This is a genomic window from Streptomyces sp. PA03-5A (assembly GCF_033792725.1).
GTDB lineage: Bacteria > Actinomycetota > Actinomycetes > Streptomycetales > Streptomycetaceae > Actinacidiphila.
Genome location: NZ_JARAVL010000006.1, coordinates 228,662 through 310,281 on the forward strand (window position 1 = coordinate 228,662; position 81,620 = coordinate 310,281).

At 72.6% G+C, this 81,620-nt stretch carries 68 protein-coding genes and 3 pseudogenes (1 of these 71 cut by a window edge); 48 read left to right on the plus strand and 23 right to left on the minus strand.

Features of this window, described 5'->3' with window-relative positions:
• The 11 genes from PV410_RS09645 to PV410_RS09695 form a co-directional block, all read left to right on the plus strand.
• Nucleotides 1-175, plus strand: partial view of a sigma factor-like helix-turn-helix DNA-binding protein gene (locus tag PV410_RS09645; protein WP_500323635.1) — the end only. The gene continues 605 nt to the left of window position 1, outside the view; only the last 175 of its 780 coding nucleotides appear in the window; the start codon falls outside the window, past its left edge; it ends in the stop codon at nucleotides 173-175.
• Nucleotides 176-382: 207 nt separating this feature from the next.
• Complete coding sequence (gene tal / locus PV410_RS09650) at nucleotides 383-1,531, plus strand: transaldolase (RefSeq protein WP_500323636.1); 1,149 nt, start codon at nucleotides 383-385, stop codon at nucleotides 1,529-1,531.
• Nucleotides 1,528-3,081 (plus strand): glucose-6-phosphate dehydrogenase, encoded by a 1,554-nt coding sequence (gene zwf / locus PV410_RS09655; protein WP_500323637.1) that lies wholly within the window; start codon nucleotides 1,528-1,530, stop codon nucleotides 3,079-3,081. The genes tal and zwf overlap by 4 nt, the downstream gene beginning before the upstream one ends.
• Nucleotides 3,078-4,136: a glucose-6-phosphate dehydrogenase assembly protein OpcA gene (gene opcA, locus PV410_RS09660; RefSeq protein ID WP_500323638.1), complete on the plus strand. Its 1,059-nt coding sequence runs from the start codon at nucleotides 3,078-3,080 to the stop codon at nucleotides 4,134-4,136. The genes zwf and opcA overlap by 4 nt, the downstream gene beginning before the upstream one ends.
• Nucleotides 4,129-5,778: a glucose-6-phosphate isomerase gene (pgi, locus tag PV410_RS09665; protein ID WP_500323639.1), complete on the plus strand. Its 1,650-nt coding sequence runs from the start codon at nucleotides 4,129-4,131 to the stop codon at nucleotides 5,776-5,778. Before opcA ends, pgi begins: the two co-directional genes overlap by 8 nt.
• An 89-nt stretch (nucleotides 5,779-5,867) precedes the next feature.
• The gene (gene gnd, locus PV410_RS09670) at nucleotides 5,868-6,755 is read left to right on the plus strand and encodes a phosphogluconate dehydrogenase (NAD(+)-dependent, decarboxylating) (protein ID WP_500323640.1); all 888 of its coding nucleotides are present in this window, start codon (nucleotides 5,868-5,870) and stop codon (nucleotides 6,753-6,755) included.
• Nucleotides 6,756-6,846: 91 nt separating this feature from the next.
• Nucleotides 6,847-7,524 carry a histidine phosphatase family protein gene (locus PV410_RS09675; protein ID WP_500323641.1) on the plus strand — a complete coding sequence of 226 codons (678 nt, stop codon included), beginning with the start codon at nucleotides 6,847-6,849 and terminating at the stop codon, nucleotides 7,522-7,524.
• Between the two features lie 106 nt (nucleotides 7,525-7,630).
• A complete protein-coding gene (locus PV410_RS09680; RefSeq protein ID WP_500323714.1) occupies nucleotides 7,631-8,458 on the plus strand; it encodes an SDR family oxidoreductase in 828 nt (275 codons plus the stop codon).
• Nucleotides 8,459-8,580: 122 nt separating this feature from the next.
• Nucleotides 8,581-9,243, plus strand: a complete 663-nt coding sequence (gene nthB / locus PV410_RS09685; protein ID WP_500323643.1) for a nitrile hydratase subunit beta — start codon at nucleotides 8,581-8,583, stop codon at nucleotides 9,241-9,243.
• On the plus strand, nucleotides 9,243-9,842 hold the full coding sequence (gene nthA, locus PV410_RS09690; RefSeq protein ID WP_500323645.1) for a nitrile hydratase subunit alpha: 600 nt from the start codon (nucleotides 9,243-9,245) through the stop codon (nucleotides 9,840-9,842). The genes nthB and nthA overlap by 1 nt, the downstream gene beginning before the upstream one ends.
• The gene (locus PV410_RS09695; RefSeq protein ID WP_500323646.1) at nucleotides 9,839-10,207 is read left to right on the plus strand and encodes a nitrile hydratase accessory protein; all 369 of its coding nucleotides are present in this window, start codon (nucleotides 9,839-9,841) and stop codon (nucleotides 10,205-10,207) included. Before nthA ends, PV410_RS09695 begins: the two co-directional genes overlap by 4 nt.
• A gap of 29 nt (nucleotides 10,208-10,236) precedes the next feature.
• Here the strand turns inward: PV410_RS09695 and PV410_RS09700 are convergent, their stop codons facing one another.
• Nucleotides 10,237-12,480, minus strand: a complete 2,244-nt coding sequence (locus PV410_RS09700; RefSeq protein WP_500323648.1) for a SpoIIE family protein phosphatase — start codon at nucleotides 12,478-12,480, stop codon at nucleotides 10,237-10,239.
• Nucleotides 12,481-12,682: 202 nt separating this feature from the next.
• Between PV410_RS09700 and PV410_RS09705 the strand changes: the two genes are divergently transcribed.
• Nucleotides 12,683-13,588, plus strand: coding sequence for an NmrA family NAD(P)-binding protein (locus tag PV410_RS09705; protein WP_500323650.1), 906 nt, complete (start codon nucleotides 12,683-12,685; stop codon nucleotides 13,586-13,588).
• 501 nt (nucleotides 13,589-14,089) lie between these two features.
• Nucleotides 14,090-16,048, plus strand: coding sequence for a multicopper oxidase family protein (locus PV410_RS09710; RefSeq protein ID WP_500323652.1), 1,959 nt, complete (start codon nucleotides 14,090-14,092; stop codon nucleotides 16,046-16,048).
• Between the two features lie 78 nt (nucleotides 16,049-16,126).
• On the opposite strand, the gene PV410_RS09715 is transcribed toward PV410_RS09710, so the two are convergent.
• A complete protein-coding gene (locus PV410_RS09715; protein ID WP_500323653.1) occupies nucleotides 16,127-17,482 on the minus strand; it encodes a mycothione reductase in 1,356 nt (451 codons plus the stop codon).
• A 166-nt stretch (nucleotides 17,483-17,648) separates the two neighbouring features.
• The gene (locus tag PV410_RS09720; protein WP_500323654.1) at nucleotides 17,649-18,251 is read right to left on the minus strand and encodes a CGNR zinc finger domain-containing protein; all 603 of its coding nucleotides are present in this window, start codon (nucleotides 18,249-18,251) and stop codon (nucleotides 17,649-17,651) included.
• A 353-nt stretch (nucleotides 18,252-18,604) separates the two neighbouring features.
• On the opposite strand from PV410_RS09720, the gene PV410_RS09725 reads away from it, so the two are divergent.
• The 5 genes from PV410_RS09725 to tatC all read left to right on the plus strand — a co-directional run bounded on the left by PV410_RS09725 (nucleotide 18,605) and on the right by tatC (nucleotide 21,820).
• Nucleotides 18,605-19,078, plus strand: a complete 474-nt coding sequence (locus tag PV410_RS09725; protein ID WP_500323656.1) for a VOC family protein — start codon at nucleotides 18,605-18,607, stop codon at nucleotides 19,076-19,078.
• A gap of 103 nt (nucleotides 19,079-19,181) precedes the next feature.
• Nucleotides 19,182-20,294, plus strand: a complete 1,113-nt coding sequence (locus tag PV410_RS09730) for an alpha/beta fold hydrolase (protein ID WP_500323715.1) — start codon at nucleotides 19,182-19,184, stop codon at nucleotides 20,292-20,294.
• A gap of 50 nt (nucleotides 20,295-20,344) precedes the next feature.
• The gene (locus PV410_RS09735) at nucleotides 20,345-20,584 is read left to right on the plus strand and encodes a twin-arginine translocase TatA/TatE family subunit (RefSeq protein WP_499516191.1); all 240 of its coding nucleotides are present in this window, start codon (nucleotides 20,345-20,347) and stop codon (nucleotides 20,582-20,584) included.
• A gap of 72 nt (nucleotides 20,585-20,656) precedes the next feature.
• Complete coding sequence (gene tatA, locus PV410_RS09740; protein WP_500323657.1) at nucleotides 20,657-20,938, plus strand: Sec-independent protein translocase subunit TatA; 282 nt, start codon at nucleotides 20,657-20,659, stop codon at nucleotides 20,936-20,938.
• Nucleotides 20,939-20,959: 21 nt separating this feature from the next.
• Nucleotides 20,960-21,820 carry a twin-arginine translocase subunit TatC gene (tatC, locus tag PV410_RS09745; RefSeq protein ID WP_500323658.1) on the plus strand — a complete coding sequence of 287 codons (861 nt, stop codon included), beginning with the start codon at nucleotides 20,960-20,962 and terminating at the stop codon, nucleotides 21,818-21,820.
• 20 nt (nucleotides 21,821-21,840) lie between these two features.
• Here the strand turns inward: tatC and PV410_RS09750 are convergent, their stop codons facing one another.
• Nucleotides 21,841-22,290 carry a MarR family winged helix-turn-helix transcriptional regulator gene (locus PV410_RS09750; RefSeq protein ID WP_500323659.1) on the minus strand — a complete coding sequence of 150 codons (450 nt, stop codon included), beginning with the start codon at nucleotides 22,288-22,290 and terminating at the stop codon, nucleotides 21,841-21,843.
• A gap of 198 nt (nucleotides 22,291-22,488) precedes the next feature.
• On the opposite strand from PV410_RS09750, the gene PV410_RS09755 reads away from it, so the two are divergent.
• Nucleotides 22,489-22,965, plus strand: a complete 477-nt coding sequence (locus PV410_RS09755; RefSeq protein ID WP_500323660.1) for a MarR family winged helix-turn-helix transcriptional regulator — start codon at nucleotides 22,489-22,491, stop codon at nucleotides 22,963-22,965.
• Nucleotides 22,966-23,047: 82 nt separating this feature from the next.
• Here the strand turns inward: PV410_RS09755 and PV410_RS09760 are convergent, their stop codons facing one another.
• The 3 genes from PV410_RS09760 to PV410_RS09770 all read right to left on the minus strand — a co-directional run bounded on the left by PV410_RS09760 (nucleotide 23,048) and on the right by PV410_RS09770 (nucleotide 25,295).
• Nucleotides 23,048-23,740 carry a hypothetical protein gene (locus PV410_RS09760; protein ID WP_500323662.1) on the minus strand — a complete coding sequence of 231 codons (693 nt, stop codon included), beginning with the start codon at nucleotides 23,738-23,740 and terminating at the stop codon, nucleotides 23,048-23,050.
• Nucleotides 23,741-24,116: 376 nt separating this feature from the next.
• Nucleotides 24,117-24,722, minus strand: a complete 606-nt coding sequence (locus PV410_RS09765) for a GOLPH3/VPS74 family protein (RefSeq protein WP_500323663.1) — start codon at nucleotides 24,720-24,722, stop codon at nucleotides 24,117-24,119.
• Between the two features lie 114 nt (nucleotides 24,723-24,836).
• A complete protein-coding gene (locus tag PV410_RS09770) occupies nucleotides 24,837-25,295 on the minus strand; it encodes an RrF2 family transcriptional regulator (protein WP_500323664.1) in 459 nt (152 codons plus the stop codon).
• A gap of 319 nt (nucleotides 25,296-25,614) precedes the next feature.
• Between PV410_RS09770 and PV410_RS09775 the strand changes: the two are divergent.
• Nucleotides 25,615-26,632: pseudogene (locus tag PV410_RS09775) on the plus strand (RNA-guided endonuclease InsQ/TnpB family protein).
• 13 nt (nucleotides 26,633-26,645) lie between these two features.
• On the opposite strand, the gene PV410_RS09780 reads toward PV410_RS09775, so the two are convergent.
• From PV410_RS09780 to PV410_RS09795, 4 genes and pseudogenes are all read right to left on the minus strand, one after another.
• Nucleotides 26,646-27,887, minus strand: a complete 1,242-nt coding sequence (locus PV410_RS09780; protein WP_500323716.1) for an acyl-CoA dehydrogenase family protein — start codon at nucleotides 27,885-27,887, stop codon at nucleotides 26,646-26,648.
• A gap of 96 nt (nucleotides 27,888-27,983) precedes the next feature.
• Nucleotides 27,984-29,060: a PP2C family protein-serine/threonine phosphatase gene (locus PV410_RS09785; protein WP_500323717.1), complete on the minus strand. Its 1,077-nt coding sequence runs from the start codon at nucleotides 29,058-29,060 to the stop codon at nucleotides 27,984-27,986.
• Nucleotides 29,061-29,247: 187 nt separating this feature from the next.
• Nucleotides 29,248-29,994, minus strand: a complete 747-nt coding sequence (locus tag PV410_RS09790; protein ID WP_500323666.1) for a hypothetical protein — start codon at nucleotides 29,992-29,994, stop codon at nucleotides 29,248-29,250.
• Nucleotides 29,995-30,114: 120 nt separating this feature from the next.
• Nucleotides 30,115-30,347 (minus strand): annotated as a pseudogene (locus PV410_RS09795) (IS5/IS1182 family transposase); the annotation flags it as partial.
• A 63-nt stretch (nucleotides 30,348-30,410) separates the two neighbouring features.
• Between PV410_RS09795 and PV410_RS09800 the strand changes: the two are divergent.
• On the plus strand, nucleotides 30,411-31,442 hold the full coding sequence (locus PV410_RS09800) for an esterase-like activity of phytase family protein (protein ID WP_500323667.1): 1,032 nt from the start codon (nucleotides 30,411-30,413) through the stop codon (nucleotides 31,440-31,442).
• Between the two features lie 218 nt (nucleotides 31,443-31,660).
• Here the strand turns inward: PV410_RS09800 and PV410_RS09805 are convergent, their stop codons facing one another.
• On the minus strand, nucleotides 31,661-32,554 hold the full coding sequence (locus PV410_RS09805) for a hypothetical protein (RefSeq protein WP_500323669.1): 894 nt from the start codon (nucleotides 32,552-32,554) through the stop codon (nucleotides 31,661-31,663).
• A 251-nt stretch (nucleotides 32,555-32,805) separates the two neighbouring features.
• On the opposite strand from PV410_RS09805, the gene PV410_RS09810 reads away from it, so the two are divergent.
• The 3 genes from PV410_RS09810 to PV410_RS09820 all read left to right on the plus strand — a co-directional run bounded on the left by PV410_RS09810 (nucleotide 32,806) and on the right by PV410_RS09820 (nucleotide 35,647).
• Complete coding sequence (locus PV410_RS09810) at nucleotides 32,806-33,399, plus strand: DinB family protein (protein WP_500323671.1); 594 nt, start codon at nucleotides 32,806-32,808, stop codon at nucleotides 33,397-33,399.
• A gap of 39 nt (nucleotides 33,400-33,438) precedes the next feature.
• Nucleotides 33,439-34,539, plus strand: coding sequence for a M20 family metallopeptidase (locus PV410_RS09815; protein WP_500323672.1), 1,101 nt, complete (start codon nucleotides 33,439-33,441; stop codon nucleotides 34,537-34,539).
• 124 nt (nucleotides 34,540-34,663) lie between these two features.
• The gene (locus tag PV410_RS09820; protein ID WP_500323674.1) at nucleotides 34,664-35,647 is read left to right on the plus strand and encodes an aldo/keto reductase; all 984 of its coding nucleotides are present in this window, start codon (nucleotides 34,664-34,666) and stop codon (nucleotides 35,645-35,647) included.
• Between the two features lie 71 nt (nucleotides 35,648-35,718).
• On the opposite strand, the gene PV410_RS09825 is transcribed toward PV410_RS09820, so the two are convergent.
• Nucleotides 35,719-38,253 carry an alkaline phosphatase D family protein gene (locus PV410_RS09825; protein WP_500323675.1) on the minus strand — a complete coding sequence of 845 codons (2,535 nt, stop codon included), beginning with the start codon at nucleotides 38,251-38,253 and terminating at the stop codon, nucleotides 35,719-35,721.
• A 163-nt stretch (nucleotides 38,254-38,416) separates the two neighbouring features.
• Between PV410_RS09825 and PV410_RS09830 the strand changes: the two genes are divergently transcribed.
• Nucleotides 38,417-38,995 carry a P-loop NTPase family protein gene (locus PV410_RS09830; RefSeq protein WP_500323676.1) on the plus strand — a complete coding sequence of 193 codons (579 nt, stop codon included), beginning with the start codon at nucleotides 38,417-38,419 and terminating at the stop codon, nucleotides 38,993-38,995.
• Nucleotides 38,996-39,114: 119 nt separating this feature from the next.
• On the opposite strand, the gene PV410_RS09835 is transcribed toward PV410_RS09830, so the two are convergent.
• The 4 genes from PV410_RS09835 to PV410_RS09850 form a co-directional block, all read right to left on the minus strand.
• Entirely contained in the window at nucleotides 39,115-39,501 is a 387-nt protein-coding gene (locus tag PV410_RS09835) for a hypothetical protein (protein WP_500323677.1), read from the minus strand.
• Nucleotides 39,502-39,588: 87 nt separating this feature from the next.
• Complete coding sequence (locus tag PV410_RS09840; RefSeq protein ID WP_500323678.1) at nucleotides 39,589-40,275, minus strand: NADPH-dependent F420 reductase; 687 nt, start codon at nucleotides 40,273-40,275, stop codon at nucleotides 39,589-39,591.
• A gap of 71 nt (nucleotides 40,276-40,346) precedes the next feature.
• Entirely contained in the window at nucleotides 40,347-41,378 is a 1,032-nt protein-coding gene (locus tag PV410_RS09845; protein ID WP_500323679.1) for an LLM class flavin-dependent oxidoreductase, read from the minus strand.
• Nucleotides 41,371-42,420 carry an LLM class flavin-dependent oxidoreductase gene (locus PV410_RS09850; protein WP_500323680.1) on the minus strand — a complete coding sequence of 350 codons (1,050 nt, stop codon included), beginning with the start codon at nucleotides 42,418-42,420 and terminating at the stop codon, nucleotides 41,371-41,373. The genes PV410_RS09845 and PV410_RS09850 overlap by 8 nt, the downstream gene beginning before the upstream one ends.
• Nucleotides 42,421-42,524: 104 nt before the next feature.
• Between PV410_RS09850 and PV410_RS09855 the strand changes: the two genes are divergently transcribed.
• The gene (locus PV410_RS09855) at nucleotides 42,525-43,001 is read left to right on the plus strand and encodes a MarR family winged helix-turn-helix transcriptional regulator (protein WP_500323681.1); all 477 of its coding nucleotides are present in this window, start codon (nucleotides 42,525-42,527) and stop codon (nucleotides 42,999-43,001) included.
• Nucleotides 43,002-43,028: 27 nt separating this feature from the next.
• Here PV410_RS09855 and PV410_RS09860 read toward each other — a convergent pair whose 3' ends face one another.
• The 3 genes from PV410_RS09860 to PV410_RS09870 form a co-directional block, all read right to left on the minus strand.
• On the minus strand, nucleotides 43,029-43,838 hold the full coding sequence (locus tag PV410_RS09860) for an SDR family NAD(P)-dependent oxidoreductase (protein WP_500323682.1): 810 nt from the start codon (nucleotides 43,836-43,838) through the stop codon (nucleotides 43,029-43,031).
• A gap of 121 nt (nucleotides 43,839-43,959) precedes the next feature.
• Entirely contained in the window at nucleotides 43,960-44,802 is an 843-nt protein-coding gene (locus tag PV410_RS09865) for a GNAT family N-acetyltransferase (RefSeq protein ID WP_500323683.1), read from the minus strand.
• Nucleotides 44,803-45,237: 435 nt separating this feature from the next.
• Complete coding sequence (locus PV410_RS09870) at nucleotides 45,238-46,278, minus strand: multicopper oxidase domain-containing protein (protein ID WP_500323718.1); 1,041 nt, start codon at nucleotides 46,276-46,278, stop codon at nucleotides 45,238-45,240.
• A 201-nt stretch (nucleotides 46,279-46,479) separates the two neighbouring features.
• Here PV410_RS09870 and PV410_RS09875 point away from each other — a divergent pair, with 201 nt between their 5' ends.
• The 3 genes from PV410_RS09875 to PV410_RS09885 all read left to right on the plus strand — a co-directional run bounded on the left by PV410_RS09875 (nucleotide 46,480) and on the right by PV410_RS09885 (nucleotide 51,772).
• The gene (locus tag PV410_RS09875; RefSeq protein WP_500323684.1) at nucleotides 46,480-48,960 is read left to right on the plus strand and encodes a ThuA domain-containing protein; all 2,481 of its coding nucleotides are present in this window, start codon (nucleotides 46,480-46,482) and stop codon (nucleotides 48,958-48,960) included.
• A 47-nt stretch (nucleotides 48,961-49,007) separates the two neighbouring features.
• Nucleotides 49,008-51,173: an OmpL47-type beta-barrel domain-containing protein gene (locus PV410_RS09880; protein ID WP_500323719.1), complete on the plus strand. Its 2,166-nt coding sequence runs from the start codon at nucleotides 49,008-49,010 to the stop codon at nucleotides 51,171-51,173.
• 131 nt (nucleotides 51,174-51,304) lie between these two features.
• On the plus strand, nucleotides 51,305-51,772 hold the full coding sequence (locus PV410_RS09885; RefSeq protein ID WP_500323685.1) for an SAM-dependent methyltransferase: 468 nt from the start codon (nucleotides 51,305-51,307) through the stop codon (nucleotides 51,770-51,772).
• Here the strand turns inward: PV410_RS09885 and PV410_RS09890 are convergent.
• The gene (locus PV410_RS09890) at nucleotides 51,738-54,284 is read right to left on the minus strand and encodes an ADP-ribosylglycohydrolase family protein (RefSeq protein WP_500323686.1); all 2,547 of its coding nucleotides are present in this window, start codon (nucleotides 54,282-54,284) and stop codon (nucleotides 51,738-51,740) included. The two genes, PV410_RS09885 and PV410_RS09890, sit on opposite strands and share 35 nt — an antisense overlap.
• A 174-nt stretch (nucleotides 54,285-54,458) precedes the next feature.
• On the opposite strand from PV410_RS09890, the gene PV410_RS09895 reads away from it, so the two are divergent.
• The 12 genes from PV410_RS09895 to PV410_RS09950 all read left to right on the plus strand — a co-directional run bounded on the left by PV410_RS09895 (nucleotide 54,459) and on the right by PV410_RS09950 (nucleotide 71,278).
• Nucleotides 54,459-55,583 (plus strand): MFS transporter, encoded by a 1,125-nt coding sequence (locus tag PV410_RS09895; protein ID WP_500323720.1) that lies wholly within the window; start codon nucleotides 54,459-54,461, stop codon nucleotides 55,581-55,583.
• 357 nt (nucleotides 55,584-55,940) lie between these two features.
• Nucleotides 55,941-59,567: a S8 family serine peptidase gene (locus PV410_RS09900; protein ID WP_500323687.1), complete on the plus strand. Its 3,627-nt coding sequence runs from the start codon at nucleotides 55,941-55,943 to the stop codon at nucleotides 59,565-59,567.
• Between the two features lie 101 nt (nucleotides 59,568-59,668).
• Nucleotides 59,669-60,178, plus strand: a complete 510-nt coding sequence (locus PV410_RS09905; RefSeq protein WP_500323688.1) for a hypothetical protein — start codon at nucleotides 59,669-59,671, stop codon at nucleotides 60,176-60,178.
• Nucleotides 60,175-60,546 carry a hypothetical protein gene (locus PV410_RS09910; protein WP_500323689.1) on the plus strand — a complete coding sequence of 124 codons (372 nt, stop codon included), beginning with the start codon at nucleotides 60,175-60,177 and terminating at the stop codon, nucleotides 60,544-60,546. Before PV410_RS09905 ends, PV410_RS09910 begins: the two co-directional genes overlap by 4 nt.
• 149 nt (nucleotides 60,547-60,695) lie before the next feature.
• The gene (locus PV410_RS09915; RefSeq protein ID WP_500323690.1) at nucleotides 60,696-61,181 is read left to right on the plus strand and encodes an RrF2 family transcriptional regulator; all 486 of its coding nucleotides are present in this window, start codon (nucleotides 60,696-60,698) and stop codon (nucleotides 61,179-61,181) included.
• Between the two features lie 102 nt (nucleotides 61,182-61,283).
• Nucleotides 61,284-62,165 carry an RNA polymerase sigma factor SigJ gene (sigJ, locus tag PV410_RS09920; RefSeq protein ID WP_500323691.1) on the plus strand — a complete coding sequence of 294 codons (882 nt, stop codon included), beginning with the start codon at nucleotides 61,284-61,286 and terminating at the stop codon, nucleotides 62,163-62,165.
• Between the two features lie 100 nt (nucleotides 62,166-62,265).
• Nucleotides 62,266-62,724 (plus strand): carboxymuconolactone decarboxylase family protein, encoded by a 459-nt coding sequence (locus PV410_RS09925; RefSeq protein WP_500323692.1) that lies wholly within the window; start codon nucleotides 62,266-62,268, stop codon nucleotides 62,722-62,724.
• Between the two features lie 54 nt (nucleotides 62,725-62,778).
• Nucleotides 62,779-64,953, plus strand: coding sequence for a SpoIIE family protein phosphatase (locus tag PV410_RS09930; protein ID WP_500323693.1), 2,175 nt, complete (start codon nucleotides 62,779-62,781; stop codon nucleotides 64,951-64,953).
• A gap of 586 nt (nucleotides 64,954-65,539) precedes the next feature.
• Nucleotides 65,540-66,268 carry a sigma-70 family RNA polymerase sigma factor family protein gene (locus PV410_RS09935; protein WP_500323694.1) on the plus strand — a complete coding sequence of 243 codons (729 nt, stop codon included), beginning with the start codon at nucleotides 65,540-65,542 and terminating at the stop codon, nucleotides 66,266-66,268.
• A gap of 129 nt (nucleotides 66,269-66,397) precedes the next feature.
• On the plus strand, nucleotides 66,398-67,123 hold the full coding sequence (locus PV410_RS09940) for a hypothetical protein (RefSeq protein WP_500323695.1): 726 nt from the start codon (nucleotides 66,398-66,400) through the stop codon (nucleotides 67,121-67,123).
• A 332-nt stretch (nucleotides 67,124-67,455) separates the two neighbouring features.
• A complete protein-coding gene (locus tag PV410_RS09945) occupies nucleotides 67,456-69,588 on the plus strand; it encodes a SpoIIE family protein phosphatase (protein ID WP_500323696.1) in 2,133 nt (710 codons plus the stop codon).
• A 4-nt stretch (nucleotides 69,589-69,592) separates the two neighbouring features.
• Nucleotides 69,593-71,278, plus strand: a complete 1,686-nt coding sequence (locus PV410_RS09950; protein WP_500323697.1) for a phytoene desaturase family protein — start codon at nucleotides 69,593-69,595, stop codon at nucleotides 71,276-71,278.
• On the opposite strand, the gene PV410_RS09955 is transcribed toward PV410_RS09950, so the two are convergent.
• Both PV410_RS09955 and PV410_RS09960 read right to left on the minus strand, forming a co-directional pair.
• Nucleotides 71,258-73,225 (minus strand): FUSC family protein, encoded by a 1,968-nt coding sequence (locus PV410_RS09955; RefSeq protein WP_500323698.1) that lies wholly within the window; start codon nucleotides 73,223-73,225, stop codon nucleotides 71,258-71,260. The two genes, PV410_RS09950 and PV410_RS09955, sit on opposite strands and share 21 nt — an antisense overlap.
• A gap of 300 nt (nucleotides 73,226-73,525) precedes the next feature.
• The gene (locus tag PV410_RS09960; RefSeq protein ID WP_500323699.1) at nucleotides 73,526-74,032 is read right to left on the minus strand and encodes a signal peptidase II; all 507 of its coding nucleotides are present in this window, start codon (nucleotides 74,030-74,032) and stop codon (nucleotides 73,526-73,528) included.
• A gap of 132 nt (nucleotides 74,033-74,164) precedes the next feature.
• Here PV410_RS09960 and PV410_RS09965 point away from each other — a divergent pair, with 132 nt between their 5' ends.
• From PV410_RS09965 to PV410_RS09995, 7 genes and pseudogenes are all read left to right on the plus strand, one after another.
• Nucleotides 74,165-74,650, plus strand: coding sequence for a MarR family winged helix-turn-helix transcriptional regulator (locus tag PV410_RS09965; protein WP_500323700.1), 486 nt, complete (start codon nucleotides 74,165-74,167; stop codon nucleotides 74,648-74,650).
• Nucleotides 74,651-74,838: 188 nt separating this feature from the next.
• On the plus strand, nucleotides 74,839-75,936 hold the full coding sequence (locus tag PV410_RS09970) for a macrolide family glycosyltransferase (protein WP_500323701.1): 1,098 nt from the start codon (nucleotides 74,839-74,841) through the stop codon (nucleotides 75,934-75,936).
• Nucleotides 75,918-76,406: a hypothetical protein gene (locus PV410_RS09975; protein WP_500323702.1), complete on the plus strand. Its 489-nt coding sequence runs from the start codon at nucleotides 75,918-75,920 to the stop codon at nucleotides 76,404-76,406. Before PV410_RS09970 ends, PV410_RS09975 begins: the two co-directional genes overlap by 19 nt.
• 459 nt (nucleotides 76,407-76,865) lie before the next feature.
• Nucleotides 76,866-77,195 (plus strand): hypothetical protein, encoded by a 330-nt coding sequence (locus tag PV410_RS09980; RefSeq protein WP_500323703.1) that lies wholly within the window; start codon nucleotides 76,866-76,868, stop codon nucleotides 77,193-77,195.
• A 333-nt stretch (nucleotides 77,196-77,528) separates the two neighbouring features.
• Nucleotides 77,529-77,846: a TetR/AcrR family transcriptional regulator gene (locus PV410_RS09985; RefSeq protein ID WP_500323704.1), complete on the plus strand. Its 318-nt coding sequence runs from the start codon at nucleotides 77,529-77,531 to the stop codon at nucleotides 77,844-77,846.
• 240 nt (nucleotides 77,847-78,086) lie between these two features.
• Nucleotides 78,087-81,035, plus strand: a complete 2,949-nt coding sequence (locus tag PV410_RS09990; RefSeq protein WP_500323705.1) for a M14 family metallopeptidase — start codon at nucleotides 78,087-78,089, stop codon at nucleotides 81,033-81,035.
• A 377-nt stretch (nucleotides 81,036-81,412) separates the two neighbouring features.
• Nucleotides 81,413-81,620, plus strand: a pseudogene (locus PV410_RS09995) (ABC transporter substrate-binding protein); the annotation flags it as partial.

Consider the following 81,620-nt stretch of genomic DNA (forward strand, 5'->3'; position numbering starts at 1 on the left):
CTTCGCCTATCAGGAGATAGCAGACATCATGGATGTTTCTGCGGCAATTGCGGCGTACTGGCTGCACGACGCCCGGCTGCGGCTGTGGGCGGCCGAAGGCCCGCGCGTGGCGGCGTCCGAGCAGGAGTACGCCAGCGGCGACCTCGTCGGTGCCGGGCGGAGCGGATCCGCATGACACGCCGTCGCGTGGGGAGGCCGCGGGCAAGGGCCGGCGGGCCCGCGCGGCACCCATGCGCGGCGTGATCTTCGTCGCTCGTCACATTCCCGGGGCCCGCGCTGTCATGCCCGCGGGGAGGGAAACCTCCGTCACCTGCGGAAACACGTCCCCAGCAGCCGGGAATCCTTTGGGGCCCGCCGCGGTTGACGCGAGCGCAGAAAGAAGATGATCACAGTGAACCAAGAAGCAACCGCAACCGCGGAACCGTTGCAGCGACTGGCCGCCGAGGGAGTCTCGGTCTGGCTGGACGACCTGTCGCGCAGACGCATCGTCTCCGGCGACCTCGCCCGACTCGTCGCATCGGGACGTGTGGTGGGCGTCACCACGAATCCGTCCATCTTCCGGGCCGCCATCGGCTCGGGGGAGGACTACCGGGAAGAGCTCGCCGACCTGGCCGCGCGCGGCGTCACCCCGGACGAAGCCGTCCGCATGATGACCGCCGCCGACGTGCGTGCCGCGGCCGACCTCCTGCGACCCGTGTACGAGGCGACCGGCGGCCGGGACGGCCGGGTGTCGATCGAGGTCGACCCGCGCCTGGCCCACCGCACGCGGGCGACCGTCGCCGAGGCCCGGCAGCTCGCCTGGCTGGTCGACCGCCCCAACGTGATGGTCAAGATCCCGGCGACCGCGGCGGGCCTGCCCGCCATCACGGAGGTCACCGCCCTCGGCATCAGCGTGAACGTCACGCTGATCTTCTCGCCGGAGCGCCACCGCGAGGTCATGGAGGCCTACCTGGCCGGTCTGGAGAGGGCGCGTGCGGCCGGGATCGACCTGTCCACCGTCCACTCCGTCGCCTCCTTCTTCGTCTCCCGCGTCGACACGGAGGTCGACCGGCGGCTGACGGAGCTCGGCACGGACGAGGCGTCGGCCCTGAAGGGCAGGGCGGCGCTCGCCAACGCCCGGCTGGCGTACCGGGCGCAGCGGGAGTTCTTCGCCGGCGACCGCTGGGCCGCGCTCGCCGCGGCAGGTGCCCACGAGCAGCGGCCCCTGTGGGCCTCCACGGGTGTGAAGGACCCGGCGTACCGGGACACCCGCTACGTCGAGGAACTCGTCGCGCCCGGCACGGTCACCACCGTGCCGGAGGCGACGCTCGACGCCGTCGCCGACCACGGCCGCGTCGAGGGTGACACCGTCACCGGCCGCCACGACCGGGCCCGCGCCGACCTGACGGCCCTGGAACGACTGGGGATCCCCCTCGACGAGGTCGTCCGGCGGCTGGAGGACGAGGGCGTGGCGAAGTTCGAGGCGGCCTGGGCCGAACTGCTGCAGGCCATCGGAACAGCACTGAACGGCAAGGGAGCCGACGCGCGATGAGCAAGGACCCGACCGCACCCGCCACCACCCCGTGGCCCAACCCCCTGCGTGATCCGTCCGACCGGCGGCTGCCGCGCATCGCCGGCCCGTCCGGGCTGGTGATCTTCGGCGTGACGGGTGACCTGTCCCGCAAGAAGCTGATGCCGGCGGTGTACGACCTGGCCAACCGCGGGCTGCTGCCGCCGGGCTTCTCGCTCGTCGGCTTCGCCCGCCGCGACTGGGCGGACCAGGACTTCGCCCAGGTCGTGCACGACTCGGTGCGCGAGCACGCCCGGACGCCGTTCCGGGAGGAGGTCTGGCAGCAGCTCGCCGAGGGCATGCGCTTCATCCCCGGCGACTTCGACGACGACGTCGCGTTCAAGCAGCTCGCCGTCACCGTGGACGAGCTGGACGCCACCCGGGGGACCAGCGGCAACTACGCGTTCTACCTGTCCGTACCGCCGAAGTTCTTCCCCAAGGTCGTGCGGCAGCTGAAGAAGCACGGACTCACCGACGCCCCCGAGGGCTCCTGGCGACGCGCGGTCATCGAGAAGCCCTTCGGCCACGACCTGGCCAGCGCGCGGGAACTCAACGCGCTCGTCCACGAGGTGTTCGCCCCGGAGCAGGTCTTCCGGATCGACCACTACCTGGGCAAGGAGACGGTCCAGAACATCCTGGCGCTGCGGTTCGCCAACACGATGTTCGAGCCGCTGTGGAACCGTTCCTACGTCGACCACGTGCAGATCACGATGGCCGAGGACATCGGCATCGGCGGCCGCGCGGGCTACTACGACGGGATCGGCGCCGCGCGCGACGTCATCCAGAACCACCTGCTCCAACTCCTCGCGCTGACCGCCATGGAGGAGCCCGCCTCCTTCGACGCCGAGTCGCTCCTGTCCGAGAAGCTGAACGTGCTGCGCGCGGTACGGCTCCCCGGCGACCTGGGCGCGCACACGGTGCGCGGGCAGTACGCGCACGGCTGGCAGGGCGGGGAGGAGGTGGACGGTTACCTGGAGGAGGACGGCATCGACGCCGAGTCCAGGACCGACACCTACGCCGCGATCAAGCTGGAGATCGACAACCGTCGCTGGGCGGGCGTCCCCTTCTACCTCCGGGCCGGCAAGCGCCTGGGCCGCCGCGTCACCGAGATCGCGGTCGTCTTCCAGCGCGCCCCGCACTCCCCCTTCGGCCCGGAGGCGACGCAGGAACTCGGGCAGAACGCGATCGTCATCCGCGTCCAGCCCGACGAGGGCATCACCGTGCGCTTCGGCTCGAAGGTGCCCGGGACGTCGATGGAGATACGCGACGTGACGATGGACTTCGCCTACGGCGAGTCCTTCACCGAGTCCAGCCCCGAGGCGTACGAGCGGCTCATCCTCGACGTGCTGCTCGGTGACGCCAACCTCTTCCCCCGCCACCTGGAGGTCGAGGAGTCCTGGAAGATCCTCGACCCGGTCGAGCGGTACTGGGACACGCACGGACGGCCCGCGCAGTACACCGCGGGCAGTTGGGGCCCCGCGGAGGCCGACGAGATGCTCGCACGAGACGGACGGAGCTGGCGCAGGCCATGAGGATCGACCTGACCGACACCACGGCAAGCCACATCAACAAGGCCCTGGTGCAGGGCCGCCGCGCCATCGGCACCCCCGCCGTCGGCATGGTCCTGACCATGGTCATCGTGACCGACGAGGAGAACGCCCACGACGCCTTGAAGGCGGCGGAGCAGGCGGCGCAGGAGCACCCCTCGCGCACGCTCGTCGTCATCAAGCGGCCGTCGCGCACCAGCGGCCGGCGCACCCCCTCCCGCGTCGACGCCGAGGTCCGCGTCGGCTCCGACGCCGGATCCGGCGAGGCGGTGCTGCTGAGGCTGTTCGGTGAAGTGGCCGGGCACGCCGACTCCGTGGTCCTGCCGCTGCTGCTGCCCGACGCCCCCGTCGTCATCTGGTGGCCCGCGGACGCACCCGACGTACCGGCCAAGGACCCGCTCGGCGCCCTCGCCCAGCGCCGCATCACCGACGCCTACGCGGTCGACCGGCCGCTGGAGGCACTGGCGGCCCGGGCCGGTGCGTACGCGCCCGGCGACACCGACCTCGCGTGGACCCGGACGACGCCGTGGCGCTCCATGCTCGCCGCCGCGCTGGACCAGGCCCAGGCCCGGGTCACGTCCGCGGTCGTGGAGAGCGAGGCCGACAACCCCAGCGCCGAACTGCTGGCCCGCTGGTTCGCCGACCGGCTGCGCGTGCCCGTCGAACGGGTCGTCACCGACGGGCCCGTGGTGACCGCGGTCCGGCTGCGCACCCCGGACGGCGACGTCACCATCGACCGCCCCGAGGGCGCCGTGGCCCGGCTGTCCATCCCCGGACAGCCCACCCGCGCCCTGGCGCTGAAGGTGCGCACCACCGCCGAGCTCATCGCGGAGGAGCTCCGCCGTCTCGACCCGGACGAGGCCTACGCCGCCGCGCTGCGGGCCCAGGTCAAGGCGCCCCGCACGAAGGCCCTCCCGGCGAAGGCCGCCCCGGCCCGGGCGGCGAAGGCCGCCTCCACCAGGGCCCGTTCCGCGAAGGCCGCCCCGGTGCCGCCGCAGCGCGCGCACCAGCACGAGAACCAGGAGAAGGACGATGCCTGACACACCCGAGCCGAGCCACCGCCCGCAGTGGGCCGCACTGGCGGAGCACCGCGCCGCCACGCGGCCGGGACCGCACCTGCGCGAGCTGTTCGCGGCGGACCCCGCACGCGCGCGGCGCTACACGGTGGAGGTCGGCGACCTGCGCATCGACTACTCCAAGAACCTGGTCACGGACGAGACCCTCGCCCTGCTCCGCGACCTGGCCGCCGCCACCGGCGTGTTCGAGCTGCGCGACGCGATGTTCCGCGGCGAGAAGATCAACGTCACCGAGGGCAGGGCCGTCCTCCACACCGCCCTGCGCGCGCCGCGGGACGCCGTCGTCGAGGTGGACGGCGAGAACGTCGTGCCGCGGGTCCACGCGGTGCTCGACAAGATGTCCGCCTTCGCCGACCGGGTGCGCTCCGGTGGGTGGACCGGCCACACCGGCAAGCGGATCAGGAACGTCGTCAACATCGGCATCGGCGGCTCCGACCTCGGCCCCGCCATGGCGTACGAGGCGCTGCGGCCGTTCACCGACCGCTCGCTGACGTTCCGTTTCGTCTCCAACGTCGACGGCGCGGACCTCCACGAGGCCCTGCAGGGACTCGACCCGGCCGAGACCCTGTTCGTCGTCGCGTCCAAGACCTTCACCACCATCGAGACGATCACCAACGCCACCTCCGCGCGCAGCTGGCTGCTGGCCGGGCTCGACGGGGAGGAGAAGGCCGTCGCCCGGCACTTCGTCGCCCTGTCGACCAACACCGGCAAGGTCGCGGAGTTCGGCATCGACCCGGAGAACATGTTCGAGTTCTGGGACTGGGTGGGCGGCCGCTACTCCTTCGACTCGGCGATCGGCCTCTCCCTGATGATCGCCATCGGCCCGGGACGGTTCCGTGAGATGCTCGACGGCTTCCACACCGTCGACGAGCACTTCCGCACCGCACCCGCGGAGGCCAACGCGCCGCTGATCCTCGGACTGCTCGGCGTCTGGTACGGCAACTTCTTCGACGCCCAGTCGCACGCCGTCCTGCCGTACTCCCACTACCTCTCCAAGTTCACCGCCTACCTGCAGCAACTGGACATGGAGTCCAACGGCAAGTCCGTCGACCGCGACGGGCACCCCGTGGCATGGCAGACCGGCCCCGTCGTGTGGGGCACGCCCGGCACCAACGGCCAGCACGCGTACTACCAGCTCATCCACCAGGGCACGAAGCTGATACCGGCGGACCTCATCGGCTTCGCCCGCCCGGCCGGCGAGCTGTCCGCGGAACTCACCGCCCAGCACGACCTGTTGATGGCCAACCTGTTCGCGCAGGGTCAGGCGCTCGCCTTCGGCAAGACCGCCGACGAGGTCCGCGCCGAGGGCGTGCCAGAGGAGCAGGTCCCGCACCGGACCTTCCGCGGCGACCACCCGACCACCACCGTCCTGGCGACCGAACTGACCCCCGCGGTCCTGGGCCAGCTCATCGCGCTCTACGAGCACAAGGTCTTCGTCCAGGGCGCCCTGTGGAACATCGACTCCTTCGACCAGTGGGGCGTCGAGCTCGGCAAGGTCCTCGCCAAGCGCGTCGAACCCGCCCTGACCGGCGAAGCCGACGTGCCCGGACTCGACCCCTCCACCGCGGCCCTGGTGGCCGCGTACCGCTCCCTGCGGGGCAACTGACCCGGGGGAACTCCCACGGCGGCGCCGCCCGGCCACGGGTGCGCGCCGCCCGCCGACCACACCTGCGACACACAGAAGGAGCACCTGACATGCAACTCGGACTCGTCGGCCTCGGCAAGATGGGCGGCAACATGCGCGAGCGGATCCGCCGCGCCGGCCACGCCGTCGTCGGCTACGACCGGGACCCCGACCTGGCCGACGTCGGCAGCCTCACCGAACTGGTCGACAAGCTCGACGCACCCCGCGTGGTGTGGGTGATGGTGCCGGCCGGCGCCCCGACCCAGTCCGTGGTCGACGAGCTCGGCGGCCTCCTGGAGCCGGGCGACATCGTCGTCGACGGCGGCAACTCCCGCTGGACGGACGACGAGAAGCACGCCGAGGAGCTGGCCGCCAAGGGCATCGGCTTCGTGGACGCCGGTGTCTCCGGAGGCGTCTGGGGCCTGAAGAACGGCTACGCCCTCATGGTCGGCGGCCAGGCGGAGCACGTGGAGAAGGTGCAGCCGGTCTTCGACGCCCTCAAGCCCGCGGGCGACTTCGGCTTCGTCCACGCGGGCGCGGTCGGCGCCGGCCACTTCGCGAAGATGGTCCACAACGGCATCGAGTACGCCATGATGCAGGCCTACGCCGAGGGCTGGGAGCTGCTGGAGAAGGTCGACTCGGTCACCGACGTGCGCGAGGTGTTCCGCTCCTGGCAGGAGGGCACCGTCATCCGTTCCTGGCTGCTGGACCTGGCCGTGGGCGCCCTCGACGAGGACGAGCACCTCGGCGGACTCAGGGGGTACGCGGAGGACTCCGGCGAGGGCCGCTGGACCGTCGAGGCGGCCATCGACAACGCCGTGCCGCTGCCCGCGATCACCGCGTCGCTCTTCGCGCGCTTCGCGTCCCGCCAGGACGACTCCCCGCAGATGAAGATGATCGCCGCGCTCCGCAACCAGTTCGGCGGCCACGCCGTCACCACCGCGGACGACAAGGCCTAGCCACCGCCGGAGCCCGCGCCCGCCGGCGCGGGCTCCGTACCGCCTCACCCGCACCACCCTCCTCCTCCGTGCCGAAAGTGGATGAACGACCATGGGCGACCTGCTCCTGCTCCGCCACGGCGAAACCGCGTGGACCCTGTCCCGACAGCACACCAGCCACACCGACCTGCCCCTGACACCGCACGGCGAGGGGGAGGCGGCCCGCGTCGCCCACCTGCTCCGCGGGCACGACATCGCCCTCGCCCTGAGCAGCCCCCTGCGCCGCGCCGTACGCACCGCCGAACTGGCCGGGGTGCCCGGTGCCGAGATCGACCCGGACCTGAGCGAATGGGACTACGGGGGCTACGAGGGCGTCACCACCGCCGAGATCCACCGCACCCGTCCGACCTGGAACCTGTGGGCCGACGGCGTGGCCCCCGGCCCCGCGGACCATCCGGGGGAGGGCCCCGAGGACGTCGGCCGCCGCGCCGACCGCGTGCTCGCGCGCGTCGAGCCGCTGCTGCGCGACCCCGCCGCGGGCGACGTGCTGCTCGTCGCGCACGGCCACATCCTGCGCGTCCTCACCGCCCGTCGCCTCGGCCTGCCGCCGTCGGCCGGATCGCTGTTCGCCCTGGACACCGGCACCGTCAGCCGGCTCGGCACCGAGCACGACCGCCCCGTCATCAAGGCCTGGAACACCACGGGCGCCCCGGCGACCGGCGCGCACTCCCCGTCCGGCGTGATCCCCCCGCAGCGGCGCCCCGAGCACGACTCGTCCCCGGGCCGGTGAGGGGGCGTCGCCCCGTCGGGAACTTCCTCCCCCGCCTTCGCCGTCTTCCGGGGCGGAGGAGCCCCGCCGGTCCTGCGTCTGCCCTACCGTGAAGCCCGTGAAGCCCGTGAAGGTCCTCATCGTCGGCGGCAGCGGGTTCCTTGGCAGGGAACTCGTACGACAGGCCGCGGCCGCGGGTCTCGAGACGGCCGCGACGTACCGCTCCCGGCACCCCGGCGGGGTCCCCGGTGTCCCGTGGCACCACCTCGACCTCCGTGCCCCGGGGCACCTCGGCGAGGTACTGGCCGAGGTCGCCCCCGACACCGTCGTCAACGCCAGCAGCGGGTACAGCGACTGGGAGGTCACCGCCGACGGTTCGGTCCGCGTGGCCCTGGCCGCCGCGGAACACGGCTGCCGCCTGGTCCACGTCTCCAGTGACGCCGTCTTCTCCGGGGGCCGGGTCCACTACGACGAGACCTGCCTGCCCGATCCCATCAGCCCGTACGGCGCGGCGAAGGCCGCCGCCGAGACCGCGGTGCGGCTCCTGGCGCCGGCCGCCGTGGTCGCGCGTACCTCGTTGATCATCGGCGACGGCGGATCCGCGCACGAGCGCCTGGTCCACGACCTGGCCGCAGGCGTACGCGACGGCGTCCTGTTCACCGACGACGTCCGCTGCCCGGTGCACGTCGAGGACCTCGCCTCCGCTCTGTGGGAACTCGCGGTGTCCGACGCCTCGGGCGTGTTCCACCTCGCCGGGACGGACGCCCTCAACCGCTACGAACTGGGCGGGCTCATCGCCCGCCGCGACGGACTCGACGCCACCGCGCTGCGCGCCGGACGCCGCATCGACGGCCCCGTGCCCGGCCCCCTCGACGTCCGCCTCGACAGCAGCGCCACCCAGCGGCGCATACGGACCCGTCTGCGCGGAGCCCGGGAGTTCCTCCACCCCCGGTAGGACGCGGGCCCGACTGCCCATCGGATGGAACCGGGAGGCGCGCGGGCCGTGTCGCCGGGGACACCGGCCGCCCAGGGGTCAAGCTGATGTGCCAGTGATCCCGGCACACGAAAGGGCGCGCCATGGAGGGCATCGCGGACATGGGGGGCACGCGGGGATGGGGGCCCGTCCGGCCGCCGAGACCCGGCGAACCGGTCTTCGCCGAGCCCTGGCAGGGCCGGGCGTTCGCGCTGGCGATCCTCTCCACCCAGGTGTCCGGGTACAACGTGGACGCCTTCCGGCACGCCACGGAACGTCTGGACCGGGCCGCCTACCTGGACGACGGCTACTTCGGCCGGTGGCTGAACGCCGCGGAACTGATGCTCACCGAGAGCGCCGTCCTGGCGCCCACCGCGGTCGAGGCCCGCGCCCGCAACCTGCGCGGCGCCGGCGTCGAGGAGCCACCGGTCCCCGAACCGGCCCGCCCCGACTACGCTCCCACCGCCCCGGGCTCGCTCCGTACCGTGGACACCCCGCCGGCCTTCGCCGTCGGCGAGCGGGTCCGCGCGAAGGACATGTCCCCGCCCGGGCACACGCGGCTGCCGGGCTACCTGCGCGGACACCCCGGCGTCGTCGACCTCGTGCAGCCCGCCGCGCTGCTGCCGGACACCCATGCGCACTTCCTGGGCGAGAACCCGCAGCACGTCTACTCGGTCCGGTTCGACTCCCGCGAGCTGTGGGGTGCCGGCGCCGAGCCCTTCTCCGTCACCGCCGAGCTGTACGAGAGCTACCTGGAGACCCCCTGATGACCTCCACCAGCGGACCGGGCGACCACCTCCCCCCGGCCCTGCGGACCGAGGCGCTCGAGCAACTGCTCACCGAGCGCGGCCTGATCGACCCGGCGGCGATGGACACGATCATCGCCACCTACGAGACCCAGGTGGGCCCGCTCAACGGCGCCAAGGTCGTCGCCAAGGCGTGGACCGACCCGCAGTACAAGCGCCGGCTGCTCCAGGACGGCACCGCGGCCATCGCGGAACTGGGCTTCGCCGGGCGGCAGGGTGAGCACATCGTCGTCGTGGAGAACACCCCCACGACCCACAACGTGGTGGTCTGCACGCTGTGCTCGTGCTACCCGTGGCCGGTTCTCGGCCTGCCGCCGAGCTGGTACAAGGATCCTGCCTACCGTGCGCGCGTGGTGAGGGAACCGCGCACGGTGCTCTCCGAGATGGGACTCGACCTCGCCGACGACGTGCGGATCACCGTCCGGGACTCCACCAGCGAGGTGCGCTGGCTGGTGCTGCCCGAACGCCCCGCCGGCACCGAGCACCTGACGGAGGAGGAACTCGTGCCGCTGGTGACCCGGGACGCCATGGTCGGCGTGGCGAAGGTGACGGCGCCGTGACCGTGCCCCTGGACGTCGACGGTCCGGCCGCGCCGCCCCGTTCCAACGGCGAGCTGGTCTTCACCGAGCCGTGGGAGAGCCGCGCCTTCGGCATGGCCGTCGGCCTCCACGAAGCGGGTGCCTTCGCCTGGCCCCGGTTCCAGGCCGCGCTGATCGCGCGCATCCGGGCCTGGGAGAGCGCGCCGCACGCGGACGGTGCCTGGAACTACTACCGGCTCTGGCTGGCCGCGCTGGAGGACGTGCTCACCGAACAGGACGTGGTCCGTGCGGGCGAGGTCACCGCGCGCGCCCGGACCCTGGCCGGCCGGCCCGCGGGCCACGACCACGGCGACCACCACCACGATCACCACGCACATCGGCACTGACCGCGAGACACCGCTCCCGGCCCGGTCCGTCAGCCGTGCGGGATGGGCAGGTCCAGGGAGACGGTCTTGCCGCGGCCGTTGGGCGAGGCGTTCCACTGCCCGGCCAGGGCCTCGACGATGAGCAGACCCCTGCCGTGCTCGGCCTCGGCGTTCTCCTCCTCGTCCAGGGCCAGCGGCGAGGGGACGGGCGGGTTGCTGTCGGAGTCCCGCACCTCCAGCCGGACGTGGTCGCCGAAGGCCCGCAGCCGGACGTCGACGTCGCTGCCCGCGTGGATGAGGGCGTTGGTCACGATCTCCGAGGTGATCAGCTGGAGGGTGTCCGACACGACCGGCAGCGACCACGCGTGCAGTTGCTCGTCGACGAACTCCCGGGCCGCCTTGACCCCGTGCAGATCGCGCCGCTGCACGTGCAGGCTCGCGGTCAGTGGCGCCCCCTTGCCCGCGGCGCCTTCGTACCGGGCCAGGAGCAGCACCGCGTCGTCCCGGCGCCACCGGGGGCCGGAGACCTCGGCGACCATGCGGTCGGCGACCTGTTCCAGGTCGGCCCCGGACTCCCGGACCCCCGCACGGAGCAGGGTCCGCGCGCACGCGCCGTGGTCCCCGGTGAGGGAGTCGGTCAGGCCGTTGGAGTAGAGCATCAGCACGGACCCTGGGGACAGCGTGTGCTCACAACCGCGGTAAGGGTGCTGCGTGGTGACGCCCAGGGGGAGGTTCGCGGGCGCGTCGAGGACGTCCACGCTTCCGTCGGGCCGCCGTACGACCGGCGCCGGATGCCCGGCGAGAGCCACTTCTGCCATACCGTCAGCGGTGTCCAGGGCGACCACGCAACAGGTCACGAGCTGCTCCGTGCCGAGTTCGGCGAGCAGCCGGCCCGTCCGGTCGATCACCGCGGCGGGGCAGTGGCCTTCGGTCGCGTACGAGGTCAGCGCGGTGCGCACCTGGCCCATGACGGCGGCGCTGTCCAGGTCGTGGCCTTCCACGTCACCGACGGCGAGCACCATCCGGTCGTCCGACACCTTGATCACGTCGTACCAGTCGCCGCCCGCCTGGCAGGTGGTCGTGGCGGGCCGGTAGCGCGCGGTGGTGGCCAGCCCCGGCAGCTCGGACAGGACGGGCGGCAGGAGCCTGCGCTGCAGGTGTTCCGCGATCTCGCGCTGCCGGGTGCCCAGTTCGACGCGTTCCACCGTCGCCCCCAGCATGCCGGCCATCATGCCGAGCACCGTCCGTTCCTCGGGCGGGAACGCGCGGGCCCCCTCGAACTCCAGGCAGCACACCCCGACGATGCGCGGGTTCATCAGGGACACCTCGGCGACGCTCCTGCTCCCGACGACGAGCGGCAGGTAGGCCTCGGCCCGCGGCCCGGCGTCGTGCCGGTCCGGGTCCGTGTCCGGTGGTGCGCCCTCGGACAGGAACAGTGCGTGCCCGCGTACCGCCTCCACCGCGGGAGAGCTCGCGCCGAGTCTGGCGCCGTGGACGGTGCGGACCAGCGCGGAGGACGGTCCGCTGTGTCCCAGGACCCACAGCCGGCCCGCACTCACCGAGGCCAGCACCACGGCTCCGGCGCCGAAGGGGGACATGATGCAGTCCCGGGCCGCCGCGACGACGTGGTCCACCGTCGTGGCCTGGTTGAGGCGCTCGGCGAAATGACGCAGGGGGTACATCAGGCTGGCTCCGGACGAGCCGGGGACGCCGCGCACCCCCCAGCCCGGGGTGTGGATGCTCGCGTGGAACACCGGTACGAGGGCGGGTGCGGGGCCGCTCACGACGGCAACGCCGTGACGCACGAGTTCGGCGAGGGCGGTGGCCAGCGCGTCCGCGATCTCCTGCAGCACCGTGTGGTCGGCGGGGCCGTAGTCGCCGTGGCTCTCGAGGCGCAGCACGGTGAGCGCGCCGAAGCGGTGCCCGCCGGCGGTGGCCGGGGACGCCAGGGCCGCGTAAGGATAGGGCAGTGCGAAGCGCTGGTCCGGGTCGGCCGGGTCGGGATCGGGCAGCACCGCCGTCGCGCCCGTGGTGACGGCGCGGGTCGAAGCGCGGGGCATGTCCATGGGCATCCGGCAGGGGATCGTGAACATGGAGGGCGGGCTGCCGGCGATCATCGCCGCTCGCAGTTCGGCGCCGCTCCCGTCCAGCAGATAGACCGCCGCGGCGACGGCGTCCATCCGGAACAGGGCCTCACGGAGGGTGCCGTGCAGGACCTCCTCGAGACCCGTGCCCTCGATCCGTGCGGGCCCGCCTTCGCGGCGGTGTTCTCCGACTGCGCTGTTGCTGGTCATCGAACGGCTCCTCCTCGCGAGTATAGGTGCGCGGGTGGCCGGTCGCTCAGGGGCGAAGACCTCGCTTGCCGCTCGGCAGATAGGAGCATATGCTCGTAATAGTGCGGGTGGGGGTGCGCGCCCTGCGGCACCTCGGACGCCACGGGAGTCCGTGGCCACACCCGTCACCCGGAACTCAGCCAACCCAGAAGGAGACCGACCGATGGCTGCCGGCAATCTTGTCCTCGTCACCGGGGTCGGCGGCGTGGGCCGTGCCGTCCTCGAACTCCTGCGTGAGCAGGACGTACCGGTGCGCGCGATGGTCCGCCACGACGACGAGCGGGCGGACGCGCTGCGCGCGCTCGGCGCGGAGGTCGTCACCGGCGATCTGACCCGGCCCGAGACCGTGGCGGCGGCACTGGAGGGTGCGCGGCGGATGTACTTCGCGATGCCCGTCTCGACCGATCACCTGCTCGCGGCGACCGTGGTGGCGAGCGTCGCCCGCGCGTACGGGCGGCTGGACGCGCTGGTGGGCATGTCGCAGATGACGGTGTCGCAGATGACCGCGACCAGCACGGGGGAGTCCCACCAACAGCGGCTGCACTGGCTGGCGGAGCAGGTGCTGAACTGGTCGGGCCTGCCGGTGGTCCACGTCCGCCCGACGTCCTTCCTGGACAATCCGCTGTTCACCGCACTGGCGGCACGGTCGATCCGGGAGACCGGGACGATCGCGCTGCCGTTCGGCACCGGGCGTACCTCTCCGGTGGCCGTGGAGGACGTCGCCCGGGTCGTCGCCACGGTCCTGCGCGACCCGGTCCCGCACGTCGGCCGGGTCCTGGAACTGACCGGTCCGCGCACGCTCGACATGGCCGAGATGGCCGAGGAGTTCTCCCGGGCGCTGGGACGTGAGGTGTCCTACGTCGACGTGCCGCCGGAGCGGTGGCGGGACGAGGTGCTCAGCCGGGCCGGTCTGCCGCCGCACGTCGAGGCCCACATCGCCACCATGGGCCGGCTGCACCGGGAGAACCGCTACGACCGGGCGTCCGACGACGTCGAGCGTGTGACGGGCGTGCCCGCCCGGACCGTCGAGCAGTTCGTCGCCGCCCGCCGGGACTTCTACCTGGGCTGAGCCCGCGCGGGGCCGCTCCGGCATCCCGCGGGGATGCCGGAGCGGGGTCCGCCGTGCGTCCGCGGGCCCGTGTTGCCGCCGCCGGTTTGATGACGAATCAAGCTACTTGCACGTACAAGTAATCCAATGTTCTACTTGTTTGACCGAGCAAGTAGTGCGCGGGGGCTCAGCGCGGGCTGGGGGGAATGCCCGGGTACGAGTGCCGCACCGAGGTGGCGAACCCACCGGGAGGATGCGCGCTCCGGGAACGCCGGACCGACAGGACCCTCGTCGGGACCGGCCGGCAGGCCGACGTGCCTGCCCTGACGCGGGATGCCGGTGGCCGACAGGCCTGACGCCATCCGTCCGCGCCCGATTTTCCCCAGGCCGCAGGTCGACCGCTCGGCATCGCCGTCCTGAGGCGCGCGGAACGACGCTCCCCGGACCCAGGGGAGCGCATGTGCGTCCCTTCGAAGCTCCGCCTCCCGCGCTCGTACCACCCAGAACAGGATGAACACTTACATGTCAACGACCAGCAGGCGGACCGTCCTCGGCATGGCCGGGGTCACCGCGGCGGCCGTCGCCGTCGCCGGCACCGGAGTCCTCGGCTCCGCCGGCGTCTTCCAGGGCACGGCGGAGGCGGCCGACGCGCTGCACGGCGTGAACGAGCCCACGTTCACGACGTTGAAACCGTTCCGGGACGCGCTTCGCGTCCCGCCGACGCTGCGCCCCAAGAGCCATGGGATCACGGAGATCGACATGGTCCGGTCCTCGGTCCGGCTGCACTCCCAGATGCCGCCGACCCGGCTGTGGACCTACGCCGGCCACTTCCCCGGCCCGACCATCGAGGTCCGCAGCGGGGAGCGGGTACGCATCGCCTGGAACAACAAGCTCAAGGGCAGGACGCCGGTCAAGGCGGTGTGGGTGAACCCCGAGGGGCCCGGCCCCGGCCTGCTGCCCTACAACCGGCCCGGTGCCGAGGGTGCCGCCGCCCGTCCCGAGGTCGAGCGGCTCACCGCCTGGACCACCGTCCACGTGCACGGCGGCCACCAGAACGCCCTGAGCGACGGCGCCGCGGAGTTCGGAGTCACCTCCGGTAACGGGCAGTTGGGGGAGTACGCCAACGACCAGGCGGCGACCCACCTCTTTTACCACGACCACGCCATGTCGGTGACCTCGCTCAACGTCCAGGCCGGTCTGGTCGGCAACTACGTGGTGCGCGACGCGGAGGAGGACCGGCTCGGACTGCCCCGCGGCGAGCACGAGATCCCGCTGACGATCCAGGACGTCAACTTCGACACCGACGCCCAGGGCCGGCTCACCGGCCAGGTCCTCGCCAAGCGGATCCTGGGCGGCGGCGCGATGCCGATGCCGGGAACCATCCCGCCCGCCCTGGCGAGCCTGAACCCGTTCACCATGGTCAACGGCGTGGTGTGGCCGTACCTGGACGTGCAGGCCCGCGCCTACCGCTTCCGTCTGGTGAACGTCTCCACCACCCGCGTCTACCGCCTGGTCGTCGTCGACGAGGAGACCGGCAGGGTCGTGCGCGGCGCCATGAAGCTCATCGGCACCGACATGGGGCTGCTCGGCAAGCCGCAGACCATCGACGAGGCGATCTCCCTCTCGCCCGCCGAGCGCGCCGACGTCGTCGTCGACTTCGCGGCCTTCCCCGGGAGGAAGCTCAAGCTCGTCAACACGATCCCGGGCCAGACCGCCGGAGCGGCCCTGCCGGACTTCGTGATCCCGTTCCCCGAGGTCATGCAGTTCCGCGTCGAGAAGAAGCGACGCGCGCTGCACCCGCTTCCGACAACGTTGTCGAAGTCGTTCCGCAAGCTCACCCTCGCCGACGTGCCCAAGGACGCCACCGAGCGCTTCGTCCTGCTCGGCTTCGACAAGACCGGCGCCATGCCCCAGATCTGGGAGATGGAGCAGGTCCCGGCCGACACGGCGCCGGGCACCGGCATCGTGAGGGTCGACATGCCGGGCGGCACCGTCACGCTGCGCCGAACGGGCACCATGTTCGAGGACACCACCACCTTCTTCGCCGCCTCCGGCACCTGGGAGAAGTGGCACTTCATCAGCGCCGCCCCCGAGGGCGTGCCCATCTACCACCCGATGCACATCCACCTGATGAACTTCCAGGTCGTCGACCGGCGGGCCGTCGACTCCTCCGGTGTGGACTTCGCCACGGCGCAGACCAGGAAGCCCATCACGGTCGGCGCTCCGGTCCCGGTCGCCCCGGAGGAGTCCGGCTGGAAGGACACCATCACCGTCAACGCCAACACCCTCGTCACCGTGGCGGGCCGTCTCGCCGACCAGACCGGCAAGGTCATGTACCACTGCCACCTCCTCGACCACGAGGACGAGGGCATGATGCGGCCCTTCGTCGTCATGCCGTCGCCGGTCCACGACATCCACCGGATGCTGATGGACATGGGCCGGGGAATGGACGCGCACGACATGAAGCACATGAAGATGTAGCCCCCACCGCCCGGGCGTCCGGGCCCGGAGCGGTCCCGTCTCGGGCGGGACCGCTCCGGGCGGACCCGGACCCCGGGCCTACAGGTCCAGCAGGGCCTGCTCGACGGCCTCGGTCAGCGCGGGGTGGATGTACAGCACCTCCCGGCCGACCTGGTCGGCCGTCTGCCCCAGTGCCATGGCCTGGATCAGCGGCTGGATGAGCGTCGCGGCCTGGGGACCGATGATGTGCGCGCCCAGGATCGTCCGGTCGTGGGGGTCCGCCAGGACCTTCACGAAACTGGTGGTGTCCTCCAGGGCCCATCCGTAGGCGGTGTCCGCGTAGTCGCGGACGCTCACCAGGTACGCGACGCCGTGGCGGCGCGCCTCCTGCTCGGTGAGTCCGACGCTCGCGATCTGCGGGCTGGTGAAGACCGCGTGCGGAGCGAGTTTGTTGGACAGGGTGTGCAGGTCGTCCGGGTGGAGCAGGTTGTGCCGTACGACACGGGACTCGGCGTTGGCCATGTGCTTGAGCTGGAAGTGGTTCACCGCGTCGCCGAGGGCCCAGACCCCCGGTACGGACGTGCGGTAGGTGTCGTCGGTCACGATGTGCCCGTGCCCGTCGAGTTCCAGCCCGCCGGCGGCCGCGTCCAGCCGGTCGGTGTTGGGCCGGCGGCCGGTGCAGACCAGCAGCATCTCTGCCTGGACGACCTGCTCGCCCTCGGCGCAGGTCACACTCACCTCGACACCGTCGGCGCGACGTTCGACGGCGGTGACGGTGGCGCCGAGGATGACCTGGTGCCGACGGGAGACGAGCTCGGTGAAGCGCTCGGACACCTGCTCGTCCTCGGCCATCAGCAGGCGCGGCCCCCGCTGGATGATCGTGACGTCCGACCCGAACGCGCCGAAGACGTGGCCGAACTCGGCCGCGATGAACCCGCCGCCGATGACGGCCAGCGAAGCGGGCGCGTCCTCGATCCGCATGATCGTGTCGGAGGTGTGGAACGGCACGGTGTCCAGTCCGGGGACGTCCGGCACGTCGGGCCGTGAGCCGACCGCGACGACGATGGTGTCGGCGGTGATCCGCTCCTCGCCCACCTGCAGCACTTTCGGCCCGACGAAGCGGGCCTCCCCGGTGTACACGTCGATGCCGTGGTCCCGTCGGTAGTCCACCGCGCTGTCGTGGAGCGGGTCGATCCGGTGGAACACCCGGTCGCGGACGGTCTTCCAGTCCACCGGTTCGACGGTGGCGTGGACCCCGAGGCGCGCGGCCGCCCGTGCGCCCTCGGCCGCGTCGGCGGCGACGACGAACATCTTGCTGGGGATGCAGCCCCGGTTCAGGCACGTACCGCCGAAGCGGCCCGGTTCGACGATGGCGCAGCGCAGGTGCGCGAACTCGTCCCCGATCAGCATGTTGCCGCTGCCCGCGCCGAGGACCACAAGATCGTAGTGCGCCATGTCCGCCCGCCTTCCGCCGGTCAGCAGATGTCCGGACGTCCTGGCTGCGGGGCGGGCCCCCCCCCCGCGGGACGGCCCGCCCGCTTTGTGCCTGTTCGGTCCTTCGAGGTTCATATCACGGGCACGGGGCGCCGGGGGTGCACCAACGGTGCGACACAGCCGGAGGTCAGCCCGCCGTTCCGGCGGCCTGCTCCTTCCTGCGCTGCCGGTAGGCCCGCATGGACGCGCGGGAACCGCACCTCGGGCCGCAGTAGCCGGCCGAGCTGTTGCGCGTCCGGTCGAAGAAGCAGAAGTGGCACGGCTCGTGGCGGCATGCCCGCAGCCTGTCCCACACGCCCGCGTGCGCGAGTTCGGTGACGCTCGCCAGTACGGTCCCGAACAGCCCGGGGATGCCGCTCTGCGTGCTCGCCAAACGGGCTCCCTCGGCGGTGACGACCGTGGCCAGGGGGTAGCGGGCGGCGACGCCGCGAAGGTGCTCCTCCGCCCGGGCGAGTGCCTCGGGTGTGGTGTTCATGTCGCCCGCGTGCGCCAGCAGCACGGTGATCAGGGCGTCGCGCAGTTCGCGTGCGGCGGCCGCGTCGGCCTCGGTGACGTGGGTGGACCCCGTGCCCAGGTCGTGCTCCAGCAGCCATGCGTGCATGCTGCGAGCGTCCGTGAAGCGCTCCGGGAGCTGCCTCGGCCCCGAAGCGTGCGTGTTGAGGAACCGTAGGAGCGCGTCGACGGCTGCGGGCTGGGTCAGCGGACTGCGCTCGGTCGTGGGCGTCGGCATCGTGCGGGCCTCCCTTTCCGGGCCAGTCTAGATCACTCCCCGTTGTGGGTGAAACCGAGACGGTGGTCATTCTCTTCCCGTGTGGTGGAGTCCGGTGAGGAGCAGTGGGGTCGCGGTGAGGTGTGTCACGCTCGCCCCATTTCGTGAGGATGCGCGTTGCGAGTTGCGACCTAATGGCCTACGGTCATCACCACGAAGACAGGCTGAGCCGCTCCAGTAGTTGCGGTTCGAAGCCTTCGGCGACCCGGCCGGGGATCCGGCGTGTGGCGCCGGTGTGGCTCCGCCGTCCTCGTCCCCCGGAAAACGGTGACCGCCGGCGTGCGGCGCACCGTCGTCTACGAAGGAAGACCCCCATGTACACGAAGCTGGAACTCGTCGTGCTGCCCGTGACCGATGTCGACCGGGCCAAGGCGTTCTACGAGGCGCTGGGATTCCGCCTGGATCTGGACAAGGCCGTCAGTGAGGACTGGCGCGCGGTGCACTTCACCCCGCCGGGCTCGGAGTGCTCGGTGATGTTCGGTCAGGGGCTCACCTCCGCCGAGCCGGGCTCGGCCCAGGGGCTGTACCTGGCCGTCCTCGACATCGAGGAGGCCCGTGCGGAGCTGGTCGCCCGGGGCATCGAGGTGAGCGAGGTGTTCCACGACGCCGGCGGGCTGCTGTTCCACGGCCACGAGGGTGGGGAGATCACCCACCGGCAGGAGGGCCAGGGGCGGCTCGCGGGCCTGCAGCCCGACCGTGCCTCGTACGGCTCGTTCGCCACCTTCAGCGACCCGGACGGCAACGGCTGGGTGCTCCAGGAGATCAAGCAGCGGTTCCCCGGCCGCTGACCCACCCCCTCACCGCAGGGCGTACGGAGCCGTACGGACGCGGCCCCTCCTGCACCCCAATACGTGCATATGCTCGTTCCTAGTGGAAGGAAACCCCGTGAACATGCCCCCCGTGGAGCCGTCCGAGCAGGACGGCCCCGGCGCGAGGCCGGTGTCGCACCGTGCCCCGCGCGGACTGTCACGACGCGCCTTCGTCGGCGGCGCGGCCGCCTCCGCCGTCACCGTCGCCGGCATCTCGCTGGCGGGCGGGTTGCCGTCGGCCTCCGCGACCCCGCCCCTGCGCACGCCGCACGGGTTCGGCTCGGTCTCCTCGGCGCCCCGGCTGCCGGCCGGGTTCACCAAGACCTTCAGCAGCCGCTTCGTGCGGGCCGGCGGGCTGCGCCAGCACGTGGTGACCGGAGGCGACGGGCCGCCGTTGCTCCTGGTGCACGGCTGGCCGCAGAACTGGTACGCGTGGCGCATGCTGATGCCGGAACTGGCCCGGCACCACACCGTCATCGCCGTCGACCAGCGCGGCATGGGCCTCACCGACAAGCCGATGGGCGGGTACGACACCCGCTCCCTGGCGGGCGACCTGGTCGCCCTGATGGACGCCCTGGGCCACGAGCGGTTCGCGGTCGTCGGCCACGACACCGGAATGATCATCAGCTACGCGCTGGCGGCCGACCACCCGGAGCGCGTCGCCCGAGTGGCCCTCGCCGAGGTCCCCGGACCCCCGCGGAAGTCCGCCTCACCGATCCTCTTCGTGGACGAGCGGGACAACGACAGGCTCTGGCACATCCCGTTCAACCGGGTCGACCACGAGCTGACCGAACGGCTGGTCAGGGGGCGTGAAGCGGACTTCTTCGGCTACGAGTTCGACATCCAGGGCGGGGAGAAGCTGCCCCGGTACGCGCGCGAGTACTACGTCCGCCTCTTCTCCGACCCCGCGACGCTGCGCGGCAGTTTCGGGTTCTACCGCGCGTGGGACGGCACCACCGGTCAGAACGAGGACCGCGCGCGAAAGAAGCTGACGATGCCGGTCCTGGCGATCGGCGGATCCGAGAGCTGGGGCGGTGCCGTCGCGGGCGCGATGGAGCCCCTGGCGGAGGACGTACGGGGCGTGGTCCTCCGCGGCGCCGGTCACTGGGTCGCCGAGCAGGCACCCGAGGAGATGCTGGCGGAACTCGGCACGTTCCTCGCCCCGTACCGCCGCGCCGCCGGCGCCTCGCGGTAACCCCCGGCCGGGTCCGTCCCGGCGAACCCCATCCACAGACGGGAGGCACGGTGTTCTCCGACATCGGCCCGCTGGAGGTCCTGACGCTGCTCGTGGTGGCGGTCGTCCTCGTCGGACCCGACAGGCTCCCCGGGCTGGTCTCCGACACCGTGCGTGCCCTGCGCGGGCTCCGTGAGCTCGCGCAGGGCGCCCGGGCGGGCCTCCGGGACGAACTCCCGCCCGAACTGCGGGACCTGGACCTCACGGACCTCGACCCGCGCGATCCGCCCGCCGGCGGCCACCGGCCGTGACGGGGCCATCCGGCGGCACCCGGATCCGCGTGCGGCACCTCGTCACCTCGGCACCTCAGAAGGGAAACAACCATGTTCGGAAGGCTCGGAGCACCCGAGATCCTGCTCATCCTCGTCGTCGTCCTCCTCCTCTTCGGGGCCAAACGGCTTCCCGACATGGCCCGTTCCTTCGGGCAGTCGCTCCGGATCCTCAGGAGCGAGACCAAGGCCATGCGGGAGGACGGCTCCGACGAACCCACGGGTGCCGTGCGGACCGCGGCCCTCGGGCCCGGGTCCGCGACCGGTGAGCCCGGGGACGCGACCCCGCACACGGCGCCCGAGGCCACCGCGGCGGGCGCCCCCCACCGGCGCTGAAGCGCCCCGGACGGACCGGCCATGACCACCCGTACCCCGCGTGACCCCGATCGGATGCCCCTCCGGGAGCACCTGCGAGAACTGCGCAACCGCCTGCTCAAGGTCGTCGGGGCGATCCTGCTCGTCACCGTCGCCGCCGCCCTGTTCCACCGGCAGCTCATCGGGTTCCTCATCGATCCGCTGCCCGGCTGTGCCCCCGGCCGCCTGACCGGGGCCTCCGGGGCGGACGGTGCGGGTCACTGCGGCGTGATCTCGCTCAACGGTCTCCTCTCGCCGTTCTCCCTCGCGCTCAAGGTGTCGCTCACCGCGGGAGTGGTCGGCGCGAGCCCGGTGTGGCTCTACCAGCTGTGGGCCTTCGTCGCGCCGGGACTGCACCGCCGCGAGCGGAAGTACACCCTGGCCTTCCTCGGGGCGGGCATCCCCCTGTTCCTGACCGGCGCCGCGGTGGCGTACCGGACGCTGCCGACGACGGCCCGGGTGCTGATCTCCTTCACGCCCGACAACGCCACCAACATCCTGCCCGTCGACGACTTCCTCGACCTGGCCACCCGCATGGTGATCGTCTTCGGCCTCTCCTTCGAACTCCCCGTGCTCCTCGTGCTGCTGAACTTCGGCGGGGTGATCAGCGCCCGGCGGATGACCGGCTGGTGGCGCGGCATGCTCATGGGGGTCGCCGCCTTCGCGGCGATCGCCACCCCCAGCACCGACCCGATCAGCATGCTGCTGCTCGCCACGCCCATCAGCCTGCTGTACGGGGCGGCGTGCGCGGTCGCCTGGTGCAACGACCGCCGGCGACGGCGCACCGCACCCGGCCGCCCCGACCCGGCCCCGGCCGCCGTCGAGGCCCCCGCCCCCGACGACGTCGCCGTCGGCCGGTCATGACGCGCCGCGGCGGGAGCCGCTCACTCCGCCCACGGTTCGAAGCCGGTGTCCAGCACGGCGTCGAGGAACCGGCGTAGCAGGGCCGCGTCCGCGGACCCGAACCGTTCCTCGAACCGGTTCTGGACGTCGTTCCAGAGGGGGAGCGCCGCCTTCATCCTGGCGAGGCCGTCCGGTGTGAGCGTGACGATCCGCGCGCGGCGGTCGGTCGCCGAGGTCTCGACGGTGACCAGGCCCTCCCGCGCGAGCGGCTTGAGGTTGGAGGCCATCGTCGTACGGTCCATCGCGATGATGTCGGCGAGGGCGGTGATCGTCATCTCTTCGTGGACGCTGAGCTGCTGCAGGATGCTGAACTGCGTCGCACGCAAGCCGACCGGGGCGAGGGCCTTGTCGTAGGTCGCGCCGAGGTACCGGGCCGCCTTGCGCAGCGCCAGGTTGTTACATGAGTCGGCTTTCGACGCCGCAGCGGTCATGATCTCCTCCCGAGCATCCTCCCCATGATATGAGCATCTGCTCCCACACGGGAACGAGAACGGCAGGCAGTGGCTGCCGGTGACCTCCCGCGACCGTCGGAACGGACGAAACGGGTCATAATTCCGGATGGGTGAGGATTCCAGGATCCCGCGGTTAGGAAGCGTTCACTTCCTTCGCCGCGCAAGTAAACTAGAGGTATGTCAGACGTCATGCCGCGGCAGGAAGCGGCCCCCGAGGCGATAGTGCCGCTCAGTCCCGACGAGGAAGCGGTCGTCCGGTCGCTGAGTCGTGTCATCTACGCCCTGCCTCGTGTCATGGACGCTGATCTGGTCCGCGAGCAGCGGCTCCCGCTCATCGAGTACCTGACACTGATGAACCTCTCCGAGGCGCCCGGTCGGCAGATGCGTATGAGCGACCTCGCCGGGGCCTGCGAACTGTCGGTCAGCGGGATGACGCGCGTCGTCCACCGGCTGGAGAACGACGGGCTCGTGCAGCGCGTCAAGTGCGCCGAGGACGCCCGCGGCTGGAACGCGGTCCTCACCGACGCCGGCCTCGCCCGCCTCAAGGAGGCGTGGCAGACCAACCTGATGTCCGTGCGCCGTCACTTCCTCGACCACCTCGAAGGCCTGGACCTCAAGGCGCTCGGCGCGGCCCTGAGGAACGTCGCCACCTGACCGCCCCGTACGGCCGAGGGGCCCACCCCGGCTCCCCGGCCGCTCCGCCGTGGCAGAGGCGTGCCCCTGCCACGGCGCCCGGTCAGGCCTTCGCCGCGACCGGCTCCCCGGCCTCGGACGCTGCCGCGCCCGCGCCGTCACCGGTGGTCCCGGCGGACGGCGTGACAGGGGTGTAGAAGACGCTGCCCTGACGGCGGGACCGCTCGGCGAGCCCCTTCGCGACCAACGCCTCCAGGGCGTTGCGCACGACGGGGGCGCTCGGGGCGGAGCGATCCGGATGCCGCTTGGCCAGTGCGTCGACGAACTCACTGACCATGCGCGGCTCTTCATCGGCGGTGAGGACGTCCGCGACGAGGCCGCGCAGGGTCGGCTTCTCCTTGTCGCGGGACTGCGCCGCCTTCTTGCCGGCCTTCCGGGCCTTGGCCCCGCCGGCCGGCTTCCGTGTGCGGGGCCGCGGGACGGCCCGGGGAGCACCCTCCTCCGGCGCCCCGGCCACGTCGGCGGCCGGAACCACCTCGGCGGGAACCTCCTCGGCCGGGACTTCTTCGGCCGGCACGGCATCGGCAGGTTCGTCGCGCGGGGCGACGCGGCGTCCACCGGTCGTCACGCTGCCCTGCAGCCGGGTCAGCCAGGCCCGCTCGTCCTCGAGCCGGGTCAGGCGGGCCTGGAGCCCGGCCACCTGCTCCCGGACCGCTTCCTGTTCCTTGGCGTTGTTCTCCAGGTCCTCTGCGAGACGCGCCGCATACCGGTCCTGAATGGTTGTGTTGTGGGACACGACAGCCGCTTCCTGGTGTATGGGATGTTGCTGCCGGATCGTACCCATCCTCCGCCCTCACCGTGCGGAACCGCCCCGTACTCAGCGAGTTGGGGCGGTGTTCACCGTGGGCGTCCCGGCCGAACGCCCCGCCGCCGAAGTCCCGTGCGGGGCAGGCCCGTGAGCGAGCCGGGAGAGACCTGCTCGACCCAACTCGACTTTTTTCCAGGCGTAGTTGAGATGCCTCTTCACGGTGCCGGGGTGCAGGTGCAGCGTCCGGCCCCGCGGTGGGGGAGGAGCCCTTGACGGGTGAACCCGCGTACGGTCAGGACAAGTTCGAGGGAACCCCACCGGGTGAGCCGCCGTTGACGGCCCTCCTGAGCCGCGGCCCCCGCCCTCAGGCCCGCCAGATGTTGTCGAAGGCCGCCTTCTCGATGTCCTTCCGCTGCCGCACCGACTGCAGTTCCTCGACGGCGTCGTGGACCGCGGCCAGCACCGTCTCCACGGCGTCGTCGCCGACGTCGGCGAGGTCGCCGGCGGTCCGGTCCCCGGGGACCCCGGCGGCGGAGGCGAGGGCGGCCAGCACGGGCTCCCCGGACGACCGGCGGCCGAGCGCCTCGCGGCGGACGGGGGAGTCCAGCAGCACCTGCTCCCCGGTGGCCCAGGGCCGCCACCGGGGGCGGCTCACGGCGGTCAGGCCGGTCGCCTGCAGCGCGCCGCGGTAGACCGAGGAGAGGTTGCGGCCCCTGCGCCACAGCCAGTCCTCGACCGACTCGTAGGGCTCCTGGTCGACGAGCGCCGACGCCGCCTGGTCCAGCAGGTGGTCACCGGTGGCCGGCCCGTGCGCCGGCACCAGGCGGTCACCGTCCAGGGTGACCGCCCGCGCTCCGAGGAGGTCGATCACCTCGGCCCCCGCGAGCGCGAGCGACAGGTCGCCCGGTTCGACGGGAGGGCTCGAAGGCGCATCCATGCTGACGATCATCAGGTCCTGCGGCGTGGTCATGGCGGCTCCCGTCGAAGAGATCAACAACGATACGTCGCCGCGGGCCGCCGTCCGCCGTTCCCGGCGCACGGCGAGCCGCCCCTCACGGTGCGTGCAGGTCCGGGCGGTGCCCGGTCAGGGGTTCGTCCAGGCGCTGGGGGCCTCCGTCAGGGCCAGGACGCCGCGCGGCAGTTCGGCCCCGGCGACGTCGGCGAGCGACACGCCTTCGAGGATCTCGCGCACGTTGGACCGCAGCGCGATCCACAGCGGCAGCAGCGACTCGGCGGGGCCCGTGTACGCCAGGTCCGGGGGGCGGACCCCGCGGACCGAGACGAGCGGTCCGTCGACGGCGCGGATGACGTCGGCGATGCTGATGGACCCGGCGGGCCTGGCCAGGCGGTAACCGCCGTTGCCGCCCCGCTGGCTGAGGACGAGACCGGCGCGGCGCATCTCGTTGAGGATGCCCTCGAGGAACTTGTGCGGGATGTCCTGGGCGGCGGCGATGGCCTCGGCCTTCATCGGCCCGGCCTCCGGTGACGCGGCGAGCTGCAGCGCGGCACGTACCGCGTAGTCCGCCCTGGCTGAGATCCGCATGGGCGCATTATCCCGTCGGGTGCCGGTGGTGTCGGTTCCGGGTCACTTTAGGATGCCCGGGCCTTCAGGCCGGAGAGGAAGGCGTCCTTTGGTTGGAGCCGCGATGCGGCGGAGTTGGCTGCCCATCTGTTGTGACCTGTGTTCTCTTTCGTTGTCGGTGGGCGCTGTTAGGTTCCGCAGCGTGACGGCGACAGCGACGGCGGAGCAGGGGTGCGGGCATGCCCGGTACACCTACAGGTTGCGTGTGTCGTCCACGGCGCGTGCCGGTCTGGAGGCGGAGTGGGCGCGGTGCCGGTGGGTGTGGAACGAGTGCGTGGCGGTGTCCCGCAAGGTCCACGGCCTGAACCAGACCGCCGGGCAGAAGATCACGTGCGGCCCCGCGTAGCTGGACAGGATGCTGACCGAGGCCCGGCGGTCGATGGCGTGGCTGCGGGCGGGCAGTTCGGTGTCGCAGCAGCAGGTCATCCGGGATTTCGCCAAGTCCCGGACCAAAGCGATCAAGGACATCGCGGCGCGGCTGCCGATGAGGCAGCGGGCCGGGATGCCCCGGATCAAGCGCAAGCGCGAGGCCGCACCGTCGCTGAACTACACCACCCGCGGTTCCCACGTCGGTACGCGTGTACCGGGACAGCCTCGGCCACTGGTACGCCTCGTTCGTCGTCGCCGTCCAGGTGCAGCCGCTGCCCGCCACCGGCGCGGTGATCGGTATCGACTGGGGCGTGCGTGAGACCGCGACCACGACCAGCGACGCCCACGACCTGCCGCACGCCCAGCACGGGAGGAATGCCGCGGCGAAACTGGCCCGCTACCAGAAGATGATGGCCCGCCGACGTACCCCGAAGAACAAGCGCGGCTACCGCAAGGCCCGCCGGGCCGCCGCGAAGGTGTCCAGGAAGATCGCCCGCCGGCGGCAGGACACTGCCCGCAAGTGGGCCGAGCGCGTCGTGCGCGACCACGACGTCATCGCGGTCGAGGACTTCCGGCCGAAGTTCCTCAGCCGGACCACCATGGCGCGCAAGGCGGCGGACGCCGCGATCGGCGCCACCAAGACGGCGCTGATCGAGATGGGCCGCAAGCACGGGTGGGACGTCCGCCTGGTGCATCCCGCGCACACCACCATGGACTGCGCGTCGTGCGGAGCGAGAACCAAGCACGCACTTCCTCTTTCGGAACGTACCTACACCTGCACCGCGTGCGGAGCCGTGTCTCCCAGGGACAAGAACTCCGCCCGCGTGATGCTGGTCCGGGCTGGTCTCAACCCGGCTGGTGCCGATCGTGTAAGCGCTGGCGGACCGCTGGTTCCCAGCCCACGTGAGCCAGGAATCCCCGTCCTTTAGGGCAGGGAGGATGTCAAACGGGCAGCGTGAACGGGGGGTGCGTGCCGTTGAGGAAGTAGTCCCCGACGTCGCGGAGGCGGGGGGCCACGGGCTCGTACAGGGTGTGGGTGCGCGCGTTGCGCCAGAAACGGTCCAGGCCCAGGCGCGCGGACGCGGAGCGGGGCCCGATGACGTCCAGGGCGCGCGTCGTGCTCTCCCGCACGGCGGTGGACGTCGCGACCTCGGCCACGGCCACGAGCGCCGAGATCTCCGCGCACTCCTCGTAGCCGAGGGCCTCCCCTCGGGCCAGGCCGCCCTCCAGTGCCTCCAGCGCTTGACCGGCGAGCGCGGAGGCGGAGCGGGTGAGGACGGTCAGCTCGCCGAACGCGGCGAGCACGTGGGGGTCCTGGGGCGATCCGGCCGGCCACTCCGGGTGCCACGGCCGCTGGCCCGCCCTGCTGTACTCACGGGCCTCGGCGAGCACGCCCTCGGCCGTGCCGAGCCGGAGCTGGACCGACATCAGACGCCCCAGCGGCGAGGCCAGCGAGGCCAGGGGCGGCAGGACCTCCTCCTCTGCGGAGAGCGAACCGAGCACCTCGTCGGCGGTGACCGCCACGGAGACGAACTCCACGCCGCCCCCGGCGGCGAGCCGCTGGCCGAAGGGATCGTCCTCCGCGCCGACCGCGACGCCGTGCCGGGCGGGGTCGACGGCGACGGCGAGCGGTTCCCCGGTGTCGGCCCGCGCGGCGCGCACGGCGATGCGGTCGGCGACGAGGACGCCCGTGACGTAGCTCTGCCGGCCTTCCAGCCGGTAGCCGCCCGTGGTCCTGGCCAGAGTCAGCGGCGGGTCCTGGCGGGCGAACCCACCGCCCCAGCACCACTGCCCGGCCGCGGAACGCCGTTCCAGCCCCGTGGGGGCCGAGGGCCCGGTGAGGAGCCGGGCGCTCCACGACACGAAGTAGTGCGTGCCGAGCAGTTGGGCGATCGCGGCGTCGGCCGCCGCGATCTCGCGGACCACGGCGTACGCCGTGGCCCAGTCCGCGCCCCCGCCGCCGGACCCGGCGGGCACCAGCAGCGGCAGCAGCCCCGCCTCGCGCAGCCGGGAGACCTCGTCGAACGGGGGCTTGCCGGCCTGGTCCCTGGCGACCGCGTCCGTGGCCAGGTCGTCCGCCGTCTCACGGGCCACCCGCAGCCAGTGCGCGCGGCCGGGCCCGGTCGGTTCCGGTTCCGGCTCCGGCGGCGGTGCGGAGCCGGACGGCGCGGTCTCAACGTCCAAGGGCGTCTGGGGCACGTTCCTCATCCTGCGCAGCCTGTCGGACCACCGTCAATGCTTTCCCATCAATTCAATAGGAAATACTCGGCGGCGACCGCATCACGGGGTGCCCGCGGCGGTCCTGCGGATGGCGATGCAGGCGATGTCGTCGTTGAGGCCGCCGTCGCTGTGGCGGAGGAGGGCCTGGTGAAGGAGGCGCAGGAACCCGGCCGGTGCGGTGGTGGCGGCCTGTCGGGTCCAGGCGGTGAGGGGGAAGAAGGCGCCGCCCGGGTCGCGGGTCTCGCTCACGCCGTCGGTGTAGAGCAGCAGCAGGTCGCCGACGGCCAGGGGAACGCGGTCGACGTGGTAGCCGGAGCCGACAAGTGCCGCCAGGTTGACCGGTGGTGAGGGGGCCACCGGTTCGATGGCCCGGGTGCGGCCGTCGTGCACCAGCAGGGCAGGCGGGTGCCCGCAGCTGAGCACGGAGGCATGGTCGGCTGCGGGCGGGATCTCCACGATGACGGCGGTGGCGAAGCGTTCGCAGTCGTCCTCGGCGGGCACCGCCGCGGAGTACCGGGTGATGGTGGTCTCCAGACGGTGCGCGAGGTGCGCCAGGTCGGGGGCCTCGTAGGCGGCCTCGTGGAAGGAGCCGAGGAGGGCGGCCGAAACCCCCACGGCGCGCAGGCCCTTGCCGCGGACGTCCCCGAGGATCAGGCGCAGGCCGTGGGGGGTGTCGGCCGCGGCGTAGAAGTCGCCCCCGATGCGCGCCTGGGGGGCCGCGGCGAGGTAGAGGGTCGCGATCTCCAGGTTCCTGATGCGTTCGGGTACCGGCCTGAGGAGGACCTCCTGCGTCGCGTCGGCGACGGCGCGGACCTGGGCGAGGGTGTGTTCGCGCTGCAGGCGCAGGTGGCTCGCGTAGGCGGCGGCCAGACCGACGGCGCCGATCGCCCCGGCGGTGTAGAGGGCGGACATGTCGGAGAAGGCCAGGGCGTAGCCGATGACCGGGAGCAGGCAGATCATCCCGAGCGTGAGGGTCGCCCGCACGGACCAGAGCGACGCGGCGAGCGCGGGCGCCGCCGGCAGCAGGCGGGTGAAGGGGACGTCCTGGGGGGTGAGGATCGCCAGGACCCCGATGACCGCGGTCAGGACGGCGGGGGACAGCAGAACGGGGTCCCGTCGCCGCAGGTTCGACCACATCGTCCGATACCGGGCCAGAGCGCTCATGGCTGGATCGTAGGCGATCCTTGATCGCACCCCTCGGGTGCGACATCTGATGCCGCGTCCGGCCCGGAACGCCCTTCGCGGGTCCGCGGAGGGCGCGCGTCCTTGGGCTGGTGTCCCCCACCTGCCGCGGTGTTCCGCCGGTGGGCCCTGCGCATATGGGTCAGAAGGGAGGTTCGAGATCGCCGCGGCCGTCGCTGTGCGGCCCCCGGTCCCAGGGCTCCGCCTGGAAAGGTTTGGGGCCGGGGACGTCGTAGCCCCACGTTTCAAGGGCCCTCCGGGCGACGCGGCGGTTGGGTTCGTGGCCGTTGGTGTCGAGGACGCGGCGCGCGTGCACGGTGAGGTGATCACGCTGCTCGGCGAGTGCGGGGTGTTCGGCGAGGATGAGCGCGGCGATGACGGCGGCTTCGCGCACGTTCTCGTGGCGGTCCTGCAGGAAGGGAGCAACGGCCCGGTAGACCATCGGGCGCAGGTCCCGGAAGGATGCCATGGTGGTGCCGCGGGTGAGGAAACCGGGGAACCACTGCTCGATGCGGCCGACGATCTCGTCGGAGGCGTCGTAGGCCGTGGAAACCAGCCAGTTCAACAGCGTCGCGCGGATGGGGACGTTGCGATAGGCACGGAGGTTCGCGGCCGCCGGGTGGGTGAGGATGCCGGCGACGTACAGGGCGACGGGTGCGGTGGCCTCGTAGATGGTGTTCTGGTGGTTGACCATCTCACCCAGCTCCGACAAAGCGGTGACCTGGATCTTGGGATCGGGCTCCAACAGTCGCGCGAGGACGTCGGGAAGGTCCTCGCCGCTCCCGAAAGCAGTTTGGAGCGAGCCCCAAGGGGTCTCCGCCAGGACCACCCGGTAGGGCGGCACGTCGGGCTCAACGGGCGCCCCGGCGCTGGAACGGCTCTCGTGCATGGGCCGAACCTAGACCAGGCCGCTGACACGATTCCCCTTGCGGGCCGGTCATTCGGACTGCGGTCCCGCGCGAGCTATGGGCGGGACGGCGCCCCGACTTCCGCTTCCGCGAGCGCATCGGACACCAAACAGCGGGGCGAACTGTCGCATCGTGAGGTGTGCGCGTCATCCGCCGCGACCGTCAGTATCCGGTCCTCCAGGGGGCGTCAGGGGCGGCCCGTGCTGACCGTGTCCTCGCCGTGGCCGCGCATCATCACTGGCTTGCCGGACCGCCGTGGACCCGGTCCGGCGAACAAGGCCATCCAGTAGGGTTCCGACGCCGTGATCACTCCCGCGCAGCAGGATCGCTCCATGGCGGCAACGCCTTCGCGCGCGGTAGTGGGGAATCGCTGGAACTTACTGCGAGAACATCCCAGGTGACGGGCACGGCCGAGAAGTCGGATGTGGAGGGTTTTCGACCCAATGCGAAGGGGTTCACGATGACCGAATTTTCTGAGGGTTCGGAGCCGAACGCCTGCTCCGCCTGGGCCGTTGTCGACTGGTTCTCCGATGCCCTCGACAAGACCTATTTCGAGGAGAAGTTCGTCGGCAACATGTCGGCCCTGGCGGTCAGCCCCGAGGGACGTGTGGCCGCCCTCGCGGACCGCTCCTTGCTCTTCCACCTGGACGCCGCCACCCACGAGCCCGTCGAAGTCGTGGCGCTGTACGACGAGAACGGGAAGGAGACGGACTTCGAGGCCCTGGTCTTCGATGAGGACGGCACGCTCCTGATCGCCTCCGAGGAGCCGGCCGTTCGTCGCTACACCCCGGAGGGAAAGTTCATCGACAGGCTGCCGGTGCCGGACAGCCTCCTCCTCGCGCCTGCGGGCCGGGCCGTGGTCAACGAGACCTTCGAGGGCCTCGCCATGCAGCCCGGCGGCCTCACCCTGGTGGCGTCGATGGAGGGTGCGCTGAGGGGTGACGAGAGCGCCTACGTGCGTTTCCAGGCGTGGAAACGCGAGACGACCGGCGACGAGTTCCGGATCGGCGTGCAGTGGGGCTACGTGCGAGACAAGGGCCTGTTGCTGTCGGACATCTGCGCGTCCGGTGACGGCAGGCTCCTCGTTCTGGAGCGAGGCTTCGACAAGAGCGTCGGCAATATCATCCGGGTCTATCTCGCCGACCCGCGCGAGGCGGACGACATCACCCACGTCGAGAAGCTGTCCGGCCAGGACGACGTTTCCCTGATGAACAAGACCCTGCTGGTCGACATGGTCAACTGCCCGCCGCTCGGAGCCACGAACAAGCAGTCGCAGGCCAACCCCCTGCTCGGCAACATCGAGGGCATGACGATCACCGGGACCGCCCCGGACGGCCGTTTGAAGGTTCTCATGGTCACTGACGACAACCAGAGCGCCATGCAGACCACCCGACTGTACGGGATGACCATACGGTTGCCCGAGCTCTGAGTCCCATGCGCCCGGTCCGGGAGCCGGCGTGCGGAGGCGGATGACATGGCATCGGGCACGGGTCCCGGCGCGGGGACGCCGCATCCGGACTCGACGGGAAAGGAGCCCCAGGCTGCTTGCCCGGGGCTTTCCGCTGGAGCGGGCGACGGGGATCGAACCCGCGCTGCGTCCGCCGGGTGGCGTGGGTGCCCCACGGCGCCCGGCGGACGCGAGCGGCGTCACTCCACGAAGTGGCCCGGGCCGACGACCTTCCACTGGCGGGTGTGCGGGTCCTCGATCGAGGTGTAGGGGGCCTGGAAGACCAGCACCTGCTCGGTGGAGCGCTTGATGGTCCACAGCTCGGGGGTCCTGCCGGAGCGGTCCCAGGCGATGGCCTGGCCCTCGACGTCGGGCAGCTTGACGGTCGCCACCCAGCGCAGGTCCGAGCCCTCGGACGGGACGTCCATCACGTAGGCCTCGTCGTAGTCGTGGCCGGTGATCCACAGCCGGCCGTCGGGGCCCCACGAACCTCCGGAGTTGCTCATGGGCCGGATCTTGTCCAGGAGTTCCTGCGGCAGCGTCCAGGCCTCCACGACGCGGAACCGGTCGTCGAGTTTGACGATCTGCGTGTTGTCGGTACCGCCGTACGGCTCCGTGGAGCCCGCCGGGGGCTTGTCGTAGTTGGCGAAGGCCGCCCACCACGCCCCGTCGTGCCGGTCCAGCCAGGTCAGCGAACCGCGGTCGATGCCGAAGCTGAAGGTGTCGACGTGCTTCATCGTCCGGGTGTCGAACACCTCGACGGAGCTCTTCTCGGGCGTGGTGTTGTAGTTCGAGGTCGCCGCGTACAGCTTGTCGCCGACCACGGTGGCGCTGTCCATGTGGATGATCGGGCCGTCGGCGTCGCCGACGAACTGCAGGAGAGGTCTGCCGGTCGCCTTGTCGTGCTTGGTGATGGTCTGGTTGTTGACGGCGTAGAAGTACTTCCGGTCGACGGCCACACCCTGCCGCGCGTCGAAGGCGGCGAAGGTGTGCCGGAGTTCGGCCGTGTACTCCGTGGGGGCCGCCTTGGCGACCGCCGTTTTCGCGACCGCCGGGGTCGAGGCCTCGGCGGATCCGAGGCCCGTGGCCGCCATGAGTGCCGCCGCCGCAAGGCAGGCTGCCGCGGCTGAAGCGATCTTGGTCCGTACGCGCATGGTTCCCCTCGGTGGATCCGGTGACAGGGCAGGGTTCGACCCTGACGCGGCCGGAGATCGTCCACGCGAACTCCGGGGGAGCGGAGGGTGAAGGACAGACCGCCGACCGCTGCGCACCGCCCGGCTTCTCCGCGTCCGCGACCGCCCGCGCACGGGGGCCGGTGTCGGTGCCGGGTGGGAGACTGCCCGGCATGATCGAACCGAATCCCAAGGCGGACCTCCTCCGGTACCTGCAGGACGCGCGGGACACCCTGCTGTGGAAGATGGACGGGCTGTCGGAGTACGACGTCCGCCGCCCCCTCACACCCACGGGGACGAACCTGCTGGGGCTGGTCAAGCACGCCGCCGGTGTGGAGCTTGGCTACCTCGGCGACACCTTCGGGCGGCCGTTCTTCGGTGCGGAGCGGCCCTCCTGGTACCGGGAGGACGCGGAGGCCAACGCGGACATGTGGGCCACGGCGGACGAGACGCGCGAGGAGATCACCGGGCTGTACCGCCGGGCCTGGGAGCACGCGGGCGCCACGATCGAGGAGCTGCCCCTCGACGCGGTCGGCCACGTCCCGTGGTGGCCGGAGGAACGCCGTGCGGTGACCCTCAACCACGTCCTGGTCCGCGTGATCGCGGACACCCAGCGGCACGCCGGCCACGCCGACATCCTCCGCGAGCTGATCGACGGCAGCGTCGGCTTCCTGCAGGGCAACGACAGCATCCCGTCGGACGACCGGGCCTGGTGGGAGGAGTACCGCGCCCGGCTCGAGCGCGTGGCACGCGAGGCCGGCAAGTGACCCGAGCGTGCCGGGCGGTGTGCTCACTACGCTGGCGGGATGACGATGCACAAGATCGGCCCCGTGAGTGTCGACGCGATGATCGAGGACCTCAGGACGCTCGTCGAGGTCGAGTCCCCCTCACGTGACGTCGACGCCCTGACGGCATCGGCCAAGGCCGTCGCCGGCGTCATCGAAAGGCGCCTCGGCGGTCAGGCCGTCTGCGTCGAGAGCCCGGTCGGGCCGCACGTCCGCTGGTCTTCCGGGGGCGACCCCAAGGTGCTGATCCTGGGACACCACGACACGGTGTTCCCGCTCGGCACCCTCGCACGGCGCCCGTTCACCGTCGCCGGCGGCCACGCCACCGGCCCCGGCGTCTTCGACATGCTGGGCGGTCTCGTGCAGGCCGTCCACGGTGTGGCGCTCCTGGAGGACCGGTCGGGCGTCGAGATCCTGGTGACCTGCGACGAGGAGGTCGGCTCCGCCCACTCCCTGGCCCTCATCGAGGAGCGGGCCCTCGCCTGCGGCGCCGTGCTCGTCTTCGAGGGCGCGGCCGAGGGCGGGGCGCTGAAGACGGGCCGCAAGGGCTGCGGCACGTTCGAGGTCACCGTCACCGGCCGCGCCTCGCACGCGGGACTGGAGCCCGAGGCCGGGGTCAACGCCCTCGTCGAGGCCGCGCACCAGGTGCTGGCCGTCGCGGCGCTCAGCCGGCCCGAGGCCGGTACGACCGTCACCCCGACCGTGGCGTCGGCGGGCACCGTCGACAACGTGGTGCCCGCCGAGGCGACCGTCGTCGCCGACGTACGGGTCGAGACGGCCGAGGAGAAGGAACGCGTCGAAGCCGGCTTCGCCGCTCTGACCCCGCACCTGGACGGAGCCGCCATCTCGGTCCGCGGCGGCGTCCGGCGGCCTCCGATGGCGGAGTCGGCGTCCGCGGCGCTCTTCGCCCTGGCGCAGCGGTTGCTGCCCGGCATCGAGGGCAGGGCCGTCGGCGGCGGGAGCGACGGCAACCACACCGCCGCGCTGGGAGTGCCGACCCTCGACGGTCTCGGAGCGGTCGGGGGCGGGGCGCACGCCGACCACGAGTACGTGGTCGTCGACGCCATGGCCGAACGGGCGACCCTCGTCGCCGGCCTGGTGCACGCCATCCGGAACGCGTAGCCGCGGGGCCCTGTCGCCGCCGGTGTCACGGACACGGGAGCTGTCCGGTCATGCAGGTAGCTGACGACCGCCGTGCGCGCCGGCGCACCGGGGCGGATCGACACCACTGCGGGAGGGAATGGCGATGCGGACGGTGGACCTCGGCGGTCAGGGACTGCGCGTGCCGGTGCAGGGCCTGGGTGCGATGGGGATGAGCGTGGACTACGGTGCGGGGGACGAGCGGGAGTCCGTGATCACCCTCAACCGCGCGGTCGACCTGGGCGTCACGTTCATCGACACGGCCGAGTCCTACGGCCCCTTCGAGAACGAGAGGCTGATCGCCCGCGCCCTCGGACACCGCCGGGACGAGGTCATCCTGTCGACGAAGTTCGGCCTCGACTTCGCCGACGACGGTACGCCCGGTCCCCTCGACGGCCGTCCGGAGCACGTCCGCCGGGCCGTGGAGCGTTCGCTGCGCCACCTGGGCACGGACGTGATCGACCTCTACTTCATGCACCGGGTCGATCCGGGGACGCCCGTCGAGGACACCATCGGCGCGATGGGCGAACTGGTCACCGCCGGCAAGGTCCGCTACATCGGGCTCTCCGAGGTCTCCTCGGAGACCATCCGCCGGGCCCATGCCGTCCACCCCCTCACCGCGGTCCAGTCGGAGATGTCGCTGTTCACCCAGGACCTGCTGGACAACGGCCGCAAGGCGACGATGGACGAACTGGGCATCGGCCTGGTCGCCTCCTCGCCCATGGGCCGCGGCTTCCTCAGCGGGGCCATCCGCAGCGTCGACGACCTGGCGCCGGACGACGCGCGGCGCGGACTGCCCCGCTTCTCGCCGGAGAACATCGCCGCGAACCTCGCCCTGGTCGAGCGCGTACGCGAGATCGCCGAGGCGCGCGGTGCGACACCGGGCCAGGTCGCGCTCGCCTGGGTCAACGCGCAGGGGGCCGTCGCCATCCCCGGTACGAAGCGGCGGAAGTACCTCGAGGAGAACGCCGCGGCGGCCGACCTCGTCCTGTCGCGGGACGAACGCGCCGCGCTCGGAGCCGCCGTCCCGGCCCGGGAGGTGAGCGGCGCGCGCTACACCGCGCGGGCGCTGGAGTCCACCAACCGCTGACGACCGACCGAGCGCCGCGGCGGCGGTCCCCGCGACCGGGGGACCGCCGCCGCGGCGGCTCCGTGCCCGGATCAGAGCCCGGCGAGCACCGCGAACGGGTCGGCCGCGCCGCCGTTGTCGACGGCGGCGATCCGCCGCCGCAGGGTGAACGCGGCGCCCGGTTCGATCGTCACCTGACGCTGGGTCATCGCCCATATCCCGCAGGCGTACACGGTGAAGCCAGGCTCGTCGTAGAGCAGCCCGTACGTCTGACCGTCGGAACCGGTCATGCCCACCCACGGCGCCGTCGGCTCGAAGTCGGCCGGGGCGGAGGCGGTCACGGTGCCGTGCCCCGCGACGCCGCTGCGCTGGCCGGCGCCGTCGTGGTCCAGCACGTCGCCCAGCCAGAAGGTGCGGGACTGCGTTCCCCGGTTGGTGAAGACGCTCTCAGCGGTCACCCAGGGCTCGCCGTCGCCGATCGTGAACGTCGTGACCACCTCGACGTCGGGGACCTGGGTGCTCGCCCCGGTGGCGCGCGCGGAGGCGACCGGGCCGCCCGCGGCGAGCACCTCCAGGGCGGTGGACCGCACGGTCAGCTGCTGCCAGGCGCTGCTCCCGCGCGGCCGGGCCGCCGAGGCGTACGGCAGGTTCATCCAGTCCAGCTGGTCGAGGTGACCCACGGCCGCAAGGTCCAGCGGCTTGCCCAGGGTGACCCCGGACAGCTGGGGGTCCTGGGAGCCCGCGGAGACGGCCAGCGACAGCATGCCGTTGGACAGCGTGACGTCCGTGGCCGCCGCCTGCGACTGCGGCCCGGGCACCGCACGGCCGGTGCCGGCCCGTACGGCGGCACGCGTCAGGGCCACGTCGCCCCGGGTCTGCGCGCCCGCGCGCACGGTGGCCGTGGCGGTCGCCGGTTCGTAGCCGACGCCGCCCACGGCGACCGCGTACTGTCCGGGCGGCGCGAAGGCCAGGTACTCGCCGGTGGTGTCGGTGGTGACGGCCGCGAACCGGGTGCCGTCCGCCGCCGTGACCGTCACCTGGACGTTGGCGAGCGGCTTGCCGGTGACCTTGTCGGTGATCCGGCCGACCAGTCCGTCGCCGGCGTCGATCCGCCGGGCCCCGGGGCGCCCGTCGCACACTTCGAAGGCGGCGATGGTGAAGGCCGGGGAGGCCGCATCGTCGCCCTTGAGGACGATGCGCAGGTCGGCGCGCCACCGGTCGCGGGTCACGTCGCACATCACGTAGCCGCGGTAGGTGCCGTTGTAGAACTTCACGTGCGGGTTGGCGACGAGACCCGCCCGGACGTCGGCGTCCCAGCCGGCGCCGGAGGAGATCGACGTGCCGACGAACTCGGTGGCGACGACCGGCGCGTGCGGGTCGTCGAAGTCGGTCTTGAGGTCGTTGACCCAGTGGGTGTGCCAGTCGCCGCTGAGCACCACCGGGTTGGCGACGTCACGGTCGGCGAGGAAGTCGAGGATACGGGCGCGGGCACCCGCGTACCCGTCCCACTGGTCGAGGTTGACGATCTTCCCCGGGCCGAGGTCGTAGTCGAAGGCGGCCATGATGGTCTGCTGGGCGATGACGTTCCACCGGGCCTTGGAGCGGTCCAGGTTGCCGAGCAGCCACTTCTCCTGCTCCGGGCCGGTCATCGTGCGCTCCGGGTTCCAGACCTCGGGGCCCGGTTCCTTGCGGCCGTCCCCGTACGCCTGGTCGGTGCGGTACTGGCGGGTGTCGAGGACGCTGAACTCGGCGAGCTTCCCGAACCGCACCTGACGGTACATCAGCGCGTCCGGGCCGGTGGGCCGCTGCTCGGGCCGCAGTGGCAGGTGCTCGTAGTACGCCTGGTAGCCGTTGGCCCGGCGCTCCAGGAAGGGACGGCCGTCACCGGCGCCACCCGGCACGTCGGCCGCGTAGTTGTTCTGGACCTCGTGGTCGTCCCAGGTGACGAAGAACGGGAACCGGGCGTGGGCCGCCCGCAGTTCGGGCGAGGTCTTGTACAGGGCGTGCAGCCGGCGGAACTCGGTGAGGCCGCCGTCGGTCGTCTCGTAGATGTAGTCGCCGAGGTGGAGGACGAAGTCGAGGTCCTGCTCCGCCAGGTCCCGGTAGGCGGGGTAGGCACCGCCCGTCCACGACTGGCACGACACGAACGCGAACCGCAGCCGCTCGGCCTTCGCCCCGGGCGACGGCATGGTCCGCGTGCGGCCGGTGCGGCTGCGGACCTCGCCGTACTGGAAGCGGTACCAGTACCAGCGGTCGGGGGCCAGGTCGTCGACGACGACGTGCACGGTGTGCGCGGACTCGGGCAGCGCCGTCACCGCGCCGCTCGCGACGACCTTCCGGAAGGACTCGTCCTTCGCGACCTCCCACCGCACCTCGACGGGCGTCGCGGGCATGCCGCCGGTCTCCGCGTCGAGCGGGTCGGGCACCAGGCGGGTCCACAGCACGACGCTGTGGTGGTCCGGGTCGCCGGAGGCGACGCCGAGGGAGAAGGGCGCGGGGTCCAGTTCCGCGGCGCGCGCGGAGAGCGCCTGGGTCAACTGGCCCGCGGCCAGGACCCCGAAGGTGCCCCCGGCGAGGGCGAGGAAACGGCGTCGGTCGAGGGTGCGCAGTGCAGGGGTGGTGGTCACGTCCCAAGATCGTGCAGCAGCCGTACGGCCGGGCGGGTGTCGCTGCGGGGAAGGGACGGTGTCCAGTACATGTCGGGCGCGGGCGGTGTCGGGCCGTCGGCGTCGTTCGACGGGCGGGGTGCCCCGGCGCGGTGGCCGGCGGCGGCGTTGCTACCGTGGCGGCGTGCCACTCCTGGGACCGGCTGACCCACTGCCCCACCGACCGCGGCGGGTGCTCGTCGCCGGCACGTCCGGCGCGGGCAAGACGACGCTCGCCGCCCGTGTCGCCGCCGCGCTGCATGTGCCGCACGTGGAGATCGACGCGCTCTTCCACGGCCCCGGCTGGACCAGGCGCCCCTCGTTCGAGGCCGACGTCCACCACTTCAGCGCCGGGCCCGGCTGGGTGACCGAGTGGCAGTACGGCTCGGTGCGCGCCCACCTCGCCGCCCGCGCCGACGTGCTGCTCTGGCTGGACCTTCCCCGGCGCCGCGTCATGCGCCAGGTGATCCGGCGCACCCTGGTGCGTCGCCTTCGCCGGCAGCGGCTGTGGAACGGCAACGTCGAGCCGCCCCTGTGGACGATCCTCACCGACCCCGAGCACATCGTCCGCTGGGCGTGGACCACCCACGGCAAGACGGCGGCGCGGGTGTCCCAACTGCTGCACGAACGGCCGGAGTTGACCGTGGTGCGCATCCGGAGCCACATCGAGGCGGCCCGCTGGGAGGACGGGCCGCTGCGGGACTCCGTCGTCACGCGGCCGTAGGACTGTCACCGAGCCGTGGTCATGGGGTCACGGTTCGTCTCAGCAGGCCAACTCATAGTCTGAGCACGCCAGTTGGCGCACCATGGCATGTGCGCGCGGCAAGCGGCGGTCGCCGGTCGTCAAGACGGTGCGAAGAGTGCGAAGGGGTGGGTGGGAGTGGGCTTACGCAGACCGGTGCTGCTGGCGGCGGCAGGGGCGCTGCTGCTGGCGGGGTGCACGAGTGAGGGGAAGCAGGGCGAGGGCGCCAAGACGCCGTCGGGGGCGAGCCCGAGTGGACGGAGCACCCAGAGCCCGGCCCCCTCGGCGTCGGCGGTGAACGACCCGTACACGCTGGCCGAGAGCGCGGCACCGCCCCACAGCTCCTGCTCGGCCTCCTCCGCCGTCTCCTGCTCCGGGGAGGTCAACGCCCGCAGCAGGGCGGGGACATCACCGGCGGGACCGTAGGCATGGTGCAGCTCCGCCCAGGCGACGCGGTCCAGTTCGGCGAACACGGTGTCGAGATCCATACGGCGGATCGTGTCACGGGGGTCCGACAACGCAGCGCCCGGGCGGGAGGCCGTCGCCTTCCGCCCGGGCCCTGCGGTCCCGGCCGCCTACGCGCGCGCCGCCGCGACGCTGCGCCCGCGGTCGGTCTCCGGGAAGCGGCCGAGCATGGCCCGCAGTTCGCCGCTGTCGACGTTGGCGCCGAAGGGCTCGGTGCCCGGTTCCAGGCGGACGCCCTCGGCGAGCGGGCCGGCCACGACGGGCTCAAAGCCGAGCGCGTCCACCAGGCCGGCGACCTCGGCGAGGTCGTCGGGGTCGTCGCCGGCGATGGCGATTGCCTTGCGGCCGGGCGTCCCGGCGGGCCGGGCCCCGTCCTCCAGGTCGTGGTAGCCCATGTGGTTGAACGCCTTCACCACCCGCGAATCCGGCAGGAACGCCTGGACGGTCTCGCTCGACGACGTACGCGGATCGGTGAGGTCGTCGCGTATGCCGTCGACCTCCCACCAGTAGTTCATCGCGTCGATCACGAGCTTGCCGCGCAGCGCCTCGGCCGGGACGGTGCGGTACTTGCCCAGGGGGAGGGCGAGGACCGCGAGGTCGGCCCGGGCCGCGGCCTCCGCGGCGGTGACCGCGACCGCGCCCGGGGTGAGGACCTCCACCGTGAGCGCGATGGCGGCGGGGTCGCCCGAGCCCGCGATCAGCACGCGGTGGCCCGCGGCCAGGGCCAGCCGGGCCAGTACGGTCCCGACCTTGCCCGCGCCCAGGATGCCGATCGTGCGCACGCCCTCGGTGTTCATCGTGTGGTCTCCGTTCCTTGGGTTCCGTTCCGGCGTCCGCGTCGGCGTCGGTGTCGGTGTCGGTGTCGGCGTCAGTCCGCGAGGATGTCGCGGACCATGGGGATCACCTTCGTGCCGAAGAGCTCGACGGCACGCATGCGGGCGGCGACCGGCTGGGGGCCCACGGTGTAGATCAGGTCGAACCGGCCGACGCCGAGGTCGCCGACGGCCTGGGCGATCTTGCGGGCGACCGTCTCGGGCGACCCGATGTAGAGGGAGCCGTGCTCGATCTCCGCGTCGTACTCCTCGCGACGGACGGGGGTCCAGCCGCGCAGCTTGCCGATGCGGTCGCGCATCACCTTGTAGCCCGGCCAGAACCCCTCCCGGGCCTCCTCGTCGGTGTCCGCGACGAAACCGGGGGAGTGCATCCCCACCGGGTGGGCGGTCGTCCCGAACTGGTCGGCGGCGCGCCGGTACAGGTCGATGTAGGGCGCGAAGCGCGTGGGGGAGCCGCCGATGATGGCGAGCATGAGCGGGAGGCCGTAGCGCGCGGTGCGGACGACGGACTGGGGCGAGCCGCCCACGCCCACCCAGGTCTTCAGCCGGCCGGACTCGGTCTTGGGGAAGACGTCGGCGTCCTTCAGCGGCGCCCGCGTGGTGCCGCTCCAGGTCACCGGCTTCTCGTCGAGGAGCTTCGCGAAGAGCTCGATCTTCTCCTCGAAGAGCACGTCGTAGTCACTGAGGTCGTACCCGAACAGCGGGAAGGACTCGGTGAAGGAGCCGCGGCCCAGGATCACCTCGGCCCGCCCCCGCGAGAGGGCGTCGACGGTCGCGAAGCGCTGGAAGACCCGGACGGGGTCGTCGGAGCTGAGCACGGTCACGCCGGAGGCGAGCCTGATCCGCTCGGTGCGCGTGGCGATCCCGGCGAGCACGGTCTCGGGGGTCGACACGGAGTACTCGGGGCGGTGGTGCTCGCCGAGCGCGATGACGTCGACGCCGATCTGGTCCGCCAGGACGGCCTCGTCGAGCACCTGCCGGATCGCCGCGGCGTGGGAGACGGGGGCACCGGTGCCATCCACCGGCACGTCGCCGAACGTGTCGAGGCCGAATTCGAGGTCAGACATCAGAGGGTTCCTTCGTGAGCAGTTCACGCACCATCGGGGCCACTTCCCGGCCCAGGAGCTCGATGGTGCGGGCGCGGGCCTGGCGGGGCAGGTGCATGATGTCGTACTTGAGGTCGAAGCGGTCCAGGTGGAGGTCGCGGGCGACCCGGGCGATCTTGCGGGCGACGGTCTCGGGGGAGCCGACGAACAGCGCGCCGTCGACGAGTTCCGCCCGGTAGCGCTCGTAGCTGGGCTTGTAGAAGCCGCGCTCCTCCGAGATCGCGGCCACGACCGGCTCCCAGTACCGCCACCAGGTCTCGACCGCCTCTTCGTCGGTGTCGGCGACCAGGCCCAGGGAGTGCTGTCCGATGGGCTGGGCGGGGTGCCCGTACTGCTGGAGCGCCCGCTGGTAGAGGTCGACGTGGCCGGCGAAGCGCTGCGGGCGGCCACCGATGATCGCCAGCATCAGCGGCAGGCCGTACCGGGCGGCACGGATCGTGGAGTTGGGGCTGCCGCCCACGCCGATCCAGGTGGGGATGCCGCCCTTGCGCATGCGGGGGCGCAGGTGCTGGTCGGTCAGCGGGGACCGGACGGTGCCGGACCAGGTGACCGTCTCCTCCTGCTGCAGGCGCATGAACAGTTCGAGCTTCTCGTCGAAGAGCCGGTCGTAGTCGGCCATGTCGTGGCCGAACAGGGCGAAGGACTCGGTGACCGAGGCCCGGCCGAGGACGAGTTGGGCGCGGCCGTCCGACACCGCGTCCAGGGTGGAGAACGCGTGGTAGAGCCGTACGGGGTCGTTGGTGCTGAGCACGGTCACCGAGGTGCCGAGCTTGATGCGCTCGGTGGCGGTGGCCATCGCGGAGAGCAGGACGGGGGTGGCGGTGTCCATGTGCCCGGCCCGGTAGTGCTCGCCGACGCTGAAGACGTCGAGTCCCGCGGCGTCGGCGAGCGCGGCCTCCTCGACGAGCAGCCGGACGGTCTCGGCGTCGCCGAGCACGCGGCCGTCGTCCGTCGCGATCTCTCCGAACGAGTTCAGACCCAGTTCGAAGGCAGTGGGCGTCATGGTCCCCTCCTCCCGCCTCCGGAACGGTTCCACGTCCGGTGGCCAAGTGATTGACGCGTCAAGCATGCATCGATATGATTGACGTGTCAAATAGAGGGGCGGTCATGGGACGCGGACACGGGCCTCTGCCCACCACGGAAGAACTCGGGATCTGGCGTGACTTCATCGAGACGACGGAGCGGCTCCGCTCCCACCTGGCGTCGCGCCTGCAGGGCGACTCGGGGCTCTCCCCCGGGGACTACGGCGTCCTGCTCACGCTACGGGAGGCGGAGGGCCACCGGCTGCGCTCCTCCGAGCTCGCGGCGGCGATCGGCTGGGAACGCAGCCGCCTCTCCCACCACCTCGGACGCATGGAGCGGCGCGGGCTGATCCGGCGCGTGGAGTGCACCACCGACAACCGGGGCGCCGAGGTGCTCCTCACCGACGACGGGGCCCAGGCCTTCCGGCGGGCCACGCTGCCGCACCTCGGCGCCGTCCGGGAGATGTTCGTCGACTCCCTCACGGCGGAGCAGATGGCCGCCGCGGGTGAGATCGCCCAGGCCCTGCGCGCCCGGCTGGACACCGCTTCCGGGCCTTCCTGAGGCCGCCGGGGGCCGGTCGGGACCCGGTCAGGGCCGGGCGTAACGGTCGCTGATGACGCCGCGCAGGCCCGCGGCGTTCCGCAGGCCCTGCCCCCGCGCGGCCTCGTCCTCCCAGGCCGACATGTCGGGGAGGGTGGGGATGCAGACGAGTTCACCCATGTCCAGGCCGACGAGCGCGGCGCGGACGAAGTCGTCGGCGTCGACGAACGACTCCTGCGGGAACAGGGCGGAGTCCACGCCGGAGGCCTCGAAGAACTCGGTGCGCACGGGACCCGGCAGCACGACCTGCACGCGGATGCCGCTGCCCTCGACCTCGCGTTGCAGGGCCCGGGAGAAGTGCAGGTCGTAGGCCTTGCTCGCGGCGTAGGCGGTGCCGCCGGGCGGGGCGTGGAACGCGCCGATCGACGACACGTTGATCAACGTCCCCGAGCCGTGCCGGTCGAAGGAGAGCAGCGCCGCCCGGGACAGCCGGGTCAGCGCGAGCACGTTCACCGCGACGAGACGGTCCAGGTCCGCGGGCGCGGCCTCGCGCAGCGGCCCGAGGGCCCCGAGGCCGGCCGCGTTGACGACCACGGCGAGGCCGTCGTGGTCGAGGACGGTCCGCTCCACCCGGGCGAGGCCGCCCGGGTCGGCCAGGTCGGCGGCGAGCACGGTCGCCTCGAGACCGGTCTCCCGCCGGACGGACTCGGCGAGCGCGGCCAGCCGGTCCGCGCGGCGGGCGACGAGGACCGGCGCATAGCCGCGCCGGGCCAGCTGCTCGGCGTAGCAACGCCCGATCCCCGAGGACGCGCCGGTGATGAGTGCGGCTTGGGCGCGGTCTGTCTGGTCGCGGGTCATGGGCACCTTCCGGGGGAGGGCCGGACCCGTCCCGTCGCGCGGACCCGGTCCACCCATCGTCGCGGCGCGGGCCGCGTTCCGCCGCACGGGCGGCGGACGCATCACGGCCGACCACGGAACCTCACGCCTCGGGCGACGACCGCCAGACCCAGTTGCGGCGCTCGTACGCCACCTGGAAGCCGAGCCGGAGCATGTTGTGCAGCGAGGAGTTGTGGGTGCCCGGTGCCTCGGCGCCGGTCTCGGCGACCAGCACACCGCAGCCGAGCTCCCGTGCCCTCCTGGCCCGTGCGGCGAGCAGGGCGGTCTGTCCGCCGCGCTTGCGGGCGTGCGGCAGCACCGCACCGGCGAACATCTGGGCCGCGTCGCCGTTGACGTGCATCGTGCCGACGATCTCCCCGTCCAGCCGGGCCGCGAACGGATGCCACCCGGTCCGGCTCGCCGAGGCGGCGGTCATCTGCGCGTAGTGCTCCTCGGGCATGCCGAACGCACGGGTCACCACCGCGCCCCACTCCTGGGCCTGCTCCGGCTCCAGCGGGGCCACCCGGATCCCGGCGGCGGGCCGTCCCAGCGCTTCGGCGCGCGCCACGGCCTCCTCGACCGGGCAGACGAGCTTCACCCAGGACGATCCCGCGGTGATGCCCTCGCGGCCGCGGATGTCGTCCCAGTCCTCGGGCAGGAACGCGGGCGCGATCTGGAGGACGGCCTGCGCGGTCCCCTCCGAGCGGTAGAAGTCGCACACCTCGTGGATGACCTCCGCCGTGACCGGGGTGGTGACGCCGAAGCCGAGGGCCTTGCTCCAGTAGTGGGTGGGGTCGTTGCGCATCGACAGCACGACACCGCCACCGATCCGCGCGGCGTTCATCCCGAGCTCGGCCCGCACGGCTCCGGGCGCCTCCGTCTCGAACCGGTACATCGCCTCGGCCTCGGACCGCTCCGCGACCGCCGGGGGGACCACTGCGTTCATGTGAGGCCTGGCTCTCTTCTCTGGTGCACGTGGCCCGCGGGCCGGAACACGACCCCTGGCGGGGAGGGGCCGCGCGGATCATATATCGACAAAGCGACGCACGGGATTCCCGTCACGGCGCCCGTGTCAGTGCCCTCCGGCACAGCGCCGCGCGCCCTGCCCGCCTCCTGACGGCACGGGACGGCGGCGTCGACCTCACCGCGGAACGGGGGACACGAGCACGAACGCCCTGCTGTCCGCGCCCGTCCGACCGGGCGGCCCGGCGGCCGTAGACACGCTCACCGAGATCGTCGCGGTCACGGCGCGCCACGGTCGGTGGCGCACCGCCGCCGCCCTCAACGCGCTCGCCACCTTCGGCAGCGCGGACGTGCCGCACCCTCCTCGCACGTCTGTCCTGAACCCGCGGGAACGGCGTCGGCACCGAAGGGACGCGCGTCACCCCATGTCGTGCGCGTGTTCCCCGCCGGAGGACGTCTTCGCGCCGCTCCTCCCGGAGTTCGCCGCGCCCGCGGGGTGGTCCGGGTGGTGCGGTTCGTAGCCCGGGATCGTGCCGTCGGGCTTGGCGACGAGGAACAGACCGGCCATTCCCATGTCGGAGTGGCTCTGGACGTGGCAGTGGTACATCCACGCGCCGGCGCCGACGTGTTCGCCCGCGATGATCTGGAAGCCGAAGGAGTCCGCCGGTCCGGTGATCTTGTTGTCGATCACCCGGCTGGGGTCGTCGGGTCCGGTCAGCAGGCCCGTCCTGTTGTCGGCCCAGCGGTGACCGTGCATGTGGAACGTGTGGTAGTACTCGCCGTGCGTGATCATGACGATCTCGACGCGGTCGCCCACCGTCGCCTCGAAGTTCGGGGTGTCGGCGCCGGACCTGTTGTTGATCGTCATGTCGTTGAAGACGATCGTGAACTGCTTGTCCGGCAGGATGTCGCCCTTCCTGCGCACGACGACCGGCCCGTAGAGGCCCTTGCGGATCCCGCCCGTTCCGTGGTCGGTGCCCACGACGTGGTCGTGGTAGTGCCAGTAGCCCGCGCTGCCCGGCCGCCACGTGCCGTCCTTGCGCCGGCCCGGGGCGTGGGTGCGCCAGGTGTACGTCCGCGTGCCGCCCGGCTCGACGTGGCTGCGGGTCATCCGGGTGCCGTCGCTGGCGATGTCGTAGTCCATGCCGTGGACGTGGAGGCTGGCGTCCACGTCCGAGGCGTTCTCGAACTCGATGTGCAGGGTGTCGCCCTCGACCAGCTCGATCAGCGGGCCGGGCACGGTGGCCTTGCCCTTCTCCAGGCCGTACCCCATCCGGCCGTTCGGCAACGTCTCGGCGTAGAGCTTGAGGTGGCGCACCTGGCCGCCGGCCGGTGCGGTGGGCGGTGAGGGCTCCGCGGAGGAAGCCGAGGGGGCGGAGGCCACCGCCAGCGAGGCCGTCCCGGTGGCGGCGACCACGCCACCGGCCAGCAGCCGCCGGTTGAAACTCCTTCTGTCCAAAGCCATACCGGTCTCTCCAGTGCCGTGAGGAGACGGTCGGGGCGCGAGGGTCCCCGGGGACGGCCACACGGTAGACCAGGGATCTCCGTTTATCCACACCCAGGACAAAGTTGGTGAGATTCCGTCCATAGCTGTTGGCGGACCGTCAAAAGCCGTCTAGCTTCAGGCGCTGTTGCTGTGACCTACGAAGGTGGGTGAACGATGCAGAGCGCACCACATCACCGGTCGAGATCCCGGCGAGGCGCGGCCGCGGTCCTGGTGACCGGGACCCTGGCGGCATCCCTGCTGGGCGGTACCACCGCCTCGGCCAGACCGTATCCGGAGCCGGTGCCGACAACGTTATCCCTGCCGTCCCCACCGGGCGGCAAGAACGTCAAGGTCCTGGTGTTCCACGCCTCGGCCACCGAGGAGTCCCCGACCGTCGACGCGGGCATCGAGGCGATCGAGGCGATCGGCCTGACCGGGCCCGCGGCCCAGCGCTACAAGACCGTCGCGACCGACGACGCCTCGGTCTTCACCAACGCCAAGCGCCTGGGCACCTTCAACGCGGTCGTCTTCCTGACCGGGGGCGGCGATGTGCTCGACCCCGAGCAGGAGGCCGGCCTGGAGGCCTACATGGAGGCCGGTGGCGGCTTCCTCGGCATCCACGACGCGGCGCGCACCGAACCGTACTCCGACTGGTTCGCCGGCCTGATCGGCGCCCGGCCCGCGGCCACCAACCCGGCCGCCGTCCAGCGCGCCGTCGTCGAGATCCCCGACCGGACCAATCCGGCCACGAAGGACCTGCCGCTGGAGTGGAAGCGGCCCGACAAGTGGCTCAACTGGGCGAGCAACCCGACCGGCAAGGTGCACACCGTGGCCAAGGTCAGGGAGAGCAGCTACAAGCCGGGAACCGGCGCCAACGGCGTCGACCACCCCGTCTCCTGGTGCCGTGACTACGACGGCGGCCGGTCCTTCTACACCGGGATGGGCGGTACGGCGGATTCGTTCGCCGAGACCGACTTCCGCGACCACCTGCGCGGCGCCCTGCAGTGGACCACCCGGCTCTCACGCGCCGACTGCAAGGCGACGATCGACGCCAACTACAGCGCGGTGAAGGTCACCCAGCCCAACCAGCCCGGCCAGCAGGACCAGATCGGCGAACCGCACGGCATGGTCGTCGCCCCCGACGGACGGGTGCTGTACATCGGCCGCGGCGGCGGTGCCAACGGCGCGCCGGTCGTGACCGACTGGAACAGCCCCGACATGGGCAAGGGTCTCGGCCAGGTCCACGTCTACGACCCGGCGACGAAGAAGGTGACCCTCGCGGGCGCCCTGACCGTCTTCGGCAACAAGGGCGGCGGCGACGAACTCACCAAGGTCGAGGAGGGGCTGCTCGGCATCGAGCTCGACCCCGCCTTCGAGACCAACGGCTGGGTGTACCTCCACTACACCCCGCACTCCGGTCTCGACCGCGACAAGCACGTCGCGGAGCGGCGCGTCTCCCGCTTCACGCTGGACCTCGCCACCGACAAGCTGGACCTCGCCTCCGAGAAGGTCCTGCTCAAGTGGCCCGTCCAGGTCCACAGCTGCTGCCACGCCGGCGGCGGGATGGCCTGGGACTCCAAGGGCAACCTGTACATCGCGACCGGTGACAACAACTCGTCCGGGTTCAGCGACGGTTACTCCGGCAACAACCCACAGCCCAACTTCAAGGGCCTGTCCTTCGCCGACGCCCGCCGCACCGCGGGCAACACCAACAACCTCAACGGCAAGATCCTGCGCATCCACCCGGAGCCGGACGGCACCTACACCCTGCCCGAGGGCAACCTCTTCACCGGCAAGGAGCAGGACGAGGGCGGCGGCAAGACCCGCGGCGAGATCTACGTCATGGGCGTGCGCAACCCGGCGCGGATCTCCGTCGACAAGAAGACCGACGTCCTCTACGCGGGCTGGGTCGGCCCCGACGCGGGCGCACCGAGCACGACCTGGGGACCGGCGAAGTACGACACGTTCGCCGCGATCACCAAGGCCGGCAACCACGGCTGGCCGTTCTGCATGGGCAACAAGCAGCCCTACAGGGACCGCAACCTGCCGGACCCGGGCAAGCCGCTGGGCTGGTACGACTGCGACGCCCCCAAGAACGAGTCGCCGAACAACGACGGACTGGTGAGCCTCCCGCCCGTCACCGGCAACACCATCTGGTACTCCCCGCAGGGCGGCGCCCCCGACTTCCCCCGGGACGCCAATGGGGTCCCGAGCTACAAGAACGAGGAGGCCACCTACCTCCTGCCGTGGCTCAAGGGCGGCGGCCAGGCCACCATGGACGGCCCGGTCTACCGCTACGACGCCACGACCGCGGGCGCCGGCGCGTGGCCGCAGTACTGGGACGGCAAGTGGTTCGTCGGCGACTTCTACGACGCGGACAATCCGCGTCACGCGGTGCTGACCGACCCCAAGACCGTCGGCAAGGGCGGGCTGCCCGTCACCGCCGAGTCCCTGAAGAAGATCATCCCGGTCGGCCAGGGCGGCATCCGCAACCTCATGGACTGGAAGTTCGCCCCGGACGGCTCGCTCTACGTCCTCGACTACGGGCGCGGCTTCTTCACCTCCGACTCCCAGTCCGCGCTGTGGCGCGTGACGTACACGGGCGGCGCGGCGACCCCCGCCGCGCAGGACCTGGTCAGGAAGGCGGCACAGTGAGACAGCGACCTCTACGCCCCCTGGCGGCCCTGCTGGGCGCGCTGCTGATGGTGCTGGGGCTCACCTCGACGGTCGCCTACGGGCGCACCGACGACCGTGCGGCGGCCGGCGGGACCACGGCCGCCGCCCAGGTGCTCACCTGGACGGCGAGCTCACGCACCGACCAGTACGCGAGCTTCCCGACCACGGCGGTCGCCGGGCCGACGACGCTCGTCTTCGAGAACAGCGCGGCGACCGGCAACGACATCGGCATGCCGCACACGCTCACCTTCGACGTGTCGGACCCCGAGTACAACCATGACGTCCCGGTCAACATCCTGGCCAACCCGGGCGACGACAGCGGCGGCCGGCACACCGTCGACGTCACCCTCACACCCGGGCGCTACCGCTTCTTCTGCAGCATCCCCGGCCACGGCCAGATGCAGGGCATCCTCACGGTGACCGAGCCCGGCGGCGAGGACACCACCGCGCCCACCACCGCGGCCGAGGTCACGGGCCAGAAGAACGCCGACGGCGCCTACGTCGGCTCCGCCACGGTCACCGTCAGCGCGACCGACGACGGATCCGGTGTGAAGACGGTGGAGTACGCGATCGGCCAGGACGGCCCGTGGCAGCCGTACACCACACCGCTGGTCGTCGACCAGGTCGGCGCCCACGCCGTCCGCTACCGCGCCACCGACCAGGCGGGCAACGTCGCCGCCGAGAAGTCCGTCGCCTTCGACGTGGTCGCGCCGCCGACCGACGACACCACCGCGCCGGAGACCTCGGCCACCGTGAGCGGCGAGAAGGACGCCGACGGCAACTACCTGACGATGGCCACGGTCACCGTCACCGCCTCGGACACCGGGTCGGGCGTCAACACCATCGAGTACGCGGTCGGCGCCACCGGCGCCTGGCAGACCTACACCGCGCCGGTGATGGTGCACCAGGTCGGCTCGCACACCGTCCGCTACCGCGCCGCCGACAAGGCGGGCAACGCGTCGGCCGAGAAGTCCGTCGCGTTCACCGTCGTGGCGCCGCCCACCCAGGACACCACCGCGCCGGAGACCTCGGCGACCGTGACCGGCACCAGGAATTCCAATGGCGCGTACATCACCAGCGCCAAGGTCACCGTCACCGCCACCGATGCGGGCTCCGGGGTGGACCGGATCGAGTACTCCCTCGACGGCGGCCCGTACCTCGTGTACTCCGCCCCCGTCATCGTCGACCGGATCGGCTCCCACACGCTCGCCTACCGCGCCACGGACAAGGCGGGCAACACCGCGACGGCGCGCGAGGTGACCTTCACCATCGCGCAGGGCGGCGGCGTCCCGGCGCCCAACTGCCCGGAGTACGACGAGCGGCTGACCGTCATCGTCGGCACCGTGGACTCGGGCGTGCCGAACCGGCTCACCCGCAGCCGCTGCACCATCAACGAGCTGATCGAGGACGAGAAGGACTGGTCCTCGCACGCCCTGTTCCTCAAGCACGTCGACGGCGTGCTCGACCGGCTGCTCGCCGACAACGTCATCGACCAGCGCGAGTTCAACAAGATCACCAAGGCCGCCAAGCAGTCGAAGATCGGCAAGCCCGGCCAGACGCAGGGCTACCGCGACCTGTTCGACGGCACCGAGGCCTCCCTGGCGAAGTGGGAGCAGGTCGGTGGCGGCCGCTTCACCCTCTCCGGCGACGGCGCCATCACCAGCAGCACCACCGTCCCCGGCATGGGCATGCTGTGGTTCCCGGAGCGGAAGTACGGCGACTTCTCGCTCAAGCTCCAGTTCCGCGACGACGCCCCGGGCACCGGCAACGCCAACGGCGGTGTCTTCATCCGCTTCCCGGACGTCCACGACCACCCCGAGGAGTCCCGTCCCGAGTGGGTCGCCATCAACTACGGGCACGAGATCCAGATCCTCGACCGCCCCGACGGTGACATGTACAAGACCGGCTCCGTCTACGGCTTCGACCGCGTGGGCCTCGGCGGCGCCGGCGTGACCCCGAAGGGCACCTGGAACGACTACGAGATCCGCGCCGAGGGCCAGCACTTCACGGTCCTGCGCAACGGCGTCGTCATCAACGAGTTCGACAACGTCGGCGGCCAGGTCTTCACCCCGCCGCGCGACGGGGACCCGGGCACCGACGGCCGGCGCTACGCCATCGGCTACATCGGCCTCCAGGTCCACAGCACGACGGACGTGATCTCCTACCGCGACATCCGCATCAAGCAGTTGTGATCCGCCGTCCCTGACCGCTCCCCGGGCCCTCCCCGCACCCGCGGGGAGGGCCCACCGCGTCATCCGGGCACCCGGTCCCGGGACCGGTCCTCATCTGGGCACGGCATCGCCCCGAGCGATAGAACCGTGCCATGCCACGTTTCGAGGTCACTTCGATAGGTACGGTCCGGAACGACCGGACGGACGTCCAGCACACGGACAACTGGGGTGCCGTCCGGAGCACGATCACCATCGACGAGCGCTTCGGTGAGGCGTGCCTGCAGGGTCTGGAGGGCTTCTCCCACGTGGAGGTCCTCTTCGTCTTCGACCGGTTCCCCGAGAGTGACGACCACCGCGAACCCCGCCCCTACCGCGGCCGCTCCGACCTCCCGCCCGTCGGTGTCTTCGCCGGCCGCGGCCCCCGCAGGCCGAACCGCATCGGGGTGACGTGCTGCTCCATCGAATCGGTCCACGGCCGTGAACTGACGGTGCTGGGCCTTGACGCGGTCTCCGGCACCCCGGTCATCGACCTGAAGCCGGCGATGGTGGAGTTCCGCGCGGTGGACGTCAAGCAGCCGGAATGGGTCAGCGACCTGATGTCGGAGTACTTCCAGCCGTAGACGGCGCGAGGAGGTCGTGGGCGAGGGTGTCCAGGACCCAGGTGAGTTCATGGCGGCTGAGCGGACCGGCCGGCAGGGCCCGTACGCCGTGGGCGGCGCCGAGGAGGGCGCCGGTGAGGGAGGCGACGGACGCGCCGTCAGGCGCGGCGGCGGCGAAATGGAGTGCGTCGCCGATCTGGTGCCGGTGGGGGAAGGAAGCGGCGCAGTAGAGGGCGCCGCGCAGCGCTGAGGGAGCGGTCGCGTCCGGGGCGAGGGCGGCGAGCCGTCGCGGGTCGGCCGGGTCGTCGGTGGCCTGCCGGTACGCCGTGTGGAGGCGGCCGGGTTCGCCCGTGTCGCCGAGGGCGTCCAGGCCGGCCCGCAGGGCGAGGTGGAGTTGCGACTGCTCGGCGAACAGGGGCTCCTGGGCTTCCGTGGTGCCGGTCAGGCAGTGGTGGAGCAGCACGGTCGCGTGGGCCGCCGCGGGGTGGGCGGCGATCTCGCCTGCCCAGGCGGCCGCTTGGGCCGGGCCGTGCGTAGCGCCGGCGACGGCGACGGGGAGGACGGCGCGGAGGTCGGCGCGGAGGTCGGTGGCGAGGAAGTCCGGCTCCTTGCCGCGCGGTTCGGCCAGCGCGGGGACGCGAGCGAGCCAGCCGCCGGGCTGGTGGCCGCCTGCGTCCTGGAGGGCTTCCCGTCGGCCGTGGGCGCGCTGCACGGCTGACGGGAGATGACCGGCACCGTGCCGGGCACCGGTCCGTGCGCGGATGATGCCTTCGACGGTGAAGCAGGCCAGTTGGGTGCCGGCACCGGCCCTCAGCGGGCCGCGGTCCGGCAGCGTGCCCTGGGCGGAGCCCAGCGTGTCGCCCAGGGCCAGGCCGAGCAGCAGCCCGCGCACGCGGGACAGTGCGTACCCCGGCAGTGGCGGTCGTTCGCTCTCGTGCTCCGGCTGCTCCTCGGGGTCGGTGCTGTCGATGCCGTCGGCGGCGTCCTCCTCCGGGGAGGCGTCGCGCGCCGCCGGCACGGCCGCCGCGGGGGCTTGCGTGCCGTGCGCGGTGGCCGGGGCGGGTGCCGCGGTCAGTGCCCGTACGGCGTGGCGCAGTTCGGGGTGGGCCGGCACCGGGAGCGCCCCACCCGGCGCCCCGCCGGCGAGATGGCTGTAGACGGCGGCGACGGCGGCGGTCCGGCTCTGCCCGGCCGAGGAGTGGAGCAGGACCTTCTTGCCCGCGCGCCGCAGCCGCAGCACCTGCCGGGCGGCCTGGTCCAGCACGAAGGCGAGGTTGGCGTTGTCTCCCGTGCCGTCCCGCAGCCACACCCGTATGTGCTCCACGTCGGCGCCGGGCAGCACGGGCGCCGTTCCCGTACGGCACAGCGACACCACCGCGTCGGCCGTGACCGGCCCGGCGCCCTGGGCCAGGGCCAGGTTGCCCAGCATCACACCGGGGTCGTGCGGGTGGGTGACGGCGAGGCCGGCGGGGGAGTGGGAAGGCAGTGGCACGCGCGGTGCCGAGGGCCAGCCGTCATCGTCGTCGGCCCCGTCCCTGGCGGTGAGGACCGCGAGCCGTACCAGGTCGGGCCCGCTCAGGCCGGGCCAGCCGTGGACGGCCCGCTGCCAGTCCAGGGGGATGCCGGAGCAGCCCCAGCGCGCGCCGAGCAGGGCGCCGGCGATCGCCGCGACGGTGTCGGTGTCGTGGCCGGCCCGCACCGCGGCCGCCAGCGCCTGCCGCAGGTGCGCCGCGGGGAAACGGCCCTTTCCGGGGTCGAGTTCGGGTACGGGCGTACGGGTGATCGCCGACCAGGCCGCCTGGAGCGCCCGGACGACCCAGCCGTTGTCGGCGAAGTGCCCGGGCGGCGCGGCCTCCGCCTCGTCCAGCCGCTTCGCCCACGTGTCCCGCCGTACGGCCGGGAGGAGGTCGAGCCCGGCCCGCACACCGTCGAAGGTGCCGTGCAGCACGGCGGTGCGGATGCCGGAGCACCACAGGACGCAGGCGTCGGCGCAGTCGGGGTCCGGGTGGGTGAGGGAGCTGACCGCGGTGGCGGCCTCGGCCATCGCGGCGGCGTCCCCGAGGTGTGCGAGGGCGACGATCCCGGTGCGCATCCGCGAGCCGTTCCCCGCGGTGAGCCGGTGCCCGGCGGCGTACCGGCGGGCGGCCTCCCGCAGCGCCTCCGCCGGGCTTCCGGGCAGCGCTTCGGCGGCGCCCAGCACGGAGCGGGTCTGGGCGCCGACGTCGCTGGCCCCGCCGTCCACCCAGTGCCGGAAGCCGGCGGCGATCGCGTCCAGGGCCCCGGGGCTGCGCAGGTCCGCCCCGGTCGCCGCGACCTGGGCGACGCACACCTGCATCTGGGTGTCGTCGGAGTACTCGCCGGGCCGGTACGGCCCGAGACCGCCGCCGATCATGCCCGGCTGCTGGTCCTCGCGCAGGGTCGCCTTGAACTCGTAGGGCACCCCCAGCGCGTCACCGACGGCCGCACCGAGCAGCACCCCGGCCGCGCGGTCGATGCCCCGGGCGTCGAGGCGGGGGCTGGAGGCGCGGGTCATGGCGGGTCAGCCTGGCACGTCGGCCTGCCTGTTCTCAAGGCGACGCCGTGGGGCGCGCAGGAGCGTCCGATCCGACGGGTCGTCAGCTAGCGTGGAAGCGTGATCAGGCAAGCCACCGGGGAACGCCGCGCGCGGAGCGCGTACGTCGCGGCGTCGGGCGTGTTCGCGGTCGGCATGGCGGGCACCACGCTGCCGACACCGCTGTACGGGCTCTACCGGGAACAGATCGGCTTCTCCGAACTGGTCGTCACGGTGGTCTTCGCGGTCTACGCGATCGGGGTGATCGCCGCGTTGCTGGTCGCCGGGGACTTCTCCGACGTCCTCGGCCGGCGCCCGGTGCTGTTCGCAGCGCTGGGCCTGTCGCTGCTGAGCGCGGTGTGCTTCCTCTTCGAGAGCGGCCTGCCGCTGCTGTTCGCGGGGCGGCTGCTGTCGGGGTTCTCGGCCGGTCTGCTCAGCGGGGCCGCGACGGCCGCGGTGCTCGAACTGGCGCCCCCGGACCGGCGCGCACGCGCGGGTCTCGCGGCCACCGCCGCCAACATGGGCGGCCTCGGCTGCGGGCCGCTGCTGTCGGGGGTCCTGGCGCAGTACGCGCCGTGGCCCCTCCGGCTGCCCTTCCTGGTGCACATCGTCCTGCTGCTGGCGGCCTACGCCGTCGCGCGTGCCCTGCCCGAGACGGTGGCGGTGCGCAGCCCGCGTCCCCCGCTGCGCCCTCAGGGCATGGTCGTCCCTCCGCCGACGCGGGCGGCGTTCATCCCCGCCGGGCTGGCGGCGTTCGCCGGTTTCTCCCTGCTCGGCCTGTTCACGGCGGTGGCGCCGAGCTTCCTCGCCATGACGCTGGGGGAGCGCAACCTGGCCGTCGACGGCCTCGTCGTCTTCTCCGTGTTCTGCGCTTCCACCGCCGGGCAGATGCTGATGGGACGTCTGGGCGTCCGGCGCGCACTGCCGACCGGATGCCTGGCGCTCACGGCCGGCATGGCCGTGGTCGCGGCCTCGCTGGTGGTGGAGTCCCTGCCGGTACTGGTGGTGGGTGCCCTGGTCGGCGGCCTCGGGCAGGGCATGTCGTTCCGCGCAGGCCTGACCGGCGTGAGCGCGGTGGCCCCCGACGAGCACCGCGGCGCGACGATCTCGGCCTTCTTCGTCGCCGCCTACGTCGGCATCTCCGTACCGGTGGTCGGGGTCGGCGCGCTCAGCCTGGCGCTCGGACTGCGGGACGCGGGCGTGGTCTTCGCGCTGTACGTGATCCTGGTGTCAGCCGCCGTCGGCGTCTTCCTGCTGCGCCGGCCGCTGCGTACGCGGTGACGTGACGGAGGCCGCGCAGCGCATGTGCGGCACCGGTACCCTGCCCCGCACCGGCACCTGACTCCGCGCTTCGCCCCGAGCCCCGCTCCACGACACAGCGCCTCAAGTGACATGCGCTACCTCGCTGTTCGAGGCTGTCAAGATCTGTTCGAAATCTCAGGGATGTGATCGTATTCGCCCAGGAAAACGCAAGGAGGAACAGTGCTGTTCACCACGGCCCGAAGAACGGGCTTGGCGGCTCTGGGCACCGCCACCGCCGTACTCGTCACTCTCCTGAGCCCCGCGTCGGCGGGGGCGGCCGCGTCCGCCGCACCGCCGGAAGGGCCGCCGGCCCCCGCCGGGGGCCAGGTGAAGACCGTGACCCTCATCACCGGGGACAAGGTCGTCGTCACCCCGGGGACCGGCGGCGGGCGGGACTCGCTGACCGTCGAGCGCCGTCCCGGGGCCGCCGGTTCGGTGCGCATCGTCACCGAGGCGGGCGACACCTACGTCTACCCGGACGACGCGCTCGCGTACGTGGCAGCGGACCGCCTCGACAAGCGCCTGTTCAACGTCACCGGGCTGATAGCGCAGGGCTACGACGACGCGCACGCCCCGCGGCTGCCCCTGATCGTCACCGGCGGGAACCACGCCGCCCTCCGCCGCGGCGGCAGCGCCCTGCCCGGTGCGGAGACCCGCCGCGACCTGCCCTCCGTCGGCGGCGCTGCCCTCGCGGCCGACCGGTCGGAAGCGGCCGACGCCTGGGCCGCGCTCACCGCGGGCGGCACCGGCCCCTCCGGGCGGGAGGCGACCGGGTCCCGCCGTGCCGCCGCGGCCCCGTCGTTCACCGGCGGCATCGACAAGATCTGGCTGGACGGCAGGACGAAGGCGACGCTCGCCGACACCACGGCCCAGATCGGTGCGCCGCAGGTCTGGGAGTCGGGGGACACCGGCTCCGGCGTCAAGGTCGCGGTGCTGGACACCGGCGCCGACACCGGGCACCCGGACCTGAGGGACCGGATCGTCAGCACCCGCAGTTTCGTTCCCGACCAGGACGTGCCGGACGGCAGCGGCCACGGGACCCACGTCGCCTCCACCGTCGCCGGCACCGGCGCGGCGTCGGACGGCAAGGAGAAGGGCGTGGCCCCCGGCGCCGACCTGGTGGTCGGCAAGGTGCTCGGCAACCGCGGCGAGGGACAGGAGTCCTGGGTCATCGGCGGCATGGAGTGGGCCGCGCGCACGGAGCACGCCAGGGTCGTCAACATGAGCCTGGGCAGCGCCGAGCCGAGCGACGGAACCGACCTGATGAGCCGGAGCCTCAACGCTCTGAGCGCTGAGACGGGCACGCTGTTCGTCGTCGCCGCCGGCAACAGCGGCCGGGGGTCCACGCCGTACACCATCGGTTCCCCGGCCGCCGCCGACGCCGCGCTGACCGTGGGCGCGGTCGGCCCCTCCGACGACCTCGCGTTCTTCTCCAGCGTCGGACCGCGCGTCGGCGACGAGGGCGTCAAGCCCGACCTGACGGCCCCGGGCGTGGACGTCCTGGCCGCCCGGTCGCAGTACGCGAGCGGGGGAGAGGGCCCCTACACCACGATGAGCGGGACCTCGATGGCCTCCCCGCACGTCGCGGGCGCCGCGGTCCTGCTGGCGCAGCGGCATCCCGACTGGCCGGGCAGCCGGTTGAAGGACGCCCTGATGAGCACCAGCAAGGCGACGCCGTACCTGACCGCCTACCAGGGCGGTTCGGGACGCGTCGACGTCGCGGCCGCGGTCCGCGCCCGGGTCACGGCGACCGGATCGGTCTTCCGCTTCCTCCGGTGGCCGAACGGCGGCACCGGCCCCGTCACGCAGGGGATCACGTACACCAACTCCGGTGACGAGCCGGTGACGTTGCGCCTCGCGGTGGAGGCGGGTGCCCCGGACGACGGCGTGTTCTCCCTCTCCGCCGACCAGGTCACCGTGCCGGCCCACGGCAGCACCGCGGTGGAGGTCGGCGCCGACCCCTCCGGCCTCGCACGGGGCGACCACACCGCCCAGGTCGTCGCCCGCGACGCCACCGGTGCGGCGGTCGCCCACACGGTCGCCGGCATCGGCCTCGAGCCGGAGCGGTACGACCTCGGCATCACCATGAAGGACCGCTCGGGCGAGCCGATGAGCGGCTGGATCCACCTCAAGGGCGCCCTCAGCAGGTCCACCACCGCCTACGAGATCCCGGCGAGCGGGGAGCTGACCCTGCGTCTGCCCGCCGACACCTACACGGTGGTGTCGTACGCGGACGTCGTGGGCACCCACGGCCCGAGTTCCCGGGGCATCGCCCTGCTGAGCGCCCCCGAGGTGGACCTGACCGCGGACCGGCAGGTCGTCCTCGACGCCTCCAAGGCGCATCAGGTGCGGGCCGTCACACCGAAGCCCACCACGCTGGTGAACACCCGGCTGGACTTCTTCCGCTCCTTCACCTCCACCGAACCCAGCCCCGGTGACTACGGCGCGGTCAGGGAGAACGTGATCGTCGGCCCGGGCTACGACAGCGTCTGGGCCCAGCCGACCGGCGCCAGGGTACGGCACGGCAGCTTCGTGTTCGCCACCCGCCTGCGGGCCCAGCAGACGCCGCTCGACCTGTCCTACGACGGCGGCAGGATCGACGACGCGCTCGCCCAGGAGGGAAGCGCCGCCCTGCCCGACGGCACGTCGACGCCGGACGCGGTGTTCGCGGGCGCCGGTTCGGCCGAGGAGTTCGCCACGGCGCGAGCCCGCGGCAAGGTCGCCGTGGTCCGCCACAGCACCGAGGTCGCGCCCTCGGCGCAGGCGTCGGCCGCGAAGGCGGCGGGCGCGAGAGCGCTGCTCGTGGTCAACGACGGAGTGGGGCGGCTGGCCACCTGGTACGGGTCGCCGGACTACACCACCGACTCGGACGTGCCCGTGGTGTCGGTGACCAAGGACGAGGGTGAGGCACTGATCGCGAGGATCGCCTCGGCGCGCGAGCACCGGGTCGGACTCCGGGTGGCGGCCCACCCGTCCCCCTCGTACCTGTACGACCTGGTCAAGTACCACGCGGGCGCCGTGCCCTCGGACGTGGCCTACCGGGCCGACCCGGACCGGCTGGCGCGCGTCGACGTCGACTTCGCCCAGCCGCGAGGCAAGCAGGCCCTGGAGCGCAGGACGGACTACCCGGCGTACGAGTGGGCCGCGGGGTACTCCTTCGGACTCGAGCCCATGGCACCCGGACGGCGTACCGACTGGGTGACCGCGGGCGAGGACGCCACATGGCAGCAGACCGCGTCGGTCAGCGGCTGGGTGGGCGCGACGAACAGCCCCACGTCCTACCGGCCGGGCAGCGTCCAGCAGGAGCGGTGGCTCGGCCCGGTCCTGCGGCCGCGCATGTCCGACGGCGACTCCCAGGCGCGGGACGACACCTCCCTCTCGCTGGTCGTCCCGGGCTGGAGCGACTCGGGAGCCCCGCACACGGGCTCCGCGGGAACCGAGACGATGACCGCGCGCACCTCACTGCTCCAGGGCGGCACCACGCTGCTGACGACCGACAGCGCCTACGTCAACGCCTTCGACCTGCCGGCCGAGTCGCTGCCGTACCGCCTCGTCGTCGACACCGCGGGTGATCCGGCGCTGAGCCCGTACTCGTCGAAGACCCACACGCAGTGGGACTTCGTCTCGGGCAAGGCGCAGTCCGGGACCGTGCCGCTGGTCCAACTCGACTACGGAACGGAACTCGACGCCGCAGGCAGGGCACGCCGCACGCAGGAGGTCTCGATCACCCCCTCGGTGCTCGGCACGTCCGCGAAGGACGCGGTGTCCTCGGTCCGGCTCGAGGTCTCCTACGACGACGGAGCGTCCTGGCACCGCCAGGACCTGAAGGCCCGTCAGGGATCCTGGCGGGCCACCCTGCACGCCCCCTCCTCGGCCGCGTTCGTGTCGCTGCGCACCAGCGCCACGGCACGCGCCGGGGGATCGGTCGCGCAGACCGTCATCCGGGCCTTCGGCCTGAAGTGACGCCCGGGGGCCGGTGCCGCGCACACGCCGCGGCACCGGCCCCGCGGGCCCCGGCGTCCGGCCGGGCGCTTTCGTGCCGCCGCGGTGCCATACTCCGGTGCATGCGGGGGGACTTCGTCAAAGCCGTGCCCAAAGTGCCGTGCGCCCTTGCCGTCTGCTGCCTGCTCCTGACGCTGGGCGTCGCCTGGTTCCTCTACGGCCAGGTCCGGGGCGCCGACCGGATCGACGCCTCGGCCGTGCGGGTGGACGGCGTGATCGAAGAGGTGACGTTCGGCAGGGGCGCGAGTGCGCGTGTCGGGTACGAGGTCGCCGGGCGCCCCCTTGTCGACCGTGACCTGCCCGTGTCGCAGATGCCGGGCCGCATCGCCGTGGGCGCCCGCCTGTGTCTGGAGGCGGCAGCAGACCATCCCCGGTCGGTACGCCTGTGCGGCCGGCGCTACCCGGCCGGTGACGACATGCCGCCGACCGCCGTCCTCGGCATCGTCGCCGGCACCGCCGGCACGCTCTGCGCGGCCGCCTTCGCGGTGTCCGGGTACCGCGACCGCCGCCCGCAGGCCTCCGGACGACCGGCCTCGGCCAGACCGCCCGCCGCGGAAGCGGGTGTCCGATGACGGGCACGGGAGGAAGCGGGGAACTCCGCCTGCCTGCCGCGTGGGGGGCCGGCACGGCCGTTGCGGCGCTCCTCGTCATCGGCCTCGGCCTGGCCGGGAGCTACCACGGCGGCATCATTGGCGCGCTGCTGCTGGCCGGCCTCGCCGGCACGGCGGGAGTCCTCCCCGCCTACGGCCTCGCCCGTGCGTGGCGGGCCCGCGACCACCGCACCCCCGGCTGGCTCGTCCACCTGGCCGCCGCCCTCGTCTGGTCGGCCACCCTGTCGCTCCTCACCAGCGCCGTGCTCCTGGGACTGCCCCACGGTTGGGGAACGGCCTGTCCTGGAGCGACGTACGCCTGCGCACCACGTGGATCGCTGCCGTCGTGACCCCCTCCGCCCTCGGCGCGTACGCCGTGACCCTCCCCGTGGTGCGCAGCCGGGCCGGCGACCCCCGCAGGGGCGGCCGTCACCGCTGAGGTGCCCCCCGAGCAGGCATGACCTTTGACGGACGATATCTGGATGTTTACTATCCAGGTATGCGAACGGGTAAGGGCGTCGAATGGGTGGTGCACACACTGCTCAACCTCGCGTGGCTCGGGGACGGCGAGCCGGTCCCGACCGCGCAGCTGGCCGCCGGTCACGATCTGTCGGCGTCCTACCTGAACAAGCAGCTCCAGCAGCTCGTCAAGGCGGGTCTGCTGGAATCCGTGCCGGGTGCGCGGGGCGGCTTCCGGCTGGCCCGCCCGCTGGAGGCGGTGTCGATGCTGGACGTGGTCCTCGCCGTCGAGGGGGACGACCCCCTGTTCCGCTGCGCCGAGATCCGCCGCTGCGGCACGATCGGCGAGCGGGTGCCGGCGGGCGGTTTCCGCCGTCCCTGTGCGGTGAACAGCGCCATGGGGCGGGCCGAGCTGGCCTGGCGGAAGGTGCTGGCCGAGCAGAGCCTCGCCGACGTGCGGGCGGAGGCCGAAGCGCACGCTCCCGCGGTGGGGTCGTACGTACGGGGAGGGCTCGGGCGCGACTGAGCCCGCTTCCCGTGCCGGGGGCCCTTCGCTCCCAGGAGCTTCATTCAGGATGAAAAACATCTCGATTTCGCCGGATGTGGGGGCGAAGGAGGTCACGCGAGCATGAGTCTCATGCGCATACCCAGGTCGCCCGAGGTGCTCGAGGCCGAGTGGGAGACGCACCGGCCCGCCGTGTTCGGGGTGGGGTACCGCCTGCTGGGAAGCGTGGCCGACGCCGAGGACATCGCCCAGGACGTGTGGCTGCGGGCGGCCGGAGCGGATCTGCGCGACATCGGCGACCTCCGGGCCTGGCTGGTCACGGTCGCCGCCCGACGGTCGTACGACGTCCTGAAGTCCGCGCGCGCCCGCCGGGAGACTTATGTGGGGCCATGGCTGCCCGCGCCGTTGCTGACGGGTCCTGACGCGTCGGAGGCGGTGCTCGTCGACGAGTCCGTCGGGTCGGCGATGCTGCTCGTCATGGAGGAACTGAGCCCGCCGGAGCGTGTGGCCTTCATCCTCCACGACGTCTTCGGCCTCGAGTTCAGCCGGATCGTCGACGTGCTGGACGCCTCCGCACCGGCCGCCCGCCAACTCGCCTCGCGGGCGCGGCGCAAGGTGGTCAGGGCGAGGCAGTCGACGCCGCAGGCGACCCGGGCGGAGCGGGAACGGCTGCTCGCCGCGTTCCGCGCCGCGTACGAGGCCGGGGACATGGCCGGACTGGTGCGGCTCCTCCACCCGGAGGCCGTGTACGTCACGGACGGCGGCGGCGAGGTCTTCACGGCGCGCAAGCTGGTCCACGGCGGCACGCGCATCGCCAAGCTGATGGTGGGGGTGTGGCTCCGGTGGCGTCCGGACCGCGTCGACCTCGTCGAGGTCGGCGGCGAACCCGCGCTCCTGCACCGCCGCGCAGGCCGCGTCTTCTCCGTCGACACGGTGGAGATCGAGGACGGCCTGATCAGCGCCTACCGCAGGGTCCTCGACCCGGCGAAGATCGCACACGTTTGACCCGTCCCACCGGACGGAACGCCGCCGTGCGTGACGGCGGACCTTCGACGAGGCTTACCCGGCAGAAGACACCCAGAGAAGACACCCAGAGGGGACATCCATGACCGAGCAGCAGCGCGTGAACATCGGAAAGCAGCACCCGGACAGCTACCAGGCGCTCCTCGCCCTGTCCACGGCGGTGGAGGAGAGCGCCGCCGCGGCGGGCCTCGACCCGCTCCTGGTCGAACTGCTGAAGATCCGCACGTCCCAGATCAACGGCTGTGCGTTCTGCCTGCGGATGCACACGCGCGACGCCCTGAAGAAGGGCGAGAACCCGGACCGGATCGCCGTGCTGCCCGCATGGGAGGAAGCCGGCTACTTCTCCGGGACGGACCGCGCCGCCCTGCGCCTGACGGAGGCGATCACCCGCGTGCCAGAGGGGCACGTGAGCGACGCGGACTACGAAGCGGCCGCGGCCGTGCTCACCGCCGACCAGGTCTCGGCGGTCGCCTGGCTGGCGACGCTGATGAACGCGTTCAACCGCGTCGCGATCACCAGCCGCTACCGCGTCGCCGGCTGAGCCACCGGCCGGCGTCCCGGGCGGGGCCGGCCGGTCCGGACGTACGGTTGAGCCATGAGCGCTACACCGGACGACGGTGCTGCTCAGGCGTACGCGAGCACCGCTGCCGACGCCGCCGGGCCGACGTGCCGGGCGGAACTGGACCGGTTGCTGGAGCTCGCCGCGCGGGACACCGGCGCCCACGCGGGCGCGCTGTTCCTGCTGACCCCCGAGGGACGGTCGCTGCGGCTCGAAGTGACCACGGGGATGCCGGCGGAGTACCTCGCACCCTGGTTCGGGGTGGCCCTGTCCGCCCACGTCCCCGTGTCCGACGCGGTGCGCGACAGACGCCTGGTGTGGCTCAGCAAGCCCCAGGAACTCGCCCGTCGTTACCCCCGCACGGCGATCGCCCTGCCGTACCACTTCGCGGTGGCCGCGGCACCGGTCCTCGACGGCTCCGAGGCCTGGGGGGCGCTCCTGCTGTTCTGGCCCTGCTGCGACGCCGCCGAGCTCGCCGGACCCAGCCACGAGCGGGTCGGCGCCGCCTGCCGCCGCCTGGGGCGGTTCCTGCGGGACGCCGCGGACGCCGGGCACCCGGTCACTCCCGCCGCGTCCCCACGGACCCTGTCCCAGCCCCCCGCCCAGGAGTGGGAGCCGTCCGAGGCGCAGGCCGCGGCACACTTCGCCGAACGCCTGCCGGGAGGCAGCTGCACCCTCGACCTCGAGGGCAGATTCACCTACCTGAACTCCACCGCGGCCCGTCTGCTGGGCGGGACCGTCCCCGGTCTCCTCGGCAGACGCCCCTGGCAGGCCCTGTCCTGGTCCAACGATCCCGCCTTCGAGGACCGCTTCCGGGCGGCCGTGGTCAGCCGGCAGCAGGAATCCTTCACGGCGACGGTCCCGCCGGACCGGCGGCTCGCCTTCGAGCTCTACCCCGACGCCTCCGGGGTGAGCGTGCGCCTCGTGCCCTGCGGTCCCGACCGCGTCCGGGCCGCGGCGCGCCCCGGCACGGCGGCGCCCCGTGGCGCGCCGATCGCCCTGGGCGAGCTCTACCAGGTGCTGCACCTGGCCGCCGCCCTCTCCGAGGCCGTCGGCGTGGGCGACGTGGTCGACCTCGTCGCGGACGAGATGCTGCCGACCTTCCACGCCCGGACCCTGGCCCTGGCCCTGTTCTCGCCCGAGGACGGCGCCCTGCGGTTCGTCGGCTGCCGGGGCTACAACCCCTGTCCCGCGGAGGTGTTCACCGGAGCGGCGCTCACCTCCCCGGCCGCGCTCGGGACCCTCGCCGAGGGCGCGCCGGCCTTCTTCACCACCTTCGAGGAGATGCTCGGCGCCTATCCGCACGCCCCCCGCCGTGAGGGCCTGGACGCCTGGGCCTACCTGCCGCTGATCGCCTCCGGCCGGCCCGTGGGCCTGTGCGTCCTCGCCTTCGAACGGCCGCACCACTTCTCCGGCAACCAGCGGACGGTGCTGACCGCACTCGCGGGGCTGATCGCCCAGGCGCTGGAGCGTGCCCGCCTCTACGACACCGTCAAGGAGCTCGCGGAGACCCTGCAGGCGGCCATGCTCCCCGACTCGCTGCCGGACATCCCCGGACTCGACGTCGCCGCCCGCTACCTGCCCAGCGTCCGGGGCATGGACATCGGCGGCGACTTCTACGACCTGGTCCGGGTCGACGAGACCACGGCGGCCGCGGTCATCGGCGACGTCCAGGGCCACCACGTCAGGGCGGCGGCCCTCATGGGCCGGATCCGGCCCGCCATCCGCTCCCAGGCCTTCGCCGGGGCCGCACCGGCGCAGGCCCTCCGCCAGGCCAACCGCCAGTTGTTCGACCTGAACCCCGGCCGCTTCGTCAGCTGCCTCTACGCCCGGCTCGATCTCAGGCGACGCCGGGCCCTCCTGGCCACCGCCGGCCATCCACCGCCGGTGCTGCGCCACCCGGACGGGCACACGGAGGTCCTCACCGTTCCGCCGGGGGTGCTGCTCGGCATCGACCCCGAGGCGGACTACCCCACCACCGAGATCCCCCTGGAGCCCGGCACCGTCCTCGCCCTGTACACCGACGGACTCGTCGAGACCCCCGGTGTCGACCTCGACGACGCCATGGCCGGGCTCGCCGCCCGCCTCGCCGGCACCGCCCGCCAGCCCATGGACCGGCTCGCCACGGACCTGATCGACCACGCGCGCCGAACCGCCCCCCGCACCGACGACATCGCGCTGCTGCTCATCAGGTCCGTCGGCGCGGCGTAACGCAGGCGGGATACAGGCCGGATGACGGAGCGTCAATGGCCGGGGGCCGCAGGGTGACCTCGTGGAGCACCCAGCCGTCGCCGTCCGGGTGTCGCTGAAGGTAGCAAGGCGGGAACTGGCCGGTCGCCGGGACCGCCGCGCACCGCGACCGTCCTGACGCACGGGGGCAGGGGGTCATGCGGCACCTCCCGCCGCCGGCTCCGCCTCCACCAGGCGGCGTGCACCTGTACCAGGACCCGCCGTACGTACGCCTCGGGGCGGCCGTCGCGGATGCGCCGCCACGTGGGCCGGCTCCTCGCCAGGGCCGTGCACAGCAGGTCCTCGGCGTGATCCCGGTCGCGGTGAGCATCCGGGCCGGGCGCAGCAACCGCGGCCCGCGAGGGGCCACGAACTCCTCGCGGTCCGACCGGTCCGCCCGGCCGCTCTCCTCGGGCCGAGCTGTCACACCCGTACGGGCCACCTCGTCTCCCTGACGAGACCCGGGAAGACACCCGCCTCGCGGACCACTCCCCCACGCCCCCGAACTTCGACGAGGTTGCTGCGTGCGGCCGCGTTGTGTGGTCTTGTACGAGAGGGAGGATGCCGTATGGACGTGGCCAGCGACGCGGTGCCGATCGCGGTGCTGCTCGACGAGCGCCGGCATCTGCTGGATGTCGCCCACCGCATGTCGGGCGGCCGCAGCGATGCGGAGAGCGTGATCGACGAGACCTATCGCCGGTGGTACGCGCTGTCCGACGCGGAGCGCGCGGCCATCACGTCGCCCCGTGCCTGGCTGTCGACGACCGCGGGCCGCATCTGCCTGGGCGAACCGGTCACGCCGGACGAGCACCGCGGCTCCGGGCACGACGGCCCGGAGGCGAGGTCCGGGTACGACGAACTCGCCGCCATCGCGCGTCGCCGGCTCCAGGCACAGCGCTCCGGTCCGTCGGCCCCGCTGGAGCACGACGCGGCCGTCCGCGCCGTCGGGGATGCCTGCACGGCGGGCGACGCCGGGTTGCTGGCGTCCGCGCTGTCACCCGACGCCATGGCCGTCTTCGACGGCGGCGGCAAGGTCCGGACACTGGTCCGATCCGTGCACGGCAGCGAGCAGGTCACCCGCAGCCTCCTGACGCTGCTGGGCCCCCATCCGCGCACCACCCTGACCGCCCAGTCCGTGAACAGCCGTACCGGACTCGTGGTGCGCTGCGACCGCACCGTGGCCGCGGTCATCAGCCTCGACGTCACCGACCGCCGCGTGGCGCAGGTCTGGGCCGTGCTCAACCCGGAGAAGCTGCGCCGCTGGAACCAGCACCCGGAGCGAACTCCGGGCGCCTGATCCGTCACGTAGGTGCGGGCCGTGTCGTCTCCCTGACGGGAACGTGATCGCGACGATGCGCCACCGCCCCCGGGCGCCCCTCCCGCAGCGCGGCGCCACCGACACGTGCAGACAGAATGGAATTCAAGCGTGACGACGATGCTCGACCGCTATTTCGAGATCGTGGACTCCGCCGACGGCGGCCACTCCCACCTGGACGACCTCAGGGACGTCTTCGCCGAGGACGTGCTGCTGATGCACAGCGGGGACATGGTCCAGGGCCGCGAGCCGGCCGTCGACCTCCACCGGACGCTGGCTGCCGAGTGGAAGGAGTCCACGCACCAGTGGACGGCTTCCGTGGCGGCGGACGGCTCCATCACGGGCACGTGGAGCCGGGCCGGACTGGACGTCCGGGGCAACGGTCGCTCCGGCAGCGGAGGGGTCTCCGTCTCCCTGGACCCGGACGGGCGGATCTCCCGGCTCCACCTGACGCTGACCGCCGGGTCGGACCGCGCCCGGGTGCTCATCGCCAAGCACCTGGAGGTCTGGATGACTCCGGACCCGGCCGGGCGTGCCGAGGCGATGGAGGGCATCTACACCGAGGACATCACGATCATGGAGCCCGACCAGGTCATCGTGGGCCGGGACGCCATCAACGCGTACATCACCGCCGTGCAGCGCCAGGCGCCACCGCTGAGCGGCCTCATCACGGGTCACTCGCAGAACCGGGAATTCATCCACTGGGCCTGGGACTTCGGCTTCCCGGGCGGCAAGTCGGCACTCGGATCGGAGATCCTCCAGCTCGACGGGGACCTGATCGAGAAGGTCGTCATCTTCAGCGCCGACATGGACGTCGTCACCGAGGGCCTGCGGTAGCGGCGCTCCGGCACCGGCCCGTGGAAGGCTCCGCGCACGCAGGGTGCGGGCGTGCGCGGAGCCGGCAGGCCCGTCCGACCCGCCCGCACGGCGATGGTTGCCGCCCCTCCCGGGGGACACGGCCTGCCCCGTGGGGCTGCGCACCGTGACCGGCGCCGTGGATGCCGTAGTGCCCCTTGGGGCGTATGGTCCGGTTATGGGACCAGAGCGGTGCTGGGGCCGCGGGGCTCTGCGGCACGGACGGACGGCTCGGCGGGCCCGGTACCGCCGGTGGCCTGCCCGTGTGTCCCGGCACGACGGCGACGGGGGCGAACGCGGTGACCCGGCATGACGTGAAACCGTTGACAGGCGGCATGCGGCGCTTCGCCGGCCTGTTCGAAGGTCTCGTCCGGGACACCGACACCGCGGTGGGCATGCTCTACGTGCTCGCGCCGGGGGAGCGGATGCTGGAGCTGGTGGCGTTGTCCGGCACGTCCCGGCGGATCGCCGCCCCGTGGGCACGGATCGCCCTGGACGACGCGGCCCCGGTGGCGCAGGCCGTGCGGGAGCGGTCGCTGGTGTGGGTGGGGAACTCCAAGGAACTGGCGGAACGCTTTCCCCGGGTCGCGCTGGTGGCGCCCTACGAGATCATGCTGGCGGCGGCGCCGATCATGGACGATGACGTGATGTGGGGTGGCGTGTGCCTGCTGTGGCCGATCTGGCACGCTCCGGTCCTGAGCCCCGGGGAACGGGACACGATCGGCATCTTCTGCGGCAGGTCGGGGCGGCTGCTGAGGCACTACTCGGACCGGGGCCACCCCGTCCTGGCCGGCGCGGACGCGCTGATCCTGCGGGCGGCGCGGCGTCGGGAGCCCGGACGGGCCGAGGCGCTGGCGGCGTACGACTTCGCCGAACGGCTGCCGACCGGGTGCTGTTCGCTGGACCTGGAGGGCCGGGTCAGGTTCCTCAACGCGGCGGCGGCCGACCTGCTGGGCGTCGGTGCCGCGGACCTGAAGGGCTCACGCCCGTGGGAACGGCTGTTCTGGCTGGACGGCCCGGCGTTCGAGGACGCGTACCGTGCCGCCGTCATCACCAAGCAGACCACCCGGTTCACCGCCCTGCGTCCACCGGACCAGTGGCTGTCCTTCCGGCTCCACCCGGGGCCCACCGGGATCAGCGTCAGCATCGTCGGCTCACCGCGGGAGCGGATGGACGCGGCGGAGGAGTCCGTGGTCCCTGCCGGCGTCCGCGGCCCGGTCGGCGCGTCGGCGATGTACCAGTTGATGTACCTGGCCGCGAGGCTCACGGAGGCGGTGGGCGTGCAGGACGTGGTCGACCAGGTCGCCGACCAGCTCATCCCGGCGTTCGAGGCCCAGGGCCTGGTCGTGCTCCTCGCCGAGGGCGGGCGCCTGCGCCTGGCCGGCCACCGCGGCTACACCGACGAGTTCATGGCCCGCATCGACGGAACGCCCCTGACCTCCGGCATCGTCACCGCCCAGGCGCTCACCCGCGCCACCCCGCTGTTCTTCTCCAGCTTCGCCGAACTGCACCGCGCCCACCCGGAGGCCCTGCGCTTCCGGCACAGGGACGCCTGGGCCTTCCTGCCGTTGATCACCTCGGGCCGCCCCGTCGGGCTGCTCGTCCTGTCCTACGACCGGCCCCGGCCCTTCCCGCAGTCCGAGCGCACCGTCCTCGTCGCGCTGGCCGGGCTCATCGCCCAGGCCATGGACCGCGCCCACCTCTACGACACCAAGCACCAACTCGCCCGCACCCTGCAGGCCGGCCTGCTGCCCAAGGAACTGCCCCGGGTACCCGGTCTCGACGTCGCCGCCCGCTACCTGCCGGCCGGCCACGGGAGCGACATCGGCGGTGACTTCTACGACCTCATCCACTGCGGACCCCACTGCGCGGCCGTCACCATCGGCGACGTCCAGGGCCACAACCTGCAGGCCGCCGCCCTGATGGGGCAGGTCCGCATCGCCGTGCACGCCTACGCCACCGCCCACTCCTCACCCGGCGACCTGCTGGCCCGGACCAACCGCCTGCTGTCCGACCTGGACCCGGGTCTGTTCACCAGCTGCCTGTTCGCCCACATCGACCTGCGGAGGCACGTCGCCCGGCTGGCCACCGCCGGTCACCCCCCGCCCCTGATCCGCCATCCCGACGGCCGCGCGGGGATCCTCGGACTCACGCCGGGCCTCCTGCTGGGCATCGCACCGGACGGCGACTACCCCACCACGGAGATCCCCCTGCCGCCGGGCACGATGCTGGCGATGTACACCGACGGACTCGTCGAATCCCCCGGCGCAGACGCCGAATTGGCCGCGGCCGACCTGGTGCAGTACCTGGTGGCGGCGGCCGACCAGGGCGTGGACGCCGTCGCGGACAGTCTCCTCGAACACGCCCTGCGGACCGCCCCCGGTACGGACGACACGGCACTGCTGATCGCCGCCCCCTCACCGGCGAACGGAGGACAAGGCCCATGACCGCTTGGCGAAGCGAGAGGACACGCGGCGCGAGGGCGGGGCGATGACGGCCGCCGGCTCCCGCGACTACGACGCGGTCGTCGTCGGGGGCGGCCACAACGGCCTGGTGGCGGCCCTGTACCTGGCGCGGGCGGGCTGGTCGGTGGCCGTGCTGGAGCGCAACGCCGCCGTGGGCGGTGCGATCGCCGGTGGCGAGGTGACGCTGCCCGGGTTCGTGCACGACCTGTACTCCACCAACCAGAACCTCTTCCTCGGCTCCCGGGCGTACGCCGACTTCGGCACCGAACTGGCGCGCCACGGGCTGCGGTTCCGCACCACGGACCGCCCCTACGCCAACGTCTTCCCCGAGGGCCGCAGCGTCCGGGTGTACGGCGACTACGCGCGCACGATGGAGCAGCTCGCGGCCCACGACGCCGGGGACGCCGACGGCTTCGCCGGCCTGTACCGCGAGTATCAGCGGTTCGCGCCGTACCTGTTCGCGCTCTACGGATCCGCGCTGCCGTCGCGGTCGGCGGCACGCCAGGTGCTGAGCCTGCTGCGCCACCACGGCGTGCGGGGCGCGGGCGACCTCGCGCACACGCTGCTCATGAGCACCCGCGAGCTGGGCGGGGTCTGGTTCGCCACGCCCGAGGCGCAGGCGATGGCGGCCTGCTGGGGCATGCACCTGGACTTCGCCCCCGACGTGTCCGGAGGAGCGATGTTCCCCCTCCTGGAACTCTTCGCGGACATGGAGAACGGCATGTCGGTCGTTGAGGGCGGCGCGCAGCGGCTGCCGCAGGCGCTCGCGGCGGTCCTCGTCGACCACGGCGGCGAGGTCCGCACCGGTGTCGAGGTCGAGCGCGTGCTGTGCCGTGACGGACGGGCCGTCGGGGTGCGTACGGCGGAGGGCGGCACGATCACCGCACGGCGCGCGGTGATCGCCAACACCGCTCCGGCCGCGCTGTACCGGCACCTGCTGGAACCCGAGGACGTGCCGGAGCGGGTGCGCCGTACGGCGGACCGCTTCCTGTACGGCCCGGGCACGCTGATGCTGCACCTCGCGCTCGACGGCCGGCTGCCGTGGGCGGCGGGGGAGGAGCTGGCCGGTTTCGGGTACGTCCATGTCGCGCCGTACGTCGACGACTTGGCGCGCACCTACACCGAGTCCCAGGCGGGGCTGCTGCCCGCGGACCCCCTGCTGATCGTCGGGCAGACCTCGGCCGTGGACCCGACACGCGCCCCCGCGGGCCGCCACGTCGTGTGGATCCAGGTCCGGACGATGCCCACCCGCATCCGTGGTGACGCGGCGGGCACGATCCGGCAGACCCACTGGCCGGACGTCGCCGAGGCGATGACGGACCGGGTGCTGGACAAGCTGGAGCGCTACGCGCCCGGCAGCCGGGCGCGGATCGCCCACGTCACCGCGTACACCCCGCAGGACCTGGAAGCGGCCGATCCCAACCTGGTGGGCGGGGACAGCACCGGGGGCAGCCACCATCTGGCGCAGAACTTCCTGTTCCGGCCGATGCCCGGGCACGGCGGATACCGCACGGCGGTCCCCGGCCTGTACCTGACCGGTGCCGCGACCTGGCCGGGCGCGGGGAACAACGCCACGTCGGGCCTGCTCGCCGCCCGCCGGGTGCTGAAGGACGCCCGGCGGCGGGTGGGACACCGCCGTGCCCGTACTGACTCAGCGGTGCCCGCGCCGTAGCGGCCGGCAGCCGCACTCCTCGGCCTGCGGTGTGCTCAGGGCGCTGTGGAGGCCGTGCAGAGCGGCGTCCAGGCGGGCCGGCCCCGGAAGGCGGGGCAGGTCGAGGGGCGGGGGCGGGGTGACGGTGGCGGCCGAGGCGGCGAGGGCGTCGAAGGCACGCTGGACGCGGGCGGCGTCGTCGGGGCCGGGCCGCGCTTGCGGGGGCAGCGGGCGGGTGGTGGAGATGGCCAGGTAGCCGAGTTGCTGAGTGGCGGCGATGGCGGGCCAGAGCCGGGCGAGTTCGCAGGGGGCGGGGCGGTCGCCGGCGGCGCTGTCGGCGACCGCCCGGAGGTTGATCAGGTCGGTGCGCAGGCGGTGCCGGGCCCTCGCGGCGGCGCTGTGCCCGGCGTCGTCGCCCGCGCTGAGGTTCAGGTGCCAGGTCGTGCCTTCCGCACGGATGACGTGGGCGAGGGCGCTGGGGAGCCGGACGGTCGAGGTGCGCCGCCAGAGCGTGAGCCCCGCGGCCACGCCGACCGCACAACCGCACACCGTGTCGAGGAGGCGGGCGGTGACGAGGTGGCTCACGGGCAACGCCGGCTGCGCGGCCTCGGTCAGGAACAGCGACAGGGGGGTGATGAAGGCGACGCCGAGGGCGTAGTTGTGGGCCAGGACGGCTTCCGCGGCGAACTGGGCGAGCATCACGGCCGCGACCAGCGCGGGCGGGCCGGGGTGGAGGGCCAGGACGGCGCCGCCGAGCAGGACCCCGGCGGCGGTGCCGGTGCCCCGTTGCAGACCGCGCCGGATCACGGTGGTGACGTTGGCGCCCTGCAGGACGACGATGGCGGCGCCGGAGGCCCAGTAGGGCTGCGCGAGTCCGCACGCGTGGGCGAGCCAGCCCGCGATGACGGCGCCCGATCCGACGCGCAGCGCGGCGGGCAGGACCAGCGAGTGCCGCTTCCTGGCCGAGGCGAGCAGCCGTGTGGCGCTGGACGGGTCGAGGAGTTCCCCCTCGCCGTCCGGCGGCGCCCCCGACGCGGCATCGCGTACCGCCTGCTCGACCTCGCCGCGCACCGCGCGACGCGCGGCCGGCTCCCCGCCGGGCCCGTGGGCCGGGGGCGGCGGGGGCGTACGCCGGTGGCGGAGGCAGCCGGCGGTGCGGCGCAGCGCTGCGGCGAGGTCGCCGGGGAGCGGCGCAGGGGACGTGGCGGCGGCGCGGACGGCGGCGGCGAACACGTGGTGGGCCTGCCGCACGGCCGGTCGCAGCCGTGCCCGCCCGGTCGCCCGGCCCAGGGGCTGGGGCGGCGCCGCGACGGCGTACCAGGCGGTGCGCAGTGCGAGGGCCGCCTGGTGCTGGGCGGCGTCCTGGCGGGGGCCGCCGATCGCGTCGAGGTAGGCGGCGAGCTGGTCGTAGGCGTCGGCGACCGCCGTGGTCTCCGGCCCGTGGCGGTCGATCAGGCATCCCGACATCGAGACCAGCCAGGCGCAGGTGGCACCGGCCACGGTGAGCGTGACCCGCTGCCCGATTGCCGCCGCGTCGACGGGCAGGGGGGTGGACATGGCGCAGGCGAGGGCGAACAGGTAGCCACCCGGTGGCCCGATCCGCAGCGCGTCGCAGACGTAGGTGGCGACCGCGCCGACGAGGCCGATCACGACGGGCGCGAGCCAGGTCCTGCCCCCGGCCAGCGACCCGGCGGCGACGGAGAGTACGAACCCTGCGGCCACCCCGGCCAGGAGCACCGCCCGCCGGCCGTAGGGCTCCTTCGCACCGTAGACGGCGGTGAAGGCACCCATGGTGGCGGTCAGCCCCCACGACAGGTGGCCCGTGGCGGCCCCGGCGGTCAGGGGGATGCCCATGCTCACCGCGGCGCGCAGCCCGGCGGCGTACCGGTAGCCGGGCCCGCCGCCGGGGCGCAGGGCGTCGTGCAGGAGGCCACCGGCACGGCCGGCTGAGAAGTGGGGCAACCTCATGGCCTCCGAACGTCCGAACGGCGATGGAACCCGTGCCCGCCCGCGCCGTGGGACGAGTCCTACCAGAGCGCCCGGCGTGTCCCGGGGAGGGAGCCGCCCGGCGCGTCCGGCTGCGGCGGGCCGCCGGTGAGGCGGCACGCGGGCGGGGTCAGACGAGGGCCGGGTAGTCGGTGTAGCCCCGCCCGTCGCCGTAGTAGCTCGCCGGCTCGGGGGTGTTGTACGGGCCCTGGGCCCTGATGCGGGTGATGACTCCGGTGAGGAGATCCAGCTGACGGCGTGACGGGCCGCGCCCCGTCGCCGCTACCGCTCCAGCGCCTGGCCCCCGACGCCGCCCGTGACGGCGGCACGCAGCGGGACGCCGCGGAAGGCCTGGATGAGGACGATCACGGCGCCGGCCGTGATGCACTGATCGGCGAGGTTGAAGATCCCGGAATCGCCGATCTGGATGAAGTCCAGCACGGCTCCCCGGCCGAACCCGGGGGTGCGGAAGACGCGGTCGGCGAGGTTCCCGCCGGCACCCGCGAAGATCAGCCCGAGGCCGACCGCCCAGCCCGTGGAGCGTACGGAGCCGGCGACCCGCGCGATGGCCACGAGCGCGACGACCGCCACGAGGGTGAAGACCAGGGTCGCGCGGGGAGCGAAGGAGCCGGCCGCCCCGGAGTTCCGGAAGGCGGTGAAGGTCACCGTGCCACCCAGGGCGTGCCGTGGTTCGTGGCCCTCGACGACCACCGCGGCGATCGCCTTCGTGACCTGGTCCACGGCGAATCCGGCCGCCGCAACCGTCCACAGCAGATACGCCCGCCGCACCGCCCACCTCCTGATCGCTGGTGACTGCACCGAGCGTACGCGCAGCCTCCGGCGGCGCGGCGGGCGCCCGGAGCAGGGTTCGGTATCACTCGATACGGTCTCGAACGAGCAGATGGCTGGTAATGTGCGTACATGACTGCCGACGCCCCTCGTGGAACCAGCGCCCCGCGTGCGACCGACCGACCCGGGGACACCTCCCCGTTCGCCCTGGGGCTGCTGCTGCGCCGCGCGCACTGGCGCGCGGGCGCGGTGATGGGGGAGGCGCTCCGGCCGCTCGGCATCGAGGTGCGGCACTTCGCGGTGCTGATGGTGCTGGTCGACCGCGGACCCACGGTGCAGCGGGACCTGGCCGCGGCGACCGGGTCGGACAAGGCGGGGATCATGCGGGTCGTGGACGACCTGGAGCGCAAGGGGCTCGCCGTGCGCAAAGGCGTTCCGGGGGACAGGAGGGTGCGGGCGGTGGAGATCACGCCCGCCGGCGTCGAGCTGTTCGACGCGGCCCACGTGGCGGCGGTGCCCCTGGCCGAGCATCTGGTCGCCGAACTGGCTCCCGGTGAGCCCGAGCGGTTGAAGGACCTGCTGACCCGGTTCGCCTATCCCGAAGGTGGCGAGGCGTAAGCCCGCCGTAGCGAAGACCGTCCAGCCGCGTGGTGCGCCCGCCACGCGGCTCTCGTCGTTCCCCCGCGGATGGTGCCGGCGCCGGCCGGCGAGACATGGTCAGCATTAGTCGCACACGAGACGGTATTGAGTGATACCGTCGTGTAACGGCCGGGTTCCGTGAGGAGATCGAGGCCGCCGGCGCCGAGGTGTACCTCTACCCCGGCGGCGAGCAGCCGCTCCCCGATCCGCCGACACCAGTCACGTTGCTGGAAGGGCTCGCCCGTAGTGCCGTCGGCCTGCTGCCCGCGGTGCTCGCCGCACTGCGCCGCATCCGGCCGCACCTGATCGTCCACGACAACGCCTGCCTGTGGGGCGCGGTCGCCGCCCGTGAACTCGGCGTGCCCGCCGCCTCGTCGTTCACCACCTTCGCGTTCAACCGGGACGTGCCGAGCCCCACCCGCGGCTCCTGGGACCTGCTGACCGCCGCGGCGGCCCACCCACGCGGCGTCCGGGGCTATCTGCGGTCACGCCAGGACCTGCGCCACCACTACGACACCCACGGACTGCCCCCGATCGACCTGGGCAACCTCCGCCAGCCGCTCAACCTCGTTTTCACCTCACGCGCGTTCCAGCCCCAGGCCGAACGCTTCGACGGGACCTACCGGTTCGTCGGTCCCAGCATCGGCGCCCGCCCGGCCGACCCCACCTTCCCCACCGACCGGCTGCGGGACCCCGTGGTGTACGCGTCGCTGGGCACGGTGTTCAACGCCGACCCGCACCTGCTGCGCACCCTCGCCACCGCGCTGGCGGCACTGGGGGGCACCGCCGTCGTCTCCGCCGGACGCACCGACCCCGTCGCGCTGGGCCCGTTGCCGTCCAACGTGCTCGTCCGTCCCTTCGTCCCGCAACCCGAGGTGCTGGCCCGCTCCGCGCTGTTCGTCACCCACGGCGGAATGAACAGCGTCAACGAGGCCCTGTACGCCGGGGTTCCGATGCTCGTGGTCCCACAGGGAGCCGACCAGCCGATGGTGGCCCGTCGCGTCCAGGAACTTGGCGCGGACTGTCGATCCTCACCCGGAAGGTCACCGAGGACGCGGTACGTGCCCGGGCGGTACGCCTCGTCCAGGACCCCCGCTTCAGGGCTGCCGCGGCCGCCCTGCGGACCGCCCAGCGGGCGGCCGGCGGACACCTGGGTGCGGCCGACGCACTCGAGCGGTACCTGCGGGCCGCGGGTTCCGCCGACCGGTCACCGGTCCACGCCCACGTGCGGGGGCGAGGCTGAACCATGTCGCTCGCCGCCATGATCCTGCTGGCCTTCGCCGGGGTGTCCAAAGCCGCCGGGCGCATCCTGCCCCTGGCGGTGGGCCGGCCGGGCATGCCGCGCACCCTCGTGGCGGGATCACTGATCGGCGGTGGCCTCATCGAAGCCGCCGTGCTCGCGGTGTGGCCGCAGAGCGCGGCCACGCTGGCCGAACTGGCACTGTCCGCTCCACCGCCGGGCGCCGGACCGGTGTGGACGCCGGGCCTGGCGGCCCCGCTGCTGCTCGCCGGCGTCCTCGCGTTCCCCTGGCCCGGGCCCATGCTCCACCTGCTGCTCTTCTTCGGGGTCGGGGCCGGGCTGGCCGACCGGCTCGCCACGGCCGCCGGCCTGGGCTGGTGGGCCGCCGCCGGTTGCGTGGCCCTCGCGGGGGCCGGGCTGGGTGTGACGGTCGAGGCCGTCCGACGCCTGGTCGTGCGGATCAGCACGACCGAACTGTTGGAGGCGCAGACATGAACGGGTACCTGATGTGGGCGTTCGCGGTCGGCACGGCGCTGATCGCCGAAGCGCTGCTGGCCCGTTACGAGGTGCTGGCCTACGGTGCGCACTGGCGTGCCCCCGTCACCGCACTCCCGGACGGCGTTCCCTACGCACGCGGCGCGGCTCCCGACGGCCACCCCGACGCGTACCTCGTCTACCTGGACGGCATCGGCAAACGCCGCGTCCGCGACACCCGTGACGGCGGCCGGCTCGTCGCGGCCCTCATCGCCAGGGCGCCGGAACTGCGGGTACTGGGCCAGGTCCAGCCCTACTCGCCCCTCGCGGAGCCCCTTGCCGAGCGGCCGGTCTGGGCGTGGCTGCGCCGCCGCGTCGCACTGTTGCTGTTCCTGCACAACGTCGTGCAGATCTTCGTCGCCGCCGACCACCGCTACCGGTGCGGTCGACGAACTGCACGCCCAACTGCACGCGCCACTTGTGCTGATCACGCTGGGCGGGTTCCACAACGGCGCCAACGACCTCACCCATGCCGAGCACCTGCACCGGCTGACGAGCGCGAGCGACCGCATCGAAAGGCTCGGCACCTGGATCTTCCCCCAGCGTTGGCCGCTGGTCCGCGGCAGTGGCTGGAACCGGGCCCGCCGTGCCGGAAAGATCAGCGTGCACCGGCTCGACCCGGCCACGCACGTCGGACCGCTCGGCTACATCAGCCCCACCGCACGGTCGTCCGAAGGCCGCAGTCACCTCGACCGCACCGCCGACACCGTGATCGCGGCCGTGCGCGCCCACCATGTGACGGAGCCATGAGCGACGGCGCCGGCCGCCGTGCCCGGAGGAGCAACACCAGGACCAGGATCCTCACGCCGCGCTCGAACTCTTCGCCGCCAAGGGGTACTCGGGCACCACGTTGCGCGCGATCGCCGGGCGCGCCGAGGTGGACCCCGCGATGATCCGCTCCTTCTTCGACGGCAAGGACGCCCTCTTCCGGCACGCGGTTTCCTCCCGCATCGACCTGTCCACCCTCTTCGACGGGCCCACGGCCGAGGAGGCGCAAGCCGCTCCCATGAGCCGGGGGGAGCGGATGGCCCGGACGTTCCTCCCCGTCTGGGAGGACGAGTCGACCCGCCCGGCACTGGTCGCGTGTACCGGACCGGCATGTCGGACGGGCCGATCGCCAGGACGCTCCGCGACCGTGTCCAAGCGGCCCTCGCCTCGTGCCTGGGCCGGATCGTCCCAGAGGAGACCGAGCGGTCACCGATGTTCACGTCCTCGGTGTCCGCCCAACTGACCGGCCTGGTCATGCTGCGCTACGTCTTCCCGGCGGAACCGCTGGCCTCACTGGACGTCGAGGAGCTGACGAAGCTGTTCGCCCTCGCCCTCTCCGTCGACGTTCCCCGAGCCCCGCAGCAGGGGGTGTCGGCGCGTCACGAGCGCGGAACGAGTTATTCCCGCCAGTAGCAGGTGCTCGCGACGTGCACCCGGGCTATCACAAACCGCGTTCACCGAGATCCCGAAATTCTCCCGACGCCTCGCCCCGGCCTTCGGGCAATGGCGGCCGAATTTCCCGTTGCTCAAAGGGAAATGTCCGCTCCCGCGGGACGCCGACCCCCGAGGCGCGTTTTTCCCGGCACCTTGACGGGCGACCTGACTTCTTATGGGATTGGCGCCTCTGTCCTGGAACGACGTGAAGGGATGCTCGTGAGAACCAGATCCTTATCGATCGCTGCAGTCGGTGCCCTCATCCTGTCCGGTGCGGCCGTCGCACCCATGGCCCAGGCCCGCGACGCGGGCACGGCCGCCGCCGGAGCGGACACCGTCAAGGTGTACCGCGCGGAAGTGACGAAGAGCCAGATCCCGTTGCTGCTCCAGGCCGGCCAGGACGCGCAGGAGCTGAGCGAGCGGCCGCCGGCGCAGGGCACGACCTCGGTCGAGGTGTACCTCACCGGCGATCAGGCGGAGGAACTGCGGCGCGAGGGCGTGCGGCTCACCGAGCACACGCTCGGCGCCAAGGCCGAGGCGCGGGTGCAGAACGCGGCCGACAAGGTGTTCCGCCCCTACAGCGGCAAGGGCGGCATCAAGGAGGAGATCCTCGCCACCAACCGCGCGAACCCCGGGCTGACGAAGGTCGTCTCGATCGGCAAGACCACGCGCGGGCAGGACATCCTCGCCCTCAAAGTCACCAAGGACGCCGCGAAGTCCAAGGACGGCTCGAAGCCCTCCGTGCTGTACATGTCCAACCAGCACGCACGCGAGTGGATCACGCCGGAGATGACCCGCCGGCTGATGCACCACTACCTGGACAACTACCGCACCGACAAGCGGATCAAGAAGCTCGTCGACTCCACCGAGCTGTGGTTCCTGATATCCGCGAACCCCGACGGCTACGACTACACCTTCCAGAGCGACGACACCCGCCTGTGGCGCAAGAACCTGCGGGACAACAACGGCGACGGCGTCATATCCGCGGGCGACGGCGTCGACCTGAACCGTAACTTCGCTTACAAGTGGGGCTACGACAACGAGGGTTCGTCGCCGAACCCGGCCAGCGAGACCTACCGCGGTGCCGGCCCGAACTCCGAGCCGGAGACGCGGGCGCTGGACGCGTTCCAGAAGCGCATCGACTTCACGTACGGCATCAACTACCACTCCGCCGCCGAGCTGCTGCTCTACGGGGTCGGCTGGCAGGTGGCCACGGACACCCCCGACGACGTCCTGTACAAGGCGCTGGCCGGCACGCCGGACAACTCCGCCATCCCCGGCTACCACCCGCAGGTGTCGTCCGAGCTGTACACCACCAACGGCGAGGCCGACGGTCACGCGTCCAACGTGAACGGCCTGGCGATGTTCACGCCCGAGATGTCGACGTGCCAGACCGCGTCCGACATCGACCCGGACGACCAGTGGGTGGCCTCCGACTGCCAGTCGGGGTTCAACTTCCCCGACGACGAGAAGCTGATCGAGCAGGAGTTCGAGAAGAACGTCCCGTTCGCGCTCTCCGTGGCCGAGACGGCCTCCCACCCCGACGTCCCCTCCTCCTCCGTGGGCCTGGACGCCGCCGACTTCACCCCGGGGTCCTTCACCACCTCCTACGCGCGCGGCAACGACCAGGAGGTCTCGGTCGTCGCCCGAAAGTCGCTGCGCGACAGGGAGCTCAACTACCGCGTCAACGGCGGCCGCACGAAGGACGAGGCGCTGCGCTCCTGGCGGGGTGGCGAGACCTACGGCGGTGAGGACGACCTCTACTTCGACGAGTACCGTGCGAAGGTCCGCGCCGGAGACGTCGGCGACAAGGTCGAGGTGTGGTTCACCGCCCGGACCAAGAGCGGCAAGAAGGTCTCCAGCGACCACTTCACCTACACCGTGGCCGCCCGTCCCTCGGCCGACACCCTCGTCGTCGCCGAGGAAGGCGCACCCGCCACGCAGACCGCGGCGTACGTCGACGCCCTGAAGACGAACGGCCACCGCGCGGCCGTGTGGGACGTCGCCACCCAGGGCGCGCCCGACGCGCTCGGGGTCCTCGCACACTTCCGCACCGTCGTGCACTACACGGGCGCGGCCCTGCCGGGCAATCCCACCCAGCTCGAACTGCGCGCCTACCTCAACGAGGGAGGCAAGCTGATCGAGGCGGGCGAGCGGACGGGCGGCAACGTGGCCCTGGCCGACGGCACCCCCTCGAACGACTTCAGCCAGTACTACCTGGGCGCGTACTCGCGCACGTCGACCACCGGGGCCACCGGCTTCGGCGGCACGGGCGCACTGGCCGGCTTCACCGGTCCGCTCGGCGCCGCCACCGGCAACCCGCTGGACACGGCGGGCACCTACCGGGTGACCTCCGACTGGCTGGCGCCCGCCACCTTCCCGAAGTTCGCGAGCAAGGGAGCCGGCCGCTACACCGGGTCCGTCGGCTCGGACGCGCCCTACGCGGGCTCGTACATGGCGGCCGCCGTCCACACCGACGACGCCTACAACCGGCTCACCCGGACGATCGACCTCACCGGCGTGAGCGCGGCCGACTCGCCCACCCTCCGCTCCCGCCTGCTGTGGAGCACCGAGCCCGGCTACGACAACGCGATCCTGGAGGTCCACACCGTCGGCGCCGACGACTGGACCACCCTGCCCGAGGCCGGCGGCGCCACCAGCACCACCGTGCCCGCCGAGTGCGAGGCCGGGTTCTACATCGGCGAGCACCCGTGGCTGACGCACTACCTGACCCCGGGCGCGGACGGCTGCACGGCGACCGGCACCTCGGGCGCCTGGAACAGCTTCACGGGCGCGTCCCAGGGCTGGCAGCCGGTGAACTTCGACCTGAGCGCCTACGCGGGCAAGAAGGTCGAGGTCTCGCTCAGCTACGTCACCGACCCGGGCTCCGGCGGCCAGGGCGTCCAGGCCGACGAGACCTCGCTGGTCATCGGCGGCGCGGTCACCGAGACCGAGGGCTTCGAGACCTCCCTCGGCCCCTGGACCGTCACCGGCCCGCCCGCGGGCAGCCCGCCGGCCCAGCGCGACTGGGTGCGCACCGGCCCGCTGACGCAGGGCGCCGTCACCACGGACGACACCGTGCTGCTCGGCTTCGGGCTCGAGCACGTCACCTCGGCGTCCGACCGCGCGACACTGGTCCGTCAGGCACTCAAGGCACTCCGCCGATGACGCCCGGGCGTCCTCCAGGACCGAGCGTGGCGGACGCCGGTCGCTGAACCAGGCGGCCCGTACCCCCCTGTGGGTACGGGCCGCCTTTTGCTTCGTCGGCACGCGGTGCGGGCGATATCCATGATCGAGCCATTGCGCGGCAATTCGAAAGCAAAAAGCGAACGCTTAGTAAGTGGCTGCTGCACGTGTGTCGTCCGGGATTGACGGCCCGCGATCCGAACGCGCCACCGCCTGCCGCCGTTCGGGCTGGTCACCCCGGGTTCGGGAACCGTCGGTGGGCCTGGCAGGATGAGGAGCCGGCTGGCGCGAATCCGGAAATTCCTTCTGTATGAGCGTGAGCAGGGATAGGTTCACCAAAAAGTAGTGAGGGAAGTCTTGTGAGGAATCGAGTCCAGCGACTGGCGCTCCCGCTCTCCGCGACCTTGACGGCGGTCGTGGTCGCCGGCTGCGGTTCGGGAGGGTCGGACGGCGAGGCCTCCGGGAAGTCCCTCACGATGGGGATCACGGACAAGGTGACGGCGGTCGATCCGGCCGCCGGTTACGACGTCGGCTCCTGGATCGTGTTCAACAACGTCTTCCAGTCGC

Coding starts and splice junctions, on each gene's coding strand:
- tal (WP_500323636.1), top strand. CDS start 383: ATGATCACAGTGAACCAAGAAGCAACCGCAACCGCGGAACCGTTGCAG.
- zwf (WP_500323637.1), top strand. CDS start 1,528: ATGAGCAAGGACCCGACCGCACCCGCCACCACCCCGTGGCCCAACCCC.
- opcA (WP_500323638.1), top strand. CDS start 3,078: ATGAGGATCGACCTGACCGACACCACGGCAAGCCACATCAACAAGGCC.
- pgi (WP_500323639.1), top strand. CDS start 4,129: ATGCCTGACACACCCGAGCCGAGCCACCGCCCGCAGTGGGCCGCACTG.
- gnd (WP_500323640.1), top strand. CDS start 5,868: ATGCAACTCGGACTCGTCGGCCTCGGCAAGATGGGCGGCAACATGCGC.
- PV410_RS09675 (WP_500323641.1), top strand. CDS start 6,847: ATGGGCGACCTGCTCCTGCTCCGCCACGGCGAAACCGCGTGGACCCTG.
- nthB (WP_500323643.1), top strand. CDS start 8,581: ATGGAGGGCATCGCGGACATGGGGGGCACGCGGGGATGGGGGCCCGTC.
- nthA (WP_500323645.1), top strand. CDS start 9,243: ATGACCTCCACCAGCGGACCGGGCGACCACCTCCCCCCGGCCCTGCGG.
- PV410_RS09700 (WP_500323648.1), bottom strand. CDS start 12,480: ATGACCAGCAACAGCGCAGTCGGAGAACACCGCCGCGAAGGCGGGCCC.
- PV410_RS09705 (WP_500323650.1), top strand. CDS start 12,683: ATGGCTGCCGGCAATCTTGTCCTCGTCACCGGGGTCGGCGGCGTGGGC.
- PV410_RS09710 (WP_500323652.1), top strand. CDS start 14,090: ATGTCAACGACCAGCAGGCGGACCGTCCTCGGCATGGCCGGGGTCACC.
- PV410_RS09715 (WP_500323653.1), bottom strand. CDS start 17,482: ATGGCGCACTACGATCTTGTGGTCCTCGGCGCGGGCAGCGGCAACATG.
- PV410_RS09720 (WP_500323654.1), bottom strand. CDS start 18,251: ATGCCGACGCCCACGACCGAGCGCAGTCCGCTGACCCAGCCCGCAGCC.
- PV410_RS09725 (WP_500323656.1), top strand. CDS start 18,605: ATGTACACGAAGCTGGAACTCGTCGTGCTGCCCGTGACCGATGTCGAC.
- PV410_RS09730 (WP_500323715.1), top strand. CDS start 19,182: ATGCCCCCCGTGGAGCCGTCCGAGCAGGACGGCCCCGGCGCGAGGCCG.
- tatA (WP_500323657.1), top strand. CDS start 20,657: ATGTTCGGAAGGCTCGGAGCACCCGAGATCCTGCTCATCCTCGTCGTC.
- tatC (WP_500323658.1), top strand. CDS start 20,960: ATGACCACCCGTACCCCGCGTGACCCCGATCGGATGCCCCTCCGGGAG.
- PV410_RS09750 (WP_500323659.1), bottom strand. CDS start 22,290: ATGACCGCTGCGGCGTCGAAAGCCGACTCATGTAACAACCTGGCGCTG.
- PV410_RS09755 (WP_500323660.1), top strand. CDS start 22,489: ATGTCAGACGTCATGCCGCGGCAGGAAGCGGCCCCCGAGGCGATAGTG.
- PV410_RS09765 (WP_500323663.1), bottom strand. CDS start 24,722: ATGACCACGCCGCAGGACCTGATGATCGTCAGCATGGATGCGCCTTCG.
- PV410_RS09770 (WP_500323664.1), bottom strand. CDS start 25,295: ATGCGGATCTCAGCCAGGGCGGACTACGCGGTACGTGCCGCGCTGCAG.
- PV410_RS09785 (WP_500323717.1), bottom strand. CDS start 29,060: ATGTGGTCGAACCTGCGGCGACGGGACCCCGTTCTGCTGTCCCCCGCC.
- PV410_RS09790 (WP_500323666.1), bottom strand. CDS start 29,994: ATGCACGAGAGCCGTTCCAGCGCCGGGGCGCCCGTTGAGCCCGACGTG.
- PV410_RS09805 (WP_500323669.1), bottom strand. CDS start 32,554: ATGGCGGCCACGGGCCTCGGATCCGCCGAGGCCTCGACCCCGGCGGTC.
- PV410_RS09810 (WP_500323671.1), top strand. CDS start 32,806: ATGATCGAACCGAATCCCAAGGCGGACCTCCTCCGGTACCTGCAGGAC.
- PV410_RS09815 (WP_500323672.1), top strand. CDS start 33,439: ATGACGATGCACAAGATCGGCCCCGTGAGTGTCGACGCGATGATCGAG.
- PV410_RS09820 (WP_500323674.1), top strand. CDS start 34,664: ATGCGGACGGTGGACCTCGGCGGTCAGGGACTGCGCGTGCCGGTGCAG.
- PV410_RS09835 (WP_500323677.1), bottom strand. CDS start 39,501: ATGGATCTCGACACCGTGTTCGCCGAACTGGACCGCGTCGCCTGGGCG.
- PV410_RS09840 (WP_500323678.1), bottom strand. CDS start 40,275: ATGAACACCGAGGGCGTGCGCACGATCGGCATCCTGGGCGCGGGCAAG.
- PV410_RS09845 (WP_500323679.1), bottom strand. CDS start 41,378: ATGTCTGACCTCGAATTCGGCCTCGACACGTTCGGCGACGTGCCGGTG.
- PV410_RS09850 (WP_500323680.1), bottom strand. CDS start 42,420: ATGACGCCCACTGCCTTCGAACTGGGTCTGAACTCGTTCGGAGAGATC.
- PV410_RS09855 (WP_500323681.1), top strand. CDS start 42,525: ATGGGACGCGGACACGGGCCTCTGCCCACCACGGAAGAACTCGGGATC.
- PV410_RS09860 (WP_500323682.1), bottom strand. CDS start 43,838: ATGACCCGCGACCAGACAGACCGCGCCCAAGCCGCACTCATCACCGGC.
- PV410_RS09865 (WP_500323683.1), bottom strand. CDS start 44,802: ATGAACGCAGTGGTCCCCCCGGCGGTCGCGGAGCGGTCCGAGGCCGAG.
- PV410_RS09875 (WP_500323684.1), top strand. CDS start 46,480: ATGCAGAGCGCACCACATCACCGGTCGAGATCCCGGCGAGGCGCGGCC.
- PV410_RS09880 (WP_500323719.1), top strand. CDS start 49,008: ATGGTGCTGGGGCTCACCTCGACGGTCGCCTACGGGCGCACCGACGAC.
- PV410_RS09885 (WP_500323685.1), top strand. CDS start 51,305: ATGCCACGTTTCGAGGTCACTTCGATAGGTACGGTCCGGAACGACCGG.
- PV410_RS09890 (WP_500323686.1), bottom strand. CDS start 54,284: ATGACCCGCGCCTCCAGCCCCCGCCTCGACGCCCGGGGCATCGACCGC.
- PV410_RS09895 (WP_500323720.1), top strand. CDS start 54,459: ATGGCGGGCACCACGCTGCCGACACCGCTGTACGGGCTCTACCGGGAA.
- PV410_RS09905 (WP_500323688.1), top strand. CDS start 59,669: ATGCGGGGGGACTTCGTCAAAGCCGTGCCCAAAGTGCCGTGCGCCCTT.
- PV410_RS09910 (WP_500323689.1), top strand. CDS start 60,175: ATGACGGGCACGGGAGGAAGCGGGGAACTCCGCCTGCCTGCCGCGTGG.
- PV410_RS09915 (WP_500323690.1), top strand. CDS start 60,696: ATGCGAACGGGTAAGGGCGTCGAATGGGTGGTGCACACACTGCTCAAC.
- sigJ (WP_500323691.1), top strand. CDS start 61,284: ATGAGTCTCATGCGCATACCCAGGTCGCCCGAGGTGCTCGAGGCCGAG.
- PV410_RS09925 (WP_500323692.1), top strand. CDS start 62,266: ATGACCGAGCAGCAGCGCGTGAACATCGGAAAGCAGCACCCGGACAGC.
- PV410_RS09930 (WP_500323693.1), top strand. CDS start 62,779: ATGAGCGCTACACCGGACGACGGTGCTGCTCAGGCGTACGCGAGCACC.
- PV410_RS09935 (WP_500323694.1), top strand. CDS start 65,540: ATGGACGTGGCCAGCGACGCGGTGCCGATCGCGGTGCTGCTCGACGAG.
- PV410_RS09955 (WP_500323698.1), bottom strand. CDS start 73,225: ATGAGGTTGCCCCACTTCTCAGCCGGCCGTGCCGGTGGCCTCCTGCAC.
- PV410_RS09965 (WP_500323700.1), top strand. CDS start 74,165: ATGACTGCCGACGCCCCTCGTGGAACCAGCGCCCCGCGTGCGACCGAC.
- PV410_RS09975 (WP_500323702.1), top strand. CDS start 75,918: ATGTCGCTCGCCGCCATGATCCTGCTGGCCTTCGCCGGGGTGTCCAAA.